114 protein-coding genes and 1 pseudogene (2 of these 115 only partly in view) are annotated in these 115,343 nt (G+C 35.9%); 58 read left to right on the forward strand and 57 right to left on the reverse strand.

Annotation, left to right across the window (positions count from 1 at the left end):
• Positions 1–878, reverse strand: the 5' portion of a protein-coding gene (locus tag J4T76_RS09080; protein WP_267341930.1) for a hypothetical protein. 64 nt of this gene lie to the left of the window's left edge; only the first 878 of its 942 coding nucleotides appear in the window; it begins with the start codon at positions 876–878; its stop codon lies beyond the left edge, outside the window.
• A complete protein-coding gene (locus J4T76_RS09085) occupies positions 866–2,056 on the reverse strand; it encodes a YaiO family outer membrane beta-barrel protein (protein ID WP_267341929.1) in 1,191 nt (396 codons plus the stop codon). Before J4T76_RS09085 ends, J4T76_RS09080 begins: the two co-directional genes overlap by 13 nt.
• Before the next feature lie 485 nt (positions 2,057–2,541).
• Between J4T76_RS09085 and ptrA the strand changes: the two genes are divergently transcribed.
• From ptrA to J4T76_RS09140, 11 genes are all read left to right on the forward strand, one after another.
• A complete protein-coding gene (ptrA, locus tag J4T76_RS09090) occupies positions 2,542–5,415 on the forward strand; it encodes a pitrilysin (protein ID WP_267346230.1) in 2,874 nt (957 codons plus the stop codon).
• A 114-nt stretch (positions 5,416–5,529) separates the two neighbouring features.
• Complete coding sequence (locus J4T76_RS09095; protein ID WP_267346231.1) at positions 5,530–6,402, forward strand: helix-turn-helix domain-containing protein; 873 nt, start codon at positions 5,530–5,532, stop codon at positions 6,400–6,402.
• Positions 6,403–6,433: 31 nt separating this feature from the next.
• The gene (gene aroA / locus J4T76_RS09100) at positions 6,434–7,714 is read left to right on the forward strand and encodes a 3-phosphoshikimate 1-carboxyvinyltransferase (RefSeq protein ID WP_267341926.1); all 1,281 of its coding nucleotides are present in this window, start codon (positions 6,434–6,436) and stop codon (positions 7,712–7,714) included.
• A 1-nt stretch (position 7,715) separates the two neighbouring features.
• Positions 7,716–8,396, forward strand: coding sequence for a (d)CMP kinase (gene cmk, locus J4T76_RS09105; RefSeq protein WP_267341925.1), 681 nt, complete (start codon positions 7,716–7,718; stop codon positions 8,394–8,396).
• Positions 8,397–8,509: 113 nt separating this feature from the next.
• Positions 8,510–10,192, forward strand: coding sequence for a 30S ribosomal protein S1 (rpsA, locus tag J4T76_RS09110; RefSeq protein ID WP_267341924.1), 1,683 nt, complete (start codon positions 8,510–8,512; stop codon positions 10,190–10,192).
• A 100-nt stretch (positions 10,193–10,292) separates the two neighbouring features.
• The gene (locus J4T76_RS09115; protein WP_267341923.1) at positions 10,293–10,583 is read left to right on the forward strand and encodes an integration host factor subunit beta; all 291 of its coding nucleotides are present in this window, start codon (positions 10,293–10,295) and stop codon (positions 10,581–10,583) included.
• Positions 10,584–10,910: 327 nt separating this feature from the next.
• Complete coding sequence (locus tag J4T76_RS09120; protein WP_267355119.1) at positions 10,911–13,220, forward strand: DNA internalization-related competence protein ComEC/Rec2; 2,310 nt, start codon at positions 10,911–10,913, stop codon at positions 13,218–13,220.
• Between the two features lie 96 nt (positions 13,221–13,316).
• Positions 13,317–14,330, forward strand: a complete 1,014-nt coding sequence (gene lpxK / locus J4T76_RS09125; RefSeq protein WP_267341957.1) for a tetraacyldisaccharide 4'-kinase — start codon at positions 13,317–13,319, stop codon at positions 14,328–14,330.
• A complete protein-coding gene (locus J4T76_RS09130; RefSeq protein WP_267341919.1) occupies positions 14,327–14,512 on the forward strand; it encodes a Trm112 family protein in 186 nt (61 codons plus the stop codon). The genes lpxK and J4T76_RS09130 overlap by 4 nt, the downstream gene beginning before the upstream one ends.
• A gap of 20 nt (positions 14,513–14,532) precedes the next feature.
• Positions 14,533–15,297 carry a 3-deoxy-manno-octulosonate cytidylyltransferase gene (gene kdsB / locus J4T76_RS09135; RefSeq protein WP_267356166.1) on the forward strand — a complete coding sequence of 255 codons (765 nt, stop codon included), beginning with the start codon at positions 14,533–14,535 and terminating at the stop codon, positions 15,295–15,297.
• Positions 15,298–15,300: 3 nt separating this feature from the next.
• Complete coding sequence (locus tag J4T76_RS09140) at positions 15,301–15,993, forward strand: DUF2461 domain-containing protein (protein ID WP_267341916.1); 693 nt, start codon at positions 15,301–15,303, stop codon at positions 15,991–15,993.
• Positions 15,994–16,008: 15 nt separating this feature from the next.
• Here J4T76_RS09140 and J4T76_RS09145 read toward each other — a convergent pair whose 3' ends face one another.
• Positions 16,009–16,671: a MarC family NAAT transporter gene (locus tag J4T76_RS09145; RefSeq protein WP_267346233.1), complete on the reverse strand. Its 663-nt coding sequence runs from the start codon at positions 16,669–16,671 to the stop codon at positions 16,009–16,011.
• Positions 16,672–16,779: 108 nt separating this feature from the next.
• A complete protein-coding gene (locus J4T76_RS09150) occupies positions 16,780–17,301 on the reverse strand; it encodes a single-stranded DNA-binding protein (protein ID WP_267341914.1) in 522 nt (173 codons plus the stop codon).
• 227 nt (positions 17,302–17,528) lie between these two features.
• On the opposite strand from J4T76_RS09150, the gene corA reads away from it, so the two are divergent.
• The 4 genes from corA (at position 17,529) to J4T76_RS09170 (ending at position 20,311) form a co-directional block, all read left to right on the forward strand.
• On the forward strand, positions 17,529–18,470 hold the full coding sequence (gene corA / locus J4T76_RS09155; protein ID WP_267341913.1) for a magnesium/cobalt transporter CorA: 942 nt from the start codon (positions 17,529–17,531) through the stop codon (positions 18,468–18,470).
• 194 nt (positions 18,471–18,664) lie between these two features.
• Positions 18,665–19,624 (forward strand): glucokinase, encoded by a 960-nt coding sequence (locus tag J4T76_RS09160; protein ID WP_267341912.1) that lies wholly within the window; start codon positions 18,665–18,667, stop codon positions 19,622–19,624.
• Between the two features lie 19 nt (positions 19,625–19,643).
• Entirely contained in the window at positions 19,644–19,892 is a 249-nt protein-coding gene (locus tag J4T76_RS09165; protein ID WP_267341911.1) for a YcgL domain-containing protein, read from the forward strand.
• Positions 19,889–20,311 (forward strand): YcgN family cysteine cluster protein, encoded by a 423-nt coding sequence (locus J4T76_RS09170; protein ID WP_267341910.1) that lies wholly within the window; start codon positions 19,889–19,891, stop codon positions 20,309–20,311. Before J4T76_RS09165 ends, J4T76_RS09170 begins: the two co-directional genes overlap by 4 nt.
• 39 nt (positions 20,312–20,350) lie before the next feature.
• Here the strand turns inward: J4T76_RS09170 and J4T76_RS09175 are convergent, their stop codons facing one another.
• Both J4T76_RS09175 and J4T76_RS09180 read right to left on the reverse strand, forming a co-directional pair.
• The gene (locus J4T76_RS09175) at positions 20,351–20,908 is read right to left on the reverse strand and encodes a YggT family protein (RefSeq protein ID WP_267346237.1); all 558 of its coding nucleotides are present in this window, start codon (positions 20,906–20,908) and stop codon (positions 20,351–20,353) included.
• 37 nt (positions 20,909–20,945) lie between these two features.
• Entirely contained in the window at positions 20,946–21,647 is a 702-nt protein-coding gene (locus tag J4T76_RS09180) for a YggS family pyridoxal phosphate-dependent enzyme (protein ID WP_267341908.1), read from the reverse strand.
• A 36-nt stretch (positions 21,648–21,683) separates the two neighbouring features.
• Here J4T76_RS09180 and J4T76_RS09185 point away from each other — a divergent pair, with 36 nt between their 5' ends.
• From J4T76_RS09185 to J4T76_RS09200, 4 genes are all read left to right on the forward strand, one after another.
• Positions 21,684–22,628 (forward strand): type IV pilus twitching motility protein PilT, encoded by a 945-nt coding sequence (locus J4T76_RS09185; protein ID WP_267341907.1) that lies wholly within the window; start codon positions 21,684–21,686, stop codon positions 22,626–22,628.
• Between the two features lie 129 nt (positions 22,629–22,757).
• Complete coding sequence (proC, locus tag J4T76_RS09190; RefSeq protein ID WP_267341906.1) at positions 22,758–23,567, forward strand: pyrroline-5-carboxylate reductase; 810 nt, start codon at positions 22,758–22,760, stop codon at positions 23,565–23,567.
• A 306-nt stretch (positions 23,568–23,873) separates the two neighbouring features.
• Positions 23,874–24,083: a transcription antiterminator/RNA stability regulator CspE gene (gene cspE / locus J4T76_RS09195; protein WP_267341905.1), complete on the forward strand. Its 210-nt coding sequence runs from the start codon at positions 23,874–23,876 to the stop codon at positions 24,081–24,083.
• Between the two features lie 154 nt (positions 24,084–24,237).
• Positions 24,238–24,507 carry a DUF5339 domain-containing protein gene (locus J4T76_RS09200; RefSeq protein ID WP_267346239.1) on the forward strand — a complete coding sequence of 90 codons (270 nt, stop codon included), beginning with the start codon at positions 24,238–24,240 and terminating at the stop codon, positions 24,505–24,507.
• Between the two features lie 17 nt (positions 24,508–24,524).
• On the opposite strand, the gene J4T76_RS09205 is transcribed toward J4T76_RS09200, so the two are convergent.
• From J4T76_RS09205 to J4T76_RS09215, 3 genes are all read right to left on the reverse strand, one after another.
• A complete protein-coding gene (locus tag J4T76_RS09205) occupies positions 24,525–25,010 on the reverse strand; it encodes a thermonuclease family protein (RefSeq protein WP_267346240.1) in 486 nt (161 codons plus the stop codon).
• A gap of 273 nt (positions 25,011–25,283) precedes the next feature.
• Positions 25,284–25,805: a bifunctional 3-hydroxydecanoyl-ACP dehydratase/trans-2-decenoyl-ACP isomerase gene (gene fabA, locus J4T76_RS09210; protein WP_267341901.1), complete on the reverse strand. Its 522-nt coding sequence runs from the start codon at positions 25,803–25,805 to the stop codon at positions 25,284–25,286.
• A gap of 146 nt (positions 25,806–25,951) precedes the next feature.
• Positions 25,952–27,532, reverse strand: coding sequence for an AAA family ATPase (locus J4T76_RS09215; protein ID WP_416380584.1), 1,581 nt, complete (start codon positions 27,530–27,532; stop codon positions 25,952–25,954).
• A gap of 378 nt (positions 27,533–27,910) precedes the next feature.
• On the opposite strand from J4T76_RS09215, the gene J4T76_RS09220 reads away from it, so the two are divergent.
• The gene (locus tag J4T76_RS09220; RefSeq protein ID WP_267356164.1) at positions 27,911–29,686 is read left to right on the forward strand and encodes a DUF3413 domain-containing protein; all 1,776 of its coding nucleotides are present in this window, start codon (positions 27,911–27,913) and stop codon (positions 29,684–29,686) included.
• Between the two features lie 203 nt (positions 29,687–29,889).
• Here J4T76_RS09220 and lipA read toward each other — a convergent pair whose 3' ends face one another.
• Together lipA and lipB are read right to left on the reverse strand one after the other, a co-directional pair.
• A complete protein-coding gene (gene lipA / locus J4T76_RS09225) occupies positions 29,890–30,849 on the reverse strand; it encodes a lipoyl synthase (RefSeq protein WP_267355115.1) in 960 nt (319 codons plus the stop codon).
• A gap of 18 nt (positions 30,850–30,867) precedes the next feature.
• A complete protein-coding gene (gene lipB, locus J4T76_RS09230) occupies positions 30,868–31,485 on the reverse strand; it encodes a lipoyl(octanoyl) transferase LipB (protein WP_267341896.1) in 618 nt (205 codons plus the stop codon).
• Positions 31,486–31,862: 377 nt separating this feature from the next.
• Here lipB and aceE point away from each other — a divergent pair, with 377 nt between their 5' ends.
• From aceE to J4T76_RS09285, 11 genes are all read left to right on the forward strand, one after another.
• Positions 31,863–34,529, forward strand: coding sequence for a pyruvate dehydrogenase (acetyl-transferring), homodimeric type (aceE, locus tag J4T76_RS09235; protein WP_267346241.1), 2,667 nt, complete (start codon positions 31,863–31,865; stop codon positions 34,527–34,529).
• Between the two features lie 12 nt (positions 34,530–34,541).
• The gene (gene aceF / locus J4T76_RS09240) at positions 34,542–36,152 is read left to right on the forward strand and encodes a dihydrolipoyllysine-residue acetyltransferase (RefSeq protein WP_416380583.1); all 1,611 of its coding nucleotides are present in this window, start codon (positions 34,542–34,544) and stop codon (positions 36,150–36,152) included.
• Positions 36,153–36,169: 17 nt separating this feature from the next.
• Positions 36,170–37,594 carry a dihydrolipoyl dehydrogenase gene (gene lpdA, locus J4T76_RS09245; RefSeq protein ID WP_267341893.1) on the forward strand — a complete coding sequence of 475 codons (1,425 nt, stop codon included), beginning with the start codon at positions 36,170–36,172 and terminating at the stop codon, positions 37,592–37,594.
• Between the two features lie 776 nt (positions 37,595–38,370).
• Positions 38,371–41,079 carry a type VI secretion system Vgr family protein gene (locus J4T76_RS09250; protein WP_274460451.1) on the forward strand — a complete coding sequence of 903 codons (2,709 nt, stop codon included), beginning with the start codon at positions 38,371–38,373 and terminating at the stop codon, positions 41,077–41,079.
• Positions 41,076–42,089 carry a DUF4123 domain-containing protein gene (locus tag J4T76_RS09255; protein ID WP_267356270.1) on the forward strand — a complete coding sequence of 338 codons (1,014 nt, stop codon included), beginning with the start codon at positions 41,076–41,078 and terminating at the stop codon, positions 42,087–42,089. Before J4T76_RS09250 ends, J4T76_RS09255 begins: the two co-directional genes overlap by 4 nt.
• A complete protein-coding gene (locus tag J4T76_RS09260) occupies positions 42,079–45,120 on the forward strand; it encodes a T6SS effector BTH_I2691 family protein (protein ID WP_267356269.1) in 3,042 nt (1,013 codons plus the stop codon). Before J4T76_RS09255 ends, J4T76_RS09260 begins: the two co-directional genes overlap by 11 nt.
• A gap of 16 nt (positions 45,121–45,136) precedes the next feature.
• Positions 45,137–46,021, forward strand: coding sequence for a putative type VI secretion system effector (locus tag J4T76_RS09265; protein WP_267355268.1), 885 nt, complete (start codon positions 45,137–45,139; stop codon positions 46,019–46,021).
• Between the two features lie 27 nt (positions 46,022–46,048).
• A complete protein-coding gene (locus J4T76_RS09270) occupies positions 46,049–46,933 on the forward strand; it encodes a putative type VI secretion system effector (protein WP_274460452.1) in 885 nt (294 codons plus the stop codon).
• A gap of 25 nt (positions 46,934–46,958) precedes the next feature.
• A complete protein-coding gene (locus tag J4T76_RS09275; protein ID WP_274460453.1) occupies positions 46,959–47,843 on the forward strand; it encodes a putative type VI secretion system effector in 885 nt (294 codons plus the stop codon).
• A 27-nt stretch (positions 47,844–47,870) separates the two neighbouring features.
• Positions 47,871–48,755 carry a putative type VI secretion system effector gene (locus tag J4T76_RS09280; protein ID WP_274460454.1) on the forward strand — a complete coding sequence of 295 codons (885 nt, stop codon included), beginning with the start codon at positions 47,871–47,873 and terminating at the stop codon, positions 48,753–48,755.
• A 35-nt stretch (positions 48,756–48,790) separates the two neighbouring features.
• Positions 48,791–49,024 (forward strand): hypothetical protein, encoded by a 234-nt coding sequence (locus J4T76_RS09285; protein WP_274460455.1) that lies wholly within the window; start codon positions 48,791–48,793, stop codon positions 49,022–49,024.
• A gap of 136 nt (positions 49,025–49,160) precedes the next feature.
• Here the strand turns inward: J4T76_RS09285 and manA are convergent, their stop codons facing one another.
• Together manA and J4T76_RS09295 are read right to left on the reverse strand one after the other, a co-directional pair.
• Entirely contained in the window at positions 49,161–50,348 is a 1,188-nt protein-coding gene (gene manA, locus J4T76_RS09290; protein WP_267341416.1) for a mannose-6-phosphate isomerase, class I, read from the reverse strand.
• Between the two features lie 170 nt (positions 50,349–50,518).
• Positions 50,519–51,703 (reverse strand): carbohydrate porin, encoded by a 1,185-nt coding sequence (locus J4T76_RS09295; RefSeq protein ID WP_267355919.1) that lies wholly within the window; start codon positions 51,701–51,703, stop codon positions 50,519–50,521.
• Positions 51,704–52,052: 349 nt separating this feature from the next.
• Between J4T76_RS09295 and prfA the strand changes: the two genes are divergently transcribed.
• The 5 genes from prfA to J4T76_RS09320 all read left to right on the forward strand — a co-directional run bounded on the left by prfA (position 52,053) and on the right by J4T76_RS09320 (position 59,400).
• Complete coding sequence (prfA, locus tag J4T76_RS09300; protein ID WP_267341414.1) at positions 52,053–53,138, forward strand: peptide chain release factor 1; 1,086 nt, start codon at positions 52,053–52,055, stop codon at positions 53,136–53,138.
• Positions 53,135–53,971: a peptide chain release factor N(5)-glutamine methyltransferase gene (gene prmC / locus J4T76_RS09305; protein WP_267355917.1), complete on the forward strand. Its 837-nt coding sequence runs from the start codon at positions 53,135–53,137 to the stop codon at positions 53,969–53,971. Before prfA ends, prmC begins: the two co-directional genes overlap by 4 nt.
• A gap of 16 nt (positions 53,972–53,987) precedes the next feature.
• Complete coding sequence (gene kdsA / locus J4T76_RS09310; protein ID WP_324123793.1) at positions 53,988–54,842, forward strand: 3-deoxy-8-phosphooctulonate synthase; 855 nt, start codon at positions 53,988–53,990, stop codon at positions 54,840–54,842.
• A 454-nt stretch (positions 54,843–55,296) separates the two neighbouring features.
• Complete coding sequence (locus tag J4T76_RS09315; RefSeq protein WP_267355916.1) at positions 55,297–56,712, forward strand: OprD family outer membrane porin; 1,416 nt, start codon at positions 55,297–55,299, stop codon at positions 56,710–56,712.
• A 9-nt stretch (positions 56,713–56,721) separates the two neighbouring features.
• Positions 56,722–59,400: a beta-N-acetylhexosaminidase gene (locus tag J4T76_RS09320; RefSeq protein WP_267355276.1), complete on the forward strand. Its 2,679-nt coding sequence runs from the start codon at positions 56,722–56,724 to the stop codon at positions 59,398–59,400.
• Between the two features lie 125 nt (positions 59,401–59,525).
• On the opposite strand, the gene rraB is transcribed toward J4T76_RS09320, so the two are convergent.
• Positions 59,526–59,918: a ribonuclease E inhibitor RraB gene (gene rraB, locus J4T76_RS09325; protein ID WP_267355914.1), complete on the reverse strand. Its 393-nt coding sequence runs from the start codon at positions 59,916–59,918 to the stop codon at positions 59,526–59,528.
• A 71-nt stretch (positions 59,919–59,989) separates the two neighbouring features.
• Between rraB and rnm the strand changes: the two genes are divergently transcribed.
• From rnm to rluB, 3 genes are all read left to right on the forward strand, one after another.
• A complete protein-coding gene (gene rnm, locus J4T76_RS09330; RefSeq protein ID WP_267341408.1) occupies positions 59,990–60,841 on the forward strand; it encodes an RNase RNM in 852 nt (283 codons plus the stop codon).
• A 27-nt stretch (positions 60,842–60,868) separates the two neighbouring features.
• Positions 60,869–61,489, forward strand: coding sequence for an L-threonylcarbamoyladenylate synthase (locus J4T76_RS09335; RefSeq protein WP_267341406.1), 621 nt, complete (start codon positions 60,869–60,871; stop codon positions 61,487–61,489).
• A gap of 685 nt (positions 61,490–62,174) precedes the next feature.
• Positions 62,175–63,065, forward strand: coding sequence for a 23S rRNA pseudouridine(2605) synthase RluB (rluB, locus tag J4T76_RS09340; protein WP_267341405.1), 891 nt, complete (start codon positions 62,175–62,177; stop codon positions 63,063–63,065).
• Between the two features lie 639 nt (positions 63,066–63,704).
• On the opposite strand, the gene J4T76_RS09345 is transcribed toward rluB, so the two are convergent.
• Positions 63,705–64,721, reverse strand: a complete 1,017-nt coding sequence (locus tag J4T76_RS09345; protein WP_267341404.1) for an amidohydrolase family protein — start codon at positions 64,719–64,721, stop codon at positions 63,705–63,707.
• A gap of 475 nt (positions 64,722–65,196) precedes the next feature.
• Here J4T76_RS09345 and J4T76_RS09350 point away from each other — a divergent pair, with 475 nt between their 5' ends.
• On the forward strand, positions 65,197–65,490 hold the full coding sequence (locus J4T76_RS09350; protein ID WP_267341403.1) for a putative quinol monooxygenase: 294 nt from the start codon (positions 65,197–65,199) through the stop codon (positions 65,488–65,490).
• 123 nt (positions 65,491–65,613) lie between these two features.
• Here the strand turns inward: J4T76_RS09350 and argS are convergent, their stop codons facing one another.
• Entirely contained in the window at positions 65,614–67,347 is a 1,734-nt protein-coding gene (gene argS, locus J4T76_RS09355) for an arginine--tRNA ligase (RefSeq protein ID WP_267355911.1), read from the reverse strand.
• A gap of 442 nt (positions 67,348–67,789) precedes the next feature.
• Between argS and J4T76_RS09360 the strand changes: the two genes are divergently transcribed.
• From J4T76_RS09360 to hisM, 3 genes are read left to right on the forward strand one after another with little or no spacing between them, the layout of a single operon-like run.
• Positions 67,790–68,575, forward strand: a complete 786-nt coding sequence (locus J4T76_RS09360) for a lysine/arginine/ornithine ABC transporter substrate-binding protein (RefSeq protein WP_267341399.1) — start codon at positions 67,790–67,792, stop codon at positions 68,573–68,575.
• Entirely contained in the window at positions 68,576–69,259 is a 684-nt protein-coding gene (locus J4T76_RS09365) for an ABC transporter permease (RefSeq protein WP_416380226.1), read from the forward strand. It begins immediately after the preceding gene.
• Between the two features lie 19 nt (positions 69,260–69,278).
• Complete coding sequence (hisM, locus tag J4T76_RS09370; RefSeq protein WP_267345886.1) at positions 69,279–69,983, forward strand: histidine ABC transporter permease HisM; 705 nt, start codon at positions 69,279–69,281, stop codon at positions 69,981–69,983.
• A 128-nt stretch (positions 69,984–70,111) separates the two neighbouring features.
• Here hisM and J4T76_RS09375 read toward each other — a convergent pair whose 3' ends face one another.
• On the reverse strand, positions 70,112–70,483 hold the full coding sequence (locus J4T76_RS09375) for a hypothetical protein (protein ID WP_267341395.1): 372 nt from the start codon (positions 70,481–70,483) through the stop codon (positions 70,112–70,114).
• Positions 70,484–70,534: 51 nt separating this feature from the next.
• Positions 70,535–71,161: a transcriptional repressor LexA gene (lexA, locus tag J4T76_RS09380; RefSeq protein ID WP_267341393.1), complete on the reverse strand. Its 627-nt coding sequence runs from the start codon at positions 71,159–71,161 to the stop codon at positions 70,535–70,537.
• A gap of 406 nt (positions 71,162–71,567) precedes the next feature.
• Here lexA and coaE point away from each other — a divergent pair, with 406 nt between their 5' ends.
• Genes coaE through tsaD form a run of 4 tightly spaced genes read left to right on the forward strand, consistent with a single transcriptional unit; the run spans position 71,568 to position 74,188 of the window.
• A complete protein-coding gene (gene coaE, locus J4T76_RS09385; protein ID WP_267341392.1) occupies positions 71,568–72,176 on the forward strand; it encodes a dephospho-CoA kinase in 609 nt (202 codons plus the stop codon).
• 2 nt (positions 72,177–72,178) lie between these two features.
• Positions 72,179–72,916, forward strand: coding sequence for a cell division protein ZapD (gene zapD / locus J4T76_RS09390; RefSeq protein WP_267341390.1), 738 nt, complete (start codon positions 72,179–72,181; stop codon positions 72,914–72,916).
• Positions 72,917–72,944: 28 nt separating this feature from the next.
• A complete protein-coding gene (gene yacG / locus J4T76_RS09395; RefSeq protein ID WP_267341388.1) occupies positions 72,945–73,163 on the forward strand; it encodes a DNA gyrase inhibitor YacG in 219 nt (72 codons plus the stop codon).
• Complete coding sequence (gene tsaD / locus J4T76_RS09400; protein WP_267341387.1) at positions 73,163–74,188, forward strand: tRNA (adenosine(37)-N6)-threonylcarbamoyltransferase complex transferase subunit TsaD; 1,026 nt, start codon at positions 73,163–73,165, stop codon at positions 74,186–74,188. The genes yacG and tsaD overlap by 1 nt, the downstream gene beginning before the upstream one ends.
• Before the next feature lie 109 nt (positions 74,189–74,297).
• Here tsaD and J4T76_RS09405 read toward each other — a convergent pair whose 3' ends face one another.
• Entirely contained in the window at positions 74,298–74,657 is a 360-nt protein-coding gene (locus J4T76_RS09405; protein WP_267341386.1) for a DUF4282 domain-containing protein, read from the reverse strand.
• Positions 74,658–74,784: 127 nt separating this feature from the next.
• Between J4T76_RS09405 and ycaO the strand changes: the two genes are divergently transcribed.
• Positions 74,785–76,551, forward strand: a complete 1,767-nt coding sequence (gene ycaO, locus J4T76_RS09410) for a 30S ribosomal protein S12 methylthiotransferase accessory factor YcaO (RefSeq protein ID WP_267355909.1) — start codon at positions 74,785–74,787, stop codon at positions 76,549–76,551.
• A 75-nt stretch (positions 76,552–76,626) separates the two neighbouring features.
• Here ycaO and J4T76_RS09415 read toward each other — a convergent pair whose 3' ends face one another.
• Entirely contained in the window at positions 76,627–77,457 is an 831-nt protein-coding gene (locus tag J4T76_RS09415) for a shikimate 5-dehydrogenase (RefSeq protein WP_267341383.1), read from the reverse strand.
• A 72-nt stretch (positions 77,458–77,529) separates the two neighbouring features.
• On the opposite strand from J4T76_RS09415, the gene J4T76_RS09420 reads away from it, so the two are divergent.
• Positions 77,530–77,868, forward strand: a complete 339-nt coding sequence (locus J4T76_RS09420) for a nitrous oxide-stimulated promoter family protein (RefSeq protein ID WP_267341382.1) — start codon at positions 77,530–77,532, stop codon at positions 77,866–77,868.
• Between the two features lie 71 nt (positions 77,869–77,939).
• Here the strand turns inward: J4T76_RS09420 and J4T76_RS09425 are convergent, their stop codons facing one another.
• Positions 77,940–80,087, reverse strand: coding sequence for a TonB-dependent receptor (locus J4T76_RS09425; protein WP_267355907.1), 2,148 nt, complete (start codon positions 80,085–80,087; stop codon positions 77,940–77,942).
• 208 nt (positions 80,088–80,295) lie between these two features.
• Between J4T76_RS09425 and alr the strand changes: the two genes are divergently transcribed.
• Together alr and mltG are read left to right on the forward strand one after the other, a co-directional pair.
• Entirely contained in the window at positions 80,296–81,384 is a 1,089-nt protein-coding gene (alr, locus tag J4T76_RS09430) for an alanine racemase (RefSeq protein WP_267341379.1), read from the forward strand.
• Positions 81,385–81,390: 6 nt separating this feature from the next.
• Positions 81,391–82,401, forward strand: a complete 1,011-nt coding sequence (gene mltG, locus J4T76_RS09435) for an endolytic transglycosylase MltG (RefSeq protein ID WP_416380231.1) — start codon at positions 81,391–81,393, stop codon at positions 82,399–82,401.
• A 119-nt stretch (positions 82,402–82,520) separates the two neighbouring features.
• Here the strand turns inward: mltG and J4T76_RS11905 are convergent, their stop codons facing one another.
• Together J4T76_RS11905 and ampD are read right to left on the reverse strand one after the other, a co-directional pair.
• On the reverse strand, positions 82,521–82,856 hold the full coding sequence (locus J4T76_RS11905) for a YqcC family protein (protein WP_416380232.1): 336 nt from the start codon (positions 82,854–82,856) through the stop codon (positions 82,521–82,523).
• Positions 82,836–83,384, reverse strand: a pseudogene (gene ampD / locus J4T76_RS11910) (1,6-anhydro-N-acetylmuramyl-L-alanine amidase AmpD); the annotation flags it as partial. The gene J4T76_RS11905 and the pseudogene ampD, both read right to left, overlap by 21 nt.
• 203 nt (positions 83,385–83,587) lie before the next feature.
• On the opposite strand from ampD, the gene ppdD reads away from it, so the two are divergent.
• From ppdD to J4T76_RS09460, 4 genes are read left to right on the forward strand one after another with little or no spacing between them, the layout of a single operon-like run.
• Positions 83,588–84,019, forward strand: a complete 432-nt coding sequence (gene ppdD, locus J4T76_RS09445; protein ID WP_267345893.1) for a prepilin peptidase-dependent pilin — start codon at positions 83,588–83,590, stop codon at positions 84,017–84,019.
• A gap of 33 nt (positions 84,020–84,052) precedes the next feature.
• Positions 84,053–85,162 (forward strand): GspE/PulE family protein, encoded by a 1,110-nt coding sequence (locus tag J4T76_RS09450; RefSeq protein ID WP_267345895.1) that lies wholly within the window; start codon positions 84,053–84,055, stop codon positions 85,160–85,162.
• The gene (locus tag J4T76_RS09455) at positions 85,159–86,334 is read left to right on the forward strand and encodes a type II secretion system F family protein (protein ID WP_267345897.1); all 1,176 of its coding nucleotides are present in this window, start codon (positions 85,159–85,161) and stop codon (positions 86,332–86,334) included. The genes J4T76_RS09450 and J4T76_RS09455 overlap by 4 nt, the downstream gene beginning before the upstream one ends.
• 5 nt (positions 86,335–86,339) lie before the next feature.
• Complete coding sequence (locus J4T76_RS09460) at positions 86,340–87,056, forward strand: prepilin peptidase (RefSeq protein WP_267355905.1); 717 nt, start codon at positions 86,340–86,342, stop codon at positions 87,054–87,056.
• Positions 87,057–87,108: 52 nt separating this feature from the next.
• Here J4T76_RS09460 and J4T76_RS09465 read toward each other — a convergent pair whose 3' ends face one another.
• The 34 genes from J4T76_RS09465 to J4T76_RS09625 form a co-directional block, all read right to left on the reverse strand.
• Positions 87,109–87,753 (reverse strand): hypothetical protein, encoded by a 645-nt coding sequence (locus J4T76_RS09465; protein ID WP_274460456.1) that lies wholly within the window; start codon positions 87,751–87,753, stop codon positions 87,109–87,111.
• Between the two features lie 123 nt (positions 87,754–87,876).
• A complete protein-coding gene (locus J4T76_RS09470) occupies positions 87,877–90,087 on the reverse strand; it encodes a phage tail protein (protein ID WP_267355263.1) in 2,211 nt (736 codons plus the stop codon).
• 2 nt (positions 90,088–90,089) lie between these two features.
• On the reverse strand, positions 90,090–90,308 hold the full coding sequence (locus J4T76_RS09475; protein WP_267341719.1) for a hypothetical protein: 219 nt from the start codon (positions 90,306–90,308) through the stop codon (positions 90,090–90,092).
• Positions 90,289–90,519 (reverse strand): hypothetical protein, encoded by a 231-nt coding sequence (locus tag J4T76_RS09480; RefSeq protein WP_075508847.1) that lies wholly within the window; start codon positions 90,517–90,519, stop codon positions 90,289–90,291. The genes J4T76_RS09475 and J4T76_RS09480 overlap by 20 nt, the downstream gene beginning before the upstream one ends.
• 10 nt (positions 90,520–90,529) lie before the next feature.
• A complete protein-coding gene (locus J4T76_RS09485) occupies positions 90,530–91,342 on the reverse strand; it encodes a phage BR0599 family protein (RefSeq protein WP_267341722.1) in 813 nt (270 codons plus the stop codon).
• Positions 91,329–92,990 (reverse strand): hypothetical protein, encoded by a 1,662-nt coding sequence (locus J4T76_RS09490; protein WP_267341723.1) that lies wholly within the window; start codon positions 92,988–92,990, stop codon positions 91,329–91,331. Before J4T76_RS09490 ends, J4T76_RS09485 begins: the two co-directional genes overlap by 14 nt.
• Positions 92,990–93,949, reverse strand: coding sequence for a hypothetical protein (locus J4T76_RS09495; RefSeq protein WP_267341725.1), 960 nt, complete (start codon positions 93,947–93,949; stop codon positions 92,990–92,992). Before J4T76_RS09495 ends, J4T76_RS09490 begins: the two co-directional genes overlap by 1 nt.
• Positions 93,950–93,963: 14 nt before the next feature.
• Positions 93,964–94,902, reverse strand: coding sequence for a hypothetical protein (locus tag J4T76_RS09500; protein ID WP_267341726.1), 939 nt, complete (start codon positions 94,900–94,902; stop codon positions 93,964–93,966).
• A gap of 3 nt (positions 94,903–94,905) precedes the next feature.
• On the reverse strand, positions 94,906–98,238 hold the full coding sequence (locus J4T76_RS09505; RefSeq protein WP_267355903.1) for a phage tail length tape measure family protein: 3,333 nt from the start codon (positions 98,236–98,238) through the stop codon (positions 94,906–94,908).
• Between the two features lie 214 nt (positions 98,239–98,452).
• Positions 98,453–98,869, reverse strand: a complete 417-nt coding sequence (locus tag J4T76_RS09510; protein WP_267345770.1) for a DUF6631 family protein — start codon at positions 98,867–98,869, stop codon at positions 98,453–98,455.
• A 72-nt stretch (positions 98,870–98,941) separates the two neighbouring features.
• Positions 98,942–99,703, reverse strand: a complete 762-nt coding sequence (locus tag J4T76_RS09515; protein ID WP_267355901.1) for a hypothetical protein — start codon at positions 99,701–99,703, stop codon at positions 98,942–98,944.
• A gap of 19 nt (positions 99,704–99,722) precedes the next feature.
• Positions 99,723–100,172, reverse strand: coding sequence for a phage tail terminator protein (locus tag J4T76_RS09520; RefSeq protein ID WP_065569086.1), 450 nt, complete (start codon positions 100,170–100,172; stop codon positions 99,723–99,725).
• Entirely contained in the window at positions 100,169–100,690 is a 522-nt protein-coding gene (locus tag J4T76_RS09525) for a gp436 family protein (protein WP_267341736.1), read from the reverse strand. The genes J4T76_RS09520 and J4T76_RS09525 overlap by 4 nt, the downstream gene beginning before the upstream one ends.
• A gap of 51 nt (positions 100,691–100,741) precedes the next feature.
• Positions 100,742–101,668: a hypothetical protein gene (locus tag J4T76_RS09530; RefSeq protein WP_267345766.1), complete on the reverse strand. Its 927-nt coding sequence runs from the start codon at positions 101,666–101,668 to the stop codon at positions 100,742–100,744.
• Between the two features lie 61 nt (positions 101,669–101,729).
• Positions 101,730–102,089 (reverse strand): hypothetical protein, encoded by a 360-nt coding sequence (locus J4T76_RS09535; RefSeq protein ID WP_267345765.1) that lies wholly within the window; start codon positions 102,087–102,089, stop codon positions 101,730–101,732.
• Positions 102,090–102,154: 65 nt separating this feature from the next.
• Positions 102,155–103,231, reverse strand: a complete 1,077-nt coding sequence (locus J4T76_RS09540) for a hypothetical protein (RefSeq protein ID WP_267345764.1) — start codon at positions 103,229–103,231, stop codon at positions 102,155–102,157.
• Positions 103,232–103,462: 231 nt separating this feature from the next.
• Complete coding sequence (locus tag J4T76_RS09545; RefSeq protein ID WP_267345762.1) at positions 103,463–104,068, reverse strand: phage virion morphogenesis protein; 606 nt, start codon at positions 104,066–104,068, stop codon at positions 103,463–103,465.
• Positions 104,043–105,272 (reverse strand): PBECR2 nuclease fold domain-containing protein, encoded by a 1,230-nt coding sequence (locus J4T76_RS09550; RefSeq protein ID WP_267345761.1) that lies wholly within the window; start codon positions 105,270–105,272, stop codon positions 104,043–104,045. The genes J4T76_RS09545 and J4T76_RS09550 overlap by 26 nt, the downstream gene beginning before the upstream one ends.
• The gene (locus J4T76_RS09555) at positions 105,265–106,761 is read right to left on the reverse strand and encodes a DUF935 domain-containing protein (RefSeq protein ID WP_267355899.1); all 1,497 of its coding nucleotides are present in this window, start codon (positions 106,759–106,761) and stop codon (positions 105,265–105,267) included. The genes J4T76_RS09550 and J4T76_RS09555 overlap by 8 nt, the downstream gene beginning before the upstream one ends.
• Positions 106,761–108,440, reverse strand: a complete 1,680-nt coding sequence (locus J4T76_RS09560) for a hypothetical protein (RefSeq protein WP_267341746.1) — start codon at positions 108,438–108,440, stop codon at positions 106,761–106,763. The genes J4T76_RS09555 and J4T76_RS09560 overlap by 1 nt, the downstream gene beginning before the upstream one ends.
• Positions 108,440–108,988: a phage protein Gp27 family protein gene (locus J4T76_RS09565; RefSeq protein WP_267341747.1), complete on the reverse strand. Its 549-nt coding sequence runs from the start codon at positions 108,986–108,988 to the stop codon at positions 108,440–108,442. Before J4T76_RS09565 ends, J4T76_RS09560 begins: the two co-directional genes overlap by 1 nt.
• A 2-nt stretch (positions 108,989–108,990) precedes the next feature.
• Positions 108,991–109,287 carry a VpaChn25_0724 family phage protein gene (locus J4T76_RS09570; protein ID WP_267341748.1) on the reverse strand — a complete coding sequence of 99 codons (297 nt, stop codon included), beginning with the start codon at positions 109,285–109,287 and terminating at the stop codon, positions 108,991–108,993.
• A gap of 6 nt (positions 109,288–109,293) precedes the next feature.
• Positions 109,294–109,596: a DUF2730 family protein gene (locus J4T76_RS09575; protein WP_065574282.1), complete on the reverse strand. Its 303-nt coding sequence runs from the start codon at positions 109,594–109,596 to the stop codon at positions 109,294–109,296.
• Complete coding sequence (locus J4T76_RS09580) at positions 109,593–109,796, reverse strand: hypothetical protein (RefSeq protein WP_267341751.1); 204 nt, start codon at positions 109,794–109,796, stop codon at positions 109,593–109,595. Before J4T76_RS09580 ends, J4T76_RS09575 begins: the two co-directional genes overlap by 4 nt.
• Positions 109,789–109,980 carry a hypothetical protein gene (locus tag J4T76_RS11915; RefSeq protein ID WP_443135222.1) on the reverse strand — a complete coding sequence of 64 codons (192 nt, stop codon included), beginning with the start codon at positions 109,978–109,980 and terminating at the stop codon, positions 109,789–109,791. Before J4T76_RS11915 ends, J4T76_RS09580 begins: the two co-directional genes overlap by 8 nt.
• A complete protein-coding gene (locus J4T76_RS09585; RefSeq protein WP_267355247.1) occupies positions 109,901–110,368 on the reverse strand; it encodes a hypothetical protein in 468 nt (155 codons plus the stop codon). The genes J4T76_RS11915 and J4T76_RS09585 overlap by 80 nt, the downstream gene beginning before the upstream one ends.
• Positions 110,361–110,984, reverse strand: coding sequence for a transglycosylase SLT domain-containing protein (locus tag J4T76_RS09590; protein ID WP_267355245.1), 624 nt, complete (start codon positions 110,982–110,984; stop codon positions 110,361–110,363). Before J4T76_RS09590 ends, J4T76_RS09585 begins: the two co-directional genes overlap by 8 nt.
• Before the next feature lie 2 nt (positions 110,985–110,986).
• On the reverse strand, positions 110,987–111,403 hold the full coding sequence (locus J4T76_RS09595; protein ID WP_267341754.1) for a putative holin: 417 nt from the start codon (positions 111,401–111,403) through the stop codon (positions 110,987–110,989).
• Positions 111,404–111,521: 118 nt separating this feature from the next.
• Positions 111,522–111,893 carry an ASCH domain-containing protein gene (locus tag J4T76_RS09600; protein WP_267355243.1) on the reverse strand — a complete coding sequence of 124 codons (372 nt, stop codon included), beginning with the start codon at positions 111,891–111,893 and terminating at the stop codon, positions 111,522–111,524.
• Between the two features lie 131 nt (positions 111,894–112,024).
• Positions 112,025–112,474, reverse strand: a complete 450-nt coding sequence (locus tag J4T76_RS09605; RefSeq protein ID WP_267345756.1) for a hypothetical protein — start codon at positions 112,472–112,474, stop codon at positions 112,025–112,027.
• Positions 112,475–112,619: 145 nt separating this feature from the next.
• Positions 112,620–112,934, reverse strand: coding sequence for a hypothetical protein (locus tag J4T76_RS09610; RefSeq protein WP_267355897.1), 315 nt, complete (start codon positions 112,932–112,934; stop codon positions 112,620–112,622).
• Between the two features lie 179 nt (positions 112,935–113,113).
• Entirely contained in the window at positions 113,114–113,488 is a 375-nt protein-coding gene (locus J4T76_RS09615; RefSeq protein ID WP_267345753.1) for a hypothetical protein, read from the reverse strand.
• Between the two features lie 9 nt (positions 113,489–113,497).
• Complete coding sequence (locus tag J4T76_RS09620) at positions 113,498–114,082, reverse strand: hypothetical protein (RefSeq protein WP_267355310.1); 585 nt, start codon at positions 114,080–114,082, stop codon at positions 113,498–113,500.
• Positions 114,079–114,495, reverse strand: a complete 417-nt coding sequence (locus tag J4T76_RS09625) for a helix-turn-helix domain-containing protein (RefSeq protein ID WP_267355308.1) — start codon at positions 114,493–114,495, stop codon at positions 114,079–114,081. The genes J4T76_RS09620 and J4T76_RS09625 overlap by 4 nt, the downstream gene beginning before the upstream one ends.
• 84 nt (positions 114,496–114,579) lie before the next feature.
• Between J4T76_RS09625 and J4T76_RS09630 the strand changes: the two genes are divergently transcribed.
• The 3 genes in view from J4T76_RS09630 to J4T76_RS09640 are tightly spaced (at most 45 nt apart) and all read left to right on the forward strand, a layout consistent with a single transcriptional unit that may run on beyond the window.
• On the forward strand, positions 114,580–114,774 hold the full coding sequence (locus J4T76_RS09630) for a DNA-binding protein (protein WP_267355307.1): 195 nt from the start codon (positions 114,580–114,582) through the stop codon (positions 114,772–114,774).
• 45 nt (positions 114,775–114,819) lie between these two features.
• The gene (locus J4T76_RS09635) at positions 114,820–115,125 is read left to right on the forward strand and encodes a helix-turn-helix domain-containing protein (RefSeq protein ID WP_267355306.1); all 306 of its coding nucleotides are present in this window, start codon (positions 114,820–114,822) and stop codon (positions 115,123–115,125) included.
• Positions 115,126–115,136: 11 nt separating this feature from the next.
• On the forward strand, positions 115,137–115,343 hold the 5' end (the start) of the coding sequence (locus tag J4T76_RS09640; RefSeq protein WP_267355304.1) for a hypothetical protein. It continues 801 nt past the right edge of the window; only the first 207 of its 1,008 coding nucleotides appear in the window; the start codon lies at positions 115,137–115,139; its stop codon lies off the right edge, out of view.

The raw sequence follows: 115,343 nt of genomic DNA on the forward strand, positions 1-115,343 counted from the left end.
AATTTAGTATCAAAATTAAAATTATTTGTTATGAGTTCCTGAATACTGCATATTTTTTCTTGATAACAAAGTTCATTAATAAAATTTAAAATGTAACAACTGTGAATTATTCCTGATGCTTTACATTGCAAACTGAGTAATGTTTCAAATAATTGTTGCATGTAATCTCGTTGATCTTCTCTGGCAAACATAACGTAAGGAGTGATGTAGTTATTGGAAATTTCCCTTAACATGGTTTGTAGCGTACCATCAAAATTTCTTGATTCTTCATCAATGACTTGAGATTCAAATTGTAATAAGTTATACGATGGAATAAGGCGGAGAAAACAAAATAATCCTTTTTGTGGTATGGAATTAAACAGTTTAGTAATGAGTTCAACTAATGATACATTAGGATCACTGACCACTAAGCTTAATGCTGCAGCGATAGCGACTTCTTGACGACGATCTAAACAAGCTCTTTCTAATGCACTAAATGATTTTTGGCATGGATAATAAGACAACATATTGGCAGCTTCAATACGTTGTTGAACCGTTCCTTTTAGTAAAAGTAAACGTAATTTTTTTTGGAACGTTTCTTCCGCAAAAAAAGGAAGAAATTTTTGCAATTCATAGCGCTGTCTTTTGGCAAAAAAAGAGACAATAAGTATAAGTGAACCTGACGATAATGTTTTATCAACGGTATTTTTAAAAATAATATGATTATTTTGTTTAATACTTTTGTTGTAAGCGGTGATTAAGGTTAATTTTAATTTGTTATAGTGACGGCGTTGTTTTCTTCTTTTACAGTAAATTATTGATGTTATGATTATCACAATGCAACCCAACAGCACCAAACTACCATTATAAATATTGATGTAACGTATTAAAATATCCATTTTATTCCGCAGCCTAAAGTTTTTTTGTTATATAATTTACGGTTATGGGTCGTTTCTTTACGATCTTCGTCAGTATAGTTGAGGTTTAAGGTAACAATTTCAGTAATATCATAAGAGAGGCCAACAAAACGAGCAGTTACTTTAATTAACGAACGAGTCAAATTGCTTGATCGATCTGATGTTTCTTGGGAATTGGAATAGCCTGCAAATAAGCGGAGTTTTTCCGTAGGAGAAGCGGCTATTTTAACTAAAAAACCACTCATATGTTTATTATCTTGATCAAAGGTATTATTCCATTTTCCAGATAAAGAAAGTCGTTCACCAAAAAAATATTGAGTTATACCTGGATCAATACTTTTTATGTTGCCATCATTGTAATGATCAAGCTTCAAATCTAAAGTAACATGAAAAGAGTTAACATCATCATTTATCGAATTAAATAAGGTGTAATCGATTCCATTTATCAATGTGTATTTAGCAAATAATTTATTTGAGGAAGAGACAAATCCTGTTAAATAACCATACGCTTTATTGTTGAACGTATGCCATAGTGTCCCTCCATACTTTTGATCGTTCATATGAAAACGATGGGATTGTGCGAAGTAACCCGTAATGGTATCTGTTTTGGATAATTTATAAGATAGAGCCATCTCCATTTCGTTCCAATCAGCGTAAGATTTTGATAAATGGCTATGAGTACCACCTAAATTAAACTCCCAATTGTGTATAGAATTTTTTACAGCTTCGATACTTTTGCTAATTGTTAATAACTGAATATCGTTAGGTGATTGCTCTAAATATTGATTGAGCAGTTTTTCCGCTTTGTTAGGGTCATCAGGATTTTGCGCTAGAATAACGCTAACCAGGCCATATTGTGCATCAATATAATCAGGCGTAATGGATAAAGCGTCTTGAAATGATTGTTTGGCTTGATCTAATTTGCCTAAAGCATAATAATTGAAGCCCAATTGGACCAAAATATCAGAATTAGTTGGTGATAGTTCATAGGCAAGTTGCAATTTTGACAATGAAAGGTCGTAATTCTGAAACTTTTTAGCTTCTATACTCTCTTTTAACAGTTGATCGGCTTTAACTGCATTATCAAAATCGTTGGTGTTGGCTATCACTGAGGAACTATAAGTTAAGATACTAATTATTAAGACTATTTTACAGAACATATAAAACCTTAATCCATTATATTCTTGCTTGGTATTTTGTGTGTAAGTACTTGTTACCAATTAATATACTGCTAGTCTGACCATAATTTGGCAGAATTAAATTAAGGAGTATTTAGATACAAATGAACGAAATACTCCCTTCCTTTTTGAATCAATGCATTTTCGATAAAAATCTAAACTACTTTGAATCAATTGCAGCTACTAACTAATAGTGTTAATTTGAACTGATTCTGATACCGATAAGAACGTATCATTTTTGTGAAATAAAATGGTAAACAATTTATAACATTACTGAACTGACCGTATTATGGTTGAGATTACTTATTCAACAGTAGTGATTGAATTATAGTATTCTTTTTAGACAAAAGAAATTTGACCTTCGTTAATTTTTGTTAAGAAATTTTAACGTGCAAATAATGTGTGTTTCTCTCCCTAATTGCTTAAAAAAAGACTATAATATTATTTTTTTGTTAGGCGAAGATTATATGGATAAGATAAAAATTATTTTTTTTATAATATCAGTGCTTTTTATTTTTAATTCCTCTTTTGCAATTGAAAACAAAATTTCCTTCCCAGCGCTTTTAGAGAAAATACAACAAAGTGATCGCGATAAGCGTCAATATGAAGTAATTGAATTAGCCAATCAAATGCGGGTACTATTGGTATTCGATCCTAAAGCGGCAAAATCATTAGGCTCATTAGCTTTACCAGTGGGATCACTGCAAGATCCTAAAGATCAACAAGGATTAGCTCACTACACAGAACATATGGTACTGATGGGATCCAAAAAGTACCCTAAACCCTCAAGTTTTTCCGAATTTTTAAACCGTCATGCGGGCAGCTATAATGCCAGTACTGCTGCACATCGAACTGCTTTTTATTTTGAAGTTGAAAACAGTGCTTTAGATACCGCGATGGATTATTTGGCCGATGCGATAGCGGAACCTAAATTAGATTCTAATTTTGCGGATAAAGAACGCAATGCGGTTAATGCTGAAATGACAATGGCCAGATCAACCGATGGCTTTAGAATCCGGCAAGTTAATGCGGAAACCATCAATCCTGATCATCCTGCAGCGCAATTTGCAGGCGGTAACTTAGAAACATTAAGTGATAAACCAAACAGTAAATTACAAGATGCATTAGTCGCATTTCATAAAAATTACTATTCATCCAATATTATGGTAGGGGTGATTTATAGTAATCAATCTATTAGTAAATTGGCAAAATTAGCTGAAACAACTTTTGGCAAAATTCCGAATAGAAATGTCACTGCTCCTAAAGTGGATAAACCGGCTTTAACACCAAATGTACTAAGTAAACAAATTGCTATGGTGCCAGCACAACCGAAAAAAGTGCTATTTTTACAGTTCCCAATGGAAAGTAATTTGGCTAAATTTGCCGATAAAACCGATGAATATATCAATTATTTGATCAGCAATAACAGCCAAAATACATTATCCGATCAACTGAAAAAGCAAGGATTAATTGAAGCAATAAGTTCAACTTATGATTCTATACGTTATGGTAATAGTGGTACGTTTAGTATAAATGTCAGTTTAACTGATGAAGGCCTCGCTCAGAAAGATAAAGTGATTGGTGCAATTTTTAATTATTTACAATTAATTCAAAAGCAGGGTGTTTCTGACGCCTATTATGAAGAGCTTAAAAAAGTTCTAGCTTTAGAATTTAAGTATGAAGATGTAGATCGGGATATGTCTTATGTTGAATGGCTATCTGATCAGATGTTGTTATATCCAGTACAAAATATATTAAATTCCAATTACATTGCCACTAATTTTGATAAAGCGGCAATTATTGCTCGCTTGAAAAGTTTAACGCCTGATAATACCCGAGTTTGGGTGATTTCACCAGATCAAAACACGGATAAAACTGCTTATTTTGTCAATGCACCTTATAAAATTGAAAATATCACTAGCGAACAAAAAGCTCGTTGGTCAACATTGGGTAAGAGTTTTACCTTCTCTTTACCTCAATTAAATCCTTATATTCCTGATGATTTCTCAATTGTGAAACAAAATTATGATCAAGCTCAACCAACAGAGTTTAGTAAACGTGGTAATCATATCCATTTTGTAAGTCAGTATTTCAAAAATGAACCTAAAGCTGCTATTGTCGTCTCTTTGCGTAGCAATCAAGCCTTTGCTTCAGCCAAAGCGGATGTCGCTTTTGAATTACTTGACTATATTGCAAACCGAAGTTTGAGTGATTTACAATTTCAAGCTGCGGTAGCGGGGATCTCGTTATCCACTCAAGGTGATAATGGCTTGATGATCTTAGCAAGTGGTTTTAGTCAACACCTATCCAAAATGGTGACAGCCGTTCTTGATGGTTATCGTAATGTCACTATTGATGAACAAACTTTAGCTTTAGCGAAATCTTGGTATCTACAAAAACTTGATAATGCCGATCATGCTAAAAGTTACTGGCTAGCTGTTCAACCCATTAATGCTCTATCTGTGTTACCTCGTTATTTTGAACGAGATGAACGACGTCAAATTACGGCCAATATTACTATTAAAGATATTGTCGATTATCGTGATAACTTACTTTCTCGCTCTGTGCCATATATGATTAGTTTAGGTAATTTATCTAACGAGAACTCTTTAGATCTTTACCACTCTATCCAAAAAACATTAGTACGCGATGTTGAATATACACCGAGTGAAAACATTATTATCAAAAATTCGCTGGATGCTAAAATTATTCAACAAGCAAAGAGTACTGATAATGCCTTAATAATGGGTTATATTCCAACAGGCTATAATAGAATTCGTAGTGGTATATTAAGTTATACTTTGTCTAAAATCCTATCCCCATGGTTTTATGATCAAATACGGACTAATGAACAATTAGGTTATGCAGTATTTGCAACTCCGATGACAATAGGTGATTCCATAGGAATAAGCTTTACAGTACAAAGTAACCAATATGATCCAGCTTATTTATTTAAACGCTATCAAGAATTTTATCCAGTGATATCAAATAAATTGCAGGCTTTATCTAAAGATGATATTAATCAATATAAAAAAGCAGTGTTTGAAGAATTGACTATGCCACCACAAACTTTAGATGAAGAATTAAGCCGTTATTTACCTGACTATCGAAATAACCGTTTCGCGTTTGATTCATTGACAAAAAAAATTGAGCAAGTGAAGAAAATCACCAAGCAAGATCTTATTGACTTTTATCATCGCTCCATTATAGAACCCAAAGGTTTAGTCTTAGCGTCCCAAGTATTAGGTAAACGCCAAACTGATGCAAAGCAACCAGAAGCAATTTCAGAATTTACCGAATATGAAAAAGTTTCAGCTTTACAAAAGGTTCTATTAAACTGATTTCTGTTTTAAATATGAACCTAAAAATAGGTTCAACCTGAAAAATTTTTACAAAAATTGGCATTGTTATCACCATGTGATACACTGCCAAAATCCTAATGTTTTGAGTGTATTATGATTACTGGAACGATTGATTATTGTGCTATAGGTCAGCGCTTGCGCGCATATCGTATTGCTGCTTCGCTAAAAGCAGAAGATGTTGCAAAAAATCTTAAAATTTCACGAGCAGCGGTATATCGGTTAGAGAAAGGTGAAATTGTTAAAATTGAAACATTAGAACGGTTGGCTTTTTTACTCAATACCTCTTTTGCAAGTTTACTTGGAATTGATACAGAATATTATTCAAGTGGCGAAGGTTTTTTTGAACGTATGCGACAACTTGAAGAACAATCAACTCATATTTATTCTCATTTCGATCCTTTCTCATTTTTATTAACTTCACCAAACTATCTTAATCATTTAGCTATGATGATAGAAGAGTCTAGTGAGTCAATTGAACCGCAAAAATATGCAGTTATTTTGTCAATTTTAAAACATCGTAAAATACAATTTTACCAGTCAATTCCTAAGGTGATAAACTTAATTAGTTTACGTAATGTTGAACGTTTTTTGCATATCGGCTTAGTCGGTAACTTAACCATTTCGCCAGGTAAAAAATCAGAAAGGATGCTGCTTGCTCGTAAAGAAGTCTATCATTTAATTGAACTCATTGAACAACAATCTTATGCGCCAACCATCGCTATTACTCAAGAAGCGATTCCATCAATTGCTTTTCAAATTTTTTATCAAAATGGTGAGCCAATTTCACTTGCAATGAGTCCTTTTCGTTTAGGCGAATTACCAAATGTGACAACAGGTATTGCATCAATTACCTCTTCGAATGATGCCATTAAACGCTATCGCTCGTTATTTGATAGATTATGGAAAAATAGTGCCAAAGATGAGCATGCCATTGATTTGTTAAAAACAACACTAGATAAATTTTAAAAAACTACAATAAATATTAAAGAGAGTCATCATGTTATCCTTAACTTTACAACCAATAAAAAAATTTAACGGCACCATTAATTTACCCGGTTCTAAAAGTGTGTCTAATCGTGCATTACTATTATCCGCTTTGAGTAAGGGTAATACGCGTTTAACCAATTTACTTGATAGTGATGATGTCCGCTATATGCTAGATGCTTTATCGGCTTTGGGTGTGAAGTATCAGCTATCACATGATAGAACCATCTGTGATGTCGAAGGTGTAGGTGGTATGTTACCTTCGTCAAACGCCTTAAAACTTTTTTTAGGGAATGCTGGTACCGCAATGCGACCACTCGCTGCGGCTTTATCTTTAGGCAATAATAATATTGTACTAACCGGTGAGCCACGCATGAAAGAGCGTCCAATTGGTCACCTAGTTGATTCTCTCCGTCAAGGTGGTGCTAAAATTGATTATCTTGAAAATGAAGGTTATCCGCCATTACACATTCATGGTGGTTTTATTGGCGGTAATATTCAGGTTAATGGTTCAGTTTCTAGCCAATTTTTAACTGCATTATTAATGGCTTCACCATTGGCGCCAAACGATACTCAAATTACGATAATTGGAGATTTAGTATCTAAGCCTTATATTGATATTACAATTAAAATGATGGCGATTTTTGGTGTAACAGTCACAAATCATCATTATCAAAAGTTTACAATTAAAGCCAACCAATGTTATCAATCGCCGGGCAATTATTTGGTTGAGGGTGATGCTTCATCCGCTTCTTATTTTTTAGCTGCTGCTGCGATTAAAGGTGGTACAGTACGAGTTACAGGTATCGGTAAAAAAAGTTTACAAGGCGACACTCAGTTTGCCCATGTACTTGAAAAAATGGGCGCTAAAATTACTTGGGCAGATGACTATATTGAGTGTACTAGTTGTGATTTAAATGGCATCGATATGGATATGAATCATATTCCTGATGCAGCAATGACCATTGCAACAACAGCACTTTTTGCGAAAGGACCAACAACAATTCGCAATATTTATAACTGGCGCGTAAAAGAAACTGACCGTTTATATGCGATGGCAACTGAATTAAGAAAAGTTGGCGCTACGGTTGATGAAGGTGAAGATTATATTACAATCGTTCCTCCAGCTAAATTAACCCATGCTGAGATAAAAACTTATAATGATCACCGTATTGCAATGTGTTTTTCATTAGTGGCATTATCGGATACACCAATAACAATATTAGATCCTAAATGTACAATGAAAACTTTTCCAGATTATTTTGAACAATTTAAACGTTTAAGTGAAGAATAAAATGAATCGATCTGTTCCTGTTATTGCCGTTGATGGCCCAAGTGGTGTTGGTAAGGGCACATTATGTCAAGCGTTGGCAAATCATTTTAAATGGCGTCTTTTGGATTCCGGAGCAATTTATCGCGTTCTTGCACTTTCGGCGCTTAAACAAAATATTGCTCTTGATGACGAGCAAAAACTTGCCCAATTAGCGTTTAATTTGCCATTGGCATTTGATACAACTGGTAGTGAAGTAAAAGTTTTGTTAAATAATCTCGATGTTTCAAAAGAGATTCGCACAGAACAAACCGGTGGAGCAGCCTCAAAAGTTGCCGCAATGAATAGTGTTCGAACCGCTTTATTACAACGCCAACGAGACTTTAGACAGGCACCAGGATTAATTGCTGATGGTCGAGATATGGGAAGTGTTGTGTTCAAAGATGCGCCTGTTAAGATATTTCTGGATGCGAGTGCGGAGTCCCGAGCAGAAAGAAGAATGAAACAGTTGCAAGAGAAGCAAAATCATGTTAAATTCGCCGAAATTTTGCAGGAGATAACTGCGCGTGATGAGCGCGATCGAAATCGAACTGTTGCGCCACTTAAACCTGCGGATGATGCTTTAATAATTGATACCACATCCCTATCTATTCAAGATGTTTTCAATCAATCTATTAAGTATATAAATAAAGAACTTGCATTGTAAGTTTTTTCTTGCAGTGTAGAACTAGCTCCTATATAAGGATGTATGGAGTATCACCAACAACCCCACAAGACAGGATGTAATGTGGACGTTAATTTTAACTAAAGTATATAAATATGACTGAATCTTTTGCTCAACTCTTTGAAGAGTCTTTAAATCAACTAGACACTCGTTCTGGTAATATGATCCGTGGTACTGTCGTTGCAATCGACAAAGATGTTGTTTTAGTTGATGCTGGTTTAAAATCTGAATCAGCAATTCCAGTAGAGCAGTTTAAAAATGCACAAGGCGAATTAGAAGTTCAAGTTGGCGATGTAGTTGATGTCGTTCTTGATTCTATTGAAGATGGCTTTGGCGAAACAATCTTATCTCGTGAAAAAGCTAAACGTCACGAAGCGTGGCTAACATTAGAAAAAGCAGTTGAAGATGCTGCAACAGTATTAGGTGTAATCAATGGTAAAGTTAAAGGTGGCTTTACGGTTGATCTAAATGGCGTTCGCGCGTTCCTTCCTGGTTCGCTTGTTGATGTTCGTCCATTACGCGATACTTCTCATATTGAAAACAGAGAAATCGAATTAAAAGTTATTAAATTAGACCAAAAACGTAACAACGTAGTTGTTTCACGTCGTGCTGTTATTGAATCTGAAAATAGTGCAGAAAGAGAACAACTTCTTGAAAATCTACAAGAAGGTTCAGAAGTTAAAGGTATTATCAAAAATCTTACTGATTACGGTGCATTCGTTGATCTTGGCGGTGTTGATGGGTTACTTCATATCACTGATATGGCTTGGAAACGTGTTAAACATCCAAGTGAAGTGGTTGAAGTGGGTCAAGAATTACTTGTTAAAGTACTTAAATTTGACAAAGATCGTTCACGCGTATCTCTTGGCTTAAAACAATTAGGCGAAGATCCATGGGTATCAATTGCTAAACGTTACCCTGAAGGAACTAAAGTAACTGGAAAAGTAACCAACTTAACTGATTACGGTTGTTTTGTTGAAATTGAAACGGGTGTTGAAGGTTTAGTTCACGTTTCTGAAATGGATTGGACAAACAAAAACATCCACCCATCTAAAGTTGTTAGCTTAGGTGATGTGGTTGAAGTCGTTGTTCTTGAAATTGATGAAGAACGTCGTCGTATCTCTCTCGGTCTTAAACAATGTAAACCAAATCCATGGTTACAATTTGCTGAATCACACAATAAAGGTGATAAAGTTAGCGGTAAGATCAAATCAATTACTGATTTTGGTATCTTCATTGGTTTAGATGGTGGTATCGATGGTTTAGTTCATCTTTCAGACATCTCATGGAATATGCCTGGTGAAGAAGCTGTTAAATCTTATAAGAAAGGCGATGATATCGAAGCTGTTGTGTTACAAGTTGATGCAGAACGTGAACGTATCTCTTTAGGTATTAAACAACTTGAAGATGATCCATTCAGTAGCTTCGCTGCTAACTACAAAAAAGGCACAATCGTTAAAGGTACTGTTACTACTGTTGATGCTAAAGGTGCAACTATTGAAATCGCAGAAGGTATTGAAGGTTACTTAAAAGCCCAAGATATCGCTCGTGAACGTATCGAAGATGCAACTACTGTATTAAAAGCTGGTGATGAAGTTGAAGCTAAGATTGTTAACATCGATCGTAAAACTCGTGCAATTTCGTTATCAATTCGTGCGAAAGATGAAGCAGACGAAAAAGAAGCACTTGCAGCGGTGAATAACACGACTACTCAAGAAGATGCATCATTTACTAACGCAATGGCGGAAGCATTTAAAGCAGCATCAAAAACTGAGTAAAAATTGTTTATGCAAAGAGTAAAGAGGGCTTGCCCTCTTTTTCTTTTGTAGTATAAAATGAATTGATTTTATGCCGCGCAAAAATTAATTAGGAGTGACCATGAACAGATCAGATTTAGCAGAAAAAATAGCCAACTGGCGGGCACACCTTCCCGTGCAGCTAGTTGACGATGCTGTGAGAGATATTATCGAACAGATCGCTTTGGCTATGGAAAGTAATGATCGTGTTGAAATTCGAGGTTTTGGTAGTTTCAGTTTAAATTACCGAGCCCCACGTAAAGCAAGAAATCCTAGAACTGGTGGTAATGTAGAAGTTAAACACAAATATATTCCTCACTTTAAACCGGGTAAAGAATTACGTGAAAGAGTGGATAATGCTGCTAAAGCGTAATATGTAAATATTATCGTTTTTGAAGCCTTTGAGTAAAATCAAAGGCTTTTTATTTCACTACCATTTAATCACGACTGTCAATAAATTACTATACTATTATAAAATTTCCCTACATTAGCAATTCTTTATTATCAAATCAACCTTATTTTTGTTCTGATAGTTAACAATATTTTCACAATAAAATGATGAAATAAACTTATTATCTGAAAATTACTCTCAATTCATAGATAAATTGGAAGCCAGCTCTAACATTACACGATACATTGATTAATTCAAATCACCATGCGATATGTTAAGTGTTCTATCAAATGAAGCTTATTTAGATTAATGCGACAATTATTATCAGTTGATTTATTGGCAATCATATTTTCATTGGGTTGTTTGCCATTGATGTTTTTACCTTCACTGCTCGGTGATGTTCAATGGTATATCATAGTTTCAATATTAATTGTTTTAATTTTGATTGTGCCGTTTCAATTGCAAAGTTATATGATTGTCATTTCTGTATTTTCTATTAGTTTTTTATGGTCTATAGCGTATTGTAAACAATATTTTACAAGAATTGAGCCATACATCGACAAAATTGTTGTGGTAAAAGCAGAAATTAAAAGTATAAACATTCAAGATTTAACTACGCCAACAGATCCTTATTATGTAAAAATTGCAGTCAATGATGATTCTCAACCTTTTATATACCCTAAGGTAACCATATCGGTATATTGGGATCAACAAATCAAGCCAAAAGCAGGGCAAATTTGGCAATTAACTTTGAAAACAAAAGCAGTACATGGCTATTTAAATGAAGGTGGATTTGATAGCCAACGTTTTGCTGTAGCCAATCGAAACCTTCTATCTGCAAAATTATTTCAAGCAGAGTTAATTGAAGATAATTTGAACATTCGGCAGTTTATCGCTGATCATTCGTTACCCTACATTGATTCATTTACTTATCAAGGTATTTTATTGGCATTCGCTTTTGGTGATCGCAGTCAAATGATTGATGAGCATCGTTTCATTATGATGCAAACAGGCGTTGCACACTTAATGGCTATTTCAGGTATGCACATTTTGCTGATTTTTGGTCTTTGCTGTACTTTTATAAAAGTTTTGATGTTTTTTATTCCTCAGCGTTTTATATATTTTTTTTTCCCACTGATAATAGGATGGTTAGGCGCACTATTTTATGCTTGGTTAACTGGGCTTAGTCCCCCTACATTACGTGCTATACTAGCATTGTCTATTTGGATATATTTACGTTTCAAAAATAGTCAAATCAGTGCCTGGCAAAAATTAAATCGTATCATTGCACTATTATTATTCTTTGATCCGTTAATGATTCTATCTGAAAGTTTTTGGTTATCTTGTTATGCGGTAATAAGCTTAATTTTTTTATTTGATTGGTTACCTTTGCCTAAAGTGATAAACAATAAAAAACGTTGGTATTGGTTCAGGTTGTTGCATTTGCAATTGGGTTTGATCTTATTATTGTTACCTATTCAATTGGTTATCTTTCAAGGGATAAGTTTGGTCTCTTTGTTAACAAACTTGATTGCTATTCCTGTTATTACCTTATTCACTTTGCCTGCTATTATTTTAGCGCTGTTATTTAGTGTCATTCATTGTTCGCATCTTGCGTTATGGTGTTGGTTTATTGCGAATAAATCGCTGGAATGGCTATTTATCTGCTTGGATAAATTTAATTTTTTATGGCTTGATATTTCTCCTGATTTTTATCTTTTAAGTATTATCGGTTGGCTCTCCTTGGTTGTTGTACGTACCGAGTTATGGCGGCGCTTTAGTGTTACATTATTAATAATCTTGATGATACTTTGCACCCCCTTTTTTAAACAACCAGAGAATTATTGGCGGTTAGATATGCTGGATGTTGGGCATGGACTGGCGATTGTTATTCATAATGGCAAATCAGCAATTTTGTTTGATACGGGAGCTAGATGGGAACAAACTTCCGCAGCAGAGCGGATTATTCTACCCTTTTTACGATGGCATAATTTGAATTTGGATGGGATCATCATCAGCCATCAACATAATGATCATATAGGCGGTTTAGCTTTACTTCAACGTCGTTTTCCTAAAGCTTGGCTAATGAGCTCATCTTCAGAATTAGATAACCATCATCAATGTTTAGCGGGCAACACTATTGTTTGGAATCATTTGTTTTTGAATGTGTTATGGCCAACTCAATTAGTTCAATATGCACAAAATGCCGATTCGTGTGTGATACAGGTGAGCGATGGGCATTTTTCAGTACTTTTAACTGGGGATTTAGAACGTAATCAAGAATATCAATTAGTAACAAAATATCGAAATAAATTAGCATCAACTATATTGCAAATTCCTCATCATGGCAGTAGTACTTCATCTAGTTATGCTTTTTTAAATCATGTTAAACCAGTAAAAGCATTAGCCTCAACTTCTCGATATAATCCTTGGAAGTTACCATCTGGTAATGTAGTAGCAAGATATCAAGATCTACACATAGATTACTATATTACTGCTAAAACAGGGCAAATCAGTCTGATTTTTGAAAATCAAAAATGGGTATTAAAAACGATGCGCAGTGAAATTAAACCAAGATGGTATCATGATTGGTTTGGTAGTTTACCGATTTATGAGTAAAATAACTTATCTTTTGCTGTAAGCAACTAATTTAGTCAATGCTATATCGAAAAGATATACAAAAAACTATAAACATAATTGAGTGATATTAACGTGATGATTGAAAAACTTTGGTATGGTAAAAATCGGTTATTTTGGTTACTAATACCATTTTCTCTATTATATGGAATAATTGCGTTTGTTCGTCGCTTTTTATATAAAATGGGTATTTTCAAATCCTGGCACTCACCCGTACCTATCATTGTTATTGGTAATTTATCGGTAGGAGGTAATGGCAAAACGCCATTGGCTATCAGTTTAATTGAAGCGTTGGAAGCAAAAGGATTGAAAGTTGGTCTTGTCTCACGTGGCTATGGGGGCAAAGCGGAAAACTATCCACTTATTTTAGATAATACGACAACAACCGATCAGGCAGGTGATGAACCCGTTCTCATTTATCAACGAACCCATGTTCCTGTAGCCGTCTCGCCTAATCGTTGCCAAGCCGTTAAAGCATTATTAAAAAAAAACCAATTAGATGTAATTTTAACTGATGATGGTCTGCAACATTATGCATTAGCTCGAGATATTGAAATTGTCGTAGTGGATGGTAAACGATTATTTGGTAATAATTGGTGGATGCCAGCAGGTCCAATGAGAGAGAGAAGCAATCGGTTGAAATCGGTTGATTTAATTATCGTAAATGGTGATAGTGTAAATAATTTAGTCGAGCAATATCCCGATAAAACATACACCATGCAATTAATACCAAAATATGTGATTAATTTGCTAACCAAAGAAAAGAAAGAGTTATCTTCGTTATCAAACATTTGTGCCGTTGCTGGTATTAGTAATCCACAAAGGTTTTTTGATATGTTGATTAGTATGAAGGCTGACTTAAATAAAACCGTCGCTTTTGCTGATCATCAAAAATTTTCCTTATCATTATTAAATAATGTCGCACGTCGTGAGCAGACATTGTTAATGACTGAAAAAGATGCTGTCAAATGTCAGCTATTTGCTGAACCCAATTGGTGGTTTTTGCCTATTGATGCTGTGATACCAAAACCAGCCATTGATCATATCTGTTTATTATTAGATAAAATAAATCTCAAAGAGAATAAAAAATGAAACAAATTTTATTAAGTGCACTTGCTTGTCCTAAATGCCATGGACAATTGCAGTATGATGCAGAACATCAACAATTAATTTGCCAAGCGGATAATCTGGTTTTTGCGATTAAAGATAATATTCCTGTATTGCTTGAATCCGAAGCACAATCATTCAACCAATCACCATCTATTAAAGAATAAAAGAATATAAGGCTTTAGTTATGAAATTTTCGGTTATTATTCCAGCTAGGTATGCTTCGAGTCGTTTACCCGCTAAACCATTGGCAGATATCCATGGTAAACCAATGATTATACGTGTTATGGAGCAAGCACAAAAATCTTCAGCCCATCGTGTTATTATTGCTACTGATCATCAGCAAGTCTTTGATGTGGTTAAAGCGTATGGTGGTGAAGTTATTCTAACTAGTGATAAGCATCATTCAGGCACTGAACGTTTAGCTGAAGTGATTAATCGTTATCAATTCGCTGATGATGAGATAATTGTTAATGTGCAAGGTGATGAACCATTAATTCCTCCTGTAATTATCGATCAGGTGGCTAAAAACCTAGTGCAATATAAAACGGGGATGGCAACATTAGCTGTAACTATTGATTCACCACAAGAGGCTTTTAATCCTGGAGCGGTAAAAGTTGTAACCGATAAAGATGGTTATGCGTTATATTTTTCTCGTGCAATTATCCCTTGGGAGCGTGATCGATTTGCTAAATCAACCGATTTACTGAAGCAATCAAGCATCGGTGATTTTTATCTACGTCATATCGGCATTTATGCTTATCGTGCAGGTTTTATTCGACAATATATCAATTGGGCTCCATCATCCCTTGAGCAAATTGAAATGTTAGAACAACTGCGGGTGCTTTGGTATGGTGAAAAAATTCATGTGGCAGTTGCCAAACAATCTCCTGCAATTGGTGTAGATACTCAAGAAGATTTAGAAAAAGTAAGAACATTATTTAAGGAGTAAGCAATGGCAAACTTTACTGGTTTTACGCAAGCAGGGCTCAATTTTCTACAAGATGCTTGGATCAACAATAGTAAACCGTGGTTTGAAGAGCACCGTGCAATTTATGACAACGATTTAATTAAACCTTTTCGCTTACTGGTCGAACAACTCACACCAGAAATGCTTAGTATTGATGAATGGTTTGAAACGCGCCCAGCGATTGGTAAAACGATATCGCGTATTCATCGTGATACGCGGTTTTCTAATGATAAATCCCTTTATCGCAGTCGTTTATGGCTAACATTTAAACGACCTAATCGTGATTGGAAAGAAGCGCCTGCTTACTTTTTTGAAATAACCCCAAGTAGTTATCAATATGGACTTGGTTATTATTGTTCTTCAAAACAGACAATGGATATTTTTCGACAAGAAATTCTTAATGATACGAATAATTTTCTAGATATGACTCGCTGCGTTAAAAAACCATTTGAATTGGTTGGTGAAAGTTATAAACGCCCATTAATTAAAGAACAAGATGAAAAGATCGCGACCTGGTACAACCGTAAAAATTTAGCTGTGATGGTAACAAACAATCATGTTGAAGATGTGCTAAATGAAGAATTACCTAAAAAATTGGCAAAAGGATTTAAACAGTTAGTTCCACTTTATGATTATTTAATGAGAGTGGAAATGATTAAAAATATCCCAAAACTTTGAATTTTATAATAAAAACTATATATTTGGGAAATTCATTACTAATTCTTTAATGCCATTAATAATAAATTGTGTACCTACACAAACTAACAAAAATCCCATAATTCTTGAGGTGGCTTCAATGCCACTTTTTCCCATAAATCGCATAATATTACCAGCACTACGCATACAAAACCATAGTATAATACATAATGATAAAGGAACCAGAATCGACGCAGCGTAAACAACCCAAGTTGAAATATCGTAGCCTCCGCTTTTAACTGTTGAAGACATACTAATGATCATTGCGATAGTTCCTGGACCTGCGGTACTTGGCATAGCTAGTGGCACAAAGGCAATATTATTGGAAACTTCTCTCTTTTTAGCATCTGCCTCAAGGGTCTTATGAGATGGCTGTTGAGGAAACAACATTCTAAAACCTATAATACCAACAATCATTCCTCCTGCTATACGTAAACCGGGAATAGATATTCCAAATGTATTCATCACCAGTTGTCCACAATAAAAGGAAACAACCATAATCAAAAACACATAAATACAAGTTAATTTTGATTGGTTATTACGTTCTTCATTGGTCATATCGCCAGATAAACCCAATAAAAGTACAACGGTGGTTAATGGATTAGTTAATGGGACAAAGAGAATTAAACCAAAGCCAACAGTTTGTAACAGTTCCAACATAGCTATATCTTCTATCCATTAGAAATTACAGCTAAGTATAAATGAAATAATTAAAAAATGATATATGGGCGCGTAGATTCACGCCCAAATTTAACAGTGGTAGTCATTTTAGAATGGAATATCGTCATCAAAATCCATTGGTGGTTCAGGTGCTTTAGGTTGTGGTGCTGGTACATTTTGATTGGGTTGACGAGATGACGCTGCGGGTGCCGATGACATATTATTAGCACTTTGCCCCCAATTATGAGAACCATCATCAAAATTATCATTACTATTTCCACGTGAACCTAGAATTTGTAAAGTTCCACCGATAGGATTAATTACTACTTCCGTTGTGTAACGATCTTGTCCTGATTGGTCTTGCCATTTTCGAGTTTGTAATTGTCCTTCAAGATAAACTTGAGTGCCTTTTTTAATGTATTCACCTGCAATTTCGGCTAATTTACCAAAAACGACAACTCGATGCCATTCAGTGCGATCACGGGTTTCTCCGGTTTGTTTATCTCTCCATGATTCTGAGGTTGCTACACTAAAATTAGCTACAGCATTTCCATTTGGCATGTAACGGACTTCGGGATCTTGTCCTAAATTACCAACTAAAATGACTTTATTTATTCCTCGGTTTGCCATTATAAACTCCTAAAAATTGCATAAGTATTTAAGTGGCATATTGTAACATGAGACAATAGTAATATCAGCGAATTTAATTTATTAATGGAATTTTTATCCCATTTTATAAATTTGTAAATATGTAGAAAGATTGGGTTAGACATAGGAATTTTTAGCCATAACGAGTATAATGCCTACCATTTGTTAAAGTATTGTTCTAAAACGTTCCCCTTACTACAGGAGTCCTTATGATTAATGCGTTTGGATTAAAAAACAAACAATTAGTAAAAATTAATGAAAGCGATATAAATAATGCGACTTGGGTTGATTTAATCGAACCAGAAGAAGCCGATCGCGATTTTGTTTTAACACATTTAGGACAAAACTTAGCAACGAGTATTGAATTAGACGACATCGAAGCGTCAGCTCGTTTTTTTGAAGACAATGAAGGCTTACATGTTCACTCATTTTTCTTTTATGAAGATGCAGAAGATCGAGCCGGTAACGCAACGGTTGCATTTACAGTACACAATGGTCGACTTTTTACTTTACGTGAACGTGATTTACCGGCTTTTCGTTTGTATCGAATGCGATCACGTTATCAGGGGATGATCGATGGGAACCCATACGAAGTATTACTTGACCTTTTTGAAGTTAAAGTTGAACAGTTAGCTGACCAAATTGAAAACATATATAGTGAGCTGGAAGAATTAAGTTTGATAATTATGGATCGTTCATCTCAAGAACATTACGATGAAGCAATTACATCATTGGCCGAACTTGAAGATACTGCATGGAAAGTTAGACTTTGTTTAATGGACAGTCAACGAGCAGTCAATTATCTTGTGCGTCGTGCGAAGATGCCAGTAGACCAATTGGAACAAGCTCGTGAAGTTATTCGCGATATTGAATCACTTGTTCCACATAATGAATCATTATTTCAAAAAGTAAATTTTTTAATGCAAGCTGCAACCAGCTTCATCAATATTGAGCAAAGTCGAATTATTAAAATATTTTCAGTTGTGTCTGTTGTATTTCTACCTCCAACTGTGGTGGCATCGGCTTATGGTATGAACTTTGAAAATATGCCAGAATTGAAATGGGAATATGGTTATCCATTTTCGTTAATCTTGATGTTACTCGCAGGGGTTGCACCTTATATTTATTTTAAACTTAAAAAGTGGCTATAAATCTTATTTACTTATAATAGTAAAATAATTATCTGCTGACTAGTTAGCAGAAGTGTTTATTGTGGTAATCATCAGTTAAAGGAATAAACTTAATGTAACTAGTTAATCATATTGCCAGTTTTGCTTTCTTTAATAAATGAATGTAATGCTTGTTTTTTTAAAGAAATGAATTAATTTTTACAGAAGGGAATAACATGAACCAACATGCACTAGTTACTGATATTGGTGGAACCAATGCCAGATTTGCACTTTATAATTTAGCAACTAACGAACTGTCAGCGATTACTAAAATTCCAATTTCAAAACACGATGTTTTATTAAATTTAATCAAAGAGTACTTACAAGCACAAACAGTCAAAATTGATTCAGCCTGCATCGCCATTGCTTGTCCGATAGGGGATGAAGATATTATCAATATGACAAACAATAATTTATCATTTTCACGGTCAGAACTGATTAAAGAATTAGGTTTGGTTAAACTTGAAGTCATTAATGATTTTACAGCTGTATCGACATCCATTCCTAAATTATCTAAACAAGATCTGGTCAAAATTGGTGGTGATGAGTCTAATTTAGATTATCCGATCGCAATTTATGGAGCGGGTACGGGACTTGGCGTATCGCATTTAATCAAGGTCAATGAACATTGGATCAGTCTGTCAGGAGAGGGGGGACATACTGAATTGCCCATGACGAACGAAGATGAAGATCGCATTTTAGCACAGCTACGGAAAAAATTTGGTCGTGTTTCTTCAGAACGCTTTTTATCAGGTAATGGCATTGTGAATATTTATCAAGCTTTATTACAAATTAATCATCAACCAGAAGAAGACATCACCCCCGATGTTATTGTTAAAAAAGCATTAGACAAAAGTTGCCCAATTTGTTTACAGACGCTTACCTATTTTTGTACGTTTATGGGGCGTTTTGGTGGTAATTTAGCTTTAACGCTTAATACGCAAGGTGGTGTTTATATTGCTGGGGGGATTGTACCGCGTTTTATTGAATTTTTTAAAGCATCCCCATTTAGATCAGCTTTTGAACATAAAGGTCGTATGTCATATTTAGTCAAAAAAATCCCAGTTTATGTGATAACACATGAAGATCCTGGTCTATTTGGCGCCGGTGTTTATTTACAAAATAGTCTTAAATAATTGAATAAGGTTCCATTCTATGATGTGGTGTTATATTTATCGAAGTACTAAAAAAGAAAATTGTTATTTATATATGGAAAATGAAAAGGATTTTTCAGCAATTCCTGAAAAAATAATGTCTATTTTTGGTTCTCCAGTGTTTGTAATGAAGGTACTACTCGATGGTAAACGCCAATTTGTGGTTGGTACTGCACAGGAAATAGAAGAAAGAATTAAAACGGAAGGATTTTTCTTACAAATGTTAAAAGAAGATGATTTTAAAGTATGATTGAGCCATTTTGGGAAAACAAAACTTTAGAACAAATGACCGATGATGAGTGGGAACAGCTTTGTGACGGCTGTGGTCAGTGTTGCTTAAACAAATTACAAGATGAAGATACAGGTCAAATATTATATACCAATGTTGCTTGCAATCTGCTTGATTCTAATACTTGCCAATGCAGGCATTATCATAATCGTTTTGCCTATGAACCGGATTGCATTAAGTTGACACGAGAAAATCTTCTCACTATAGAATGGTTGCCGTTGACCTGTACTTATCGTTATTTTTCAAAAACAGGACAACTGCCTCAATGGCATCCTCTGATAATGGGAAATAAAAAGCTTATGCATAAATTAAAAATTTCAGTTAAAAACCGAATTGTGTATGAAAAAGATGTGATTTGTTGGGAAGATCATATTCTTTAAAAAGGGAGCTGGTGCTCCCTTTTTTTCGTTTGAGATGATTTAGAGTAAAATCCATATGTAGCCCACAAGATCGAAAGCGAGCATATTCAAAAACATCAAAATAAATACAAAAATCATAAAGGAAATATCAATCATCCCAAGGGGAGGGACAATACGACGGATCGGAGCTATAAAGGGTTCGGTTAATTGAGTCAGTAACTCATCGGCTCCAGAATGTCCTCTGCTTACCCAACTGAGAATTGCTCGAAATAGTAATAACCAAAATAAAAGATGCCCTACAGCATGAACTATTGCAGCGACAGCATATAAAAGATATTCAATAGTAAATAGTGGAGCATTCGTTAAGTTAAAGTATAAAACAAAAATAATTTTGAGCACTGCAAGCAGATATAACAGAACCCATGTAGCTGTATCAACATGTCCAATTGACGGAATCACCTTACGTAATGGAGCAATAATAGGTTGGGTTATTTTAACAATAAATTGGGTGAAAGGATTATAGAAATTTACGCGTACACGTTGCATCCATAATCTTAAAATCAAAACATATAAACCAATGGTTAAAACGGTTTTCCCCAAAAAGAAAATCGATGTCATTTAAAATTCCTCAAAATAAAGATATTCGGTCAATATATCATAAATACTGCCGTGCACCAAAGATAGCCGTACCAATACGAACCATGGTGCTGCCCGCAATAATGGCTGCCTGCATATCACCACTCATGCCCATAGATAATGTGTCTAAAAATGGATAATCTTTCTGTAATGATTGTAAAAGTTTTTGCATCTTAGAAAACACATTAACTTGTTTATTAAAGTCATTTTCAATTTCAGGGATTGCCATTAGTCCACGTAAATTTAGATTAGGCAAGGTGACAATCTGATTAACTAAATCAGCAACCTCTTCAGGTTTTACCCCAGATTTACTGGCTTCTTGACTAATATTAACTTGAATCAACACATTCAATTTAGCCAAATTTGTGGGTCGTTGATCATTTAATCTTTGTGCTATTTTAAATCGATCGATGGTATGCATCCAATCGAAGTGTTCAGCAACCAATTTACTTTTATTCGATTGTAATGGACCTATAAAATGCCATATCAACTCATTGTTTGGCAGGTTTTTATTGAAATACTGAATCTTTTCAATACCCTCTTGGACATAATTTTCGCCAAAAACTAATTGACCTGCATCAATAGCCTCCATAATTTCCTCAACAGGTTTGGTTTTACTCACGGCAATAAGTTGTATTGTATTGGGATCTCTTTCGCACTTTTTAGCAATTCTTTCAATATCATTTTTAATGTTAAGTAAATTGTCTTGTACTGTATTCATGTTAATTCTCAAAGGATAATTAATAGGTAAAATTTAATGTTAAACTCAATGTTGGCACTTAGTGTAACGCAAAATGCGTCGGATTTGCACCTTTCAAGTGGTGAAGCGCCTTACGTTCGTATTAACGGACAATTACAGTTTTTAGTTGTTGATAAGCTTATACCAAATACTCTTGAAATGGCATTATTTCATTTAATGAATGAAACCCAAAAAAAAATTCTGAAGCAATATCAGCAAATAGATTTTGCTTATCACTTGCCTAAAGTAGGGCGATTTAGAGTGAATATTTTTTATCAGCACCGTGGTATTTCAGCCGTGTTTCGCGTGATCAATCATCGTATTCCTACGTTATCTGATATTGGTGCTCCTGCTATTTTTAGTGAGCTTGTAAAAAATGATTCAGGTATCATTCTTGTAACAGGATCAACGGGCAGTGGTAAATCCACTACTTTAGCTGCTTTAATTCAATACATTAATATAACAATAGCGAAACACATTATTACGCTTGAAGATCCTATAGAATATATCTATCAAAATGATAAATCATTAATTCAGCAACGTGAAATAGCTGACTTTGGTCAAACCATTGATAGTTTATTAAGACAAGATCCGGATATCATTTTGTTAGGCGAATTACGCAATAAATCATCAATTCAAGCCGCATTGACTGCCGCAGAAACAGGTCATTTGGTTTTTGCTACTTTGCATACTAACTCAGCGATACAAAGTATTAATCGAATTGTTGATGTTTTTGAAGATCATTGTCGCGATTTTGTTCGCAGTCAACTTGCTAACTGCCTAAAAGCCATCATAAGCCAAAAGTTAATATGTCATAATAATGAACGTAAAGCCCTTTTTGAAATATTGATTAATACTCCTGCAATCAGTAATTTAATTAATGAAGGTAAGAGCAAACAAATTTTATCCCTTATGCAAACAGGCCAACAATATGGTATGCAAGTGATGCCAGACAGTTTTTAATAAAGTTTAAAAGTTGAATGATGTAATATTACTACTTCAATCCAGAATGATTGCAAAAGATAAATTTTGAGTTTTAGCTAAAAAATAATCTATAATCAATTTTATTGACATTGATAGGAGTATAAAAAAATGGAACAACGTATTGGTTTAATTGGCTTAGGTAATATGGGAAATGCTATATTACAAGGTATTTTAGGAAGCAATATTGTATCGGGAACGCAGATTTATATCTATGATACTCATCCGGAAAAAGGAGAAGAATTAAATAAATCTCACGGAATAAATAATTTAGCTTCAGCAAGAGAGGTAGCTCGAGAATCCGATATTGTTTTTGTAGCCGTAAAACCTAATGTAATTATTGATGTTCTCAATGATATTCAAAAAGAATTAAAAAAGAATACCATTGTTGTCTCAATAGCGGCTGGTGTGACAATTAAAACGATTGCGAAAAGCATTGGTTATGAGCAAAAAATTATTCGTGTGATGCCAAATACACCAGCTCTAGTAAATGCTGCTATGTGCTCTATTACTCCTAATACTGAAGTTACAAATGAAGAGTTAACAACAGTACAAGAATTATTGAATTGTATCGGTGAAACTGAAGTTGTGTCAGAATATTTAATTGATGCAGTTATTGGAGCAAGCGGTTCTTCTCCAGCGTTTGTTTTTATGTTCATTGAAGCTTTAGCGGATGGCGCAGTTAAAGGAGGATTATCCAGAAAACAAGCCTATAAATTTGCTGCTCAAGCTGTTATGGGATCTGCAAAATTATTGCTTGAAACAGGTAAGCACCCTGGTGAGCTTAAAGATATGGTCTGTTCTCCGGCCGGTACGACTATTGAAGGTGTCCATGCATTAGAACAAAAAGGGTTTAGAGCGGCGGTTATTGACGCAGTTGAAGCAACAATAAAAAAATCTCAATCAATGGCTGAAAACTAATATACTTAAATAAATTATACTATTACAATGTAAATCTAACCTTATAAATTATTTTGTTTTGCTATTGTGAATAATTATTTTAAAAGATCGCTTGCATTAGTTATCTATTTATGAGTAAATAGGCTCCAGCATATGACATGCGGATTTATTTTGTAACATTTAGATATATGTAGTTGTAGTTTACTTTAAGTCAGGTATTGGTTTTCTTCAGTCTCTTCTTATCAGTGTTAATAAGTAGTCTAAGTTTTATGTTTTATGAGTATAGCCTTAATAGGTTAAGATTAATTTATTTATAGGAAGATTATTATGTCTAAGATTACTGGTCAAGTAAAATGGTTCAACGAAAGTAAAGGTTTTGGTTTTATTTCTCCTGCTGATGGTAGTAAAGATGTGTTTGTACATTTCTCTGCAATTACTGGTGATGGATTCAAAACATTAGGTGAAGGTCAACAAGTAGAATTTTCTATTCAAGATAGCCCACGTGGTCCTGCTGCAGCAGACGTTTCTGTGATCTAATCTTCATCTCTTATCTTATCAGTAAACCATTACTGGTAAGATAGATACTAGTCATCTGCGTTATAGTCTAAATCTTCTCTTTTTTTCCGCAAAAAATCACAAATTATCATTTTAGTAAAAATTTTAATAATTATTAAATCATAAAGGGAAAACAATGAAAAAGTTAATATTAACATTAACTATGGTCATGTTGAGTTGCTGTTCTGCTGCAACAGCGGATACAACAGAATCATGTAAAGTATATTTCGATAAAGTAGAAAGCATTTATAAAAATGTGCCTGAAAATTCCTTCAATAAAGAAATCATTGAAATAATAAAACAAAACCTCGAGAAAGCAAAACAAGAAATTATTGCTATGCCAGAAGATAAACAAATTGAAGCTTGTGCTCAAGGTTTAGCGATACTTAAACAGATCGAAAAATAGAATTTTGCTAGAAGAATTTAACGGTTGTTATTACGCCGAAAATCCCAAGGGGCTATTGGTTTTTCATCTTTCCATAGTCCTTTTTTGCTTTGTCTAGCCTTTTCTTCGATGTTCACCATGAGTTTATTGTTGGCCATACCTTTATACCGATAAGCCCAAGCATAGCCACTTTCAACCATTTTAGTATTAATATTTACTTTATTTAAGAAAATAGTGCCTAATGTTCTTTTATACATATCTTTTTTGCTTGACTTAACAAACACTCTTTTACCGGCGATAAGTGAGGCTAAATATTGTTTCGACTTATTGCCATATGCCTGATTGCTTTCGGGTGCATCAATATCAAGTAAACGGACTCGAATTTTTTGTTTCTTAATAGTTAATATATCAACTGTATCGCCATCAATAACTTTGATTACTTTACCATTAACATCAGCGTAAACAAAACTATTTAAAAATAAAGATAAAAGAATAAAAATAATAAAACGTTTTAAGAAAATCATAAATTGTACAGGATTAACAGGGTTAGATATTAAAATCAGATAAGCAGAGTGATGAGTTAGCGTTATGACTTATTGAAAGTGACAATGCGTTTTGCGTTATGGTGAAAATGTCTTTCAATCTGTTATAAGACATCAACAATATAATAAAAAATTTTATTATATTGCATCAATAAAGCATAACCATGATGACAATAACTTATAAAGCTAACTAAATAGATTTGGTATTCTATTCTTACATTATAAGTAAATATAAGAATAGATATTCAAATTAACTTAAAATTCACTTGTATCTTTAAAAAGCCCCACTTTTAAATCTGATGCTTCGTAAATTAACTTACCATCAACAAAAACTTCACCATCGCCAATCCCCATAATTAATTTACGATTAATCACGCGTTTAAAATGAATTTTATAAGTCACTTTTTTATTAATTGGAAGTATTTGTCCTTTAAATTTAACTTCGCCTACTCCTAAAGCACGACCTTTACCTTTACCGCCAATCCAACCTAAATAAAACCCGACTAATTGCCACATAGCATCAAGACCAAGACAACCAGGCATTACCGGATCATTTTTGAAATGACATTTAAAAAACCATAAATCAGGGTTAATATCAAGTTCTGCTTCGACATAACCTTTACCAAAATTACCACCATCTTCATTCATTTCAATTACACGATCCATCATTAACATTAAATCAGATGGTAATGGTGGACCATCATGACCAAATAGTTGACTGTTGCCTGACTTAATCAGATCTGCTTTATCATACGAAGATTTACGTTCAAATGTCATAAAAAAAACCTTTTATCAAATGTAATTACATGCGTGGCAAATATAATAAAATTATTTAGCGCCATGCTTAAAAACCCCAAAAGCGAGTAATACACTTCATTTAAACCAATTAATCAATGAAATGCTGAGATAAAGTTTATTGCGTATTACTGTTTTTTGCAATATTTTTGCAATTTTTTCAGCCAACTATCGTGTTTTTTTTCTTGTATTAATACTGATTGCATACGCGCATGTATCAGTTTATATAAGTTGATGCTACTGTTATCTTTATAAGGTATTCCTGTAAGCAGATAAAGTGCATCAGCGATATGCTCAACTGTCCAAATTGAGAACTGCTTTTGTTCAATTGCTTCAATAACCTCATCATTTAAACTTAAATGACGTTGATTCGTTGCAGGGATAATCACACCTTGTCGTCCAGTTAAGCCTTGATGTCTACAAACAGCAAAAAAACCTTCAATTTTTTCATTCACACCACCAATGGATTGTACATGACCAAACTGATCCACTGATCCAGTTACTGCCAGTTGCTGATCTATGGCCTGACCCGATAAGGCGCTAATGATTGCACAAAGTCCAGCAAGTGATGCACTATCGCCATCTATTTCATTGTAAGATTGTTCAAAAACCAATGAAGTAGAAAAAGGAATTTGGTGATTAATAGCAAATTCAGACATGATAAAAGCTTGCATAATCATCATTCCTTTGCAATGGATATTACCCGCTAAATCCGTTTTACGTTCAATATCAATTAACTCTCCATCACCCAAATGAATAAGACAACTTAAACGTGCTGGCTCTCCAATTGCTTTTGGATACCCAGGATATTCAATCACAGATAAACCGTTAATTTGACCCACAACATGATCTTTTGTGTTAATCATGATTTGATTAGTAAAGATTTCATCATGTAATCTTTCTTGCAAATAAGCTTCATGCCAGAATTTTTGTTCGATTGCTTGAGTAATAGCGAATTCGTTTATAGTATCATCTTGTGCATAATGGGTTGCATTTACCAAAACAGAATGAACCCAATCCACTGAAAGAGGTAAATAATATTGATCACCTGTATAGCGTGTTGCTTCTTTGTAAAGTTTGCCAAGCGCTGAATTATCGATATTAAGCAGCTGATGGCTGTCAGCAATAAATCTCAAAAAATCGATCCATTGATTAATGTCTTGTGATGATTTTATTGGTAATTCATTCTCATATTCAGTATATATTGAGGTTGCATAAAATTCTGGTTCAAAATCTTGTAACTCAGCTAAGCTTAATCTATCACCAACCAAAATAACCCGTAAATCAAGGGGCATTGAAGGTATAGACAACGGTAGAGGATGTGATTCATCAGACGAAAACCATTCAAACTCCTGCTTAATGACCATTTGTTTTAATTTTGTCCAAAGCTCTGGTTGGTTAAGTAATGAACGCAGCCCCAAAATTAAAATGCCACCATTCACTTGATGAACTAAACCAGCTTGTAGTTTGATTTGACCATTTTCAGGTTGTCTGACACAACCAAATAGCTTTTCAAAATCAACAGCCGAAACAGCTAAACAACTGTCTTGAACGGCAAAATTATCTTGTCTGCTTTTCGCTTTGCTCAGCGTAATTTTATTTTCATTGAAAAAATAGCTATAACCTAATTCTGATGTTGATAAATCAGATTTAACTGCTTTCGCTAATAAAGAAAATAAAAGCTCACTTTCTGGTGCTTTTAATAGCATAAATCGTGGACTGTAATTTGCTCTTTTATGCGGGCATAATAATGATAAAGCCGAAGCAATGCGAGGTTGCCATTTAAGTAAATGACCTGTTCTATCAGATACGGATCGGGTTGTATCTCCTTGTGTACTCAGTGCATAAATTTTTGCTAAATCGGGTTGGATCTGTTGTGATTTGAGTTGTGTAATTGCCAAAATTATAATCTTTATTGTTAGCTAAATCGATCCGAGAATTATAACAAGTATCGATTATAACGCCAACAAATTACCTAAATCTTTATGCTAACGAATAAAAAAATTACAGAAAGATTTTTTAAAATCAGGTAAACTATATCACAAATTAATAGGTACTTACCATCTCATCATTACCAACGATTAAATATGCTCAAACTTAAAAGTAACCACTTCAAAGATGAACAGACCACTCAAATTGTCAGTTGGGGGCATTGGTTTACCTTGTTTAATATCTTTGTCGTAATTGCTTTAGGTAGTCAATATTTATTTATTGCTGATTGGCCGCGTACTTTTATGGGGCGATTTTATGCCATTATTAGTGCAATTGGTCACTTCAGTTTTTTAACGTTTATTGCTTATCTAATCTTACTCTTTCCCTTAAGCTTTTTTATTCGTTCGGCTTGTTGGCAACGAATGATAGCCATAATCATTGCTACCTCAGGTATTGCATTACTTCTAATTGATATTGAAGTATTTTCGCAATTTAGAATGCATCTTAATTTATCAATTTGGCAACTGTTAACAACGAAAAATGGTTCATTTTTAAGTACTAACCTAATTATTGTTCCATTTATTTTGCTTTTAGAAATATTGTTTGCAGTATGGAGCTGGAAAAAATTACGCAGTTTAAGTAAACGAAAACGCTTTGCGAAACCTATTGTCATTGTGTTTATGCTGAGTTTTGTCTCTTCCCACCTAATTCATATTTGGGCAGATGCCAACTTTTACCGACCAATAACCATGCAACGGTCTAGTTTGCCTCTTTCTTATCCGCTGACTGCTCGGCATTTTCTTGAGCGTTATGGCTTTATTGATGAAAGTGACTACCGTAATCGTATTACTCAAGAAGGGAATCCGTTTGCGCTTACCATTGAATATCCTTTAGATCGTATTACATTTGACGATACACAATTATCGAAAAAAAATGTACTTATGATAGTTATTGATGGTTGGAATTATAGTTTACTGACAGAAAATATGCCGTGGTTAAGTGACTTTGCTAAAAATAATATTTACTTCAATAATAATTATGGTACAAGTAATCAAGCCTATTTAAACGATTTTTCACTATTTTATGGTTTGGATCCCAATTATTACAACAGCATATTAACCAGTCATAAAACATCTACGCTTTTTGATGTAGTGAATAAACAGCACTATAATTTAGGATTATTTTCAACAAGTGGATTTGCTGAGCCGCTTTATCATTATGCTTTATTATCTAACTTTACCTTACCCGATCCAAAAAATAAGAATAACAAACAGACAACGGATAATTGGATCACATGGTACGATAAACAAAGTAAGTTAGACAATCATGCGCCACTGTTTTCGATTATTCAATACTCGGTTGGTAACAAAAATAAAAAAATGTCCTTATCGGAATTAGAATCCAATGCGACCAAACTCGATCAGTGTTTGAAATCAATAATTGATCATTTAAAATTGTCTAATCTATTTGCTGACACCATTATTGTCATTACGGGCACTAACGACCTAAAAATTGATAAAGTTAAAAAAACAGTTTCACGTAATGATGGTAATAACTTTAATCGAGAATATCTAAAAGTACCATTAATTATTTCCTGGCCGGATAAAGAAAATATCGAATATCACCATGTTACTTCACAAACCGATATATTGCGGACATTGATGCAAGATGCATTCAATGTCACAACGCCACCACAGCAATACAGCCAAGGTAAAAATTTATTTAATCAAACCTCTAAACCGTGGATCGTTGCGGGAAGTGAAAGTAAGATTGCGGCACTTTATGATGATAAAACCATAGTGATTGATGAATACGGTCGTTCCAAAGTTTATGATCTGACGGATAAATTATTAAAAGATGAAAAAATTAGTTTGCCAATATTTTTACAAATTGTCACCGAAAACCGCCGATTTATGGTGGTCGATAACTAACGTTACTTGATTTATTTATTATATTTTATCATCATAAAAATGAATTAGTACACATTTTGCTCAAAAAACTCAAATAAGAACATTTTGTATTAATCTGCTAGGATGACCGATATATAAAATTAGATGATATAACGGTCATCATCATCGAAAAATGACAGCCTAATATAAGCATGATTTTTTTAAAATCAATTGCCAAATTTTGCCTATTTCACTTCTTTTCCCATCGCTTGTAAATCGGCATGATAAGAGGAACGAACAAATGGTCCACAGGCAGCATGAGTAAATCCCATACTTAAAGCAATCTGTTTGAGTTCGTCAAATTCTTCCGGTGACACATAACGCTTAACTGGTAAGTGGTACTTACTTGGTTGTAAATATTGACCAAGCGTTAACATGGTTACCCCATGACTTCGTAAATCTTTAAGAACCTGAATTAACTCTTCATTCGTTTCTCCAAGACCAACCATTAAACCTGACTTGGTCGGAATATCGGGATGCTTTTCTTTGAATGCCGATAGTAATTTAAGGGAGCCTAAATAATTGGCACCAGGTCGAATTTCTTTATATAACCGTGGAATGTTCTCTAAATTGTGATTAAAAACATCAGGTGGATTATCGCTTAATACTTCAATTGCCTCGTCGATACAACCGCGAAAATCGGGTGTAAGCGTTTCAACTTTAATAGTGGGGCTAAATGCACGAATTTCCCGTGTACAATCGGCAAAATGGCTTGCTCCGCCATCTTTTAAATCGTCACGATCTACTGAGGTGATCACTACATAACGCAATTTCATCTCTTTAATGGTTTGAGCGAGTTTACTCGGTTCTTCTCGATCGGGTGGTAATGGGCGCCCATGGGCAACATCACAAAATGGACATCGACGCGTACAGATATCCCCTAAAATCATAAAAGTGGCTGTACCATGATTGAAACATTCCGCGAGATTAGGGCAAGACGCTTCTTCACACACAGAATGTAAGCCATGTTTGCGCATGGTACTTTTAATATGAGCGATATTAGTGGAATGAACAGGTATTTTAATTTTCATCCATTCAGGTTTTTTTAATGGTGCCGCATCTTCTAAGGTAACGGTCGGAATAAGTCGTGTTTTATCCGCATCTCGATATTTTGAACTTCTGACTATAGTTTCATTATTTTGCATAATAGATATCTTATTAGATTAGTTTGTTAACAGATTGATAAAATTATTGGTTAACAGGTGTTTTAATTCAGAACGATTAATTTGTGGGACAAATTCTTTTAATTGCGTCATCTGCAATCCAGCGTAACCACAAGGATTGATGTTTTTAAATGGTGCCAAATCCATATCGATATTTAATGCAAGCCCATGCAAAGTGCATCCTCGTTTGATATGTAATCCTAAAGAGCAGATCTTTTTATGATTAATATACACACCCGGAGCCTCCGCTTTGGCATAAGACATAATAGCATAATGTGCCAAAGTTTGAATGACGGATTTTTCTAAACAGTGAACAATATCACGAATACCTATTTTACGACGTTTTAAATCAAATAAGATATACATAATTTGCTGACCTGGTGCATGATAGGTAATTTGTCCACCACGATCGGTTGCTACAACCGGAATGTCAGATTGATGCAATAAATGTTCTGGTTTGCCTACTTTGCCTTGAGTAAAAATGGGATAGTGTTCAACTAGCCATATTTCATCAGGCGTTTGTTCATTGCGATTGAGCGTAAAGTCATGCATGGCTTGGTAGGTTTGCATGTAGGGTTGAGTATCTAACTCTCTAATTATAATATTGTTTATCATCATAATATTTTTCGCTCTAAGCAAATTTTAATTTTAGTAAATTAACTTCTATATATCAGATTTTACTATAGCTTGACAACACATAGGCAAACACGGTATAACCAAGCATAGTATTTCTTGCAATTCTATGTTTCTTAAATTTGATTTATATCATATAATTAACTTTTTTTTTACATATTAATTGAAATAGTTGATTAATTTGATAGGAATTAACATTCCTTTCTAACCAATTGTCTGCTTTACTTTTTTTTGGAAAATGGCAGACTTATGTTCATGAAGCTCCGTAATGCAGAGTTGAAGCTTGTAAAGTTAGTTATAGTTTTGACTGTAGCTAAGGATGGCAAATCCTGCATTTTTATAACAAAAAAAGAGGTTTTTATATGTCGGACATGCAAATGAATGATATCGATCCTGTTGAAACGCAAGATTGGCTCAAGAGTCTTGATTCAATCATCCGTGAAGAAGGAATCGAACGCGCTCAGTACATTATTGAACAAATCGTCAATAAGGCAAAAGAAGGAGGGGTTCCTTTACTTTTTGGTTCTTCAACAAGTAATTATATTAATACCATTCCAGTAGAAGAACAGCCAGCGTATCCGGGCGATTGGGAAATAGAAAGACGTATCCGTTCCATCGTACGTTGGAATGCAATTATGATGGTGTTAAGAGCATCTAAAAAGGATTTAGAGCTTGGTGGTCATATGGCATCATTCCAATCCGCAGCAACTTTTTATGAAGTCTGTTTTAACCACTTTTTTAGAGCTCGAAATGATAAGGACGGTGGTGATTTAGTTTATTTCCAAGGTCATATTTCCCCAGGTATCTATTCAAGAGCATTTATCGAAGGTCGTTTGACTGAAGAACAACTTGATAATTTCCGCCAAGAAGTACATGGCAAAGGTCTTCCATCTTATCCGCATCCTAAATTACTCCCTGAATTTTGGCAATTCCCGACAGTTTCAATGGGATTAGGACCAGTTAGTGCTATTTATCAAGCACGATTCTTAAAATATTTAAATCACCGCGGTTTAAAAGATACAACAGAACAAACTGTTTATGCTTTCTTAGGTGATGGTGAAATGGATGAACCTGAATCTAAAGGTGCGATTACCGTTGCCACTCGTGAAAAACTCGATAACTTAGTTTTTGTTATCAACTGTAACTTACAACGTTTAGATGGCCCAGTGACAGGTAATGGTAAAATCATCAATGAATTAGAAGGTGTTTTTGCTGGTGCAGGTTGGAATGTTATCAAAGTTATTTGGGGCGATCGTTGGGATAAACTTCTCCAAAAAGATAAATCTGGTAAGTTAGTAAGATTAATGAACGAAACGCTGGATGGTGATTACCAAACCCTGAAATCAAAAGATGGTGCTTATGTACGTGAGCATTTCTTTGGTAAATACCCTGAAACAGCAGAATTAGTAAAAGATATGTCTGATGAAGAAATTTTCAGACTTAATCGTGGTGGTCAAGACCCATCCAAAATGTTTGCTGCTTTCATGCGTGCAAAAGAAACTAAAGATCGACCGACAGTTATTTTAGCGCATACTATTAAAGGTTATGGTATGGGTGAAGCTGCAGAAGCGAAAAATATTGCTCATCAAGTGAAAAAAATGAATATGGATGGTGTGCGTCATGTACGTGATTTCTTCAATATTCCAGTTACCGATGATGCATTAGAAAAATTACCTTATATTAAATTTGAAGAACATACACCTGAATACAAATATATTCATGAACGCCGTAACGCTTTACATGGTTATGTTCCGTCAAGATTAACTCATTTTTCAGGTACTGTCTCAATTCCTTCATTAACGGAGTTTGCTCCATTACTTGAGGCACAAACTAAAGAAATTTCAACCACCATTGCTTTTGTACGAGCGCTTAATATCATGTTAAAAGATAAAGAATTGGCACCACGTCTGGTACCAATTTTAGCTGATGAAGCTCGTACGTTTGGTATGGAAGGTCTATTCCGCCAAATCGGTATTTATAATCCGCATGGTCAACAATATACGCCACAAGATAGAGAACAAGTGGCCTATTATCGTGAAGATGAAAAAGGACAAATCCTACAAGAAGGGATTAATGAATGTGGTGCTACTGCATCATGGATTGCGGCAGCAACATCTTACAGTACTAATGATTACCCAATGATTCCATTTTACATCTACTACTCAATGTTTGGTTTCCAACGTATTGGTGATTTGATGTGGGCAGCAGGTGATCAGCAAGCGCGTGGCTTTATGATTGGTGGTACTTCTGGCCGTACAACCTTAAATGGTGAAGGGTTACAACATCAGGATGGTCATAGCCATATTCAAGCTTTAACAATTCCAAACTGCATATCTTACGATCCGGCTTATGCTTATGAAGTTGCTGTTATTATGCAAGATGGTTTACGTCGTATGTACGGTGAACAAGAAAACGTTTATTACTATATTACGACACTAAATGAAAACTATGCACAACCTGCAATGCCTGAAGGTGCGGAAGAGGGTATCCGTCGTGGTATCTATAAATTGGATACCGTTCAAGGTCAAAAAGGGAAATCAACCGTTCAATTATTGGGTTCAGGCTCTATTTTACGTCATGTTCGTGATGCGGCGGAGATATTAGCAAAAGAGTATGGCATTGGTTCGGATATCTACAGTGTAACGTCATTCACTGAACTTGCTCGTGATGGTCAAGATTGTGAACGTTACAACATGTTGCATCCAAGTGAAACGCCAAAAGTACCTTATGTGGCACAAGTGATGAATAATAATCCAGCCGTTGTTTCAACCGATTATATGAAACTGTTTGCAGAACAGATTCGTGGTTTTGTACCAGCTGAAAATTATCGTGTATTAGGAACGGATGGTTTTGGACGCAGTGATAGCCGTGAAAATTTACGTCATCATTTTGAAGTTGATGCTTCTTATGTTGTCATTGCTGCATTGGGTGAACTTGCTAAACGTGGTGATATTGAAGCCAGTGTTGTTGAAGACGCGATCAAAAAGTTCGAGATCAATGCCGATAAACTCAACCCACGTATTGCATAAGAGGTAACAAGAATGAGTATTGAAATTAAATTGCCTGATATCGGTAATGATGAAGTTGAAGTTACCGAAATTTTAGTAAAAGTGGGTGATAAGGTCTCTGTTGATGATAACATCATGACTGTTGAAGGTGATAAAGCCTCAATGGAAATTCCCGCTCCACAAGCTGGGATTGTTAAATCGATCATTGTAAAAGTGGGTGATAAAGTTAAAACTGGTGTGGACATCATGGTCTTTGATGAAGAGGGCGGCGCCGCTGCACCAGCTCCGCAAACCGCAGCACCAAAAGTTGAAGCCACGCCGACGACTTCATCTGTTAGTCAAATTGTTGATGTCAATGTTCCTGACATTGGGGGTGATGAGGTCGAAGTTACCGAAATTTCAGTCAAAGTAGGTGATACTGTTGCAATTGATGACAATATTATCACCGTTGAGGGTGATAAAGCCTCAATGGAAATTCCTGCACCTGTTGCAGGGGTAGTTAAAAATATTATCATTAAAGTGGGTGATAAAGTTAAAACAGGTTCCAAAATTATGGAATTTGAAACAACCACAGCAACTTCACCTGCGGCTATTAGTACAGCACCTGCGACAATACCTACTTCAAGTCCATCTGCATCAACAACTGCGGTTTCGGTATCGCCGACTGCGCCAACCACTGCACCAGCATCAGTACCCTCTACCTCTGGCAATGATTTTGTTGAAAACGATGCCTATGCGCATGCCACACCGTCAGTACGTCGCTTAGCGCGTGAATTTGGTGTTAATTTAGCTAAAGTCACACCGACAGGACCAAAAAATCGTATTTTACGTCAAGACATTCAAACGTATGTTAAAAATGCGGTTAAACAAGTGGAAAGTGGCGTTGCGGGTGGTGCTTTACCTGGCTTATTACCTTGGCCAAAAGTTGATTTTAGCAAATTTGGTGAAATAGAAAGCTTACCATTGACCAAAATTCAAAAAGTATCGGGAGCTAATTTACATCGTAACTGGGTAATGATCCCTCATGTAACCGAGTTTGATGAGTCAGACATTACCGATCTTGAAGTATTCCGTAAACAACAAAATGCCGAAGCAGAGAAGAAAAAACTCGATCTTAAAATCACACCACTGGTCTTTATCATGAAAGCGGTAGCCAGCGCATTAACAGCGTACCCACGTTTTAACAGCTCGCTATCTGAAGACGCACAAACACTAATTATCAAAAAATACATTAATATTGGCGTAGCGGTTGATACACCAAATGGTCTTGTTGTGCCAGTATTTAAAGATGTGGATAAAAAAGGTATTGTTGAGCTTTCTCGTGAACTTGCAGAAATTTCCAAAAAAGCACGCGATGGCAAATTAACCGGTAGTGATATGCAAGGCGGTTGCTTTACCATTTCTAGCTTAGGAGGAATTGGTACTACTTCATTTACGCCAATTGTGAACGCGCCTGAAGTAGGCATTTTAGGTGTTTCTCGTTCTAGCATGAAACCAATTTGGAACGGCAAAGAGTTTACGCCTCGCTTAATGTTGCCATTATCATTATCTTTTGATCACCGCGTGATCGATGGTGCAGATGGTGCACGCTTCCTAAGTCATATTGTTAACGTCTTATCCGACTTACGTCGTTTAGTGATGTAGTGGGAGGAACATAGATTATGAGTCAAGAAGTTAAAACACAGCTTGTCGTATTAGGTGCAGGTCCAGCGGGTTACTCCGCTGCCTTTCGAGCGGCCGATCTTGGGCTGGAAGTCACCTTAGTTGAACGTTATTCAACCTTAGGCGGTGTATGTCTGAATGTAGGGTGTATTCCTTCTAAAGCATTGTTGCATGTCGCAAAAGTTATGGATGAAGCCAAATCATTGACCGCTCACGGTATTCATTTTGGTACACCAAAACTCGAATTAGATAAAGTGCGAGCTTGGAAAGAAAAAGTCGTTAATCAACTGACTAACGGTCTTGCTGGCATGGCAAAAATGCGTAAAGTAAACGTGATTCAAGGTGATGCTCAGTTTACTGGTAGTCATACTATGGATGTCACCTCAGCCAAGGGTATTACTAAAATTACTTTTGATAATGCCATTATCGCCGCAGGTTCCCGCCCTATTCAATTACCTTTTATTCCTCATGATGATCCTCGTATTTGGGATTCAACTGATGCATTGGCATTAACAACCATCCCTAAAAAATTATTATTAATGGGAGGGGGAATTATCGGTCTTGAAATGGGTACGGTATATCATGCTTTAGGTTCAGAAGTGGATGTGGTTGAAATGTTGGATCAAGTGATCCCGGCTGCCGATAAAGATGTGGTTAAAGTCTTTACTAAGCAGATTCAAAATAAATTCACGTTAAGGCTTGAAACGAAAGTGACAACAGTTGAAGCAAAACACGATGCAATTTATGTCACTATGGAAAAGAAAGACGGAACCGTTGAAACTCATACTTATGATGCGGTATTAGTGGCAATTGGTCGCACTCCTAATGGTAAACTCATTAGTGCTGAAAAAGCTGGCGTAAATGTTACCGATCGAGGTTTCATCGAAGTTGATAAGCAAATGCGTACCAATGTTCCTCATATTTATGCAATTGGTGATATTGTTGGTCAACCAATGTTGGCTCACAAAGGTGTACATGAAGGGCATGTTGCAGCAGAAGTGGTTGCGGGTAAAAAACACTTCTTTGATCCTAAAACGATTCCTTCCATCGCCTATACTGAACCTGAAGTGGCTTGGGTTGGTTTAACTGAAAAAGAGGCAAAAGAAAAAGGCATCGATTACGAAGTTTCGATTTTCCCATGGTCAGCATCTGGACGAGCTATCGCATCTGATTGTTCAGAAGGTATGACTAAGTTGATTTTTAATAAAGCCGATAATCGCTTACTTGGTGGTGCCGTAGTGGGAGCAAATGGTGGTGAATTACTTGGCGAAATCACTTTAGCCGTTGAAATGGGCTGTGATGCAGAAGATATTGCCTTAACCATACATGCTCACCCAACATTGCATGAATCAATCGGTTTAGCTTCTGAAATTTTTGAAGGTTCCATTACCGATCTACCTAATGCAAAAGCTATAAGAAAATAAACTTTCCTTTTGAGGAATTGCCGTCAGTTAACGCTGACGGCTTTTTTATTCTTAACTTATTGGATTAAATTTTATTTTAGACAAAACAGCCAATGATTCAGTGCATTGCATATTAAAGGCGCGTTCATTTGATAACACCTATTTAGTGAAAAAAGAAAACGAAACGGCATACACTCCTGAATATTTTTTACAAATTACTTTTTCATGTGTTCATAAAATCCGATTTCTAACGCATCATAAACTTCATCTTTTAACCACACGAAAATTCCATTTATTTGGTTTATCTTATTGATAGGTTAAAACCCATTTTTTATTTTGCCGTTCGTGATTTTGTCAAAAAGTTTGAGGAAAAGGGTATGCTTCAGTAACCATAATTTTGGCAATTAAAACTTGATTAACATTCCGTACAAACTATTCCAAAACAATCGGCGAAAGTACAATGCGATTTCTCGTTTTCTTTAATAATGCTTAAGCAACAAATCTCAAAGATATTTTATTGATTTATTAATGATCTGGGTAAGTTATCTTCTTAAATTAAAATTAAAGTATTTTTCAAAAAAAGGTTGCAAAATACACGAAACAGGGTATTTTATATTCTTTTTTAGGTTATTTTTTAACACGAATTCGCTTCAGATTTGAATGATGTTTCTCAATAAAAAAATCAACCTTTTGTTGTCAAAGTAAAGTTAAATAATTGTTCATAACAATAGCAACAACAATAATAACAATAACAATAATCTATATTTCGTAAGCATGAAATACTAAAAGAGGATAACATGGATAAAGGATTAACCCATCTGATCAATCCATTGGAAAATGGTTTAAGTCATGGTTTAAAACATGGATTAAAGCGCAGTCTGAAGAAAGGCACCGCCCATAATCGCTATACCTTAACTGTCGATGGTCAAAGCGCGCCGATTTCGGTTTTACAGGTTGCCGGCAATGAACAACTCAACCAGCCCTGGCATTACACCATCACCTTTACCAGCTCACATCCACATCTGGATGCGGAATCGTTTCTCAATCAAAAAGCCTGGTTTCGTTTCAATCCTGTTCATGCCGATTTGACCTCTTTGGCATTGGGTGCCTCAGACTTACTGAACGCCAGCACCCCATTTGATGCATTGCACGAATTAAAACCCTCCGAGTCGTCGGTCAATCCTCAAAGCGCGACAGCGCCCTTAAACGGGTTAAAGCAAAACACGCCACTCAATTCATTGAACGCCTTATTCTCACAAGGTGCATCACGTACGCTCTATGGCGTGATAACCACATTTGGACAGTTATCGGTCAGTCACGACGAGGTCCGCTATCAGGTGGTCTTATCCTCACCATTGGCAAGACTGGGGTTAAGTCACAATTATGCCATTTTTCAGAAACAAAGCGTGATAAGTGTGGTTGAAGAAGTCCTGCGCAGTCATGGCTATACGGGGGTGGATTATCGTCTGGAATTAAACCATCACTATCCGGAGCGAGAATTCATCACGCAATGGCAGGAAAGTGACCTGGCATTCATTCAACGACTGCTGGCGGATGTGGGGGTGTATTTCCGGTTTGAAACGCATGGCGAGCATCATTGTGATGTGATGGTCATCAGTGATAACGAGCAGGGGTATGGGCAGGCGTCGGATATCCGTTACCAACCGCCCAGTGGCACCCTGGATGGTGGACGGGAAAGTGTCTGGGACATCACCTTGCGCAGTCAGGTCGTCGAATCCTCGGTTAAGGTGCAGGATTATAACTACCGCGATGCCAACGCCAGTTTCGTTGGTGAAATCAACAGCCAGCCGAAAGACACCACCACTTATGGCACCGATTACCGTTATGATGAGCATTACAAAGGTCTGACCACACACGGTCAGGCAGAGAAAGACGGGGAAGAGGAAGATAACAACAACAATAACAACAATAACGACAATTATCACAATAGCAATAACAATGACAATGACAATGACAATGACAATGACAAGAGCCATCATAACAGCGACAATCCTTACGACAATGCGGTGGAAAGTGGTAACTGGTATGCGCGAATACGTCATGAACACGCCATCAGTCAACAAACTGTCATCCACGGGAAAAGCAATCATGCCAATCTGACACCGGGTCAACGCATACAGATTAACGGTAGTCCATGGATGGACATTGATGAGGGCGTCATAATATTAAGTGTGCAAGGGCAAGGCAACCGCACCGAAGCTTACGAACTGCGTTTTACCGCCATACCGTATCACGCCTTAAAACCTTACCGACCGGCACCGCTGCCGGCGCCGACGGTGCACGGCACCCTGCCGGCACGGGTAAGCAGTCCGGATAATGACACTTACGGTTACATTGATACACAGGGTCGTTATCGGGTTAAATTTAACTTTGACTTAAAAGCGTGGAAAAACGGGGAAGAGAGCCTATGGTTAAGACTGGCCAGACCGTATGCCGGCAGCACCTATGGCATTCACTTTCCGCTCATTGACGGCACGCAAGTGGCGGTCGCCTTCACCAACGGCAATCCGGACCGACCGTATATCGCCCATGCCCTGCACGACAGTGCACACCCTGACCTGGTGACCACGATAAACAAACACCGCAATGTGATTCGCACCCCCACCAATAACAAACTGCGCATGGAAGACAAACGGGGGCAGGAGCACATCAAGCTGGCGACCGAATACGGCAAAACGCAACTCAATCTGGGACACTTAGTCAACCAAAAAAAAGCGTTACGGGGCGAAGGGTTTGAACTGCGCACCGATGAATGGGGGGCGATAGCGGCTGAAAAAGGCTTATACCTGACGACACAAACCGAGCCCAAAGCGCAAGGTCAGCAACTGGATATGCAAGGCGCCATTACCCAGCTGGAAAATGCCTTATCGATAGCCAAAGCGCTGCAACAGGCTGCCAATCAATGCGACGCACACGGTGCTGACACCGCCAGTCAGGACCAGCTTAAAGCAGCGTTAACGACGCTCACTGAAAGTGGCATCTTAGCTTATGCACAGGCAGGCATTGCGTTAACCAGTCCGGAAAATATCCAGTTATCAACCGGTAACAGCGTAAGTGTCACCGCTGAAAACCAGACTGACATCACGGCATTAAAAAACATCACACTGGCATCGGGCGATGCGATAGGGTTATTTGCCCACAAATCAGGGATGAAGGTCTTTGCCAACCAAGGGGATATTGACATACAAGCCCAAAATGCCAACTTGAATATGGCGGCTCAACAAGATATCAAAATCGACAGTGTGGACGGTGAACTCACCCTCACAGCAAGCGAAGAGCTGACGTTAATGTGTGGTGGCTCTTTTATCAAAATCAGCCGTGAAGGCATTGAGCTGGGCACAGCGGATAATGTGTATATAAAAAGCAATGCTCTGCAAAAAATGGGACCGGCAAAAGTAAAAATAAAAAGTACATTACCAATTGGGTGTCAACGAAAAATAGCGCAAGGAACAAAAAATCAAGGAGCAATAGTTGAATTATCATGAATACTGTTACCGAATTTGAATTTATTCAATACAATGATGGTGAATTAGACAATCAACACGCTAATCAATTAACAAAACAACTGATTAAAAATTTTGACAATGCTCAATATGGTTATTTATTGCTGGATCTAAGTTTACGTAACATAAATCAATTGGCTTTAGATAGTGAAATTTATGCTTATATTGAAGAAAATTCCTCATATTTACAATCAATACCGTTTAATCATCCGGCGTTTAATTTTACCAACACGCCATCACTGTTACCCATTGACCGAAAAAACACACATCTTTATGAAATCTTAAAACAGACTGTTTTATTGTCTTATCAAGAAATCAAACCTGAATGGTTATTATCAGGACAGGGACGGGCAATGTGTGGTTGGCTTTTTTCAAATAAATCGATTGATATTGTTTGTCAACATATAGCCAAATTATGCATTCAACGAAGTCAGATTAACAATGGTCTGTATCTTTTACGCCTTTACGATCCTAGCGTATTAAATGCAATATCTGATCTTATGTTACCGCAAATTCGAGATAAAATTTTTGCTCAAACGACCAATTGGTTAATCCTTAATGGAGATGGTTTACTGATCGAATATGCCGCAGTTGAAAATAATAGGCAGCTTATGCCATATCGATTAGGTATAACAGAAACTGAAGAAAATAAAATTGCTCACATAGGTTTAGAAAATCAAATCTTGCTTAACTATCGAAGCAAATTACAACATCAACCGCGTTATAGTGAAGATCAAGCAAGAATACAGATACGCAAAGCACTGGATATTGCCATACAACACCAATTAAACGATCCACAAGATAAAGTTTTATTTGCGTTGCATTATTTAACTCTAGGCAGTGAATTTTATCGAACCCCAAAAATCGCAGAATTACTCAGAATAAAAGATAGTTTCTACCAAAAACGAGTTGCTGCAATCACTGCTGAACAATGGCAACAAATTAAGCAACAAAGTAAAGAATTAATATTAGGAGAACGTTATGACATGTGATTGCGCATCATCAAAAGGACTAACCATATTGCCGGTTAACTACTGTGTCATTCCTAAAATTGAGGGACTTAATTTACCCAATTGGGCAAATCAACCTAAAATTACTGACGCTAAACTTAAATATGACTACAGTTATGCATTAAGAGTCATACGGGAAGGGTTTTTATATCTTTTTTATGAAGAAGGCGCTCGAGGTAACCACTACTGGGAAGTCTATAAAATTGCAAAAAATGGCACATTTTGGAAACAATTTTCCGCACAAATGGCAACTACGGAAGAAGACTGCGGCTGTGCAGCAGTATTACAAAATAGCGCTAGTGCTGAATTTATTTGCATTGAACAACCGCAACAATGTGGAAAAGTATGGTTAGCATTCAGTGAGCATAAATGGGAAAATGATGTTTTGACAAATTACGAAACCGATAATCAGTTGCGCAGTGAAAGAATGAGTTTAATAGAGCCTAAAAAAATGGCTCAAGGCTCCGTTATTGAAGCCAATGGTATAGCACAATTAAACGAAAGCAACGTAAAACAAATCATTGATTATAATGAGAAGTCGATATTATCTATCATTCCAGATCCAACCATCAAGCGGTCTAAAACGCTAGTTTCCAATGATATAAATCAATGGAATACCGCCTTTTTTAATCAACATTGTACCCTTTACCCATGGGCGATAAACCGCCAGTTAAATCACACTCTTAACTCAGCAAGGGAGCGTTCAACCGAAAAAAACAGCTATATTGTCGGATTAAATGATGCGGCAGGTATCAGTAAAGAACTCAATGGTTGGTGTAATGAAATCATAGGTTACCTAAAGCTATTTAGTGAAGAACGTGAGCATGAAATTCAATCAGATGCATTGTTAACATTGTTCGAAAATAGCTTTATTAAAGCCAACGAAGATGAACGCCGTGAAGCCTTAAAGATTTATGAAGAATTGCATAGACAAAATAATTATTGGTTAGAAAAGGTTACCGAAACCGAAGGTGCAGATTGGTTAGCAAAGCGAAGAGTGCAGTATCAAAAACAATACCTTCTTGAACCGGACCTGCTGGCAGCGTTAAATCAAGGGTGTGATCTGTTTGCTGATTGGATGAAGCAACCACGAGTAGGTGCGTTATATTACCAACGATTGGATGTTGCTATGAAAGAGGTACAAAGTAATAAAAAAATCAGCGACTATCTTAAAAAAATCACCCAATTACGCGCTAAAGCCATTATGACAGTGCAGATAGACGAAACAATGCACAAAGAAGAAGTTGAAAAAATTACTACAATACCAAGAGAACAATGGAAAAAATACCAAGCCAGAATCAATCAACCATTAAGAGACACGTATCACAAAAAATACGAAGCGATCACTCAACAAGCAAGCTTGTTACACGAACAACGTAGCGAAAATGCCTTTATATGGATACAAAGTAATAGTTTTTTGAGCGTGCTTAATGACTACAGTCAGAACAATATTGAGGACGGTATCTTGTTTGAACGACTTGTTATCACGGCAATAGAGGGTTTGCAAGATACAAAGAAAGGTAATCAGGTTATTGGTGACTGGATCAAGGCGCGTAACATTCCTAAAACCAATCTAATCTGGCGAGCAGTAGCCTTTAATCAAACTGCAGCCATTAAAGAGTTAGAAGAATTTTTACTGGATGCTGAAAAATATCGTGAAGTAGACGGCAATGGTCGTTTGCATCGTACGTTACTCAACGTACCAAAAAATCTGTCCTACTTTACCTCAATTAGTCGGGATATTAACAGCAGTCTGCAAAAAAAGAAGCCCGATATCAATGCTAAATTTATCGATAAATTTGCCTACAAACGCGATAAGCTTGCGTCAATTTTAATTGGTAAATTATTCCGAAAACAGCCTGTTCGCGTGATGGTCGACGGTTTGCAAATCGGTGCGGATAATATTAACCATTATATTGGTCAGAAAATTTTTATGGTAAGAGCTGGGCTTGAGCCAGACATCGTTAAATCCGTCATGAATGAATATTATGATCGTAGGGATTGGATTACAAGAATGAAAAAATTAAACATTGATAATCAAATGTTTTCAGGTCCCTTCCCTAATGTTGAGCAAAAAGGCCTTAAAGGCCAGTTAGTCAACAATTACCTAAAAACCTATACTCATAACATTCTGAAAAAAATCATTATAAAGAAAAACAATAAACCGACTAGCGTTATTATCAAAGGAAAATACGATGAACTGTGGGACAGTTATCACAGTCGTACATTTGGTCGCGATTTAAAAGGTACAAGGTTGTCGGCTGTTTTAATGGCATTTCAAATACCGGTGATTATGACGCTCATTATGCAAACGGATGATCACACGTCAGACGATTTTTTGAACCAGATTATGGCGGCATCCTTAAGTTTTATTAGTGTTTTCACCGATGTTTTGATTAAACCTATTAATATTGCTTTTAATAATACTAATTTGGTTATTGGGTTAAGAATGACCGGACATCTTACTGGGGCGGCATCTTCTATCTTTGGGTTGATGTATGCTATTCCGCAGGCTTTGAAAAGTAATCAAGATAATATTGAATTAATATTAAATAGAGCTAGTGTAATGGTCTATATTAGTCAATTTTTGAAAGCAAGTACTGCATTATTAGAGATGTCACCTAAATTAGCTTCTAAATTTTTGATAAGAAAGTTTATTCAATTTGCTGCCTGGAGGATTTTGACCTTTTTTGCAGCATGGTGGGTGCAATTACTTCTAATTGCATTGGAGTTTGTCTGGAATTTGATAGTCGATGATGACATTCAAAAATGGATAAGATCCACCCGATTCGGCACGCAATACAAACGAGATGAGACGCCGGATTTTAAAACTGAGTTTCAGGCATTTAAAGAGCTAATGAAAGTTGAAGACAATCAGGAAGAAGTGGAGCAACAATCAGACAACTTTTTAACAGCCATCGGATGGGACAGTGATTGGTTATCAGACACATTAGGGATTAATTCCAACAATAACACTTACGCCACAGCCAATATCCCTTATTCTATAAATTAAAAAAGCGATAAACATTATGAGTCTAAAAAATTTTTATAAAATTCAGAAGCAAATCATCGATCGCTCCTGGCGACATCCCCCCAAACCACCGGTTCTACCGTGTTTGGGGGATGAATTTACCAAGATTTGTGGAACGATAGAACGCATTGATATCGAGCAACAACAACAAGCGTTTGAAGTGGAATCGTATGAAAACATGAAAGAAATAATGGAAAGAACCGAAAGAGCCGCCAAGATAGGGGCCATCATTGGTGCCTTACGAGGGCAAGTTGGTTTGACTGGAGGGACACAAACCAAAGCATTTTTACGAGATGCCAATTTTGTTAATGTGCAAATTGAAAATAAGATTTATTGTGGTTGGTTAGGTGATTGCCCGTTTCGGGAAGGGGATAACGTTGAAGTGGTGGTGGAGTGGCAAAATGATCATTACGAACTGTATGCGATAGCCAAACCGGATGAAAGGATAATAAGTGTTTGCCCCAATTGTTTTAGAGGGCGCTGGGCTTATTTTTTTTATGTTTTGCCGCGTACTATTATTATGTGGTTACTTTCACTATTAGTGATGACAGGTCTACATGTATATTATTATAGTCTTGATGAAGTATTATCCTTAAGTAAGGATTATATAGATAATATATCTATGTCTGCATTAACTTATGGTCTTTTTGCACTTGCCGGTTTGATTATTGCCATAAAAGACAGTTTTAAAACCAAAGTGAAAATTGCTGAACAAATTTTTAACGCCTTAAATCTGCCAAAAATATCCAGAATAGATTTAAGAAAGTACACCAATAGAAAATGTTGGAAATTAAAATTTCAAGGTAAATATACTGCAAATAATCAAAAACCAAGGCTCAGTTATAACATTAAAGCTGATGATAATAATCTTTTTTATTATTAACAAGAACAAAACCAAGATTATCAAGATATGAGTCTAAAAAATTTTTATAAAATTCAGAAGCAAATCATCGATCGCTCCTGGCGACATCCCCCCAAACCACCGGTTCTACCGTGTTTGGGGGATGAATTTACCAAGATTTGTGGAACGATAGAACGCATTGATATCGAGCAACAACAACAAGCGTTTGAAGTGGAATCGTATGAAAACATAAAAGAAAGTGTAGAAAGATTAAATAGAGCCGCCAAGATAGGGGCCATCATTGGTGCCTTACGAGGGCAAGTTGGTTTGACCGGAATGGCAGATAATCAACCTATTTTACGAGATGCCAATTTTGTTAATGTGCAAATTGAAAATAAGATTTATTGTGGTTGGTTAGGTGATTGCCCGTTTCGGGAAGGGGATAACGTTGAAGTGGTGGTGGAGTGGCAAAAGGATCATTACGAACTGTATGCGATAGCCAAACCGGATGAAAGGATAATAAGTGTTTGCCCCAATTGTTTTAGAGGGCGCTGGGCTTATTTTATGTATTGCTTCAAAGGCACTATAATTAGTTTAATGATTACACTGATTGTTATGACAGGTATTTATATACATTATCATGGACTCAATATCGCATTATCTTGGTATAAAAATTATCTGAATTATGTTTCTATGGTTGCATTAGGTTTTGCTACTTTTGCAGTTATGGGGCTTTATATAGTATTAAATGACAGTTTTAAAACCAAAGTGAAAATTGCCGAACAAATATTTATTACCCTAAATTTACAAAAAATATCATGGGTTAATTTGAGAAAATTCACCAATAAAAAAATCAGAAAACTAAAAAAACAAGGCAAATACCAGAAAAACGAGAAAATACCTAAAAAAGTCTTTAATACATGGTCAAGTGATAATTTTCTGTATTATTATTAAAACACGTTGCGAGAGTTGTTGATTAATGAGTCTAAAAAATTTTTATAAAATTCAGAAGCAAATCATCGATCGCTCCTGGCGACATCCCCCCAAACCACCGGTTCTACCGTGTTTGGGGGATGAATTTACCAAGATTTGTGGAACGATAGAACGCATTGATATCGAGCAACAACAACAAGCGTTTGAAGTGGAATCGTATGAAAACATAAAAGAAAGTGTAGAAAGATTAAATAGAGCCGCCAAGATAGGGGCCATCATTGGTGCCTTACGAGGGCAAGTTGGTTTGACCGGAATGGCAGATAATCAACCTATTTTACGAGATGCCAATTTTGTTAATGTGCAAATTGAAAATAAGATTTATTGTGGTTGGTTAGGTGATTGCCCATTTCGGGAAGGGGATAACGTTGAAGTGGTGGTGGAGTGGCAAAATGATCATTACGAACTGTATGCGATAGCCAAACCGGATGAAAGGATAATAAGTGTTTGCCCCAATTGCTTTAGAGGGCGCTGGGCTTATTTTCTTTATGTTTTGTCGCGTACCATAATAATAGTATTGTTTGTATTATTGTTTTTTACATGTCTTGATGTCTATTCTTTTGGGCTCAATGAAGTATTATCACTAAGTAAAAGCTATTTAGATGACATAAGTGCCGTTGCAATGGCTTTTGGTAGTTTTGCATTTGTCGGATTAATTATTGCCATAAAAGACAGTTTTAAAACCAAAGTGAAAATTGCTGAACAAATTTTTAACGCCTTAAATCTGCCAAAAATATCCAGAATAGATTTAAGAAAGTACACCAATAGAAAATGTTGGAAATTAAAATTTCAAGGTAAATATACTGCAAATAATAATAAACCTAAAATTAACTATAGAATTAAAGTTTGTGATAATAATCTTTTTTATTATTAACAAGAACAAAACCAAGATTATCAAGATATGAGTCTAAAAAATTTTTATAAAATTCAGAAGCAAATCATCGATCGCTCCTGGCGACATCCCCCCAAACCACCGGTTTTACCGTGTTTGGGGGATGAATTTACCAAGATTTGTGGAACGATAGAACGCATTGATATCGAGCAACAACAACAAGCGTTTGAAGTGGAATCGTATGAAAACATGAAAGAAATAATGGAAAGAACCGAGAGAGCCGCCAAGATAGGGGCCATCATTGGTGCCTTACGAGGGCAAGTTGGTTTGACCGGAATGGCAGATAATCAACCTATTTTACGAGATGCCAATTTTGTTAATGTGCAAATTGAAAATAAGATTTATTGTGGTTGGTTAGGTGATTGCCCGTTTCGGGAAGGGGATAACGTTGAAGTGGTGGTGGAGTGGCAAAAGGATCATTACGAACTGTATGCGATAGCCAAACCGGATGAAAGGATAATAAGTGTTTGCCCCAATTGTTTTAGAGGGCGCTGGGCTTATTTTTTTTATGTTTTGTCACGTATTATTATTATGTGGTTACTTTCACTATTAGTGATGACAGGTCTACATATATATTATTATAGCCTCGATAAAGTATTATCCTTAAGTAAGGATTATATAGATAATATATCTATGTCTGCATTTACTTTTGGCCTTTTTGCACTTGCCGGTTTAATTATTGCCATAAAGGATAGTTTTAAAACCAAAGTGAAAATTGCTGAACAAATTTTTAACGCCTTAAACCTGCCAAAAATATCCAGAATAGATTTAAGAAAGTACACCAATAGAAAATGTTGGAAATTAAAATTTCAAGGTAAATATACTGCAAATATTAATAAACCTAAAATTAACTATAGAATTAAAATTTGTGATAATAATCTTTTTTATTATTAAAAAGATAACAAGAACAAAACCAAGATTATCAAGATATGAGTCTAAAAAATTTTTATAAAATTCAGAAGCAAATCATCGATCGCTCCTGGCGACATCCCCCCAAACCACCGGTTTTACCGTGTTTAGGGGATGAATTTACCAAGATTTGTGGAACGATAGAACGCATTGATATCGAGCAACAACAAGCGTTCGAGTTTAAAAACAGAAAATGCATTTTTTTGATGAGAAATTTTGTGAAACACACGCATACTTTGATAGCTACCGCATAAATGGTCACGCAATAAAATCTGAAACTTTTTGCTCAATATGATTGGTGACACTCATTAATCACAATTGAGTCGTTCTTTTTGTCAAAAAGTTTCAGGTTAACACTACGTTTGAGTATGAAAATAGAAAATCTATCCCTTAATTTGAAACTTTGGCTAAGCTACCTTCACCTTGATAACAATAATTTTTGGTGTTATAGGCGATGAAGGCGGATTCACCTTTAGTCAGTGTTATAATTTCAAATTTAGAAGTTAAGGTAATATTGCCTTCAAGACAAAATAGTATTTGCGCACTAGTGACCTTTTCATTTCTTGCTTGATTATCACTGTCAATTATTTCAAATTTAAAATCATCAACCGGAACCGGAAAATCAATTTTATTTTGTCGAATAATAGGTGCAATGATTAACGCATCCAAACTAAGGCTATTAAAACTGGTGTTTTTTAACAATTCATCGATATCCAAATGTTTATTGGTTAAACCTGCCCGCAATACGTTATCCGAGCTTGCCATCACTTCAAGTCCAGTACCACACAAATAAGCATGGGGTGTTTGGGCAGATAAAAACATGGCTTGTGATGGTTGCAATTGAATTACATTTAAGATTAATGGCATGAATATCCCAATATCATTTGGGTAATCGTTGGCAAGGGTTTTTATTGTTAAATAGGGCTCGTTTGTAAACGGTTTTATACAATTTAACAATTGGTTTATCGCTTGATGTTTTCTTTCGGGTGATAATGTCAGCAATGCTTGGAAAAAGCATTTTAATTGTTGTTCATTGGCATGAATATGCAATTGCTCAAGTTCATTGCTTAATGTTGGAACGTTAACTTGGCTAAACAATGCCAAAATTTCTGTAATAGCGCGAAAAGAGCACATGGCTTTAAATGGCGTGAGAGCATAGATCAGCTCTGGTTTGTGGTTGGGATCTTTATAATTGCGTTTCGGATCATTTAAAGCAATGCCTAATTGATTCTCTTTTGCAAAACCTTGCTCGGCATTAAACTTGGTTGGGTGTACTTGTATTGATAATGCTTTATTCGCTGATAGCACTTTAAATAAATAGGGAAGATCGGAATATTTTTGAAAAGTTTTGGCACCTAACGTTGCTAACGGATGATTTTTGATAAGGTTATCAAGTCTGATTTTTTTATGCATTTTATCAATCGCTAATGAACAACCCTTTGGATGATCGCCCATCCAGATTTCAGCAATGAGTTTTTTTGTTGGATTGTCGATAGCAAACATTTTAGGAATATTATCAATACTTCCCCAATCGTAGTTTTTAACACTATTTTCAAGTTTCCATATAGTTTGGCGCATATATTTAATCCTCCAGTTTGTTCAGCACTGCCCAGAGTGTTTATACTTGGCGTAGGTTATAATACTCTTGATAATTGCAAATACATTTCGTAAAAACAAACCAATATATTGCAATAAACTGGTTTGTTTTAAAAGACGAAATAGGTTCGCTATGTCACACTTACGATGAATTAATAGAAATATTTAAATCTTACGCGCGCACCATATCGATCATCGCTATTGTCACCATGAGATTTATTTCGATCTAATAATGACCAATATGCACCTAAATAGATATTAAAATTATCCATATCCAATACATTATCAATTAAATAAGAAGCATTAACTGTGTGAATTTTATATTTACCCTTGTTATTGATATGCCCATCTTTAATTTTATTGTCTGAATTAAATTTCTTAATATTATTGTGAGCATAATAGTAGCCCAGCCCGACTTTCTCCCAGATGATATCTGAACCGATGGTCATATCATTTTCATCTTTGGCGTTCAGGTAAGCGAAGCTGGTATTGATTTTAAGTCCTTTGTTTTCTGCTCCCCAGTCCCCTTCACTGTTCCAAGAAAAGGTTACGCCGTAACCAGTTCGTTGAGATTGATCGCGAAATTTACCATTATTATCGTAATAACCATAAGCATTTTTTACAACATTGGTTTCAGCTGCAATGCCGGTTGAGAAATGATCATTTTTCCATGATAAAACTGGACGGACATAAACGACGTTTTTCTTTTTCTCAATATCATAACCGTGATAGGTCGATTTATTAAACATTTTTTCGCCGTTACTGACTAAGGCATTAACTTCTAAATTGAAATTATTGAAAAATGGCTTATTTAATTGAATACTTCCGCCATTTTTACTGCGACCTCGACCTTCTTTCATCATATAGATGTAGCCAAAACCATCTTCATAGATATCATTAGCTGTATTACCTGAATATTCAATAAAAGTATCTTGACCAAGAGGAAACATATCATAGGCCTCATAACGTCCGACTTTAATGCTCCATTCTTGTTTTTGTCCAAAATAAAAAGCCGCATCGTCCAAATTCATATCACCACCTAAATCAGCCAGTGGCTGTATTACAAAACCAGCAAAATTGTGATCCTTTATTTCGTGATAACCTTCTAACCCTATCAAAATTCGACCATTAATATCCCAGCGATCTTTATCAGCAGGTTTATTTTTTTTCTCGGCGCTTTCTTTTAAGGAGCTAAGTTGTTGTTTGCTGCTTGCGGCATCAACATTAATTTCAACATCACCATAGAGTTTAAGTTTTCCTTGTGGTGTATTCCACTCAATTGCAGCGTTAGCCATTGAACTCAACCCTATTAAAATGAATATCACGATTTTTTTCATAAAACTCTCCTCTCACCTATTTTGTATTATTTCATTGTGTTGTATGGTGTATGCGATACCGCTATGTTTGGTAATAATGGCAATAATTATTGGAATAAATATTGAAAAGATCATAAATGATATCGTTTACATTCATGATGTTATATGTTGATTGTCGTTTTTTAAACTTCCAGGATGTATTTATGTGACAGGGGTAACATTTTTAGGATGAATTTATCGTCAATTTCATTTTTTTGAGGCGATCGAAAATGTTCAAGTAAGATGAAGATGAGTCGAAGCTATATTTTACTAGTGATTAAGTATATAATGATGACCATATTCAATTAATTTAAGTTTAAGTTACATATTTATGAAATCTTCAATTATCAATAAGTTAGAAACATTGCAAGAACGTTATGAAGAAGTTCAAGCATTATTATCTGACCCTTCGGTAATCGCCGATCAAAATCGCTTTCGCACACTTTCTAAAGAATATGCACAATTAAATGATGTCGTGAAGTGTTTTACGAGCTGGAAGCAAACTCAAGAAAATATCGAAACGGCTAAAATGATGCTTTCCGATCCGGAAATGAGTGAAATGGCTCAAGAAGAATTGAATGAAGCATTAGGACAAGTCGAAGAACAAGAAAGGCAGTTGCAGGTGTTATTATTACCTAAAGATCCTAATGATGATTATAACTGTTTTGTTGAAGTACGTGCCGGAACCGGTGGGGATGAGGCGGCAATTTTTGCCGGTGACTTAGCCAGAATGTATACCCGCTATGCTGAATCACGCCGTTGGCGAGTTGAAATCATGAGTTCTAATGAAGGCGAACATGGCGGTTATAAAGAAGTGATCATGCTCATAAGTGGCGATGGTGTATACGGTAACTTAAAATTTGAATCAGGTGGTCATCGCGTTCAACGGGTTCCGGAAACAGAGTCTCAAGGTCGTATTCATACTTCCGCTTGTACTGTTGCTGTTTTACCTGAAATCCCTGAGGCAGAAATGCCTGAAATCAATCCAGCGGATTTAAAAATCGATACGTATCGTTCATCGGGTGCGGGCGGGCAACACGTTAATACTACCGATTCTGCTATCCGTATTACTCACATTCCAACCGGCATTGTTGTTGAGTGTCAAGACGAACGTTCACAGCATAAAAACAAAGCTAAAGCCATGTCAGTATTGGCGGCGCGCATTCAGGATGCTGAAATACGTAAACGTCAGCAAGAAGAAGCGTCAACTCGACGTAATCTTTTAGGTTCAGGCGATCGCTCAGATAGAATCCGAACCTATAACTATCCACAAGGTCGAGTGACCGATCACCGAATCAACCTGACCATTTATCGCTTAGATGAAGTCATGGAAGGTAAACTAGAAATGTTAATCGATCCAATTGTACAAGAATATCAAGCAGACCAACTTGCAGCTTTATCGGAACAAGATGAATGACCTATTTAGAATGGCTTAAGGGCGCTTCCCAAACGCTGACTGATAGTGAAAGCCCTAAGCGTGATGCCGAAATTTTATTAAGTTTTGTCACACATAAAACACGCACATTTTTGATGGCATTTAGCGAAACCGAATTAACTGAAGATGAGCTCATTGCTTTAGAGAGAAATTTAAAACGTCGTCAAACGGGCGAGCCAATCGCTTATATCACGGGTGAAAAAGAATTTTGGTCTTTGAAGTTTAATGTGTCTAACGCAACATTAATTCCGCGACCGGATACTGAAAAATTAGTTGAACTCAGTTTAGACTATTTACCTAAAGTACCGTGTGAAGTTTTAGATCTCGGTACCGGTACGGGGGCGATAGCGATTGCTATGGCAACCGAACGCCCTGATTGCTTATTTACAGGCGTTGAAAAAAATAATGACGCTTTAATTTTGGCTCAAAAAAATGCTGACCAAATTGGGGTTAACAATGTCTATTTTTTAAAAGGTGATTGGTATAAACCGATAAAAAGCCGTAAATTTTCAATGATAACCAGTAATCCACCTTATATTGAACCCACAGATATTCATTTATCGCAAGGGGATGTTCGATTCGAACCCAAAAGTGCTTTGGTTTCTCAAGATGATGGTTTAGCTGACATTAGATTGATTGTTCAAGGTGCCACAAAACATTTAATTCAATACGGCTGGCTACTTATCGAACATGGTTGGAAACAAGGTGAAGCGGTACAGACCATTTTCAAACAACACGGATTTCAATTAGTTGAAACCTTTACCGACTATAGTGGCAATGATAGGGTCACGATCGGTCGCTGGTTTAAACCTTAACAAGGATAATTTTATGATGAATCAAAAAAAAGTAAATGTCGGTGATATTACCGTAGCCAATGATCTACCGTTTGTATTATTTGGTGGTATGAACGTACTTGAATCACGTGATTTGGCTATGAAGATTTGTGAACATTATGTCACTGTAACTGATAAACTCAATATTCCTTATATTTTCAAAGCATCTTTTGATAAAGCCAATCGCTCATCAATCCATTCTTATCGTGGACCTGGTTTAGAAGAAGGCCTAAAAATCTTCCAGGAGCTTAAACAGCAGTTTGGCATCAAAATCATTACCGATGTCCATACTCAAGAGCAGTGTCAACCAGTCGCTGATGTGGTCGATGTGATTCAGTTACCAGCCTTTTTAGCCAGACAAACTGATTTGGTTGTTGCAATGGCAAAAACAGGTGCGGTAATTAATGTTAAAAAACCGCAATTTGTTAGCCCTGGTCAAATGGGTAATATTGTTGAAAAATTTGAAGAAGCGGGTAACAATAAAGTGATTCTTTGTGACCGAGGTAGTTGTTTTGGCTATGATAATTTGGTCGTTGATATGTTAGGTTTTAATATTATGAAAAAAGCCAGCAAAGGATCCCCAGTAATTTTTGATGTTACTCACGCTCTTCAATGTCGTGACCCTATGGGGGCTGCATCCGGTGGACGCCGAGGTCAAGTCACTGAACTTGCTCGTTCAGGCATGGCAGTCGGTATAGCGGGATTATTTTTAGAATCCCACCCAGATCCAAGTCACGCAAAATGTGACGGTCCGTCAGCATTACCATTAGCGAAATTGGAACCTTTCTTAAAACAGATGAAAGCGATTGATGAGTTAGTAAAAAGTTTTGAAGAAATTGATACTGAAAATTAGTTTAACGCTGTATTGAAATTCAATATTAATGATAAGAGAAATGCTGGGCATTTCTCTTTTTTTAGCCTCTATACTGACTTGTCATAACCAAAATGATACTGCTAATTTAGCTCAGCATAATAAAAGCAATGATTTACATAACCTCTTTTATCTTTTCTATTTTATTATTTTTTTTAAATAAAAAAAGTAAACATTTCCCCAAATGAAATCATTCAAAGTGAAATCTTTTTAGTGACTAGGATCACGAATTTAAATTATTTAATTTGCTAACTAAAATATGTTTATGCATTATAAAAAATAGCTGTTTAGCCTCTTTTTTGGTTTTACTGAGTTTTTCAAGGTGTTAATAAAAGTTTTTAAAATGAAAACGGATTTTATTTTGTGCTTAATAACGAGGTGGTCTAATGAAGAACGGCTGTTTAAATTACACAGTATTGATTTAAGGAAATAAATTATGAATAACTATAATGCATTAAACATTCCTCGTTCGCTGAGTTATTTGACAAAACTCATACTTTCTTTAACCGTGTTAACCAGCATTACACCGCTTTATGCTACTTATGCAAATAATTTTGTTGATGATTCGTCACTTACAGGTAATGTATTTTTCTGGAATCGTGATCGTGAAAGAAAAAATGTCGATGAACATAAATATGAAAAAAATCTTAGACATTCCTCTTTTAACACAAATTTGGATTTTAAATCGGGGTATATGGCTGATCGATTTGCAATTGAGTTAGGTGGTTACGGTGCTTGGGAAGTCAGTAACGGTGGCAATGGACATCCTAATGAAATCGGTTTTAGTGGCGCCAATACCCGATGGGATGAGGATTGGAAGAAAGATGTCAGTGGGCTGAGTTTTTATAAAGCGTTAATGAATTTTAAACTCGACGACAAATTTTGGCTTAGAGCAGGGTATATTCAACCTTCAGGTCAAACATTACTGGCGCCACACTGGAGTTTATTACCCGGTACTTATCGAGGTGTGGAATTTGGTACTTTGCTTGATTTCGATGAAGCCGGTGTTTTATCCATGTCGTATATGTGGACTGATAAATACAAAGCGCCTTGGTATAAGCGACTTTATGAATTTAAACAATGGGGAAAAGGGAAAAAAATTGATTACCTCCATTCTGCTGGTTTGAAGTATGACTTTAAAAACCATTTAGTGGTAGAAAGTGCTTTTGGTCAAGCACAAAATTATATGAACCAATTTTTTGGTAAAGCCTCATATAAAACCGATATATTCAATAATCCACTTACGATGAGTTATCAATTTTATGGCGCTAAAGATCAGTCACATAAAGGAAAAAATGTTTATGATGGCTTGGCGTGGTTACAAGCAGCTACTTTAGGTTATCAAATGGGGCCGGTTGGTCTACGACTTGAAGGTGTGGTTGTTAAAGCTGAAGGTGAACAAGGGTTCTTTCTACAGCGAATGACACCGGATTATGCTTCTTCAAATGGTCGATTAGATGTGTGGTGGAATTCACGTTCTGACTTTAATGCCAATGGTGAGAAGGCGATATTTGCTGAAGTCACTTATGATTTAGGCGATCTATCCAATTCTTTAACTGGTTGGAAAACAGGCGTTTCTTATGCTTATGGTTGGGATGCGAAACCGAGCACAGACAAACAATTTAATCAGAAGAAACGTTTAATTGAATCAGCTTACAATTTTGATTTAGGTTATACCGTACAAAATGGTTGGATAAAAGATACGTCTTTACAACTTCATTATACCAAATATAACAATCATACCAATATCCCAAGCTGGGGGGGCGGATATGGCAATATCTTCCAAGACGAACACGATATCAAATTTATTGTTACTGTCCCTTTCACCATTTTCAATGCTAAACAAAAATAGGTAATTGTCATGATAAAATTTAAATCAGCTATTATTGCTACATCGATAGCATCATTATTCAGTATGGGAGCTGCACAATCAGTTAGCGCTTCACAAAAAATTGTGGATACCATGAGTTCACAATTGCGACTAAATTATCATATAGTTGATAATAATGCTGTCAATCATGGTGTAGATTGTGCTGCATTGGGGGCAGATTGGGCATCTTGTAACAAAGTAACTTTAACGCTTAAAAATACGGGTCCTGCGATAACTGACAAAGATTGGGCAATCTATTTTCACAATATTCGCATGATATTAGCCGTCAATCATGATCAATTTAAAATTACCCATATAACAGGTGATTTGCATAAGCTTGAACCTACTAAAAAATTCAAAGGAATTCCCGAGAAAGCTATTGTGAAAATACCCATCATTGGGGAATATTGGCAAATCAGTGAAAGTGATGTGATGCCTAGATGGTATGTCACCTCATCAAATGCTGAACCCAAAATGATTGTTAATACGGATACCGATTCCGATAATCTATCGGCATTTGTTGAACCTTTAGGCAAACAATGGAAAATATCCCCCAATGATCATAATATTTTAATGACGCCTGAAAATCGTTATCAACATAACAAAGAGATGCAACTTATTAATGCCGACTTGTTAAAAGGGCAGATTTTGCCGACCCCATCCAAACTTACTGTTGGTAAGGAAATGGTTACACTCAATGAAAATGGCGTTAATTTAGTTCTTAATGGCTTAGCAAAAGAGAGCGAAGCGGTATTAAATGAACATTTTAAAATATTAAACATCCCTGTTAGTCCTAAAGGCTTTAACATTAAGGCTTCAATTGATAAAAGTGCATTTGAAAAAGGCGTAAAAGGGAGTTATAAGTTAGATATCACTCCTGAAGGGGCCACCATTTTAGCTTTTGACCAAAGTGGCATTTTTTATGGCGTAGAATCGATATTATCTGTATTACATGCCGATAATCCTCATGTTATTCCTGTACTTTCAGCTGAAGATGCCCCGCGTTTTGAATATCGAGGAATGATGTTAGATACCGGTCGAAATTTCAAAAGTAAAGAAGCGGTATTACAGCTACTTGATACAATGTCAAAATATAAAATGAATAAATTTCATTTCCATTTGAGTGATGATGAAGGTTGGCGAATTGAAATTCCAGGTTTACCTGAACTCACCAATTTTGGTAGTAAACGCTGTCATGATTTGAGTGAGAAAAAGTGCTTATTGCCACAACTTGGATCGGGTCCAAATAGCAATAATAGCGGCAGTGGATACTTTACTCGAGCTGATTATATTGAGATAGTAAAATACGCAAAAGCTCGATTTATTGAAGTCATCCCAGAAATCGATATGCCCGCTCATGCTAGAGCCGCTATTAAATCGATGGAAGTGAGATATCAACACCTAATGGATAAAGGACAAGAACAACAAGCTAACGAATATCGATTAATTGATCCAACCGATACATCCAATACAACAACGGTACAATTTTATAATCGACAAAGTTATCTCAACCCATGTTTGGAGTCTTCAAAAAAATTTGTTAATAAAGTCATTAGTGAAATCGCTAAAATGCATGTTGAAGCTGAACAACCTATTACAACCTGGCATTTTGGTGGTGATGAAGCAAAAAACATTCATTTCGGTAATGGCTACCAAGATATCAACGCCGCTCAAAAAGAGGATGGTAAAGGGTTAATCGATCAAAGTGTTGAAGATCACCCATGGGCAAAATCACAAGCTTGCCAAACCTTTGTCAAAACTGGCGTAGTTGAGAATTTTGAACATTTACCAAGCTATTTTGCCGTCGAAGTAAGTAAAATCATTAAAAAAAATGGGATTAATCGCATGCAAGTTTGGCAAGATGGTGTAAAATTTGCTACCGATGCCAACGCTTTTGCCACTGATGAAGTGATTGTCAATTTCTGGGATAACTTATATTGGGGCGGGTATGATTCAGTGAATGAATTTGCCAATAAGGGCTATAAAGTTATTGTGTCTAATCCTGATTATGTCTATTTAGATATGCCTTACGAAGTTAATCCAAAAGAAAGCGGTTATTATTGGGCTGCTCGATTTAATGACGAACGCAAAATCTTCAGTTTTGCGCCAGATAACTTGCCACAAAATGCTGAAACTTCTTTTGATCGTAACGGGGATGCTTTTGCAGCGAAAGGTACAATGGATTGGCCAGGTGCATATGGATTATCAGCTCAAATATGGACTGAAAATATTCGTACAGATGAGAAAATGGCGTATATGACCTATCCTCGATTACTCAGTGTTGCAGAACGCGCATGGCATAAAGCCGATTGGGAAACAAATTATCAAAAAGATCGCCAATTCCAACTAGGTGAAACCCATTATGTTGATCAGCAGAAACTTTTTGATGATTGGAACCAATTTGCCAATTTATTAGGACAACGAGAATTAGCTAAATTAGATGCGGCTTTGGTTGATTATCGTCTACCTATCCCTGGAGCAAAAATTGAAAATGGTAAATTGATGGCAAATATTGTTTTCCCTGGTTTAAGTATTGAATATTCAATTGATAAAGGCGATCAATGGTTGCGTTATCGAGGTCCCACTTCCATTAAGAAAGGGGAAAGTGTCTTTATTCGTAGTGTATCGCCAAATCAACAAAGGACAAGTCGCATTGAAATTGTGAAATAAATTCCTATCACTCACTATTCTTATCCGTCATTTAGCGGATAAGAATAAAAGTGAAAAGAAGAAAAGTCCAAAAGAGGTAAATAGCTTCGAAACAATAAATAGGTTAAATAATATCATTAATCGTATTAATGAAGCGTTTCGAGATCATCATCTTCATGAAAATCATCGCTGCCATCTTCAAAATAAGTTCCCCAACCATCATAGTTGACACCGAATTGATATGTTAATGTGATTATTTCTGCTATTTGGGCATTAATTGATTCTGCATTAAGTGGACTTTCAGCAACAATATCAAAACCGATAACAACGTTGCCCACCTCGTCTACGTCTTCGTCAGGATCGGTAGCTTCATAACCTAATTTATAGGCCTCTACAGCGACTTTTTCAAGCTGATCAAAATTTTGGGATGAAATATGATGTTCAATAATATAAAGCGCATGAGGATCGCTACCATCTTCTAACAGTTCTTCAATAATCGCGTTGGTATCTTGTTGGGCAAGCATAATTTGATCTTTCATAATTTACCTTTTAGTGGTCATGCAATTTGTGTGGTATATTACACGTTTAAAAATAATTTTCGAGAAAAAAAGTGATCGTTGATTTACATTCGCATACAACTGCGTCAGACGGTACATTGACACCCAGTGAACTGGTCAAAAGAGCGGCTGATAATCATATCAGTATGTTAGCCATTACCGATCACGATACTATCAAAGGTCTATTAGAAGCCAAAAATACGATAGAACGTGAAAGTTTACCCGTTAAATTAATTTATGGTGTTGAAGTATCAACAATATGGAAGAATAATGAAATTCATATTGTTGGATTGAATGTCGATATTGAAAACTCATTGTTACTTGACTTGCTATCCACCCAAGAACAAAAGCGAATTGATAGAGCAATTTGCATTGACCAAAAATTAGCGAAAGTCAGTATTAATAATGCGTATCAACAAGCACAACAATTTTCGAAAGGTGATATTGTATCACGAGCTCACTTCGCACGTTTTTTAGTTGCTCATGGTCATGCTAAAGATATTAAACACGCCTTTAAAAAATATTTAGGCAAAAGTGGTTATGCCTATGTGCCTGCAAAATGTTGTAGTATTGTTCAAGCGGTGCATGCCATTCATGCAGCAGGTGGGCAAGCAGTACTTGCTCATCCTAGCCGTTATGATTTAACGTTAACAAAATTAAAAACATTGATTGCTGAATTTAAAGAATATGGCGGTAATGCCATGGAAGTATCACAAAGCAGACAAACGCAAGATGATTTACAACGATTGGCGAAATTAGCTAATGAATTTGGATTATTGGCATCACAAGGTTCCGATTTTCACGATCTGGTTAATTATCTTGATTTAGGTAAAACCACCCCTTTACCTGCCAGTGTGACACCTATCTGGCATGATTGGAATGACGATATTAAACATAACATTTAACGATAACACGAATAATAGAAGAAAACTATGAGCCAAACTTTTTATATTCATCCAGATAATCCACAAACAAGATTATTAGATCAAGTTGTCAAAATTTTAAATGATGGAGGCGTCATTGCCTTTCCGACAGATTCAGGTTATTCACTAGGCTGCTTGCTGGATAACAAGTATGGTGTGGATCGGATTTGCCAAATTCGCCAGCTTGATAAATATCATAACTTCACCTTAATGTGTCGTGATCTTTCTGAACTTTCATCTTATGCATTTGTTGATAACACAACTTTTCGACTATTAAAAAATAATACTCCCGGTAAATATGTTTTTATTTTACCAGCCAGCAAAGAAGTTCCGCGCCGATTAATGAATGAAAAACGTAAAACCATTGGTTTGCGTATTCCTGATAATAAAATTGATTTAGCATTGCTGGAATTATTGGGACAACCATTAATGACAACCACATTAATTTTACCTAATGAGGATGAAGCACAGTCTGATCCTGAAGAGATCGAAGATAAAATTGGTCATCAGCTTGATGCCATTGTGCATGGTGGATACATTGGTGCGCAACCGACAACCGTTATCGATTTAACCCATGACTATCCCGATATTATTCGTCAAGGCAGTGGTGATATCAGCCCATTTATTTAAAATGAGAGAGCAATATCCTGACTAATCAACCGATTATGTTAATAGGTTTAACGGATAGGTATAGTATTTATCCAATTTTATATCGTTTATGAACAATTTCGTGTTATTTCCTAATTTAATTATGTAAACAGTGATATTGCCGATTTCATTTTTTAAATATTTCTATGACTATAACCAATTAATCGGCATAATTTTTATTATCCTATTGTTTTTTGGGGGGAACAAAAAGCATAAAAAGCGCGTTGTTTACTTCATTGCCAGAATCAAATGGTAATGCTTTTTATTGAGTGAACAAGTAAACGTTCTTTATCATTTTAAGTATGCTACAATGTCTGACTTTAATGCGCTTTGAGCTCCTACCGTTTTAGGCGCTTTTGGGGACTTTATTGAGTCTGATTGGATTTTGTGGACTTATTATTCTAAACAATTTGAAGAAAATAATACTACGTGATTAAACCGCAAACAGCTTAATTTCAAAAATAAAAAACTTCAGAAAAATAGACGTCACTAAAAGATCCAAGTAATAATATGAAGAATTTATTTTTATTGTTTGTTAAAAATTGAGAAACTTACGATTTAACCTACAATATTTACTGACTATATCAAAGAATCATATCGATTTTGATATAAGTTTTCACTAAAAGTTAAACAAATATGATACCTGTGAAGGTAGCGAGAACTGGTTATGAAAAATATTAAAGACAATACTGAAAAATTACAGAAAGTATTAGCAAATTTAGGCAATGGTTCACGTCGTGAGATTGAAGCCATGATAGCAGCAGGGAAGATCAGCGTTGATGGTAAAATCGCTAATTTAGGCGATCGTGTTGATGTTAGCGCTAACCCTAAAATTCGTATCAATGGGCATTTAGTTCAACTTAGAAGTAAAGAAAAAGAAGTCTGCCGAGTCCTGGCTTATTATAAACCTGAGGGGGAAATTTGTTCGCGTAACGATCCTCAAGGTCGTGCGACGGTATTTGAACGATTACCTCGTTTAAAAAATGCTCGTTGGATCAATATTGGTCGTTTGGATATCAATACTTCTGGCCTGTTATTATTTACCACAGATGGTGAGCTTGCTAACCGATTAATGCATCCAAGACATGAAATCGAACGTGAATATGCGGTGCGAGTATTTGGTCATATTACCGATCAGCAAATTCATCAATTACGTAAAGGTGTTCAGCTTGAAGACGGTCCCGCCTCATTTAAGTCAATTAAAGCTCAGGGTGGTGACGGACTCAACCAATGGTTTAATGTTGTTATAACCGAAGGTCGTAATCGAGAAGTACGCAGAATGTGGGAAGCGATCGAGGTACAAGTCAGCCGTTTACTACGTATTCGTTATGGCAATATTAATTTACCAAAAGGATTATCGCGTGGTACATGGATGGAGCTCGGCATTGATTCTGTTAACTATTTACGTGAGCTTGTCGGCTTACCGGCAGAAGTGAAAAGTTTTACTAAAACTGCTACCTCATCGGACAAAAAAATTGTTAGACCAAAGCGTGTTAAATTGAATAATTTTTCCAAACCACCACGCCGTGCTACGGCTAAAAAACCTACTCGAAAATAGTGTTATCTATCACCTCAATACATAATTGGTATTGAGGTAGACACCCAATGAAAATAGCGATTAATGTTAAAAATGTTATTTTTCAATTTTCTATCAATGAGTTGGAAAATAAAGTGATAACAATAAACAAGCAATTGAACCTGATAAGAAGCATCTTGAGGTTCGTAATGGACAATTTAGTCTTTGTTTTCTGAGTGAATTGCATCATTACGCAAATATCTTAAAATCTTAATTCTACCGATCATTATCTTAAAATATGGCTCATTCAATAATGAAAAATGCACTTTGCTTTGATTTGTTCATAACTGTATAAATTGGATTAAAGCTGCGGAGAATGCAGAATAAAAGTAATAAATCGTGTAGACAAGTTATGGTGGGATAGTAAGCACTTATTCTATTTTCTTGTATCAGTTTGTAAGCCGCTTCATCCGTTATTGCATAATTATTTATCGAATCATGATGTTGAGTAGAGTGAAGTTGTTTTTATCTTATTATTGCATCTAGTGTATAAGTGATAACCTGCTTAATGCAGGAATCCAATGTTTAGAAAAAGGCTTTTTAAAATAAGATGATCATGAGAAAAATCTCACCATGGTTTAATTATTGTAGGTGAGATTCTTATTTATATCAGCTGGTTTATTATTCCAGTCCTAACACCATTCGTCCATTTCTGGTGGCAACATTTACAACATTATCCAGATCGGTATAACGGCAGCCAGTAACAAGCAGTTTTAGTTCTTCCCACATATTACCTGTTGAAAATGGCAACATATAATCGCTAATATTGTCGGTACCAATAGCAACAGGAATTCCTGCTTCGGCAAGTTCATCAACAGGTGTGAGAGAGTTACGGGTTGGACCTTGTTCTTCACGGCGAGGACTATCAATCCATGCAAATGGACAAGCAATAACCATCATTTTTGCTTCTTTCATTTTTTGATACAGTTTTTGACGATATTCTAAGCTGTGCGCTGTGATTGAAATACTGTGAATGGCAACAACACGACCATGCATGCCATGTTCTAAGGTTTTATCCGTAAGCTGTTCGGTTTCGATTTCGTCCGATGAATTAAATTGATCTACGTGGACATGCACCATTTTTCCCATTGATTTGCCTGTTTGCATGAGCACATCAAGATGCTTTAATCCCATTGCTTTACCATGATCACGTTCATCTCGGCGAGGCAAGCCTCCTATAATATCAACCAAATCGGCACCTTTATCAAACCAATAGCGAGCTTCTTTATCAATGACACCTTTAAGAGTTTGATTGACCAATTTAATGATAATGTCGTCTTTGTATGTTTCACGAGCTCGAATTGCTCCTCTAATAGCACGCTCTTCAGCAATTGGGTCAATATCCACAAATGACCCCATAGCTGTCACACCTTGTTCAATCATACGCTCAACGGCCATACTAAAATGACGATAGTAATCCTCTTCGCTCATTGATGCTTTGACTTTATCTAAGGTATCCCACTTTTCAATTAAGCTCTGTTTTTGATACACATCAAAGCTATCTACCGTTATGGTAAAAGCACGATCAGCATGCATATGTGAATTTACCCAACCGCCATTTTGCTTAATTTTGTTCATCAAATATGCTTTTAAACTTTGATCTCGATTGGTTGATAACATTTTTTTATTATCGGTCATAATGTGCCTCTATAATTCAATTTTTTTTGGGGATGTAAGGAAAATGGTGGATAAAAAAATCCTCCATGAAGGAGGATTAAAAACATCAACAACTGTGGATGAAAATATTGTTGATTTAAATTTAACATATCAAGCTAACCTAGTTTGTTTTTTAAAACAGTTAGGATTCTAACCGAATCGAAGTGAATAGCAAGCCTAAAATTTTAGAAAATATATAAATAAATGAAATGGTTAAAGTATTATTTTTTAGATATTATCATCAGTATTAAAATAATATCAGGTGGGGTTTTTATAGGTTATCCTATTATAAATATTTAACTTTTTGTTTAATATTAAATTTACTCGTACAAAAAAATAGATTTGTCGTAAAATATCTTTCTCAAAAAAATAATCAAATAAATAGGGTATTTTTGTTTTTATCTCTCTAAAAATACATTGTGTACCGATTTCATTTTTTAACGATCATGAGGTTAATATGAGCCAATTAAATATTGTCGCCACAATAACGGTAAAAGCTGAGTATCATGAAGCTTTTCAACCTATTTTTAAAAAACTTGTCGAAGAAAGCCGAAAAGAAGCGGATTGCATCCACTATGAACTTAATCAAAGTATTACTGATCCCAATGTTTATGTAGTCATTGAAACATGGGCTTCTCAAGCAGCGATAGATAGACATAATGCCACGCCTCATTTTGTTGAATTTGCTACATTTGCTAAACGTCATGTAGAGGGTTTAGAAATTTGTGTGGTAAAACCTGTTAATTTATAAAAAACTTTGAGGTTAACTATACGTTTAAATATAAAAAAGCCACCAATATAATTTTACTGGCGGCTTTTATAAAGTTTTTTTGCAAGATAATCTTAACTGTTTACAGCTAATTGCCTATTTTAATTACATCTTATCGACGGTTTTAATACCTAACATATCAAGACCCACTTTAAGTGTTTTAGCGGTTAATGAAGCCAACTTTAAGCGGCTTTGTTTCAAGTCTTCGTTTTCGGCCGTTAAAATAGGGCAGTTTTCATAGAAACTTGAAAATAGCGTGGCAATTTCATAAAGATAAGCACAAAGCACATGCGGAGTGCCTTCGTTTGCTACAGTGGTGATCGTTTCATCAAATTGGATCAAACGAGTAGCTAAAGCACGTTCTTTATCCGTGTCCAAACGTATGTTGCCGGTTAAACTGTCTTCAGAAATATCAGATTTTCTAAAAACTGATAGCACCCGAGTATAAGCATACTGTAAATAAGGCGCAGTATTCCCTTCAAATGACAACATATTATCCCAATCAAATACATAATCAGTAGTACGGTTTTTAGAAAGATCCGCATATTTAACTGCACCAATGGCAACAGCATCAATGATTTGGGCAAGTTCGGCTTGTGACAGTTCAGGATTTTTGCTACGAATCAGTGAACTGGCACGCTCACAAGCTTCATCAAGCAAGTCATTTAATTTTACGGTATCGCCAGAACGTGTTTTAAATGGTTTACCATCTTTACCAAGCATCATACCAAACATATGGTGCTCTAATTTTAACGATTCAGGAACATATTTAGCCTTATGTACAATCGTCCAAACTTGTTCTAAATGTTGATGTTGTCGAGAATCAGTATAATAAAGAATGCGATCGGCGTGTAACGTTTCATAACGGTATTTAGCACAAGCGATATCGGTTGTTGCATACAGATAGCCACCATCACGTTTTTGGATGATAACGCCCATCGGTTCGCCTTCTTTATTTTTATATTCATCTAAAAATACGACGATCGCGCCTTCACTTTCAACCGCTAATCCTTTCTGTTTTAGATCCTTAACAATACCCGGTAACATACTGTTATAAATACTTTCACCCATGGTATCTTCAACGGTCAATGTTACGTTTAATCGTTTATACGTAGCAATGTTTTGTGTCATGGTAATATCAACAAGCTTACGCCACATATCACGACAGTACTCATCCCCACCTTGTAATTTAACCACATAGTTACGCGCTTTTTCAGCAAAGACTTCATCTTCATCATAATGTTTTTTCGCTGCGCGATAAAAAGACTCTAAATCCGACAGTTCCATATCATTGGCATGTTCATTTTGCATCTTTTCCAGATAAGCGATCAACATACCAAACTGCGTACCCCAGTCCCCGACATGATTAGCTCGAATGACATTATGTCCTAAAAAGGATAATACTCGCACACTGGCATCACCAATAATTGTAGAACGCAAATGACCCACATGCATCTCTTTAGCTACGTTTGGTGCTGAATAGTCAACCACAATCGTTTGTGCTTTAGCAGGCAAAGTAATATTGAGTTTATCACTGTTTAATGCGATTTCGTTCTGCTCGGCAATCCAACTGTTTTTTAGAAAAATATTAATAAAACCCGGACCAGCAATTTCAACTTTATCGGCAATATCATCAATATCTAAATGCTGTAAAACTTTCTCTGCCAATGCTCTTGGTGGCATACCTAGTTTTTTGGCGGTTGCCATAATACCATTAGCTTGATAATCACCAAATTGCACTTTAGCCGATTGCTTAATTAAAGCATCACAGTTGTTGTCGGCTCCAGCCAGTATCATTGCTTGCGAAACGCGTTGCGTTAATAATTGTTGAATATTCACACTAAACCTAATTGAGTATAATAAAATGCCCAATATGATACCGACAAAGTGATAAATTGTCACTGTAGGATTAGTTTTAGGGGCTTTTTTTTAGAAATCTTATGTGTCTTTTTTAAAAACTTATCAAAATGCCCCATCAGTTAACAGCATCATTGATCATGTCAACCAGTCAATAACGTTATCTATTAGACAAAAGGAAAATGAAACGGTATAGACACCTAAATATTTTTTACAAAATTGCTGTGGTTGTTTTTAGGATAATTCGCTTTAATATTTTTATTAGATTAGGTTTTGAGTTAAAACTAGAGAATGACACTTTATTGAACAGAGTTTTATAAGAAAATCCTTATATTTTGCTGTAGGTTAATAATATTTTTTTATTATTAAAAATTCGGATAACCCGTTATATTACTTATTTAATAAAATTATAAGAGTACTGAGGATGAACAAATTTATAAAAATAGTATGTTGTATTGTCTTTTTAAACTTATCTCTATCCAGTCAGGCGGCATTATCAAAATCAGTTAAAATAGGTTCTGATACTTCTTATCCTCCCTTTGATTACATTGATGAGAATGGGGAAATTACGGGTTTTAATATTGAAATAACCAAAGCATTGTGTGAAAAAGCCAATCTAAAATGTATTTTTCAAACCACAGACTTTGATGCATTAATTCCTTCACTGTTATCAAGAAAGATTGATGTGATTTCATCATCATTGATGATGACAGAAAAACGTAAAAAGCAGATTGCATTTTCAGATGAAATTTTTGCGACTCAATCACGCCTGATAACAAAAAAAGGCACGAATATAATGCCAACAATTGAATCCTTAAAAGGCAAACGAGTCGGCATTGAACAAGGCACTTCGCAAGAACATTTTGCTAATGAAGTTTGGCGTCCAAATGGTGTGACCATTGTTCCTTATCAAAATCAGTTACAAGTTTTTTCAGATTTGGCCGCAGGGCGATTAGATGCGGCGTTGCAAGATGAAGTGACTGGAAGTTATGCATTTTTAAAACAACCACAAGGAAAGGGCTTTATTTTTGCTGGTGACGCGCTAACGGATAAAAAATATTTTGATGTCGGCGTTGGTTTAGGGTTTCGTAAAAAAGACAATGAACTTCGGGAAGCGTTTAATCACGCACTGGTTAAAATTTTAGCCGATGGAACTTATCAAAAAATCAATGATAAATACTTTGATTTTGATGTTTATAATAAGAAATAAGTGATGCAAGGCTATAGTATACTCATTTTTCAAGGGGCATTCCTCACACTGGGACTGTCAATTGCTTCACTAGTCGTTGCTATTTTACTTGGTGCGATTTGCGCACTTGGTAAATTGTCACCATTGAAATTTTTACGATTAATCTGTCAGGCTTATACTTCGGTAATTCGAGGCGTGCCTGATTTGGTGTTAATGATGTTAATCTTTTTTGGTTTGCAATTTGCGGTCAATAATATTACTGATTTTTTTAATGCGGATATCATTGAAGTTAATCCTTTTATTGCGGGTACGTTAACGCTTGGTTTTATCTATGGTGCATACTTTACCGAGACCTTTCGTGGAGCTTATCAATCAGTAGCAAAAAATACACTTGATGCAGCTGTAGCACTTGGATTGAGTAAGATGCAGGTATTTCGTTATGTGATGTTTCCTTTAATGATGCGTTTTGCACTTCCTGGTATGGCTAATAACTGGCTTATTATACTGAAGGCGACAGCATTGGTTTCACTGTTAGGGTTGTTTGATTTAGTTAAAGCGACTAAGACAGTAGGGGAAGCAACTTATCAACCTTTATTTTTGGCATTAATTGCCGCAGCTTTTTATCTACTTTTTACCACGATTTCAATGGTTGCATTATGTTGGCTCGATAAGCACTACTCCGTAGGACTAACAAAAGCAAAATAATAAAAAAGAGCATGAGTGAATGATAGAAATTCTTCAAAATTATTGGCAAGCTTTGTTATGGACTGATGGCCATAATATCACTGGTCTGGCTATGACGCTTTGGATATTAATATTATCTATTTTGATTGGCGGCATTTTGTCAGTATTTTTAGCGATAGGGCGTAATAGTCCAAATAAATTTATTAAACTGCCAATTTGGTTATTCACCTATGTTTTTAGAGGCACGCCACTGTATGTACAATTGCTCGTGATTTATACTGGAATTTATACCTTAAGCATCGTTAAAAATCACCCTTGGCTGAGCGATTTTTTTCAAAGTGGTTTAAATTGTACTATTTTGGCTTTCACACTTAATACTTGTGCCTATACAACTGAAGTTTTTGCTGGTGCCATACGCAATGTGCCGGAGGGTGAAATTGAAGCTGCAACAGCTTTAGGTTTTAATCATTGGCAATTATATCAATATATTATCTTTCCAAGAGCCTTTCATATTGCTTTACCCGCTTACAGTAACGAAGTAATTTTTATGTTACATTCGACGGCACTCGCCTTTACAGTAACGGTTCAAGATGTGATGAAAATTGCTCGGGATATTTATGTTGAAACGTATCAACCTTTTCATGCGTTTGGTATTGCAGCAATTATTTATCTTTGTGTCAGTTTTGTATTAATTTTTGGTTTTAAAAAATTAGAAAAGCATTGTTTAGCCTATCAGCATCAATAACACCATCATTCTAAACAGAAATATTTAAAGCTGTCACTTTTTTCAATGGATGAAACATTTATTGAAACAAAAAATCAGGCGCTCATAATTATGATAGCCTGATTTTTTGAAATTTAGTAAAGAATTATTTAATTTGTTGGATAAAAATCATCAGTCTCATCATCTCTACTATGGTCATTTGAGAAAGGTAATGCTCGAGTGCGATCGATCGGCACATAACTGCCATTTGGGGTTTCTATCTGACATTCGCCCAAATAGATCGAATATTTTGTTTGGGCATGCATACTTACTCCGCGAAAATAACAATGAGTGGCATTGTAAAGATCATGTCGGCAAAGGATGGCTATGATTAACCACACTCCAACAATTGATAATAATACCCACTTTAAATGTTTCCATGTAAAAGACCAAAACTTTTTATCACGAAAATGGCAGTAAACAAAAATAAGCGAAATGACCGCAAAAAATCCTAAAAATTCATATAACCAAAATAGCCACATATTGTTATCTCCTAATTAACAATTATTCGCCATTTTATACTAACTTTGTTGTTACATCCATGATCCATTACGAATTATACCAACTGCAATTCCTTCAATGGCGAAACTTTGCTGTTCAAGATCCACTTCGATAGGTGAAAAGTCTTGGTTTTCAGCAATTAATTGAACATGTTTGCCTTTGCGTGATAGTCTTTTAACCGTTACTTCATCATCAATACGTGCGACCACAACTTGCCCATTTTTAACGTCTTGAGTTTTATGTACGGCAAGTAGGTCACCATCAATGATTCCTATATCCTTCATTGACATGCCATGAACTCTGAGCAAAAAATCGGCATTTGGTTTAAAGAGAGAGGGGTCGACTTGGTAGTGACTTTCAATATGTTCTTGAGCTAAAATCGGCGAGCCAGCCGCAACTTCTCCAATGAGAGGAATTCCTTGAAAATCGTTTTGATCTTCCTGACTTTCCAGTAATAAGCGTATTCCTCGAGATGAGCCAGCAATCATTTCAATTGCCCCTTTTTTGGCAAGAGCTTTGAGGTGCTCTTCAGCTGCATTTGCAGAGCGAAATCCTAATTTTTGCGCAATTTCAGCTCGAGTAGGTGGCATACCGGTTGTTTGAATATTATCTTTGATTAAATCATAAATCTGTCTTTGGCGTTCCGTTAATGGTCTCATTATCAATTCCTGTGTTTTTATACAGATGTATGTGATTATATACAGCTAAAAATATAAAACCAACAATTTTATTAAATTTATTTTGGTTTAATAATTAATAAAAGCAATAGCGGACTATTTCTGCAAAATAGAGACTGTTTTTTATCGACTATTGAAAAGATTCAGTGCTAAATGCTTTTATTTATTTAAATCAATTTCTCAATAAAAAATAACACATTTTTAATATTTTTTTAAAATTGTTTGTTTTGATCAATTAAGATTCTGAATTGAAAACACATCAATTATCCTATCTAAACAAATTTTCTATTTTTCTTTACTTTTTAGATAATTTGGCGTGTGTAATGGGAATGAGTTATATGATATACTATTTCAAGAATGTTACTTGATTGGATTTGGAATCTATTTCATGCCTTATATTGTTGCTTTGAGTGGTGGAATCGCTAGCGGTAAAAGCACCATTGCGAATCTTTTTGCTCAGTTAGGTGTGCCTATTATTGATGCTGATGTAATTGCTAAGCAAGTTGTTCAAATAGGAACAGATGCATATAAGCAGATTGTTAAACATTTTAGCCAAGAAATTTTATTACCCAATAATGAGCTAGATCGTAGTCAATTAAGAGAAATTATTTTCAATAATGATCATGAAAGACTCTGGCTGAATAATTTGTTACATCCAATCATTCAAGAACAAACACAAATCCAAATTGCCCAGCAAACTACTGCTTATGTCATTTGGGTTGTTCCCCTATTAGTTGAGAATAATTTACATCATTATGCAGATAAAGTCTTAATGGTTGATACACCTGAACAATTACAATTAGAGCGACTTATTCAGAGAGATAATATCGATAAATTGCTAGCACAGAAAATGATATCATCACAAATTTCTTCTCAAAAACGATTAACTTATGCTGATGATATTATTGTCAATAATGGTGATTTGACTTTATTAACCGCACAAGTAAATAAATTGCATCAACAATATTTAAAAAACTTTAATATTAAGAATGGTTAAGTATGGATAAGATTATTTTTGAACATCCACTAAATGAAAAGATGCGAACATGGCTACGTATTGAATTTTTATTAAAGCAATTAAATTTACATCGTCATTTTGATCAAAATAATGCACTATTGTTTTTTCATGCTCTATCTGAATTATTAGAAATCATTGAACGTAATGATGTAAAAAGTGAATTAATTAAGGAAATTGAGTCGCTAAAAAATAAACTTCAATCTTGGGTCAATATTGAGGGGGTCGATCAAGAGTTATTAAATAATTTAATTTCTCAATTGGACGATTACTTAGTTAAATTTAACTCAATCGTGCGTTTAGGGCAGACTTTAAAAGATGACCGTTTTATTAATGCCATTCGTCAACGTTTAATGATCCCAGGGGGTTGCTGTAGTTTTGATCTTCCTTCGTTTTATTTATGGTTAGAACAGTTACAAGAAAAACGCGATAGGCAAGTACAAAATTGGTTACAACATTTGACAATTCTTGATGAGGCTTTGGCATGTTGTATGCAAATGATTCGGCAAATGGGTGAATTTAAATCATTTGTTTATAACAATAATTTTTTTCAAGAAACCAATGGCGAGTTTAATTTAATTCGAATTCGAGTTTCATTGGATAAAAATGTTTATCCTCAAGTTTCTGGGCATATGTCACGTTATAGTATTCGATTTATACCGCTTGAAGCGAGTGAAAACACCAATACCGAAGCAATCGAATTTGAATTAGCTTGTTGTTAACATTATTAAATATTTTAGAAGAGATGCAATGAATAAAGAAACTATCCAATTTGTCAAATGTCCCACTTGTCAAAAGGAGGTTGAGTGGTCAGACAAAAGTACATTTCGACCATTTTGCAGTAAACGCTGTCAACTTATCGATCTAGGTGAGTGGGCTAATGAAGAACACCGTATCGCAGATAAAGAGATGTCTGAACAAGATCTTTGGAGTGAAGATGACCTTTCCAATTATGCAGGTAAACATTAATGAAAGTGCTTGGAATTGAAACGTCATGTGATGAAACAGGTATTGCTATTTATGATGAAAAGCAAGGCTTGATCGCTAACCAACTTTATTCACAAATTAAATTGCATGCTGATTATGGTGGCGTTGTACCTGAATTGGCTTCTCGTGATCATATTCGTAAAACCGTACCATTAATTCAAGCAGCACTAAAAGAAGCTAACTTGACTTCAGCGGATATTGACGCTGTAGCTTACACTGCAGGCCCAGGTTTAGTAGGAGCTTTAATGGTTGGAGCGTCAATAGGTCGTTCTCTCGCTTATGCTTGGAATGTTCCTGCAATTGCAGTACATCATATGGAAGGGCATTTACTTGCGCCAATGTTGGAAGATAACCCACCGTTGTATCCATTTGTAGCTTTATTGGTGTCAGGTGGGCATACACAGCTTATTAGTGTAATGGACGTTGGTCAATATCGCTTAATGGGCGAATCAATTGATGATGCTGCTGGTGAAGCATTTGATAAAACAGCTAAATTACTTGGTTTAGACTATCCAGGCGGTGCTAAACTTTCGAAATTAGCTGAGCAAGGTGATCCTTCACGTTTTCACTTTCCAAGACCTATGACTGATCGTCCTGGACTGGATTTTAGTTTTTCGGGATTAAAAACGGCTGCGGCCAACACTATCCATCAATATCATCAAGGTGTTGAGCTTGATAATCAAACCAAAGCCGATATTGCGCGTGCGTTTGAAGATGCGTTAGTTGATACATTATTAATAAAATCGCGCCGAGCACTTGAGCAAACAGGTTTTAATCGTTTGGTGATTGCGGGTGGAGTAAGTGCCAACAAAACGTTACGTAATAAATTAGCTGAGCTGATGGCTCAACGTAAAGGTCAAGTTTACTATCCGCGTATTGAATTTTGTACAGATAATGGCGCTATGATTGCGTATGCTGGTATGATTCATTTAAAACAACAACAGTTTTGCGATTTAGCGATTAATGTTAGACCAAGATGGCCATTAAGCGAGTTAAATGTATCGTAAAATATAATTTATTTAATGTTGGACTATGATTCGATTCAACGATTAATTTAGAAAATGATTTTTAAAGTGGGAATCTTTCCCACTTTTTATTGTGACTAGGAAACGAAAATTAGTTTTGATTCATAATAGTGTGATCGTCTGAACCATCAGTAATACTATCGTTTTTGTTTAACGCTAATTTTTCGATGTTTCGGTTAATATTAAATAAAACACAGATTAATTCAAAACCGATTCGGGCTGAAATAATGCCTACCACAAGAGTAATAATACCGCTGATAAGCGTGAACATTCCACCAAAAAAGCTGTATTGAAAACTAGCAAAACTAGCAAAAATCATACTCAATCCACCTATAGCGATAAATACTAACGTTATCCAATAAATAATAGTGATAAATGCTGGAGTGATCATTTTGTTGAGAGTGAAAAAATCAGTTAGCGAAAAATTCTCAGAATTTGTTACTTTTTTCATTTTATTTCCTTAATTAAAAATTATTGATGATTAATACTTTTAATTTAGAACAATAGCGTATACATTTAAGAATAAATCTACCAATAAAGCAATATTTTTATCATATAAAAAACTTTTGAGAAACTACATGAAAACTTTTATTCCCGGCAAAGACGCTGCTCTTGAAGATTCCATTAACTATTTCCATCAACAACTCGCTTACTATGATTTAGAAGTGAAAGAAGCTTCTTGGCTTAATCCAGTGCCAAATGTATGGTCTGTTCATATTCAAAATACCCAATGTCCACTTTGCTTTGCAAATGGTAAAGGAGCAAGTAAAAAAGCGGCATTAGCGTCAGCATTAGGTGAATATTTTGAGCGTTTATCGACAAATTATTTTTTTTCAGATTTTTATCTCGGTGAAAATGTTGCAAATGCCGATTTTGTACATTATCCAACAGAAAAATGGTTCTCAATCCCTGAAGATGGACTTTTACCAAAAGGATTATTAACTGAAAAACTGCTTAAGTTTTACAATCCCAATGGTGAATTAACCGCTATGGATTTAATTGATTTGCAATCAAGTCATCCTGAACGAGGAATATGTGCTTTACCTTTTGTTCAACAGTCAGATCAAAAAACCGTGTATGTGCCAGTCAATTTGATAGCTAACTTATATGCTTCTAATGGTATGTCTGCTGGCAATACGCGTAATGAAGCGCGCGTGCAAGGATTATCAGAAATTTTTGAGCGTTTCGTTAAAAATAAAATTATTGCTCAAGCCATTAGTTTACCGATAATTCCAACTGATGTTATTGGTCGCTATCCTGAGGTATTAGCGGCGATTGAAGCGCTTGAAAATGAAGGTTTCCCGCTTTACTGCTTTGATGCTTCACTCGGTGGAGCGTTTCCAGTGATTTGTGTCGTGTTATTTAATCCCAAAAATGGCACGAGTTATGCATCCTTTGGTGCGCATCCTAATTTTGGTGTTGCGCTTGAAAGAACCGTTACTGAGCTGTTACAAGGTCGAAGCTTGAAAGATCTTGATGTGTTTTCACCACCAAGTTTTGATAACAATGATGTTGCTGATTTGAGTAATTTAGAAACACATTTTATTGATTCAAGCGGATTAATTTCTTGGGATCTGTTTAATAAGCAATCCGATTATGACTTTGTTGATTGGGATTTTTCCGGTACCACCGAACAAGAATTTGAAAACTTAATGGCGATTTTTAAACGCCATAAAACCGAAGTTTTAATTATGGATTATGAGCATTTAGGTGTTTATGCTTGTCGAATTTTGGCGGTCGGAATGTCAGAAATTTATCCACCAGAGGATTTATTGCTCGCTAATAATAATATGGCGATTCATCTTCGAGATAGAATTTTGTCGTTGCCTTATGAAAAGCTCGTCGCGAAACAGTATCTAGCCATCATTGAACAGTTGGATGATGAGGGCTTAGATGATTTTGCCCGAGTTCGTGAATTGCTTGGTATTGCAACCGGAAAAGATAATGCTTGGTTTACATTACGCATCGGTGAACTCAAAGCGATGCTGGCATTGGCGGCAAAAGATTTAGAGCAAGCTCAAGCATGGATTGACTGGACTCTTGAAATGAATGAGTCGGTTTTTACCCCTGAACGCAATCACGCTTATCGTTGCTTACAAACATTGGTTAATTTTATGCTTGAGCGAGATAAAAAACAGTTTATCCATTATCAAGATGCATTTTATAAAATGTATGGTAAAAACTGTGTCGATGAAATGTGGCAATATGCTAATGGTGAGAAAACGTTTTTCGGCTTGGATGATTTAACCACGACGGTTAAATCATCCAATAACCATTTGCAACAATTTGCAATGCATCAAAAGTTATTGTCAGTCTATCAAACATTACATCAAGCTATGAAATAAATTTTTAGTTGTTAAAAGTAGATTACTCATTTTTCATACTCTTCCACCTAAAAAACGGGTGGAAGAGTTTGTGATCTAACCTTGTCTTGCAAAATTTCCTGCTTGCTCCACTAACTTTTTACTTGGCGTAACGCCGGTATACAACACAAATTGCTCTAATGCTTGTATTACAGCTACATCTGCACCAGAAATAATCGTTTTATTGAGTGATTTGGCGTATTTGATCATTGGCGTTTCAACGGGTAGAGCAACCACATCGAACACAATATCGGCATTTTCAATCATTACTTTTGGAAAAGCCAAATCATGAGCTTCATTGCCGCCAAGCATGCCAATTGGTGTTACATTAATAATGAGTTTTGCCTGTTCAGGAGCGATGTCTTGTTCGTTTTTCACCCATGCATAACCATAGCGTTTGGCTAAAGCTTCACCTTTTGTTTGGTTACGCGCAGCAATGAAGCCATTTTTAAAACCTGCATCATAAAAGGCTCCAATTACTGCATTAGCCATTCCACCACTTCCTTTTAATACAAAGGTCGTATTGTTATCAATGTTGTTTTCTTGAACGAGCTTAGCAACCGCAATATAATCAGTGTTATAGGCTTTTAAATAGTGGTCAGTATTGACTATCGTATTGACCGATTGAATCGACTTTACTGAATCATCTAATTCATCAATAAACTCGATACAGGCTTCTTTATAAGGCATTGAAATGGCACAACCACGAATGGCTAATGCTTTGATACCATAAATTGCATCTTTCAAGTTATTAGTGGTAAAAGCTTTATAAAGATAGTTTAAATCGAGTTTTTCATATAAATAATTATGAAAACGGGTACCGAAATTGCTTGGTCTTGCAGAAAGGGACATGCAAACGATTGTATCTTTATTAATAATTCTTGCCATTGTATCGAATCCTTGTGATCATAGTTAAACTCAGATTTATTTTAACACTTTATTTAATCGACTGATAAGATTATGGTTGCCCACAATACCGGACCAAAAATACAAGAAGAAAAAAAAACCGTTAGAGCAATGATTTATCTATATTGCAACAAACATCATCATTCCAAATTTAACCAATTATGTGAAGAGTGCGATGACTTGTTGCAATTTGCCATGAAACGCTTAACTATGTGCCGTTTTGGTGAGAAAAAAACGACCTGTGAGCGATGCCCTAAACATTGTTATCCAAAAAATTATAAACACAAAATTAAACAAGTTATGCGTTTTGCAGGACCAAGAATGATTATTCATCATCCAATCATGGCTTTTAAGCATTTGTACAAAAATTTGATGAATAAAAAGCATTGCTAATTTGTTTTACTCACTAGCAATGATGCGGTATTTTCTGATCGCTAATGAGTAAGCAAGGTTAATCATTCACTTTAGAATTTCATACTTGCACTTAAGACAGCGTGGAATTTAGCTGCTGGAATCGATTCATAAGCTGTCGTATAATTCTTATTTAAAATATTATTGAGATCTATACCAATATGGTATTGGCGTTCGGTACCGAACGATGTTGTTGTTGATAAATTCAGTGTAGACCATCCTCGATAATGATAAACGGCTGAATCACTACGCTGTTTGGCTTTGCTTGCAAATCGCATAAACAGATCGGAATCAATATCAAATGTATCAAAGTAGGCGGTATGTTTTATTCCTGCATTTCCTGTAAAGCGTGGATTGCCTGTATTATAAGTGCTGTCGCTTTCTGTTTCAATTTTACGGCGTAAATAATTGGCCCTTAAATAAGGGGTGGCAGGTAGATCTAAATACTCAATACTCAATTCTAATCCATGAGTTTTGGCTTTATTGGCATTAATGTAGTAAGTATAATTACGCCCCGATGTTCCTTCACAAATAGCTGAACCATTACAGTTCATTTGTGTAATGTAATTTTTTGCGTTCGAAAAATAAACTGCACTATCAATTAACCATTTGTGATTGTTATAACGTAAACCAATTTCATAGTTATTGGATTTTTCAGCTTTTAAATCAGAGTTACCATAAATCGTTTGCGAGGCCGCTGAAGTGACTGCATAAAGATGTGAAAGTGTTGGATAAACATATCCTTGTGCAAAAGAGGCTCTTAATTGAGCATTTTCAATTCCAGAATAAGTTAAACCTGATGACACAACAAAGTTATTATCATGGTCTTTCTTCTTCCCATCATTTTTAATGTCTGATGAAGTTGCGCCTGTAACAGGAACTTTATTGACTGTCGTATAACCTTTTATTTGTTCTGATTTTACCCAGGATTGGCGAGCACCAATATTCCAGGAAATATCATCGGTAATTGCCCATTCATTTTGTCCAAATAGTGACAAGCTTGATTGCTGCCATTTATTGGTTAAATATTTATGCTGTGTGTAACTTGTTTTTGATGATGGCATTTTTGCTACAACAACATTATGGGAATCTTGATCAACATTATCTAGTTGATACTGCATACCACTAATAAGTTTCATATCTTTACGTGGCTCAAAATCTGATTGCAATGTCATACCATATGTTTTTTGTTCATCATCAGTGGCTGTGTTGGTTTTCACGTTCATAATACGTGCGGGTGACACCACAACATGATTTCTAAATTGGCGATTTAATTTTTGTGCATAAGCATCATAGTGAAGTCTTTTTAAGAAATTACCATTAACTTCATAGTCATAAAAGAATCCGACTTTTTCTCGTTGTAATTTCGGGAGTTTCACCCAGAATTCTTTAACTTCTGATAAGTTATCATCTTTGTCCGTATAGGTTTTAGTATCAAGCTTATAACGATCTAATGATATGCCCAATTTGTGTTTATCAAGATTCAGCCCTAACCATGAACTTAAACTGTTATTACTAAAATCGGTATCGTGAAGTTTGCCTTGATAAGCTTTACGATCATTATTTTCAGCATAAGTTCCACTAACACGGTAATCAAAAATACCATCAATTGAACCGTTTACAGTGCCCATCTCAGTAAAACCATTAGTTGATTGATTATAAATAAATTTCATATCGCCATTGAAGGGTGTGCCATTTTTGCTACCTTTACGCGTAATAAAATTAACCACGCCACCAATCGCTTGTGAACCATACAATACGGAATGAGGCCCTTTGATCACCTCTATGCGTTCAACAGATTCCATGTCGATTAACACACCCGCACTCGAACCATGCCCGGAACGATGATAAGTAACTTCTTGACCATCAATTAACATTAAAATACGGGAAGGCGCTTCACCTCGAATCATGATTTGTTTGCGTCCTGCAAGAGCATTATCAGTAATTTCAACCCCAGGAATGTCTCGTAGTGCTTCAACAATTGAGTCACCATTTTGTTTTTCGATTTCATCATGATTAATGGCATTTACAGATACTGTGCTATCCCAAATGGTTTTTTCGTTACGATCTGCGCTAACAATAATGGCATCTTGAGGATTGCTTTTTTGTTCATTTGCAAAAGCATCCGTACAAAAGAAGAGGTTGAACATCGCTACATAACAGCTTGGTTTAATGAAATTTTTGGTACAAATTGTTCTCATTATCTTACTTTTCCTGGACAGTTTTTTACTTAACTATGTAAACATAATGTAAATGATAATCATTATTATTCTATATGTAAATAATTAAATTTATTGAAATTGTGAAAGTTTGATTGTTCGGACTTGGTTTTCTTATGAAAAGAAAAATTTGTCATTATTGATAACAATATTTACAATGATTACTTAATAAAGATTTAGGTTGATAAAAATGTCTATCGCAGTAATAGAAGTTAATCGTCAAGCAATTGTTCATAATGTCGAGTATATTCGAAAGATTGCACCAAATAGTCAATTGGTAGCCATCATTAAAGCAAATGCGTATTCTCATGGTATTATAGGTGTTGCTGAACTGTTGCAAAACAAGGTGGACAGCTTTGGTGTATCGCGTATTTGTGAAGCAATGCTGTTGCGTCAAAAAGGGATCAATACCCCTATTATTTGTTTAGAAGGTTTTTTTCCTCATGATGATATCGTTGATTTAGTTGATTTCAATATTCAATCTGCTGTTCACAGTAAATGGCAAATTGATGCATTACAATCCTCCTCCCTTGAAAACGAAATTACTGCATGGTTCAAACTTGATACAGGGATGCATCGTTTGGGTTTTAATCTTGATGAAGCCAAGAGGGAATTTTATCGCTTAGCCAGTTGTTCGGTAGTACGTAAACCCATTAATATTATCAGTCATTTTAGTTCTGCCGATGAATTAAACTCCGAACAAACTTTAAAACAGATTGCATTATTCGATCAGTTCATTACCTCAATTGAAAATAAATCTCTGATAGGTAAATGTTCGATCGCAGCATCAGGCGGTACACTTGCTTGGCCGCAATCGCAACGTGAAATCATTCGCCCTGGCATTGCGTTATACGGCATATCGCCCTTTAATGAACCCATTGGCGAATTAAAACCTGCTATGACACTTAAATCCGAACTTATCGCAGTACGGAGTCATAAAAAGGGTGAATCAGTTGGTTATGGTCAGATCTGGTGTAGTGAGCAAGATACAAAATTGGGTGTCGTAGCAATGGGATATGGTGATGGTTATCCTAGAAATATCCCTGAAAATACGCCAGTTTTAGTTAATGGTCGCAGAGTACCGATCGTAGGTCATGTATCAATGGACATGATTGTGGTCGATTTAGGTATCGATAGTCAGGATAAACCAGGTGATGAAGTGATATTTTGGGGACAAATGTTGCCAGTTGAAGAGATCGCTAAATATACAGGTATCAGTCCTTATGAATTAATTACACGCTTGACTGCACGAGCAAAAATCCATTATGTAGATAGATAAGTTATGATTAAAAAAATATTTTTATATACGTTATTTACCCTTATTATAATTGTCGTTGGTTCTTTTAGTATCTGTTACTACTGTTTACAGCAGTTTTCTAAGCAGCAAATTAATGTGACACCTGAAAATCAAATGTTTGTTTTGAAAAAAGGTACATCAATGCATCAATTAATCGATCAACTTAAAGAGTCGAAATTGATGGATAGAGCTTTTCTGTTGCCTTATTTATATAAGTTAGATCCATCCTTAAGTTCCATCAAAGCTGGAACGTACCAATTACATCCTCATATGACAGTTGAAGAATTTTTACTATTAATGGTATCGGGTAAAGAAAGTAATTTCTCCATTCAGTTTGTTGAAGGTAAACGTGCTAAGGATTGGCTAAAATTGATTCACAATACCCCATATATTCAGCAAACCTTAGCTGAAAAAACGGATGAAGAGATTGCAAAATTGTTAGGTATCGAAGGTTCAATTGAAGGTTGGTTGACTCCTGACACCTATCTTTATACGGCTGATACGTTAGATATTAATATATTAAAACGTGCGCATATGACTATGAAAAGCAATTTACAAAAAATTTGGGATAACCGTGATAGTGATTTACCGTATCGATCACCTTATGAAATGCTGATTATTGCTTCAATCATTGAAAAAGAAACGGCTCTTAGCTCTGAACGCGCGAATGTCGCTTCCGTATTTGTAAATCGCTTGAAATCAAAAATGAAGTTGCAAACCGATCCCACTATTATTTATGGTTTAGGCGATAACTATACCGGAGTTATTAGGCGTATAGACTTAACAGATACCAAAAATCCTTATAATACCTATGTCATTGACGGATTACCGCCAACACCTATTGCTATGCCAAGTTTAGCCTCATTAGAAGCGGCAGCACACCCAGCTAAAACAAATTATCTGTTCTTTGTCGCTAATGGTACAGGTGGGCATACGTTTTCTAGCAATTATGGAAATCACCAGCAGGCGGTCAATGAGTATCGTAAAATGACAAAATAGGGGAATTAAGTTTAAAATCACTTAAATAAAATTAACGGTTTTTTCAACCAGTTTAATTGACTTCATACCTGTTAAAATTTGAATTTACCGCAAGTAAATTTGCGGTAATTTTTTTAACATTACTTTTGTGATGAGGATAATTCATCAAGCTGCTTGATTAAAATTAACAAATTATGGGTGCTTGTTTCTTCATCTTTTAAGGCTTCTTCAAAATACGGATGTAGGGCAAATTGCGGTAAATTGGCATTAGACTCAATGAGTGCTCGCATTCGAGGAATAAAAATCCATTGTAACCATTCATGTGCTTGCATAGTATCAAGCGCAAAAGGTTGTTCACTTAAAAAGGCATCAGGATTAGGCGGCGACGTTTGCCATAATGAAATGTTTTGCAATTCTTCGACGATTAACTCAAGTTGATTTTCAAATTGTTTTAATTGCGATTGTTGAGCAAGCAACCCTTGATAATATTGCCAATCAAAACATGGACCGGGATCGGTCTTACGATCAGGGGCAATATCACTATGACCTGTAATATTTTCAATAGGATAATTTTGTTGCAGTAATAAGGTTACCGCGATAAGTTGTTGATATTGTATATCCGTAAAATTATCCGTATCACATCCCTCCATTTCAATACCAATTGAAAAGTTATTACAGTTTTCTTGACCTTCAAAGATTGATTTACCTGCATGCCAAGCACGTTTATCAAATGGTACAAATTGCATCATTTCACCATCACGACGAATGAATAGGTGGCTTGATACTTTTAGTTGATGGATTGTTGCAAAGTAAGGGTGTTCATTCGGATCAAGCTTACCTGTAAATAACTGCTCTACATAAGGACCACCATATTGATTAGGTGGTAAGCTGATATTATGGATCACCAGTAATGAAATAGATTGGTTGACTGGGCGCTCATCATAAAAAGGCGAAATGATCTGTTTAACACCTTGTAACCAACCATTAACAATTTTTAGTGACATATTAAACTCCAACTGACTTTAAAAGAAGCTTGTTTATACCATTTACAATTGTGATGTATTTCACAAACAAAGCTTACTGCATTCAAAATCTTGCAAAAATAGTGCATTTTATTTTCCAAAATATCGATTTTCTTATTATTTCATTTTTTTGTTTTGCTATAAAGTCGTTACTTGAATCTTTTACTTTATATTAAGAGGAAATTATGTCCAATCAATCAGGATTTACATTATTTGAGCTAATGATTGCCATTGTTGTAATCGCTATTTTAACTGCTATTGGTTTACCTGCTTATCAAGGATATGTAAAAAAAGCAGCTTTAACTGATATGCTGCAAACCATGACGGCTTATAAAACTGCTGTTGAAATTTGTGCAATTGAACAAGGTAATTTAACTCATTGCAAAAGCGGTAGTAATGGTGTGCCACTAACCAAAAGTACCAATTATGTTACTTCAGTTACCGTTGCAAACGGTACAATCACTTTAGTTGGTACAAGTGCTTTGACGGGGTTAACTACGACTTTAACACCCACTGTCAATTCTGGTCATGGAGGATTAGATTGGACTCGAGCTTGCTTAACTTCACCAGTAGATGACAGTCTAACAGCTGCCTGTGAAGATATTTTTAAATTCTAGTTTAATAAATATTTAGAGTAAGGAAAGTTTATAATGCAAGAAGAACAGTTGGTCGCAAGTCTTGATAAATTGCTGCTATCAGCGTTAGATAAACGAGCTTCGGACATTCATTTTGAACCTTATCATAATTACTATCGTATTCGAATGCGTATTGATGGTGTGTTACAAGATATGCTAACGCCACCGTTTTCCTTAGCTAAACAAATAGCCGCTAGATTGAAAATTATGGCCAATCTTAATATTGCCGAGCAGAGATTACCACAAGATGGACAATTGATGATTGACCGCTATGCCATGCGAATCTCTACGTTACCGGTCATAAACGGTGAAAAAATTGTTTTACGAGTGATGGATAATCAAGAATCTAAGTTGACGATCAATGATTTAGGTCTCAGTGCTGATAATTTACTGAGTTTTCAAAAGCTACTTGATTACCCGCAAGGTTTAATTTTGGTGACCGGTCCAACTGGTAGCGGTAAAACAGTGACACTATACAGTGGACTAAAAAGATTAAACCGCAGTGATCGAAATATTTGTAGTGTTGAAGATCCGATTGAAGTTCCAATTGAAGGAATTAATCAAACCTCAGTTAATATTAAAGCTGGTTTGACTTTTTCCGTAATACTTCGTGCATTATTAAGACAAGATCCTGATGTAATGATGATAGGTGAAATTCGCGATCAAGAAACGGCAGAAATTGCAATTCAAGCAGCGCAAACAGGGCATTTGGTTTTATCGACATTACATACCAATTCAAGTATTGAAGCGCTGACACGTTTAAATCAAATGGGAATTGAAAATTATCTACTTTCATCGAGTTTGAAGTTAATTATTGCACAGCGATTAGTACGTAAGCTTTGCAACTATTGTAAAGTTGTGTCCAATCAGTTAATTTTTTTAGGTGATGAAGCTATACCTCATCATATTGCAACGGGATGTTCACATTGCATTGGTGGTTATAAAGGACGAATGGGTTTATACGAATTTCTTGTGCTAACGCCAGAAATCCAACATCAAATATTGACTCATCAGCTTTCTGTTCCAGCAAGTATGATCACTTTAAAACAAGCAGGTTATAAGATGATCAAAGATGGCATTACCTCAGTTGCTGAATTACATCGAGTTTTAGGTGATTTTGTATGAAAAGGCTTTATAGTTGGTATGACTTAGATTTTCATCAATATCAAGTAATTGCAACTTCACAAAGTGATGCAAAAAAACAACTATTAGTGCAAGGTAAAATAGCCATAAAAGTCAAAGCGGGCAATTTTATAACAGCCCATACTTTTAACCGCTCGGAATTACTGAATATAACGATACAATTGGCAACTATGTTAAAGGCTGGATTATCGATAATTGACAGTCTAAATTTATTGGTCGAAGAACAATCTAAACCCCATTGGCAATATTTAATGAATGAAATTGGGGAGAAAATCATAAAGGGTGAATCCTTATCCAGTGCATTATCCAGACATAATTATGTGTTTTCTTCACTGTATTGTGAAATTATTGCTACAGGGGAACTTACGGGTAAACTTGATGAAAGTTTTGAACAATTGGCCTCATTACTCGAAAAATCCATTAAATTACAAAAAAATCTTAAAAAGGCTATGCGTTATCCTATATTTTTATTTTCTGTAGCAATAATAGTCAGCTTAGTTATGTTATTATTTGTTTTGCCAAAATTTTCAGATATCTATCATGATTTTGATGCTCAACTCCCTTTTTTTACACAATGCATTATTGATATTAGTCATTATCTGCAACAAAATTGGCCAATATACACTATCGGTTTTTTTGGGGGGATGGTTGTTTTTCAGTATTATATTAAAAAGCGATATCATACTAAAATTGAAATCGCCTTAGCCAAAATGCCTTTCGTTAATAAGATCATTCAAACAAGTTGTTTAACTCAAATTTTCCAAACAATTGCAATAACTCAACAAGCTGGAATTCCGTTATTGATGGGTTTAACCGCTGCGGCTAATGCTTCTTACCATTGTATTTATCGCAATAGTATTTTGCAAATCATTTCAGGAATTGAGCAAGGACACTCCTTCAGTCATGTTTTACATCAACAACCTTGTTTTCCAAACTTGTGCCGTCAGTTAATTCATGTCGGCGAGCAATCCGGCACCTTAGATCTGATGTTAAGTCGTTTGGCTCAATATTATGAAGCACAAAATCAAACATTAATTGAAAATCTATCTCAATTTTTTGAACCTTTATTGATGTTAGTATTGGCAGTGATCATTGGTGGTTTGATTATTGCTATGTATTTACCGATATTCCAACTTGGTGAAGTGATTCATTAATGATAATGTTCATAATTCTATGTCTTGGACTTTGTGTGGGTAGCTTTGTTAATGTCGCATACAGTCGTTTTGTTCCTTCACAAACATTATCTGTTTACCTAAAAGAAATAAGTTTCAAGCATTCAATCTGCCCTACTTGTCAAACTAAATTAAACTATTGGCATTTAATTCCCATTGTTTCTTGGTTAATTTTAAAAAGGCGTTGTTATTATTGTCAAAACATCATTTTATTCAGATATGTTATATGGGAAATAGTGGTCGCTGTTTTATTTGTGGTTATTTATTTAGATAAAGGTTTCAGTTATCAAAGTGTCATTTTGATGTTTCTCAGTTGCTATTTTTTACTGTTGGCATCCATTGATTTTAAGTACTTTTTACTGCCTGATTTTTTTACTCAACCATTGATGTGGTCTGGGTTAATTGCCGCCTATTTCAATCTAACCCTCATTAGGTTAGATGATGCTTTAATTGGTATTTTATGTGGTTATCTTTTATTGAAATTACCAGCTATTATGTTTTATCTAATTTTTAAAAAACAGGGATTAGGTGGAGGGGATATAAAACTGCTTGCTGCTCTTGGTACTTGGATTCCTTATCCATTGCTAGCATTATTATTAATAATTTCCTCACTATTAGGTATGCTCTATTATTTATTTCAGAAGAATATCTTGAAAAAACAATCTTTAACTGATGCCGAGCGTGATAAATCACGCTCAAATTAAGTGATAATTAACTATTTTGTATTTTTCATCATATGAAAACAAATTACAAATATTAAGCTTTAATTTGTAAAATGTATTTTTGTAAACTTTCTAACTCGGATTTTGTGTCGTATGTGTAAATCCGAATTTCATCAAAACGTTCAGTGTCATTAATTTCCAATTCGTGAGAATTTTCATTTGTTACTACTGTTTTCTTTAGTTCACCAGCTAAATAATATTCAATATGATATTCAACAGTTTCTGGTTTATCAATATTGCCCTCATTATATGCAATGAGATTATCTTGTTGTATTTCTTTGTTTCTATGTAACCATGTTAATACTATTGTTTCTTGTTCTTTTAGTGTTATTGTCTCTGTAATAACACCATTAACCTGTAAATTAGCTGGAGGGTATGGTCGTGCGGCTCTTGCGTTAAATTTTAGTGCTCGAATAGGAGCTTTATTTGCACTGAGTGTTCCAGTATTAGTTTGTGTTAACTGTTGAACATAAGCAACTTCACCTTTTAAATATTCAATGCCGTCCGTTTCAAATAGGCTATCAAAAAACCAGATAAACGAATCTTTACTATGTGTTTGTGGTAATGTGTCTGCACATCCCCTTGCTATTGTTACGGTGCCATTTAACTCATCAAATGCATCAATTCGAATGATTTCATTACCAATAATAGCTGCGCTGCCAATTGAAACATCTGTCATATTTTTGTTAAAAATCACGCTTAATTGTGTATCTACTTGATGCCGAGCGTGATAAATCACGCTCAAATTAAGTGATAATTAACTATTTTGTATTTTTCATCATATGAAAACAAATTACAAATATTAAGCTTTAATTTGTAAAATGTATTTTTGTAAACTTTCTAACTCGGATTTTGTGTCGTATGTGTAAATCCGAATTTCATCAAAACGTTCAGTGTCATTAATTTCCAATTCGTGAGAATTTTCATTTGTTACTACTGTTTTCTTTAGTTCACCAGCTAAATAATATTCAATATGATATTCAACAGTTTCTGGTTTATCAATATTGCCCTCATTATATGCAATGAGATTATCTTGTTGTATTTCTTTGTTTCTATGTAACCATGTTAATACTATTGTTTCTTGTTCTTTTAGTGTTATTGTCTCTGTAATAACACCATTAACCTGTAAATTAGCTGGAGGGTATGGTCGTGCGGCTCTTGCGTTAAATTTTAGTGCTCGAATAGGAGCTTTATTTGCACTGAGTGTTCCAGTATTAGTTTGTGTTAACTGTTGAACATAAGCAACTTCACCTTTTAAATATTCAATGCCGTCCGTTTCAAATAGGCTATCAAAAAACCAGATAAACGAATCTTTACTATGTGTTTGTGGTAATGTGTCTGCACATCCCCTTGCTATTGTTACGGTGCCATTTAACTCATCAAATGCATCAATTCGAATGATTTCATTACCAATAATAGCTGCGCTGCCAATTGAAACATCTGTCATATTTTTGTTAAAAATCACGCTTAATTGTGTATCTACTTTACTTAACTGACGTTTACTTATTAATACCGCACTTGGTGTAAAGTCACATGTTCCTTTTATTGTAAAATCAGCCCCTTCAGTTGCCGTTTGTAATAAATAGTTAATTGACTGTGAATTTGGCTGAGCAGAAACTAGGAGCATATAGCCTGACTCGTTATTAACATCATGATTTGATAACTGGCTCATTGCAAAATAGGGAGATTCGAATAACATATAATTTTCAACTGGCCTTGGTGTTGTATCTTGAACTAGCCCTGTTCCAGATTGATTACCACTGTTATAAACTGTATCTGCCAATCCAAAAACATCCTGAATTGCGGTGATTTCAATCATTCCATCTTCGTGCTCGTTAATAGAGCCAACCCGCATGACCATATCTTTGATATCCCTGTCTGGCAGTGATACCCGAAAACAATCAGCAGGAGTTAATATTTCACCGCGGCGATCAAACTGAATTGTTAAACGCCTTAAACCCGCAATTCCAGATTCCAGTTCTCGCTGTGCAACACGTGCAGCCAGCTCAAATGTGGGTAGTGCTTTATATTCAATAGAGCTACTGATTAAACCAACAGCTTGAATTGCACCTAAATTTTGTGCCCGAACTTCACTATCCTCGTTCGTTACTGGATTATGCCATTTTACGGCAATTTCATTTGGTACATTATCGGAAGCGCTACTATCGTCGTCCTGTACCACTAAAATACCATTATCATAATTAAACAATGGTAAATCTTCTTTTTTGTAATTATCACGAATCAGTTTTAGTTTAATTTTTCCTGTTGTTAAATCGGCATATTGTACTGCGCCTATATGATCTAACACCTGCTGTATAAATGTATCTAATCCATCTTGTCGATTGTAACGAAAGCATAAACCGAATTTTTCATTATATAGAATATCAGCAGCAGTTTTAAATGAATCTAAATCAAAATCCTCATATAGTTGCAATCCTCGTCCCCAATCATTGTTAGTTCCGCACTCTATCAAAATATGCGCAGGATTCATTGCATGAATAGTTCTTAAATTGCTATTTATTCCATTATCTTTTTCATGAATTGTTGATGTATCATCATATAACATGATGATACATTTCTCTGGGTACCATACTTCGTTATTTGACCAACCTTGTGTTGTACGTCTGACTCTATATTTCCACGGTTTTGGACTTGCTGAATAAGCACTAATTAAACCGTCAAAGAACGTCGTAACCATGCCCCGAAAACCAGGCACAACGCCGCCCAGTAAATTTTTTACACGACTAGTTGGCTCCTGATCTGCATTACCCATTGCAATTTCAAATATGCCTTTAATTCCACCTTCACCACCAACATTAGTACCACCAAACAAATTCGGCTTATCAATATAAATTGATTTGCTAACAGTGACTTCATTTGCTTTACCTGCAAAAACTGTTTTATCATCAGCAGTAATGGCAACTAACTCATTAATCGGTCCACGCCCAAGGCCTGACTGAATACTGAAGTAGTATTTATAGCCAATAGTTGTTTTCTTTTTTTTACTGCCCATACTTACCTCTTCTGTACTCTTTGTTTTGCCAGTTCAACAATACGAATAGCTAACGCATCACCTGTACTTAAAATTGTTTCGCTATCAATCCCACCATTTTGAACAAAATCATTAAAACTCAGTTTATAGTGTTTAAACCAAGCTTTTAGACCCCACGCACAACCACCTCCTCGGCGAATATCGGCCATAGTTATCCATATACTATTTTCTAATTGCTTCATAACGATAATTTCCATAAGCCAGCACAAACCAATCCGCAGTCCAACAGTCACCAAAAAACACACACTGTGGTGTTCCTTCTGTTGGCTGAGGATAATCAAAGTCATCAAACGTTGCTGCATTAACCTTATTATTATGTTTTTTGGCTAATGCTTGATTTAGAAAATAGGATGCAACCAGTACAACAACAAAACGCGCAATCGCCCACCACATAATGAACCTCCTAGAATAATTTAGTAATGCTATACGGTGATTTGCCGGGCATATGTGGACAACCACCATAATTCAAATGGTTATTAAATTTATTTTCACAGGTATTAATTGTATTATCACAACCAGGGTATACATTAATTATCAAACCAACACTTAAGCCGTAAGTTCCACCATATAGGCTTAAATTATTGTTGTTATGCATGCGAATACCTCGCCTTTCTGTTAGACCTTCAAACTCATATTCAATATAGCCACCACTAAAGTAACCATTATTAATATCTTGTGGTACATTAAATGTAATTGATTTACCATCTAATGCGGTGATCTCTAATCCTGAAATGACATAATGACGGGCTTTAACCTTACATCTACTATCATAAAGTGCATGAGGGCACTTTCTGCCCCAGGTCAACCTTAATCCCTGACGACCAAATGTATTAACAATATTAGTGGTGATAATTTTGGCTTCACCAATTTTTTCACGTTTGACTTCAGTGATATTACCTACCCATACCACCCGTAACTCTTGTTGATTATCATGATAATGCATGCGATAAATTCTAATTTTTACCGATGTACTCGGTGGCACACCTCGGTAAAAAGAAACCACTTTATTCGTAACCGGTAAGATAATTTCGACATTATTATTACTGCTTGCTGATAATCCATTATCACTAATTGCAATCGCTTCCCATAGCGCATTATTAACCATTATTGAGCGATCGGCATTTGTATAGTGGTAATACAAATTCTGCCTTTTAAACTCATACAGTGTTAATGGTTGACCATTTGCAACAGAATACTCAAACTCATTCCAACTCATACCGTACCTCCCTAAATGTAACGTTTATTTTTGCCGTGCCGTCAGCATCAGTTAAATGCTCCCATACAACTTTGTCATCATTTAAACGGCATAGACGCATTATGGATATTTTGATTACTTCTTGGCACATAAATGCAACTTTTTTATTGAGCAACAACCGAAGTCCACCTTTGTTATTGCTTTTTACGTTGACAATTTCACGATATAAAATGCGGTTACCTCTCAGTAAAATTCTTAAGAACTGTCTACCGAGATAAGTTTCAGTCATGTTATTTTGTTCAATATCTAAAATTTCACTGGTTGCATCATCAACTAGTTTGCAATCATTGCTAAACGAGGGTACAAAAATTGGTTTTTGGCGACCACGGAGGGCATAAAACAAGGCACGCAGTTCAAGTTGTTTATTACGACCATTAATTAAAAATTCATGGGATTGAGTAATAAAAACACGATTTGCGCTATCTGAGTAGTACACGATACCAGTTTGATTGTCGATTTCACGTCGCATTGATTCATATGAAACATGTACATCATCTGACCAATCTGGTTCTTGCTCCAGTACATAAAAATTATTGTACATAGGTAGTTCAACATTAACGTTAATGTCATTTTTTTCAACAATTAAAAATCGTAACTCTGCGGTTGCTAATTCATCTGTTCGCCTGATAATTTTAGGTGGTTCAGTCAATTTTGCCGATTTAATAGGAAATACTTTGGCACCTTTTAAAACAGCTGTATATATTGGTTCGGATAGAGTAATACTTGAATTTGTAATTGACTCAATATTGGACACAATCGTATTACTATCATTCATAACTGTTAGATTACCGCCAACACGATAGTCTCGCCCGATAGTTGATAAATAGATTGTCTTATCACCTGGTTTGATTTCTTTATCCAGTAATGCACTATCACTATAAATCGGCAATGAAAATGAGCTTAAATAGTTATGAAATAGTATATTTTCAATTTGTCGACGTTCATGTTGATGGATAAGTATTTGAAATTCAAATGTGCGACGTGGTGTTAATCGCATTGCTACTCGCTGTTCTGCCCCTGTTTGTGATTGATGTATATTGGTTTTCCATTCTAATGTTTCAGTAATACCTTGCGACCAATTCGGTGAGAGGGAAAGCGGTAGCGAACGATTACCGCTAACAACTAATGTAACGGTTTCAGCGTTTAAAAAATGAAACGAAATTGTGCAGTCAATGCTATCCGTGCCATGACTATCAATATCAATCGATAACACTTTTAAGCTTAATCGACTAAATAAAAGTGGTAACGCCACATTACTGACAGTGACCCCTTGTTTGTCACTATAGGTAATATCAGTCAAAATTTTACTGCTGAAATAACCGTTGAAAATTGATACTTCTATAGTGCGTTGATTACTAACATAACCAACATCAATAGTGGATGGATTAATATAGAGCTTGTTATAAATAATATTTAAAAATGATTGTGTAATGTAACCTTTTCGCACATTGAATAACTGCAACGGTATTCCGCGTGTAACTGGCCCTGTTTTGTCTTCAACGACAAAGGAGAGACGAGCCATACCTTGGTATTGTTGCAAATCAAAGCTGCGCTGACCACGTAGCTTTTTCAAACCATTAATAACGTATCCTGTATGTTTGGTACTCATCACTCAATTACTCTATAAAAGTAGCCAAGGTCATAACTGTTATCTTCATCTTGAACTTTATCTGTGACAGTTTGAAACATTGTTGCCGCACAGCAATAATATTTTTCACCATTAATTTCACGAATAGTACCAGGAACAACACCATCAATTCTGGCAACATAAAAATCAGGAACTACACCGATGCGTTGATATTGTTTGCTAGCCAAATGCAGATAAATGGATTGTGGCACCAACGTTATCAAATTATTAAATTGAGATAAACTTGCCTCAACAAGCAACATATCAGGGTGGGGTTTATAGTCACGCCGAATTGTTGCATCACCAATACCCATTGCGCCTATTCCTTCATAACCTGACTCATTTGCGCCAAAAAAATAATCTTTGTCCTCAACTCTAATAACGTTAGCGAATGTACGCCAAGGGAGCGATCCGATATACAAGTACATATCACTGGTGAAGGGATATGATGCGTAACTTGTATCATTAGTGTTTGTTGAATGTGTTCCGTACGCATAATGACCACCATTGTAAATTCCATCTTTTTTTATTGTTCCAATACCAAAATGACGAAAACGACGAGAATCGACACGTACAACAACATGAATATATTGTGCTGTTGCTAAAAATGTATATGATGCAAATGGTTCATTATGAAAATTAGTACCAGCACCCCAATAATAACGATAGAAATTTGCTTTACCGTTAAACGAGCTTGAGCCTGTTTGATTGTCCCAGGGTAAATTTGCTTTAAACTGATTATTGATGGCAATGTACAACGTGGGGAGTGAATTTGATGTGCCAACTTTTAGGCTCCAAAAACATTTTTCATTATGTAAATAGAGTTCTTTTTCTTTAGTATTAATTTTATCAACAACCCACCCATTAACTGATTGTGCAAATGTCGCCAATTTTGATAATAAATCCATAACCGACGAGGCGTTACCCGTTTGATATGCCATGTTTAGCTCCTATCCTATATTTTTTCAATTGCAAAAAAATCAATATTTGTTACACGAAAACCGTTTTGAAAAATAATAAATTCGCGACCATCATCGGTTTTAATCGTATCTTCTGCCGCTCGACTTAATCCTGGTACCCAGTAAACACCATCTAACGCTCCCCAAAATTGAGTTGCACCTTTTGTCACGTCAACAATGGAAACAGGATAAAGTGGTGAGTAGCTATCAGGTGATGCAGTTAATGCATTGATTTTTTTATTGCCATAATAATAAAATTGTTCAATACCTCTTGGATAAACTAACATTGTTTGGCTACCTTTTGAACCATAAAACTGTTGCCATGATTGCGCTGGGGTAAATACATAAAAATGATTGTTACGCGGGTCGATAATTGAGGAAAAATAATCTGTTGTGATTGAATATCGCAGTAATTCATTATTACAACTACCTGCAATGACAAGTGGATAAGGGTACTCATTTGGCAATGCGTTTGGTAGCATAAATCCGCAATAACAACTTGAATAAACAGTTGTCATTTTTGTTACCACAACAAAACGACGATTATTAGCAAAAAACCAGTAATGTAGTGGATTATTATCAGCAAATAGTCCAACTTGTGTGCAATTTAACATACCGCTAAATATGTCATTGGGTTGATTGATTAATTCAACATTAAAGTAGGTTCCACCGCAGAAATAAAGATTATAAGTATCATTTAAAATGCTATTATCTGTTTTACACGCAACATAAATATTATTGCCAACAGTCGCTCCCGGCGCACTCCATGCATATGATTTTCGTTTTGCTATAGTTGCTGTAGCTGCAGTTTCGCCGCTGTAAATTTCTGTCCAGTTATCACCTGTTTTAACTAATTCACTATCAGTTGTTAAAAATAGATTTAATTTATCCAGTAAATCGATTTCGTTATCTGCAATTCCACTTTGATACGCCATAGATTAAATCTCCAAATCTTGTTTAATTGTTTGTCTATTTGCTCGAATAAATGTTTTAAATGCTCTACCACCCGTCACACTATTAATGCCACGACTGACCATATCACCCGCATCAATGAATAGTTCTTGCTGAATAACGGGACTTAATACAGTTGGTGAGCTTTTGCGTTGTTGGTTATCATCAAGTAATGGCGCTTTTGGAATATTGACATTGCTAACAGGTCCACCTGTTGCATAATAATGTAATCGTCCCGTATTGATAGCGTGAAGATAGTCGAGACCGTATTTTTTCACAGATTCAGCTTTCACAACAAATTCACCGTTTGATAAGCGAGCAGGGATTGAATCTGATGTGCTTGTACCGGGTCCACTGATATAACCACCAGTCGCTGCCACAACAGATGCTGCACCGGCTAACCCAGACATAGCAGAACTACCCGCACTAGCCGATGTAATTGCTGTGTATAAGGTCGCTGCACCACTTGAAAATGCGCCTGCCATTGCACCTGTTAATCCTGCGGTGCCCGTTGTCATTGCGGTAGTTAATGAAGTGCCCAGTTCAACCGAACCAACACTTGTCGCAGAGGTTATTGCTGTGCTCATCAATTCTGCTGAAGCGATAGCACTGGCATTTTCTGCTGTATCGGTTATTGAGCTAAAAAGTGATTTACCCAAATTACTGAGTTGATTCATGGCAATATCAGCAAGACCTTTACTTGCTACCTGAGCCATTGCTGATACGATACTTTGTGCAAGGTTTAATAATGCGTCTTTTAATTCAAACGTACCTTTTGCTAAAGAATCAAGACTACCTTGGATACCGCTTTGCAACCCGTTTTTAAATGCATTGGTTAATGCATCGGTAGTTTTATTTAGTTCTGCAATTTGCAGCTGAAGTGTAGCAAGTGCTTTTTGTGCATTTTCCCCAACTTGACCCGGAAGCGTTGTCATAGCTTGCAAAGTAGGTAAATATTTGGCAAGTTCTTGCGCTGTTTGCTTGTGCAAATCAACTAATTGGCTTTGTCCTTCAATTTGTGTAATTAAACCAGCAGTTACTTGTGCTTGTATACTTTGTTCTTTTATTGACTGTTGTGATTGTGCTTGCTGAACTTTTGCTAAAATTTCGGCAAGATTTGCTTCAGCTTTTTTTAGTGGCAATAACTGGTCAATTAAATCAATACCTTCAATATTTTTATTGGCTTTAAGTTGCGCTATAACGGCTTGATACCATCTATCAATTTCTGCTGTTTTAATTCTGGTTGGGTCAAACAATAACGAATTGAGTTGATTTTGTAATTCGTCATTAAGTTTTTTATTTTCGTGTGCTGTAATTGCATTATTTGCCGCATTAGCTCGATTACGTTGCTCTAACGTTAATTTTTGAGAATCAATCAACGTTTGCCGAGTTGCATATGTTTTTTGTGTCTGCTTATCCACTTGTGATTCCAGCGATTTTATAAATTGTTCTGTTTCACGTGCTGCAGATTTTGCCGCTCGAGCTGATTCTTGTATTGCTTTTTTCTTTGCTTCGTGCGCATCTATCAATTTTGCATTAGCGATGATTTCTTTTTTGAGCTCTGGGCTAGCGTTTTTATACTGACCTTTTTCTATTTCATAAAGTGCTTTAGCAACTGCTGTGCTTTTTTCTTGTAACGCAACTTTATTTTTTAATTGTTCGTTATATTGTCTTAGCTGTTTATCCGTGATTTCTTTTACATCTTTATCATATTGACCGCCTGAAAATGATTTACCGTCTTTTGATTTAACCCCTTGTGCTTGTAAATCTTTACGACCCTTTTCATCGGCCCACAGCGATTCATATTTTTTACGTAATTCATCAACAGCTTTAGCTTGTTTTTCGGCATCACTGGCATTTTGTTTATGCAGCTCATCAAGCTCTTTTTGGGCATTGATTGCTTTTTCATTAATTACATCTGTGTCATGCTTTTCTTGTGCTTCTTTTTGAAGTTTATCTCGTTGAGTCTGTTTTTCTTGTAATGCTTTATCATCATTTTTAGTATATGGAATAGATACTGACCCAGGAACAATATAAAAACCTCTATTTTTAGCTCCCTCCATTCGTTCAATATCTTCGTCTGAGCTTGATAACCCTAAACTAAATTTTAGCTCTTTTTTAAATCCTTCACCTATATCACTCACGCCATTTTTGAAAAGGCGCCACGCATTTTCTAACCAATTGAGCTGTTCTTTCATCTTATTAGCGCTGACTTCCATCTCTGAAGCATATTTATCTGTAGCGATTGCAATAGCCTCTTCGGTTCTACCTTGCTCTTCTAATGCGCTTATACGCTGATAAGTAGCCAGATCTAAAAAGTGATATTGTTTATTACTTTCAACAGCCCAGCTTGTGACCGAATTTTCAATACCTTTAAATGATTGAACGGCGTCTTGGGCACTTTTTTCTGTCACAGTTGCCATATAGGCTGATGCAGTAGCAATATTTTCAATCGTTTTTGCTGATAATCGCCCCGCTGATGTCAGTTCTGCAATAACACCACGTGTTTCACTGTAGTTATGATTAATTTTACCGATACGCTGAGACATAGCCTCAAGCCCGCCTGCGGTAGCACCGGCATAATTACCCGTTGAAATTAAGGCACGATTAAACCGCTCTTGGTCTGAAATTATCGTACTTATCACTTGGGACATTTTGTAAAAAGTCGCGATGAAAACACCCACCGATAATGTGGCTGCACTAAATAATGGCGGTAATCGTCCAGTCATGTTGCCAATTGTCAGCAATGAATTTCCCGCTGATGCAAAATTACCACTCGATAATTGTTTAAACATACTGATGATGCTACGACGGGCGCCTTTGGTATTTAAATCTAATTTTTTAGTACTTTCATTGAGCGTTTCAACCGTTGATAATGCAGCACGTTGATTATTGATTTTCCCAAGATAATCATCAAACGTATCAGTATCAATCACGCCTGCTTTTTTGGATTTCCTTAATTTGCTTTCTAGCTCATCTAAACGACTTAGACCTTTTGTAGCAGGATCAATACTAGCAAGTAATTTGTCTAAACCTTGGCGCAGTTTTTCAACTTCTTTTTTATGCGCTTCAGCTGCTTTAGCGGCAATACTTTGTGCTTTAGCTTGTTTTTCAGCAGCAGCGGCAGCTTGCGCACCACGGTTCATTGCCTCAGTTTGTGCCGTATAAACATCTTTGATGCTTTGAGCACTTTTTTTGTTAGCATCTTGAGCAACATTTGCTGACTCTTTCAGTTCAGCATTTAATTGACTGATATTATCTTTTGCTCTATTCACATCAGCCGTGAATTTCATTGCAATATTCATATCGTTATTAGCCATTATTATTGCTCTCCGCGTAACTGTTTTACAAACTTTGTAACTTGTTTACCACCATTAAAGCCAACACAAATATCTTCAACTCTGTTGGCTCGTTCTCGATTTTGTAACTTAATTAATTCATCGTAATACAGCAGTAATTGGCGTTGCGTATAATGCGGTAACTGCTGTGGATCATGTCCGTTTTTAATTAATAGTGTAAAAACTTCACTCCAGCTTACTGATTTGCCTGTTTTGCAGCGTTTTGCCGAATGATTTTGCGAGTTACCGCGTTCATAAAAAAACGAGAGTTAACAACCCACCACCAATCAAGTAATTGCAAACCATCTTCATATAACAACGCTTCAATAAACGAAATCGGTTTTTGAATAGAGGTACTGATTAATGAATAAACCAATTCTAAATTACCCATAATAATTGTGTCGGCTTGCTCAATAGTGATTTTGTTTGTACCGTTCATTTCATTCACAATTAATGCAACAAACTGGTCAATCTCATTACTGATTGTTAGTGCATCTTTAAATGAATATTCACGTACTGTAATTGTTTCACCAGCTAGCACGATCTCACGATTCGGCATTAATGTTGCTAAATCATTTGATTCTTCTTTTGTTGCTGTCACTTTTTCTGCCATGTTATTTACCTACTAATAAAATTAGAGAGTTGAATAATTAGCGGTGACACATCACCGCATAATAAAATAAATTTATTTCGCCTTTTGAACGTATGAGCCAAAATAACCAAGTGAACTATCCTTGTTTTGACTCATATCAGCCAAGACCGTGGCAGTAAGCGGTAATTCACCGTATCCCTCATTGTGTAGTAACGAAAAGTTAGAAATTGGATTGAATTTAACGCGGAATAGCTCCACAATTACATGTTCATTTTCACGGTCAGTATTGATACCATCAAGCATAAACCAACGCTCAGGCGGTTGACGGGTAAAAATGCCCAAGCTTTCAGTCTTAGCATATGAATAATCTACCGTTGCTGTTAATGCTTGTGTAGTTAATAATTTGATTAATCCTGCATAGGCTGATTCGATTTCATAATCTGTGCCTAATACTAATGTAGTTCCATCAGCAATTTTTAACTCAACATCAGCAACAAAGGGGTTAGCTAACTTTATGCGGTCACCAATGACTAAGTCGGCTGGTAATTTTTCATCAGTGACAATACCTGCCTCAACAGTAATTTTTTCACCATAAAGCGCTAACGCAATGTTTTCGATTGACCAATCTTTTAGCGTTAAGTTTAACGTGCCACTTTTACCTAGTGTTAATTCACCAACTTGTAAGCGTTGTCCTGTGTATGATTCATTTTGTGTCACGGTTTCAACACTTAACTCCATCTCGCAAGAGTCAGCGGTACCCACATGCCGAAAGGCATTAGGTCGAACGGGTGAATTGGCGGTATTACGGGTGGCAAGATTTATGGTACCTTGTAAACTCATTAATAAATCTGACATATCTTTCTCCTAAAATTATTTATCGGCTACCGATGAAGTGTTGGGTTTGAAATGAATCAATCCAAACCAGCACGCCATTTTGAAAACCTAACGTTTGCCCACCAGTCCAACTAACTGGGCGAACGCCGTCAATAAACTGAACTGTTTTACCAATCAACAAATCGCGCACAGCTCCAATCACTGGGTTAGCTAGCTGTTTAACATTTTGAATATTGGTTGCTTGGCTAGAAATATCACGAGCAACAACCACAACACCAAAATTAACACTGACTGACTGCCGTGTACCTGCGGGCTTATCGTTGGGTGTTTCTTTACCAAGCAAAACGTAAGCCGCTGGTGTCGGCGCTGAAGTTAAATCGGTTAACTTACTGTATTCAGCACTAGTACCAACAAAAACTAAGGTTTTATCCGCTAATAGGCTTCTTAGCTTTTCAGCAATCACTGAAACATCAAATGGTGCGCTACTCATCGTCCAAAATCCCGTAATGTGTTCATATCAAATACTCTTACCGGTCCAGTCTGTTTTGGTACACCACCTGCAACAGGCAATGCATCATCAATGCCTAGTGAATATTTCCCTTCAGCGACCATTTTTAGAAAGCCCAGAACTTGTTTGTAATCACGCACGATAGGATCGCTTTTTTCATCAGAAACACGATTGCGATGTAATTTGTAACGAACAATAATGCGTGCCCAATCTGTCAATAATCGAGGCACAACAGTTAATGGCAGCTTATGCCCACGCTGACGCAAAAAACCATTGATTTCAGCTTCCGAATCGTTGATTGACTCAGTAATGCGCGAAATCGTTGCATGAGCCGCAGCCACATCATCCGTCGACCAGGAAGACGTATCTTGTTTATGAATAATTGCACTAAGTAAATCACTCGAAACAGGGATCTCACCATCTTGAGCAACTGTTTGCGACAGTTCAATAAGACCCGGGCGCTCAGCGAGGTTAAGCAATGTAATATATGGAACATTCATCTTATCTCCCTCAAACCAACAATAATTTATTGTTGGTTTTAGTTCACATTATTATCCATTTGCTGGAATAACATTTTCAAACAAATAGCCCGCATCTTTAGCCACAACTAGCTCTTTGACCGATTCACCGACTCGAACACGTTGACCACCACGTAAACCGATATCAGGATCAACAATCGAACCCGAAACACGATCTTTAAATTGAGCTGTATAACCGAACGTCACACCACCTTTAGTATTTGCTAATTTATTGCGTACCGTGAATGATGCTTTATTGCCCCAAGCACGAAGTAATGCTGGCGATTTACCTGGTTTTGCACTATTTAAAAATGCATCACCGACATAAATAGCTTCTAACTCTAATAAGTCAGCTAAAAATCCGAGAGGAACTAAACCACTTTCACCGGCATTTCCATGATATGCTGAAACAATCTTTGGATGACGACGTAATATTGTGGCAACTCGACGTCCTAGTGTGCCGATATTTGGACGCTGAACCATTGCATCGAATGCATCCGTTATTAATGCTACTGGGTCACTATCAGGATTATTCCATTGCTGTGCAGAAGTTAATGTTTGTTTATTGCTGTAATTTGCACCATTAAATAGCAAATTTGCAGCTCGAACCTCACGATCTAACAAAATTAAATCAGTCGTGGCCTCAACGGCATGACCAAGTGGGTTATAGCCTGTAATGGCTGTATCAATATCATCTTGAGGGACAGGGCTATCGAGTCCCCAATCTTCAACTGAGCTTTCTTTTTCTTTGGCACTAAACTCAACTTGATTCGGTTGTGACGTCCTACCAACTTTGGTATTAGGCAAAGTAAATCGCTCTGAAAAATCAAATTCAAGCCATTTAAATGATGTGCTAGAAACAGGCACACGGGGCAAAACCTCATCGGCAATTAACTTATTATTACGGTAACCGATAGCAATTGCAGTCAACTGCGGTTCAACGGGAAAAGGACGTTGCATATAAAACTCCTATTTATAAAATTGTTTATCAAAGACCATGGACCATTAGTTAAATAAAAGGTTAAGCTTGTTTGCTTGGTGCAATCCAAATAGTGCCTAACTCATCGGCATCACCCGCAACTTCGGCATAGCCAATAATAAAATCACCTGACATTGCTTTTTTAGCTCGACCATCGGCATTTGCTGTGATTGGATCACCAATCGCAATTGTTTCGCTATAAAAAACTTGTGCCAACCCACTGCGCACAACATCAAACACTTCACCGTCACCACCACCAACAATTGTTGATACACCGATTAATAATGCGTTACCGTCAATCGCTGTTTTTGCTAGCCCATCTTCACTACCATGGCACACAATTAAACGGGGTTTGATTTCGCCTTCAGCGATTTTTGCTACTGTTAATCCTGGAATATTCATATAAAAACCTTTTGGTTAAAATTAAAATGATGCTGATATTAATAATCAGCCTGTAATTAATGCTCTTACTTTTTAGCTTTGGTTACATGCGTAACTGCTTGGCTAATTGAAATTGTATTGCCTTTGTCTGCCTGTTCTTTTTGATATGCCTTGGCTGCATCAGCAATAACTTTTGGATCTTGTTTATCAACGTTATCTTCACTATCACTAGCAGCCGATTTTTCAGCAAAGTTCATAAAAGCGGGACGCTCTGAAAGTACTTTTTTGATTAAATCAACTGGGGAACTGTTAACAGTTGCATCACCTTCAGCAAATGAAATTGGTTCATTGCCTAGTGACATAAACACTTCAACGACTGTAGTTTTATGAGCAGGTAATAATTTCCCATCTTTAACTAACTCATCAGCAAAAGCAGCAAATTCCGCTCGCTTGTTAGTTTGTTCTTTTTCTAGCAATGCTTGTTCACGTTTGGCTAGTTCAGCATTTTTAGCGTCAATTGCAGCTTGTTGTTCGGCAAAGCTAGCGTCTAAAGGTTGTGGCATTTTTTCTTTCTCCTTTTGTTTTCTGTCGGATATTGCACGCAATGATTCAAGGCGCCATTGCGGTAAAAATAAGTCAGCACTGGCAATGCCAGCTTTTTCAATCAGTAGGTCACGCAAATTAGCTAAAATTGAAATCAAATTCTCATCAAATTCTTCATCAGCCATCGAGAACTCAGCAGCACCTTGCTTGCCGTCAGATTCGGCAAAACTGGCGTCAGGCAAGCCTTTAATGGCCGGCGCTGCAGCACCTAAAAAGCCGATATGCCGAGCATAGTAATGACCGGGTTTAGGATTGCCTGGAGAATCTGGTAAATAAATTGAAAGTGAACGTTTTTTATAACTGCCCGCATTATAGGCTTCAGCAAATTCTGGATTAATCTGATCTAACTTGGCATAAACCAAACCATCTTTTACTTCAAATGATTTTGCCCACGCATACGCAGGAGCAGTTAATTTGGGGTGACCAATTACAGCAGGTGCTTCAGATAGGGTTGGATCATAGCTTTCAGCTAAATCAATACAGTTTTCTAAAGTAAAAGTGATTTTTCGACCATCTACCGCAGTATGCGTACCAGGTTTAAAAACGGGGATAAGTGCCATAAAAAATGCTCCAACAAATTGATATAGAGCATCATGACTTATTTTGAGAAAAGGGTAATCTGAACGCGGGCAGATAATTTTTTAATGATTTGGAAAGGGGAACGGCAAAATAATAGAAGAAATATACACTAAAAACTTATTATAAAGCATTTACAACACGATTAAAGTGATTCGTAAACAAACTAATTAGCCTTTTTTAGTAAAGTGGCTTAAAACGCGTTATATTGCGTTTTAAGCAAAACCCAAGTTCTCACGCACAACATCGACCAATAGCAATTTATCTTGGGCACTAATACCTAGCCATGGTCTTGCTGGAATTACCAATTGTTTTACTGGACGACCACCAACATTTAATGCATTAGCGCTGACGGGTTTAATAATTCCGCCAAATTGATGGATAGCACCGTACACTAGATTGGTACCAAACAATAATGTATTACCTTCAATCTGCCAATGCAACGTACTTCTTAGATTACCATCTAGCGTTAAAATTTTATCTTTTTGTTTGGGTTTAGATTGTTGATACCACGGTGATAATGCTTGCCATGGTATACCGTCTGGAGATTCTTGTGCATTAAAGCGTGCTTCATGAATATCAAGTAATACTTCGCCCATATGACTAAATAAACGTTGAGTATCATCTATGGCTGCTTCAATATAAAGCATAGCATCAAGTGCATCTTGTATATTAAACTCAATATTTACGCCAGTCATTTTTTCACCTATACTAGTTTGTATGTACGGGCAGCTTCCGCCAAAGCCTCGAATCCCACGTACAGCGACCCAATCGTGGCGGTGATTGGGTTTTATTTTATGTTCGTTTAAACACTCGAACACCAACCCTCAGTTGCTCTAGATAGTCGGGGTTATCAGGCGCAAATGTCGTCACACCGAGCCAACCATCATCACCCACTTCAAATACCGCAAGCATTGGCTTAACTTCACCATCAATCATAAAACGCGAGATATAACGCCGACGAACTACCGATTTTTGTAGATGATCAAAGTATTCCATTCTTGTCCAAATTTCATCGGGCAGTTTTAACGAATCCGCAAGTAACAATAAAAATTGCTCACGACCACGTTTTGTAACTTTCAATTCACCAGTTTTGCTAACAGTGAAAAGCTGTTTACCGATTACTAATGCATCACCGGCTACATCTTTAAAAATAGCTGGTTTAGTTAACGTTGCGCCAAATTTATTTAAGAAAATATTGGCATAATCTGCTTCAGTTAGGCCTTTTTCTAACAGTCTATTTTTACTTACTTCACGGATAGCTGGCCATTCATCAGTTGCTTTGCTTGATGGTAAACCTCGTTTTAAAGTTGGATCTGTATCTAATGGATTTGGTACAAAATTATCAAGTCTTGATTGTCCGGGGATATGTTCAAAACTTGGGTCAATCCCTTCTGGCACTCTTACAATACGCGGATTACCACTATTTTCACCAATCACTCTATCAACCCAATTTATTGTTGGTGCTTTGTCAGGTTGGTGTTTTCCCATTCTTTTTAAATCACCTTTAGTTCGCCCACGAACACGACATTGACAACCATAGCCATTGGGTGGAAAGTGAGTATTCCACCAAGGATCATTAAAATCTAATACCAGATGATCCCAACTTTGATGAAGTTCACGAGGGTGTTCAACATAATCACTATGCAAATATTCCATATATGGAAATTTAGCATCACGTAATTGTTGATAACGTCCAGCTTGATAAGATGAATTTAAATTCGTTTCATAGATGATACGAGTACGCCAGTTAAAACCGCCGTTATAACTCCAACCATAACGTTCTACTATCTCAGCAAAGTCTTTACGGAACTCATCCAGTGTAGTACCTTGGCTAATTGCTTTATCAATAGCTGCACGAAAATCATTTAGTAATGCATTACGATTAGCACCCGCCACAACAAAGGCATAATCATGCTCATTATTGTAGATATCTACATAGCTGTTTGTGGGCACATTTGCTTTACGTCTGAAGAATTCAATTTGCTCTTTAAATGGCAACGAGCCATATGCGACATTAACCATTTTTGCTATCCTCAAGTAGTTCTGTGCGACCTGCTAAATTAGCTGCTGTTAATGCTTCAGCCATGACCTTTGCATATTCATCTAATTGCATATCGGGAATTAGCTTAAATAACTTATCACGTAATTCTTCTAATGATTGTACGCTATCAACCAGTTCTTTAATTTGATTAATCCATTGGTCGGTAATAGGTTGCATCTCGGTATTTAAACGATTTGATTGCAACACAGGTGCAAAGTTATTCGGTTGCTGTTCGGCAAAATCAACGTTTTTTAAAGATTGCACATCAATCGGTTCTGCTGGTGCTGGTTGCGGTTTTTCTTCCCATTCCCCGCCGTACGTATCTTGCACATGAGCTAACGTTGGGCGGTAGCCAGTGGATTCAATAATATTTTTATCACGTTCTGACATTGATTTTAAATCTTCTGGTTCATCAAAAATACGTGAAACCTGAGGAACAGCAGCACCGGGAAAATTCATCTGTGTAAACCATGTACCAGGTCCACGATTCCAGCTTTCACACATTACATCAGAATCTGATTTAGCAATTGATGTTAGTACCGCAGCTTGTAATGACTCATCACCACCGATTGAACTAGATGCACCACCTGAAGAAGTGATTTGCCCAACGGTTACACGCCTAATTGCTTCGTTCATTGAGTCATAGAATGCCTTATAATCGCCTGCGCCTGAGCGTGCTATTTGTAGCAATTCAAGCGTCATGCCATCTGGCATGATGATGCCTGAATCGGTCTGAATTGCACGAGTGAGTGACAGTAAGTCCCGTTTTTGTTCAGGTGTTGCACCTGTACTATATTTTCCCACAGCCGTTGGCATGCCGAATTTTTCCAGAAAAATTAGCCAGAACTTAATATCATTGCGTTTAAAAAAGCTTGGCCAGTAAAGCCAGTGAGCAAGTCCAAGTCCATACGGTTCATCATCATGATCGGCACCTGTGGCATAATGCCAAAAGTACGGTGCATCACAAGCAACACCTTCATGCATATTATTGGGCGTTAATAAGCGCAGTTCACCCATTGGAGTAAACCGAAAACGACGCCGATCACGAACTTTGATATCATTAATCCAATATAGATTATCTTTGATGCCATAAATTAACTCCGCAACAGCATAACCATAAAAAACACCGTAGTGCATTAATTTAGTCACTCGGTCAAATCCCACCGATTTTAGTAACTCACTCATCGCGTCAGCAGCTTCAGTATCAATTGGTTTATCGCCCCCAGGCTCAACTTTCCATTCGCGTGAAATCACTGCATCTTGACGTTGGGTGAAGGCTGATTTAACTTCATCGTCGTTTAAAACTTCTTTGTAAATATCTAAACGGCCACCACCCCGATTACGAAGCACACTATCATCGGGTAGCGCTAGTGCACCCACAAAGGGACGAGTAATATCATTACCATCACCTGTTCCGGCTACTTCACGGCCAGTTTCAACGCTTGGCTTTTTGCCTTTAGACCATAACATCAAATAAATCCTCCAAAATCGTTACCGCCACGAACTGTTCCAAAACCAGTATCGGCAAATTGTCCAAATGATGAATCATTCACATAACCATATAACTGATGATAAATATCACGCTCGCCTGTTGATTGTCCCTCAATTTGTGCCGTTTTATTTAACGTTGCATACCAAGCTAAGCAGCCAGCAATTGCAGAGTCACCGTGGCGAACTAAATCAGGATCTTTTAAGTCCTTCCTCTCCAGTTTCGGTACCATTGGAATTCCGTCAACAGAGCGTACGGCACGTAAATCTTGCTCAATATTTGAATCACGTGGAATATCAATTGTGCCATCTTCAAATGCGCTGATAAATTTTTGCATCCACAGTCCATACCATTGGCGGTTTAAATTAATTTCTGCAATAAATGGTCGACCAAATTTATCTGCTGTATATTCAGCTAAAACCATGCCAGGGCCCGTAGCATCCATTGCACCACCCATTAAGCGCGGTAATTTGCTAATAATAAAAAATAAAATCTGCTGTTGTTGAGCGGATGGTACATTATTTAACTCAACCGAAAATGGCACTTTACGCATTAAATTTTGTTCAATAGCCATTGGCCAAATAACTGAAAAATGGCGATGTCTAGCAAAGTCCATTCCAAAAACATGCTCATGTTGGTGATTTAAGACTGCTATCAATGGCTCTATATCTTGCTGAATCCAGTTATCACACCACGAAATGCGATCTAATTCATCTTTTTCAGCAAAATCATCACCGCAGATCAAGCGCAATACTGGACGTTCCTCACGCATAGCACGTTCAATCCAAACACCCGGAATACAGACACCTTGACCATCACGAGGAATAGCATCAAGCTCTTCACGCATAGCGGCTTTATTTGGTCCGTATGAATTACGAATTGTTGTATACCATTTCTTTTTTGACTCAATGGTTGGCTCTTCTCCTTTCATATAACAAACACGTTCATATAGACCGTTAGCAACAGCATCATCAAATGTCACTCGGTAAACTTGTGCTGTGTCACCATATATACCGTTTTCGATATCGATAACAAATTGATTAAATGGATTGAATTTACCATTATGTGATGAAATAACGATGATGCGACCTCCCCAGATTAATAAAGCTGTTGCGGCATCAAGTACACATTGTACGTCTTGGTGAAACGCAGCCTCATCAATAATGACTAAACCTTGTAAACCACGGATATTAGCGGGACGAGAAGATAACGCCGTAATTTGATAGCCTGATGAAAAACGAATTCGGTACGCCGTGATATAACGTGAATTTTTATTTTCATCAACATCTTCAAATAGAAACTCTTCAATACTTGATACTGATGATGATTGTTGCTCGGCAATAACTTTAGAAAACTTGGCACAATAGCCGATAAATTCAAGGCCTTTTTCTTTTGTGTCACCAATATAGAAAACATTCATACCACCAGCAGATTTACGAGCACCAGCGACAAGTACCGCTTCAAAACTGAATGCAAAAGTAATACCTGTACGACGACCTTTCGGAATAGCTAAAATAGCAGCTTGAATTTTTAACGCTTCAATTTGGTGTTTCATCAACACGCCATCAAATAACGGATTAAAATTATCAGGAATATCACGGGCACGGGCGGGTAATTCCTCCCATTCAATCACTCTAACGGTGGATGCAAGTTGCTTCATTATTTGATCCCTAATACTTTTTCTTTCCAGAATTGGATTGAATTTTCATCAAGACCTTGTGCTTTGGCTACACTATTAAGATTTGACTCTTGCTCGCGCAATAACTTGTCACGTGCTGCTTTTTCGATTTCCTGCCGCTCTTTAAAACTTAATTGACGGGCTTGCATGGCTTCTTTAGCGGCTTTCGCTAAAAAACTAATATCCTTGATAGTGATATCTTCTGATTCATGCGCCTTAAATGCAGCACGCGTTGCCAGCGTTGTAACAGCCTGAGCAAGTAGTGCCCCTGATTTATCATCAACACTATCACCAAGTTCATCAACCAAAATACGTGATGCTGTTTCAATTTCACGTAAGCTATTAGTCATTTCATTAAAACCTTTTTGATAGCGGTGAAGACTAGAACGGCTTGGCGTATCAGTACTTGGGAATTTTTGTTGCAGCTCTGCAATCATTTCATCAAGAGTAAGTTGATCTGCTCGTAGTAGTTTCTCAATATAACTACGTACCTCAGGCTCTAGTTTGTGGATCGTTGATTTACGTCCCATAATTACGCTCCTGCGCTTGGACGTTTTACACCAGGCACAACAACTTTACCAGTGGCCACATCAGCACCAAAATCGGTTAAACGAGCAACAACAACACTACCGATTGTTTCGGTTTTAATTAAGTCTTGTTGTCCAAGCCAACTTAAATGGGTTTTAACTTGATCACGACTAATAGCGTGGCCATAGTGATCTAACGCACTATAGATAATACTAGAATTACTGCTATAACTTGGCATTTCATATAAGATACGCAAAATAACCAAACGTTGATCTTCTTTTAAAAATTCAGCGTAGCTCATAATTCCTCACTTGTTCTTTAATAAAAATTGGTTAATGTTATCTAATTGACGAGATAATCCTGAAAGCCGATCAGATAACTGATTTAAAGTAGCTTCATTACTACTTAATTTTTCAATCAATTTTGTTACCTGATGCTGAGTTGGTAATGACTTAACCGTCTCTTCAACTTGTGTTACTCGAATACGTAAGTCTAGTAGCTCTTTTTGGCTAGCCGATTGGCGACCAATTAACCATGAGTAAACGCCAACCACCGCCATTACAGCCCATTGCAGAAACTGCCAGTTAAAGGTAAGTTCATTAAAATTCATCGTTGTTTATTCCTTTTTTCTTCCAATACTGCACATTCAATACATAAATCAGTAACGACTAACTTTCGACGTGCTTCAGCTATAAGCTCTTCACAGATTCGACAATACAGGCTTGATACTCCCGTTTTTGCTTGATGTTTTGCTAATATTCGTTCTCGTGCTTCCATTTCAACAGTTGATGCTAAATCAGCGTTATCCATTGTTTACCTCGTTGATATATTTTATTAGTTCAATAAGTCGACCTGAGCACTGCCCGTATTGATCATAAAGCTGTTTTAAGGCTTCAGCTAAACCATCCGCCGTATTATTTCGCCGTTTTACGGGTAATTCGCATGGTACCGTCAGTTGTGCTGGTAAAACCATGGGTTGTTGCTTGAGCGGCATTTGCACGGGCTGAGTCGATGAACTGCAAGACACTATCATCAAACACGCAATGACTGCGATCATTAGCCGTTTTGTTAAGTGCATCCTGTAATGCTTGAGTTGATTGTTCATCATATAATTTCCTTTCTGCTATCTGCTGTGACAATGAATAACTTGCATCATTAGCGGTTTTAGTTAGTTGCTTTGTGCTCTCAATCAATTGACTTAAAGTATCCATTGCTTGTTGCGCTTCTAAAGCAATATATTCTTGTTTAGCCATTGATTTGCCATGACTGATACCTAATTGGTAAAGTGAACCAAAACCAACAATCAAAATTATTCCCAACAAAAAATAACTTTTATTGCTCACAAAAAAGCTTTTGATTAATTTGTATATATTTTTAATCATTACAAACTCCTAAACCCCAATTCTCAGAAATATAAACAGGCTGCCAACGGTAGATAATGCGAATCGGATAATCACGGTTTTCTTTAAAATTAATACTTTTACGTCCGCCATTAATATTTTCAACTACACCCCAGTAGTGTGTGGCATCTTGGTATTCTCGTTTTGCTCGCTGACGATCACGATTAACCCAACCCAAACCACCGTTATAAGCTGATAAAACAAATCCCCAGTGGTCACAATCACTAGCCACTTTATTTACACGTTGATATAACCAATAATCATATTGAACTAAGGCACGCAGTGCCCAAGATGGGTTGTACGGCTCATTACTACCCAATGATTTAGGGTAAGCCTCTGCAATCCAATCAGCCGTAGTTGGCATAAACTGAGCCAAACCTTGAGCACCCACATGTGATTTTGCGTTTACTTTCCATCTTGATTCCTGATGAATTTGCGCTGCAAACAATGCAATTGGCGCATCAAGACCAAAAATTGCACGTGCATTACGTGTCAGTTCCCGTTGATGTTGCTTAGCATCATTTGGTACACCTGCTATAGCAGGCGTTAAATGACAACTAAATAGCATAAATACAATAAGTAAGGTTAAGCAACGCATGGCTATAATCCAAGTGTTACGCCAAGAATCACAGCGGAAACAATCAACGCCCGACGAATCAGAACAACCGCAAACAGAGTTCGATACTCATCAAGAACAGGGTATTCCGCACACATTTTGGAATCCATTGCCTCTGGTTGTTCATTGTTTTCTAAAGACTCAATATATTGCTTGGTATAAAAATCAGGACCAAACTCTTTCCAATCGTTATATAAATAACCTCCAGGAGATGCATAAGGGAAAAGCGCACGGTCAAGGTGATAACCAACAACAGCAGAAAGTAAAACAAGAGATAGTTTATAAACTACAACAGGCAACTGTTGAGGTGATAGTAGCGTAATAATTGCAAATAAAGTAATAGCGACTAAATACCATTTAAGCAGACGAATTTGGGATAATTTTTTGATAGGGTGTTCCATAAAAAACCTCATAATTAATTAGTAATGTATGAGGTTATTATGATCTTACTTACTTGAAATGTAATTTGAACGGGGGCAGATTATTCATTAACAATCTAAATGTAATTGATATTTTCAATTATAAATAACGGTATGATTGAGGTGCCACAATATTATTACCCAAATAGTTCAAAGGTTTAGGTTCCTCATATTGAGTCACTCTACCAACAGCGATAGCAAAGGCTTGTTGTTTTTGTTCAAAATATGCGTCATAAAACCGCTTACTTATACCCGCATATTTTTTTGTTTTTTCCCACACTAAATCAGGATTATCCGATATTACGTAATCTATATCAAATTCTCCAACGACTTTTCCAACAGTCATTGTCGCATAAATCACTATAGTCTTAACCGATTTATTTTTAAAAATATTTTTTCTAAATTCAAATCGTTTTTCACCAGATAATATTTTTGTAACAAATTCTGGTTTAATTGATAATAAAACTTTCATTAATTTCACCTAGTTTTAATATTTTTTCAAATTGATTATCGCTTAGTTTTAAACAAGACCATCTTTCTTTTTCGTTCAAACCAACCTCATTGATTAGTATTGCTCTATTGGGGCGACGAGATAATGCGATATTATATGTAAACTTTATTACATAACAAGGAGAATAAGTTTTTGTAATAATTTTTAGAATATAATTGATTCAATTCATCTAATGTGAATACACTATATTTACTACAATAGTCAACAAACTTTTTATTGCTAGAAAAAGAAGAAATAGTCCTTACTTCTTCAATAACACAGATTGATGTCGTAACGGCAGAATAATAGGCGCTTTTACCTTCTTCCCTTGTTCTATAAATTACTACAATATCGCCTTTATTAAAATTACCAGTCATTGGGATATTAGAAATATAAACTTTATGAATACTATTTGTATGAGAAACATCATCAATTATTGAGCTTGATTCTGTTTTTAAAATTGAATCAGGGAAAAGTTGAGTATGGTATTTTGGGTATACAGCCAATAAATATTTATTTGTTTTAGTATTAATATATGGGTAATCTTTTTCCAAATCCCCCAAAAAAGTTCTTTTTTTAGTAATACATTTTCTGTACCATTATTACTTTGTTTTGTACCATGTATACAAAAACCATATCGTTTAAAAAGATTAATTAAATAATTATGTTTATCAAAAACTGTAACGTATATCCCTGAAACATTATTTGCTACGGCGTTATCAAATATTTTTTTATAAAACGCTCACCACGTAATGTTCCTGCCGGGTTGAATTTAAATGTACCAATCTTTAGATAACGTCCATTAGTTAATGGAGGAGTAATATCATCAACATTATTTTCTAACTTTAAATACATAAAACCATCGATAGATGAATAATTATATAAAACAAATGCAGTATCTTTTGTTTTTACTTTCTTATTCCACCAATCAACAAAGCCATGAGCATAATCGCGTTTTAACGAATTAAAAAAAGGATCTGAAAAATTAACTTCTGAGAATTTTTGTATCTTTAAGTTATCCATATCTATCCCTCATATTCAAAATTGACAATAGTTATAGGTGTTTATTATATTTAGCCATTAATGTTAATTATTCTATTACTGTCAAACTTACTCTTCCCCACAATCTTTCTTCTTTTCAACTTCTTTTAATTGCTCCAACCGCCTATTCGCATCTTTGAGAGCTTCAGCCAATCCCAAATTTAATCATTTTTATTACAATTAACTTTCCATTTTTCCTCAAACCATTCTTTATTAATCAATGGTTCAATAGTAAATTTCGATGTTTCTGTATCGATTAGTGAACCATTTTTTGTAATATCAACTTTAACAAAAAAACGAAGAGGGAAACCATAATAATTACCATACATGTCTTTAAAATCAGCGTAGCCACAGACATAACTACGAAATGCATCATCGGAACTATTATTTTCTTCTACAAAGTATACTCGGCTAAATTTTGGATCTTTCAAGTGTTTTTCAGCTCTCTCTTTTCCTAAATCAACAGCCAACTTATCATTTGGATAATCACAGCCCATTAATAAAATCGAAATACAAAATAACCATAATTTTTTCATCTTTAATCCTTAAAAAATAATCGCCCCCAAAATAAAACCCACGGCAAATATTGCTAACGTGGGTTTTATTTGAGTTCTGAACAAAGTTATTGTTTGGTTATATAAATTTTGATTATTTAATTTCTCTAAATTAGAAAGTTCTTCAACATAATTTAATACATTTTGTAGCTGCATTTTATTAAGCCGTTTTAAATCTGAAGTACAAAATTGCCGTTTACTGTAATGATTCATCTTATCTTTTAATTCATCTTTGCCATTAATTTCACAAAGAATCAAATGGATAAGCATTTTGCAAGATGCTTTTTCTTTAGCTGCTTCAAATTCATCAGTTAAAAATTTATCAGCAATAGGAAATTGTGAAACAGTTATTTCATTAATACTACAAACACCAAGAGTAGCGTGTAGTTTAAGCCATAGTTCTCGTGCCGTTAACTCCCCATAGTTTTCAATATCAGAAATTAAACTATGAAGTGATTTTCGTTGAGCTGGAACCAAAGGGCGAGTATCTAACTCATCATCATTACTTGACGTAATATTATAAATATCTCTACCAGCTATTTGTTCTGCCGTATTATCCTGAAATCTAACCGTCACTTTGTTTTCCGCCTCCTAGTTGTATAAATATTTCCACCAGCAATTTGACCTTCACCTCGAATTGTATTATTCGAAATATTAACCCCTGCCTGCTGAGCCGTTCCTGCCGTTAGTGCACCTAAGGCTGCCGCTTTAATAGATAATGGAGCATTTCTATACATGTTTAGTAATTCATATTCATCAGCATTAATTTCATTTTCTTGTGACTTATGACCTGTCAATATATATTGAATATTAGCTCCAGAAATGGCGAGAGAAGCGAGCACTTCACCGCCTGGGACAGCAATGCCACGCTCATATTTACCCCACATTTCTCTTGAAATACCACACGTATCGGCAATATCACCTTGAGATAATCTTAGCCTTTTCCTTTCTTCTTTTAATCTTAATACGCACTGAGAATTAAAGTTCATAAAATAACCTTGACAAAGAGAACTAAAGTTCTCATAATATAACACATAAATTACACATTTATTCGTAACACAAAGGAGCACAACATGAATACTAAAGTTCTTACTCCCGAGCAAGTAAAACAGCAGTTTCGTCAAAAAGGGCTAACATTTACCCAATGGGCACATGATAACGGTTATCACCCAGTCGATGTTTATCGTGTCACAAATGGTTTTACCAAAGCAAGCCGAGGCAAAATGCACGAAATAGCAGTAAAACTTGGCTTAAAACAAGCTTACTAATGCTGATTGTAACAGTTTTTCACATATAGAAAAAGGGCGAAAGACATGCATAGAACACAAATTTCAACGTCTGGCACTCGAATACTTAAGGTACTAAAAGCGCTTAAAGGTTATACGTTAACGGGTTTATCTAACGGCGATATCGCAAAGATGATTAATGAATCGCCTGTTAATGTAACGCGTTCACTTCAAACACTAATCGAGGAAGGACTAGTAATTAAGTTAGATAATGGTTTGTTTGCTCATAGTGTGCAAATGTTGCAAATAGCCCAAGCGCATGCAATTCACATCACTAAAATGCAAGACCAAATAACAGAAATCAATCAGCGTATTACGGCTGGCGCAAGATAAGGATAACCAAAATGGCAAGAACCGCAAACAAAGCAAAAGAAGAAATTGAACTACCTGCAATTGATGAGCAAGGGATTAATAACACAATGAATACCATTACTACGATTCAAAGTGAATATAACGAAGAACGGGATCTAGTTAATCAGCTTTTGGGGCAAGCGCAAATGGCTGATGCTTTTGCTAAATTTTCCGTGACCGTCACGACTTCTAAATTAAAA

Source organism: Gilliamella sp. B3022 (assembly GCF_028751545.1).
In the GTDB taxonomy this organism is placed as follows: domain Bacteria; phylum Pseudomonadota; class Gammaproteobacteria; order Enterobacterales; family Orbaceae; genus Gilliamella.

Coding starts and splice junctions, on each gene's coding strand:
- J4T76_RS09085 (WP_267341929.1), bottom strand. CDS start 2,056: ATGTTCTGTAAAATAGTCTTAATAATTAGTATCTTAACTTATAGTTCC.
- ptrA (WP_267346230.1), top strand. CDS start 2,542: ATGGATAAGATAAAAATTATTTTTTTTATAATATCAGTGCTTTTTATT.
- J4T76_RS09095 (WP_267346231.1), top strand. CDS start 5,530: ATGATTACTGGAACGATTGATTATTGTGCTATAGGTCAGCGCTTGCGC.
- aroA (WP_267341926.1), top strand. CDS start 6,434: ATGTTATCCTTAACTTTACAACCAATAAAAAAATTTAACGGCACCATT.
- cmk (WP_267341925.1), top strand. CDS start 7,716: ATGAATCGATCTGTTCCTGTTATTGCCGTTGATGGCCCAAGTGGTGTT.
- rpsA (WP_267341924.1), top strand. CDS start 8,510: ATGACTGAATCTTTTGCTCAACTCTTTGAAGAGTCTTTAAATCAACTA.
- J4T76_RS09115 (WP_267341923.1), top strand. CDS start 10,293: ATGAACAGATCAGATTTAGCAGAAAAAATAGCCAACTGGCGGGCACAC.
- J4T76_RS09120 (WP_267355119.1), top strand. CDS start 10,911: ATGCGACAATTATTATCAGTTGATTTATTGGCAATCATATTTTCATTG.
- lpxK (WP_267341957.1), top strand. CDS start 13,317: ATGATTGAAAAACTTTGGTATGGTAAAAATCGGTTATTTTGGTTACTA.
- J4T76_RS09130 (WP_267341919.1), top strand. CDS start 14,327: ATGAAACAAATTTTATTAAGTGCACTTGCTTGTCCTAAATGCCATGGA.
- kdsB (WP_267356166.1), top strand. CDS start 14,533: ATGAAATTTTCGGTTATTATTCCAGCTAGGTATGCTTCGAGTCGTTTA.
- J4T76_RS09140 (WP_267341916.1), top strand. CDS start 15,301: ATGGCAAACTTTACTGGTTTTACGCAAGCAGGGCTCAATTTTCTACAA.
- J4T76_RS09145 (WP_267346233.1), bottom strand. CDS start 16,671: ATGTTGGAACTGTTACAAACTGTTGGCTTTGGTTTAATTCTCTTTGTC.
- J4T76_RS09150 (WP_267341914.1), bottom strand. CDS start 17,301: ATGGCAAACCGAGGAATAAATAAAGTCATTTTAGTTGGTAATTTAGGA.
- corA (WP_267341913.1), top strand. CDS start 17,529: ATGATTAATGCGTTTGGATTAAAAAACAAACAATTAGTAAAAATTAAT.
- J4T76_RS09160 (WP_267341912.1), top strand. CDS start 18,665: ATGAACCAACATGCACTAGTTACTGATATTGGTGGAACCAATGCCAGA.
- J4T76_RS09165 (WP_267341911.1), top strand. CDS start 19,644: ATGATGTGGTGTTATATTTATCGAAGTACTAAAAAAGAAAATTGTTAT.
- J4T76_RS09170 (WP_267341910.1), top strand. CDS start 19,889: ATGATTGAGCCATTTTGGGAAAACAAAACTTTAGAACAAATGACCGAT.
- J4T76_RS09175 (WP_267346237.1), bottom strand. CDS start 20,908: ATGACATCGATTTTCTTTTTGGGGAAAACCGTTTTAACCATTGGTTTA.
- J4T76_RS09180 (WP_267341908.1), bottom strand. CDS start 21,647: ATGAATACAGTACAAGACAATTTACTTAACATTAAAAATGATATTGAA.
- J4T76_RS09185 (WP_267341907.1), top strand. CDS start 21,684: ATGTTAAACTCAATGTTGGCACTTAGTGTAACGCAAAATGCGTCGGAT.
- proC (WP_267341906.1), top strand. CDS start 22,758: ATGGAACAACGTATTGGTTTAATTGGCTTAGGTAATATGGGAAATGCT.
- cspE (WP_267341905.1), top strand. CDS start 23,874: ATGTCTAAGATTACTGGTCAAGTAAAATGGTTCAACGAAAGTAAAGGT.
- J4T76_RS09200 (WP_267346239.1), top strand. CDS start 24,238: ATGAAAAAGTTAATATTAACATTAACTATGGTCATGTTGAGTTGCTGT.
- J4T76_RS09205 (WP_267346240.1), bottom strand. CDS start 25,010: ATGATTTTCTTAAAACGTTTTATTATTTTTATTCTTTTATCTTTATTT.
- fabA (WP_267341901.1), bottom strand. CDS start 25,805: ATGACATTTGAACGTAAATCTTCGTATGATAAAGCAGATCTGATTAAG.
- J4T76_RS09215 (WP_416380584.1), bottom strand. CDS start 27,532: ATGCTATTAAAAGCACCAGAAAGTGAGCTTTTATTTTCTTTATTAGCG.
- J4T76_RS09220 (WP_267356164.1), top strand. CDS start 27,911: ATGCTCAAACTTAAAAGTAACCACTTCAAAGATGAACAGACCACTCAA.
- lipA (WP_267355115.1), bottom strand. CDS start 30,849: ATGCAAAATAATGAAACTATAGTCAGAAGTTCAAAATATCGAGATGCG.
- lipB (WP_267341896.1), bottom strand. CDS start 31,485: ATGATGATAAACAATATTATAATTAGAGAGTTAGATACTCAACCCTAC.
- aceE (WP_267346241.1), top strand. CDS start 31,863: ATGTCGGACATGCAAATGAATGATATCGATCCTGTTGAAACGCAAGAT.
- aceF (WP_416380583.1), top strand. CDS start 34,542: ATGAGTATTGAAATTAAATTGCCTGATATCGGTAATGATGAAGTTGAA.
- lpdA (WP_267341893.1), top strand. CDS start 36,170: ATGAGTCAAGAAGTTAAAACACAGCTTGTCGTATTAGGTGCAGGTCCA.
- J4T76_RS09250 (WP_274460451.1), top strand. CDS start 38,371: ATGGATAAAGGATTAACCCATCTGATCAATCCATTGGAAAATGGTTTA.
- J4T76_RS09255 (WP_267356270.1), top strand. CDS start 41,076: ATGAATACTGTTACCGAATTTGAATTTATTCAATACAATGATGGTGAA.
- J4T76_RS09260 (WP_267356269.1), top strand. CDS start 42,079: ATGACATGTGATTGCGCATCATCAAAAGGACTAACCATATTGCCGGTT.
- J4T76_RS09265 (WP_267355268.1), top strand. CDS start 45,137: ATGAGTCTAAAAAATTTTTATAAAATTCAGAAGCAAATCATCGATCGC.
- J4T76_RS09270 (WP_274460452.1), top strand. CDS start 46,049: ATGAGTCTAAAAAATTTTTATAAAATTCAGAAGCAAATCATCGATCGC.
- J4T76_RS09275 (WP_274460453.1), top strand. CDS start 46,959: ATGAGTCTAAAAAATTTTTATAAAATTCAGAAGCAAATCATCGATCGC.
- J4T76_RS09280 (WP_274460454.1), top strand. CDS start 47,871: ATGAGTCTAAAAAATTTTTATAAAATTCAGAAGCAAATCATCGATCGC.
- J4T76_RS09285 (WP_274460455.1), top strand. CDS start 48,791: ATGAGTCTAAAAAATTTTTATAAAATTCAGAAGCAAATCATCGATCGC.
- manA (WP_267341416.1), bottom strand. CDS start 50,348: ATGCGCCAAACTATATGGAAACTTGAAAATAGTGTTAAAAACTACGAT.
- J4T76_RS09295 (WP_267355919.1), bottom strand. CDS start 51,703: ATGAAAAAAATCGTGATATTCATTTTAATAGGGTTGAGTTCAATGGCT.
- prfA (WP_267341414.1), top strand. CDS start 52,053: ATGAAATCTTCAATTATCAATAAGTTAGAAACATTGCAAGAACGTTAT.
- prmC (WP_267355917.1), top strand. CDS start 53,135: ATGACCTATTTAGAATGGCTTAAGGGCGCTTCCCAAACGCTGACTGAT.
- kdsA (WP_324123793.1), top strand. CDS start 53,988: ATGAATCAAAAAAAAGTAAATGTCGGTGATATTACCGTAGCCAATGAT.
- J4T76_RS09315 (WP_267355916.1), top strand. CDS start 55,297: ATGAATAACTATAATGCATTAAACATTCCTCGTTCGCTGAGTTATTTG.
- J4T76_RS09320 (WP_267355276.1), top strand. CDS start 56,722: ATGATAAAATTTAAATCAGCTATTATTGCTACATCGATAGCATCATTA.
- rraB (WP_267355914.1), bottom strand. CDS start 59,918: ATGAAAGATCAAATTATGCTTGCCCAACAAGATACCAACGCGATTATT.
- J4T76_RS09335 (WP_267341406.1), top strand. CDS start 60,869: ATGAGCCAAACTTTTTATATTCATCCAGATAATCCACAAACAAGATTA.
- rluB (WP_267341405.1), top strand. CDS start 62,175: ATGAAAAATATTAAAGACAATACTGAAAAATTACAGAAAGTATTAGCA.
- J4T76_RS09345 (WP_267341404.1), bottom strand. CDS start 64,721: ATGACCGATAATAAAAAAATGTTATCAACCAATCGAGATCAAAGTTTA.
- J4T76_RS09350 (WP_267341403.1), top strand. CDS start 65,197: ATGAGCCAATTAAATATTGTCGCCACAATAACGGTAAAAGCTGAGTAT.
- J4T76_RS09360 (WP_267341399.1), top strand. CDS start 67,790: ATGAACAAATTTATAAAAATAGTATGTTGTATTGTCTTTTTAAACTTA.
- hisM (WP_267345886.1), top strand. CDS start 69,279: ATGATAGAAATTCTTCAAAATTATTGGCAAGCTTTGTTATGGACTGAT.
- J4T76_RS09375 (WP_267341395.1), bottom strand. CDS start 70,483: ATGTGGCTATTTTGGTTATATGAATTTTTAGGATTTTTTGCGGTCATT.
- lexA (WP_267341393.1), bottom strand. CDS start 71,161: ATGAGACCATTAACGGAACGCCAAAGACAGATTTATGATTTAATCAAA.
- coaE (WP_267341392.1), top strand. CDS start 71,568: ATGCCTTATATTGTTGCTTTGAGTGGTGGAATCGCTAGCGGTAAAAGC.
- zapD (WP_267341390.1), top strand. CDS start 72,179: ATGGATAAGATTATTTTTGAACATCCACTAAATGAAAAGATGCGAACA.
- yacG (WP_267341388.1), top strand. CDS start 72,945: ATGAATAAAGAAACTATCCAATTTGTCAAATGTCCCACTTGTCAAAAG.
- tsaD (WP_267341387.1), top strand. CDS start 73,163: ATGAAAGTGCTTGGAATTGAAACGTCATGTGATGAAACAGGTATTGCT.
- J4T76_RS09405 (WP_267341386.1), bottom strand. CDS start 74,657: ATGAAAAAAGTAACAAATTCTGAGAATTTTTCGCTAACTGATTTTTTC.
- ycaO (WP_267355909.1), top strand. CDS start 74,785: ATGAAAACTTTTATTCCCGGCAAAGACGCTGCTCTTGAAGATTCCATT.
- J4T76_RS09415 (WP_267341383.1), bottom strand. CDS start 77,457: ATGGCAAGAATTATTAATAAAGATACAATCGTTTGCATGTCCCTTTCT.
- J4T76_RS09420 (WP_267341382.1), top strand. CDS start 77,530: ATGGTTGCCCACAATACCGGACCAAAAATACAAGAAGAAAAAAAAACC.
- J4T76_RS09425 (WP_267355907.1), bottom strand. CDS start 80,087: ATGAGAACAATTTGTACCAAAAATTTCATTAAACCAAGCTGTTATGTA.
- alr (WP_267341379.1), top strand. CDS start 80,296: ATGTCTATCGCAGTAATAGAAGTTAATCGTCAAGCAATTGTTCATAAT.
- ppdD (WP_267345893.1), top strand. CDS start 83,588: ATGTCCAATCAATCAGGATTTACATTATTTGAGCTAATGATTGCCATT.
- J4T76_RS09450 (WP_267345895.1), top strand. CDS start 84,053: ATGCAAGAAGAACAGTTGGTCGCAAGTCTTGATAAATTGCTGCTATCA.
- J4T76_RS09455 (WP_267345897.1), top strand. CDS start 85,159: ATGAAAAGGCTTTATAGTTGGTATGACTTAGATTTTCATCAATATCAA.
- J4T76_RS09460 (WP_267355905.1), top strand. CDS start 86,340: ATGTTCATAATTCTATGTCTTGGACTTTGTGTGGGTAGCTTTGTTAAT.
- J4T76_RS09465 (WP_274460456.1), bottom strand. CDS start 87,753: ATGACAGATGTTTCAATTGGCAGCGCAGCTATTATTGGTAATGAAATC.
- J4T76_RS09470 (WP_267355263.1), bottom strand. CDS start 90,087: ATGGGCAGTAAAAAAAAGAAAACAACTATTGGCTATAAATACTACTTC.
- J4T76_RS09475 (WP_267341719.1), bottom strand. CDS start 90,308: ATGAAGCAATTAGAAAATAGTATATGGATAACTATGGCCGATATTCGC.
- J4T76_RS09480 (WP_075508847.1), bottom strand. CDS start 90,519: ATGTGGTGGGCGATTGCGCGTTTTGTTGTTGTACTGGTTGCATCCTAT.
- J4T76_RS09485 (WP_267341722.1), bottom strand. CDS start 91,342: ATGAGTTGGAATGAGTTTGAGTATTCTGTTGCAAATGGTCAACCATTA.
- J4T76_RS09490 (WP_267341723.1), bottom strand. CDS start 92,990: ATGAGTACCAAACATACAGGATACGTTATTAATGGTTTGAAAAAGCTA.
- J4T76_RS09495 (WP_267341725.1), bottom strand. CDS start 93,949: ATGGCATATCAAACGGGTAACGCCTCGTCGGTTATGGATTTATTATCA.
- J4T76_RS09500 (WP_267341726.1), bottom strand. CDS start 94,902: ATGGCGTATCAAAGTGGAATTGCAGATAACGAAATCGATTTACTGGAT.
- J4T76_RS09505 (WP_267355903.1), bottom strand. CDS start 98,238: ATGGCTAATAACGATATGAATATTGCAATGAAATTCACGGCTGATGTG.
- J4T76_RS09510 (WP_267345770.1), bottom strand. CDS start 98,869: ATGGCAGAAAAAGTGACAGCAACAAAAGAAGAATCAAATGATTTAGCA.
- J4T76_RS09515 (WP_267355901.1), bottom strand. CDS start 99,703: ATGTCAGATTTATTAATGAGTTTACAAGGTACCATAAATCTTGCCACC.
- J4T76_RS09520 (WP_065569086.1), bottom strand. CDS start 100,172: ATGAGTAGCGCACCATTTGATGTTTCAGTGATTGCTGAAAAGCTAAGA.
- J4T76_RS09525 (WP_267341736.1), bottom strand. CDS start 100,690: ATGAATGTTCCATATATTACATTGCTTAACCTCGCTGAGCGCCCGGGT.
- J4T76_RS09530 (WP_267345766.1), bottom strand. CDS start 101,668: ATGCAACGTCCTTTTCCCGTTGAACCGCAGTTGACTGCAATTGCTATC.
- J4T76_RS09535 (WP_267345765.1), bottom strand. CDS start 102,089: ATGAATATTCCAGGATTAACAGTAGCAAAAATCGCTGAAGGCGAAATC.
- J4T76_RS09540 (WP_267345764.1), bottom strand. CDS start 103,231: ATGGCACTTATCCCCGTTTTTAAACCTGGTACGCATACTGCGGTAGAT.
- J4T76_RS09550 (WP_267345761.1), bottom strand. CDS start 105,272: ATGGTTAATGTCGCATATGGCTCGTTGCCATTTAAAGAGCAAATTGAA.
- J4T76_RS09555 (WP_267355899.1), bottom strand. CDS start 106,761: ATGTTATGGTCTAAAGGCAAAAAGCCAAGCGTTGAAACTGGCCGTGAA.
- J4T76_RS09560 (WP_267341746.1), bottom strand. CDS start 108,440: ATGAAGCAACTTGCATCCACCGTTAGAGTGATTGAATGGGAGGAATTA.
- J4T76_RS09565 (WP_267341747.1), bottom strand. CDS start 108,988: ATGGGACGTAAATCAACGATCCACAAACTAGAGCCTGAGGTACGTAGT.
- J4T76_RS09570 (WP_267341748.1), bottom strand. CDS start 109,287: ATGAGCTACGCTGAATTTTTAAAAGAAGATCAACGTTTGGTTATTTTG.
- J4T76_RS09575 (WP_065574282.1), bottom strand. CDS start 109,596: ATGAATTTTAATGAACTTACCTTTAACTGGCAGTTTCTGCAATGGGCT.
- J4T76_RS09580 (WP_267341751.1), bottom strand. CDS start 109,796: ATGGATAACGCTGATTTAGCATCAACTGTTGAAATGGAAGCACGAGAA.
- J4T76_RS11915 (WP_443135222.1), bottom strand. CDS start 109,980: ATGCCGCTCAAGCAACAACCCATGGTTTTACCAGCACAACTGACGGTA.
- J4T76_RS09585 (WP_267355247.1), bottom strand. CDS start 110,368: ATGATTAAAAATATATACAAATTAATCAAAAGCTTTTTTGTGAGCAAT.
- J4T76_RS09590 (WP_267355245.1), bottom strand. CDS start 110,984: ATGCGTTGCTTAACCTTACTTATTGTATTTATGCTATTTAGTTGTCAT.
- J4T76_RS09595 (WP_267341754.1), bottom strand. CDS start 111,403: ATGGAACACCCTATCAAAAAATTATCCCAAATTCGTCTGCTTAAATGG.
- J4T76_RS09600 (WP_267355243.1), bottom strand. CDS start 111,893: ATGAAAGTTTTATTATCAATTAAACCAGAATTTGTTACAAAAATATTA.
- J4T76_RS09610 (WP_267355897.1), bottom strand. CDS start 112,934: ATGGATAACTTAAAGATACAAAAATTCTCAGAAGTTAATTTTTCAGAT.
- J4T76_RS09615 (WP_267345753.1), bottom strand. CDS start 113,488: ATGAAAAAATTATGGTTATTTTGTATTTCGATTTTATTAATGGGCTGT.
- J4T76_RS09625 (WP_267355308.1), bottom strand. CDS start 114,495: ATGAACTTTAATTCTCAGTGCGTATTAAGATTAAAAGAAGAAAGGAAA.
- J4T76_RS09630 (WP_267355307.1), top strand. CDS start 114,580: ATGAATACTAAAGTTCTTACTCCCGAGCAAGTAAAACAGCAGTTTCGT.
- J4T76_RS09635 (WP_267355306.1), top strand. CDS start 114,820: ATGCATAGAACACAAATTTCAACGTCTGGCACTCGAATACTTAAGGTA.